The sequence below is a fragment of the Streptococcus intermedius SK54 = ATCC 27335 genome, from assembly GCF_000413475.1.
GTDB lineage: Bacteria > Bacillota > Bacilli > Lactobacillales > Streptococcaceae > Streptococcus > Streptococcus intermedius.
The window spans coordinates 57,672-173,014 of the sequence record NZ_ATFK01000001.1; the positions used below are offsets into that span (position 1 = coordinate 57,672).

Below are 115,343 nucleotides of genomic sequence, written 5' to 3' on the forward strand. Positions count from 1 at the left end.
TGTTGATGCAACTTTAGGCGGAGCAGGGCATAGTGAATACCTTTTAAGTAAACTAGAGAAAAACGGTCATCTATATGCATTTGATCAAGATTGGACCGCTATTGAGCATGCTCGAAAACGTTTGGCATCGTACGTTGAGCAAGGAATGGTGACCTTTATTAATGATAATTTTCGTCATTTAAAGGAGCGTTTGCATGAGCTAGGTGTTGAAGAAATTGATGGCATTTGTTATGATTTAGGGGTTTCTAGTCCGCAATTGGATGAGCGCAAGCGTGGGTTTTCCTATAAACAGGATGCTCCACTTGACATGCGGATGAATCAGGATGCAAAGTTGACAGCTTATGCAGTAGTCAATCAATACAGCTATCATGATTTGGTGCGGATTTTCTTCAAGTACGGAGAAGATAAATTTTCAAAGCAAGTTGCTCGGAAAATTGAGCAAATGCGTGAAAAGAAACCGATTGAGACCACTACGGAGTTAGCAGAGATTATCAAATCTGTTAAGCCTGCTAAGGAATTGAAAAAAAAAGGGCATCCTGCTAAACAGATTTTTCAAGCCATTCGCATCGAAGTTAATGATGAGTTGGGAGCGGCAGATGAGTCCATTCAACAAGCTATGGATTTGTTGGCGGTTGATGGGCGTATTTCGGTGATTACATTTCATTCGTTGGAGGATCGCTTAGCCAAGCAGCTTTTTAAAGTAGCCTCAACAGTAGAAGTACCAAAAGGTTTGCCGTTTATTCCAGAGGAATTACAGCCTAAAATGAAATTGGTCACTCGAAAACCTATTTTACCAAGTCAAGACGAATTAAATAAAAATAATCGATCACATTCAGCTAAGCTGCGTGTGGCACAAAAAGTACATAAGTGAGGATTGAGATGGCAACTAGAACAAGAACAACTGGCCAGATACTTCAGGCACGAATTCAAAAATTTTCTCGTGTTGAGAAAGCATTTTATGGAGCGATAGTCTTGACAGCGGTTATCTTAGCAACCAGTGTTGTCTTTATGCAAACAAAATTATTGCAAGTGCAGCGCGATTTAACAACTGTCAATTCAAAAATCGAAGCAAAGCGCACAGAACTAGATGATGCTAAACAAGAAGTAAACGAATTGATTCGTAGTGAACGCTTATCAAAATTAGCGAGTTCGCAAGAAATGACTCAGAATAATGAAAATATCAGAACGGCGGAATAAAGCATGAATGGACTCAGAAGACGAATTTTAAATCATGCTTTGAAAAATCGGAGGCATCCTAGTTATAACCGTAGACGAGTAGGGAAAAGCCTAAGCGTTTTGACGGTTTTTGTCTTTTTTGTTTTTCTGATTAATTTTGCCATTATTATTGGAACAGGAAAGAAGTTTGGTGTGAATTTGGCTGAACAAGCAAGTAAAGTGCATCAAATAACACGGATTGTACCTGCAAAGCGTGGCACGATTTATGATCGTAATGGTTTACCGATAGCCGAAGATGCGACCTCTTATAATGTTTATGCAGTTATTGACAAGAAATATAAGTCAGCAACTGGAGAGATTCTTTATGTAGAAGAATCTCAATATAACAAAGTAGCTGAAGTATTCAATAAATATCTCGGCATGGACAAGGATTATGTCAAGAAACAGCTATCTCGAAAAAAATTGCAACAAGTTTCGTTTGGTTCTCAAGGAAATGGAATCAGTTATAGTAATATGAACACTATTCGTGAAGAATTAAAAAAAGCGAAAGTAAAAGGTGTTGATTTTACTACCAGTCCGAATCGAAGTTATAAAAATGGAAATTTTGCTTCTGTATTTATTGGATTAGCACAGCTTCAGGAAAATAAAGATGGCAGCAAAATGCTTGTTGGTACGACAGGTTTAGAAGCTGCTTTAAACAAGACATTAGCTGGATCAAATGGTGTCATCACCTATGAAAAAGATAAAAATGGAAATATCGTACCGGGATCTGACAAGGTTTCAAGGAAAACACAAGATGGAAAAGATGTTTATACAACCCTATCATCTGATTTGCAGTCTTTTCTTGAAACACGTATGAATGCTTTTCTAGAAAAAGCGAAAGGGAGTTCTGCCAGTGCCACACTAGTGAGCGCAAAAACTGGAGAAATTCTAGCAACGACGCAACGTCCAAGTTTTGATGCTGATACGAAGCAAGATTTGACAAAAGATTTTGCTTGGTCTAGTGCTCTCTATCAGAATCAATATGAGCCAGGCTCAACGATGAAGGTCATGACGCTTGCTGCAGCAATAGATAACAAGACTTTTCCAGCAAATGAAACGTATAATAATAGCGGCTTACAAATTGCGGATGTAACAATTCGTGACTGGAATGTCAACATGGGGCTTTCTGAAGGTCAGACATTGACCTATGCTCAAGGTTTTGCTCTGTCTAGTAACGTTGGAATGGCTTCCTTAGAGAAAAAAATGGGTGATGAAAAATGGTTAGATTACCTTAGCAAATTCAAATTTGGATTACCCACACGTTTTGGGATGAACTATGAAGATTATGGTGGCCTTCCAGCAGATAATATCGTAACTTATGCAATGAGCGCCTTTGGTCAAGGGATTTCGGTTACCCAAGCACAAATGTTACGTGCTTTTTCTTCCATAGCCAATGATGGTGTGATGGTTGAGCCAAAATTTATCAGTGCGATCTATGACTCGAAAAGTGGTCGTGCACGAAAGAGTTCTACAGAGATTGTAGGACGTCCTGTTTCAAAAGAGGCTGCCAAATCAACCAGAAACTATATGGTGAGTGTTGGCACGGATCCTATTTATGGAACCCTATATAGTAAGACAGAAGGCGGTCCTATTATCAAAGTGCCAAACCAAAATGTAGCGGTTAAATCAGGTACAGCACAAATTGCAGGAGAGAACGGAAGTGGTTATTTGACAGGTGCAAATGATTATATCTATTCTGTTGTAGCCATGACACCTGCTGAAAATCCTGATTTCATCATGTATGTAACTCTGAAGCAACCTTCAGAATCTTTCCAACCCATTTTCTGGAAAGAAGTGGTTAACCCTGTATTGGAAGAGGCTGCAGCGATGAAAGATACGCTGAACTTGACGACACAATCTCCCGTTCTAAAATCTGTTTCAAAAGAATTGACTTATAAAATGCCTTCCGCTAAGAATACTAGTCCTGGTGATTTGGCTGATGAATTGCGACGCAACCTTGTGCAACCTATTGTTCTGGGAACTGGTAAGAATATTAAGAAAATTTCTGTGAAAACAGATGAAATCCTGAAATCCAATCAGCAAATCCTTATCCTAACTGATGATTTTACGGAAATGCCTGATATGTATGGCTGGACGAAGAAGAATGCTACAATATTTGGCAAATGGTTAGGTATAAAAGTACATATCAAAGGAAAAGGCTCGAAAGTTGTAGCTCAAAGTGTCAAGACCAATGCATCACTCAAAAAAATAAAAGAAATAACAATTACTTTAGGAGATTAGCATGTTACAAGCTATCATTGCAGGTATTGTGACTTTTATTCTAACTTTAGTTGGGATACCTGCATTTATTCGTTTTTATCACAAAGCTCATATTTCTGGACAACAAATGCACGAAGATGTGAAACAGCACCAAGCAAAAGCTGGAACGCCTACTATGGGAGGAACTGTATTTTTGGTAGCCTCTGTTTTATCTAGTTTTGTGATAGCTCTCATTTCTAAAGAACTTTCAAGTGCTGCCTTGATGATACTATTTATTCTGGTTTTGTATGGTATCGTTGGTTTCTTGGATGATTTTTTAAAGGTTTTTCGTAAAATAAATGAAGGTTTAAATCCCAAGCAGAAACTAGCCCTTCAAATTATTGGTGGCATTGTTTTTTACTTCTTTTTTGATACCCACGGTGGGGGAGATTTACTCAATGTTTTTGGTTTCCCACTTCATTTAGGCTATCTTTATATTGCTTTTACTCTCTTTTGGTTGGTTGGCTTTTCCAACGCAGTCAATTTGACAGATGGCATTGATGGGTTGGCTAGTATTTCTGTTACAATCAGTTTAGCAGCTTATGCAGTCATTGCGACAGTTCAACATCGTTTTGATATTTTAATTGTTATTTTGAGTATGATTGGTGGCCTGCTTGCATTCTTTATTTTCAATCATAAACCAGCCAAGATTTTTATGGGAGATGTAGGAAGTTTGGCTCTTGGTGGTATGTTAGCAGCAATTTCGATAGCACTTCACCAAGAATGGACGCTTCTTATCATTGGGATTGTCTATGTCTTTGAGACAACTTCAGTTATGATGCAGGTTTCTTATTTCAAATTGACTGGAGGCAAACGGATTTTTCGGATGACACCAGTTCATCATCATTTTGAACTGGGTGGCTTATCAGGTCATGGGCAAGCTTGGAGTGAATGGAAAGTTGATTTCTTTTTCTGGGGAATCGGACTTGCGGCTAGTTTACTAACCATTGCGATTTTATATTTATAAGAGAAGTGACTCATTTTAAAGAATTTTTTCTTTAAGATGAGTTTTTTTATGGAATGTTTGCAAAAATTTTCTAAAAATTCGTAAATTTTCTTGAAATTATATGAAAATAGTGTATAATAGGTTCAATATTTAGTTGAGGGAAGTTGGTGATTATTACTTTTTAACAAAGAAAATGTTTTATTTTTTTAACACCTAAGAATGTTTATTCGGTTCGGGTTTTAAGATGAAAATGGGGATGTTTATTTTTATGCATTGGGTAGCTTGTTTTTTAGAAAATAGTATATATAAAAGACTGTTTTTGAATAAATACCCCATCCTTCTTAAGCAAGGTCTTTACTTTTTGAAAACATTTCGGTATAATATGCAATGTAATAAGATGTGACATTAGAGGAGGTTTTATCTATGAAATCATCAAAATGGATTATTGCAACGGGAATTGTACTAAGTGCTGGAATTTTATTGGCTGGTTGTGGCAAGTCAAGCTCTAGCACATCGACATATTCATATGTGTATACACAAGATCCAGATACGCTGAATTATTTGATGGCGAATCGAGCAACAACATCAGATGTTGTTACCAATTTAGTTGATGGATTATTAGAAAATGACCGATACGGGAACTTAGTTCCAGCACTTGCTAAGTCATGGACAGTCTCCAAAGATGGTTTGACGTATACGTATAAATTACGTAAAGACGCGAAATGGTACACATCAGAAGGCGAAGAGTACGCAGGTGTAAAAGCACAAGACTTTGTAACTGGTTTGAAATATGCTGCAGATAACAAATCCGAAGCTCTTTACCTTGTACAAGACTCTGTCAAAGGATTAGATGCGTATATCAAAGGGGAGACAAAAGATTTTTCAAAGGTAGGTGTAAAAGCTATTGATGATTATACAGTACAGTATACTCTGAGTCGTGCAGAAACTTATTGGAATTCAAAAACAACCAATAACATCCTCTTCCCAGTCAATGCAGCCTTCTTAAAATCCCAAGGAAAGAATTTTGGTTCTGTAAAACCGAGTAGCATTCTTTACAACGGTCCATATCTGCTGAAGTCTTTGACGGCTAAATCCTCTATGGAATTTGCAAAAAATCCTCATTATTATGACAAAAAGAATGTTCATTTAGACAATATAAAGTTGACATATTATGATGGATCGGACCAAGAAGCGCTTATTCGAAACTTTACTGAGGGTGCTTATAGTGCAGCCCGTCTTTATCCAAATAGTTCTAGTTTTGCTTCTGTTAAGAAACAGTATAATAACAATATCATCTATAGTTTACAAGATGCGACCAGTTATTATTATAACTTTAACTTAAATCGTCAGTCCTATCACCATACATCTAAGAAAACAGATGCACAAAAAACTGCAACACAGGAGGCAGTACTCAATAAAGCATTTCGTCAAGCAATCAATTTCGCCTACAATCGAACGTCTTATGGTGCGCAAAGCAATGGGAAAGATGGAGCGACAAAAGTATTGCGGAATACACTTGTTCCACCAACGTTTGTTTCAATTGGTGATAAAACATTTGGGGATCTCGTATCTTCCAAATTGGTGAAGTACGGTTCAGAATGGTCTGATATGAATTTGGCTGATGCACAGGATGCTTACTACAATCCAGCAAAAGCAAAAGTAAAATTTGCACAAGCAAAAGCAGAGTTGCAAGCTAAAGGAGTTCAGTTCCCAATTCATTTGGATGTACCGGCTGATCAGACAAGTAAAATTGGTGTTCAATGGGAAAGTTCTATGAAACAATCTGTTGAGTCTGTTTTAGGAAAAGATAATGTTGTCATTGATATTCAACAAATGAGTTCAGATGAATTGAATAACATTGGCTACTTTGCTAATACTGCTGCTCAAAAAGATTATGATTTATACAATGGTGGATGGTCAGGGGATTATCAAGATCCGTCAACTTATCTAGATACCTTGAATACAAAAAATGGTGGTAGTTTGAAGAACTTTGGCTTGGAACCTGGTCAAGAGAACGATAAGATAAAAACTGTTGGTTTGGATACCTATACTACAATGCTTGAGGAAGCAAATGCTGAAACCAATGAGATGAAGCGTTATGAGAAATATGCTGAAGCGCAGGCGTGGTTAATTGATAGTGGGTTGACAATGCCAAATCTTTCTCTTGGAGGAACACCATCTGTGACAAAGACAGTTCCGTTTAGCCGTTCATATTCTTTAGTAGGAATTAAGGGTGGCTCAAGCAACTACTTTAAATATGTTAAGTTGCAAGATAAAATTGTGACGACCAAAGAATACGAAAGTGCTAAAAAGAAATGGCTGAAAGAAAAAGAAGCTTCTAATAAAAGAGCACAAGATAACTATGAAAATCATGTAAAATAAGTACAAGAAATTTCTTTTTGTACGAAATGGGCTATCATTCAAGTTCTTTTTAATAATGTTACCTAGCATAAACATTTAGGATTGTTGATTGGATGCTTCACTTTTTCAAAAAATTTCTTGACAAGCCTTAGCTGTCCTGTTATATTAGCAAAGTATTCAATCGCGGGGATGGTGGAATTGGCAGACGCGCAGGACTAAGGATCCTGTGACCGCTTTAGGTCGTGATGGTTCAAGTCCCTCTCTCCGCATGAGATAAGCTGGTTTTGGTCAGAGAGGAACTGAGGGTAAAATTCAGACAATCCTCTATGCGCGTGAGCAGGATGTGCCTATGTTGGGCATTTGCTTGGGTATGCAGTTAACCTGTGCCGAATTCGCCCGTCACGTCCTAGGCCTGGCAGATGCCAGCTCAGCGGAGCTTAATCCAGACACATCGTATCCAATCATTGACCTCATGCGTGATCAGATTGATGTCGAAGACTTGGGTGGAACGCTGAGACTGGGGCTCTATCCTTCTAAACTTAAGCGTAATTCTAAAGCAGCGGCAGATTATGACTATCAAGAAATCGTGCAACGTCGTCATCGCCATCGCTATGAGTTTAACAATGCTTTCCGCGAGCAGTTTGAGGCAGCCGGATTTGTATTTTCTGGAGTTTTACCAGACAATCGCTTGGTCGAAATAGTGGAAATCCCAGAAAACAAATTCTTTGTGGCCTGTCAGTATCACCCAGATCTTTCCAGCTGCCCGAACCGACCTGAAGGTCTTTATACGGCCTTTGTCACAGCAGTGGAAGAGCCAGGAGAGATAGACTTGCTTTTTCTAGGATAAGCGATTTTTCTAGAGAAATGTTATAATGAAAAACAAAAGGAGGGAAGAAGATGTTTCTAAACATTTTAGCTAGTATTCGTACTAATAATTTTCAAGACGAGCATTGTATAGAAAAAATCCAAGCTCTCTGGCAGGAACAAGAGGGGGCTGTGAAAGAAGCTTTTGCCCAAGGGGAACCAGTCTATGCTGTCTATCATGATTATGCTAGTGATTACAAAGGAGACTACAGTCTCTCCATCTGCCGTTTGACAGATGGGGAACTCTATGATTTTGATACCTCTGAGCAGACCTATCAAGTGTTTGAAGCGGATAAGGAGGATTCTCAAGCGGTTCTTCATGCTTGGCAGAGGATTTGGCAGGCAGAAGAAACAGGTGAGCTTCATCGGGACTACACTATTGACTTTGAAAAATACGATCCCGACCAAACTGTGGCTGTCTTTGTTGCGACTCAGAAGCACTGAGCTTTCTGTGTTCCTGTCTTAGCTTTATTTTCGCTTAGATTTCCCAGTCTTGCTGCTTGAGTAGAAAGTTGATTTTTTGAAATAAAGTCAAAATTTTCTTGACAAGCTTTAGCTGTCCTGTTATACTAGTAAAGTACTCAATCGCGGGGATGGCGGAATTGGCAGACGTGCAGGACTAAGGATCCTGTGACCGCTTTAGGTCGTGAGGGTTCAAGTCCCTCTCTCCGCATGAGATAAGCTGGCTTCGGTCAGTTTTTTTGTTTTATCATTTTGAACTGTGAGGCAGGAAATTTTGTTTTATAAGAGAAAACGCTTAAAAAATTAGGAAACACTGGTATTTTTTTCTGAAAAGTGATAAAATAAACAATGTAAGTGGGGAAACCCATAAAAATAAATAGGAGGCCTAATACTAATGGCAATCGTTTCAGCAGAAAAATTTGTCCAAGCAGCTCGTGACAATGGTTATGCAGTTGGTGGATTTAATACAAACAACCTTGAGTGGACTCAAGCTATCTTGCGTGCAGCAGAAGCTAAAAAAGCTCCAGTTCTTATCCAAACTTCTATGGGTGCTGCTAAATATATGGGTGGTTATAAAGTATGTAAACTCCTCATTGAAAGCCTTGTAGAATCAATGGGAATTACTGTACCAGTTGCTATTCACCTTGACCATGGTCATTATGAAGATGCGCTTGAATGTATCAAAGTTGGTTACACTTCAGTTATGTTTGATGGTTCTCATCTTCCAGTTGAAGAAAACCTTGAAAAAGCTCGTAGAGTGGTTGAATTTGCGCATGCAAATGGAGTATCAGTGGAAGCTGAAGTCGGTACTATCGGTGGTGAAGAAGACGGTATCATCGGTGATGGTGAATTGGCTCCAATTGAAGATGCAAAAGCAATGGTTGAAACTGGAATTGACTTCCTTGCAGCAGGTATTGGTAACATTCATGGACCATATCCAGCTAACTGGAAAGGTCTTCACCTTGATCACTTGCAAAAATTGACAGAAGCTGTTCCAGGCTTCCCAATCGTATTGCATGGTGGCTCAGGTATTCCAGATGATCAAATTCAAGCAGCTATCAAATTGGGTGTGGCAAAAGTCAACGTAAATACTGAGTGTCAAATTGCTTTTGCTAAAGCTACTCGTAAATTTGCTGCTGAATACGAAGCAAACGAAGCAGAATACGATAAGAAGAAACTCTTTGACCCACGTAAATTCTTGAAATCAGGTTTCGAAGCAATTACAGAAGCTGTTGAAGAACGTATCGACGTATTCGGTTCAGAAGGTAAAGCTTAATTAGGTTATAGAACAAAAAATCTCGCTACGGCGGGATTTTTTCTATATCTTTGGGATAAAAGTAGGCCTTGTCTGAGTTGGATTAAGAAGTTGTAAAATTTTTGCTTGACAAAACAAGTCAACATGGTAGAATAAGGAGGTAGCAATCGCCGATTTAGCTCAGTTGGTAGAGCAACGCACTCGTAACGCGTAGGTCGTAGGTTCAAGCCCTATAATCGGCACTATTGAAGGTCTTCATTATATTGAAGGTCTTTTTGTTTATTGTCTATAAAATGTGATTGTGTAAAAAGCAATAGAATCTAGTCAATTTATGAAACATAAGTAGCTTATTCAGATTTCGTAACCACTTACCTGTCCAAATGAACCACTTACTGAAAATCGCTTGAATTTCATATGACAATTGGTATAATGAATAAAGAAAAGTGAGAGGAGCGTTTATGAAAATTCGAGTAGAACTAGATTCTAATTTGGAAGAAGCAGAAATTGTCATTAAGGCGCCTCGCTTTGATGAGCAGATAGAGCGTATTCAGCGTTCCTTGGAAGAAGTTGCCAAACCGTCCATTCTTTTTTACAAAGATACGAGCGAATATTATGTTGATTTAGCAGATATCCTTTTCTTTGAAACGGATGGAAATAAAATTTTCGCGCATGCTCGGAATAATGCTTATGAAGTCAAACTAAAATTGTATGAGTTGGAAGAATGCCTGCCGCGATATTTCTGTCGTATTTCTAAATCAACGATTACAAATATTAAAGCAATCTATTCATTAGAAAAGTCTTTTTCAGGAACGAGCAGTATTCGCTTCTATGATACCCATAAGCAAGTACATGTATCTAGGCATTATTTTCAATTCTTAAAAGAAAAATTAGGTGAAATGAGGTAAATATTATGAGAAAAACATTATTTGGAGTAGGGCTTTTAGTACTGGCTGGTTGGATACTGTTGCAAGGGAATTTTGGTATTCCATCTATTCGCTTCAATTTTTGGCCACTGCTTGTTGTGCTGGTTTTTGCTTACCTTGCACTTGAAAATTTTTGGAGAGGAAATTTATCTGGCGGGGTTATTTTAGCCATTATTTCCCTAATCGTTGCAAATAGTAGTTATCACTTTTTGCCAATTTCATCTGGAACAATTTTCTTAGCAGGTATTCTGGCTTCTATTGGAATTGGGTTGATTTTCAAACCAAAACGAATTTGGGGTATTTATCATGGTCAAAATGCTCGTCGTGTCATAAATGGAGACATCAATTTTGGGAGTGGTACACGCTATATCAATTCGGATGATTTTACTTATGAAACACTAGATTGTGCTTTTGGGAATGCTACGGTTTATTTTGACAATGCTACCATTAAAGGAAACTCTGCAACTTTTGATATTGATGTATCTTTTGGAAATGCTACATTATATGTACCAAGTAATTGGCGTGTAGAGTTAGATGTGGATAACGCTTTTGGCACAGTGACGAATCCTCGTAATATCAATGAGAAAGATAAGACTCTTTATGTAAAAGGAGATGTATCTTTTGGTCGCTTAGGAATTATTTATGTTTAAAATTTAAGAAAGTCATTGATCTACTTGAATTTTGAAATATAAGGAAAATAGTCTTGCAAAATCTTAAAAATTGTGATAAAATTTTACGGTATGTGGTATAAAGCCCGTGAAACTAATCAGGAGGACAAGTATAAATGGCAAAAGTATGTTACTTTACAGGTCGTAAAACTGTATCAGGAAACAACCGCTCTCACGCAATGAACCAAACAAAACGTACTGTGAAACCAAATCTTCAAAAGGTGACAATCTTAGTTGATGGTAAACCTAAGAAAGTTTGGGCTTCAGCACGCGCCCTTAAATCTGGCAAAGTTGAACGCGTTTAATTAACGAAAGGATGAGCCTTTGAGAGGTTCATTTTCTTTTGTCTGAAATAGCAGGTTATGAATATCTCTTTTTCGATAAAAGTTGACTGAATCCTTTTAAATATCTACTCTCTCTTGTACAGTCCGCGTAAAATATGGTAAAATAAACTATAAAATACTTTTGAGGTAGAAATTATGACTGTAAAAATCAATACAAAAGATGGTCAAATTGAGCTGACAGATGATGTTATTGCAACAATTGTTGGCGGAGCGGCAACTGAAATTTTTGGTGTAGTCGGAATGGCCAGTAAAAATGCCATTAAAGATAATTTCCAAGCTTTATTAGGAAAGGAAAATTATGCAAAAGGTGTTGTAGTAAAAACAACGGAAGAAGGAAGCATTGCTGTTGATGTGTATACAGTTTTGAGCTATGGTACTAAGATAAGTGAAGTGTCTAAAAACATTCAAGAGCGTGTGAAATTCAGTCTTGAGAATCAGCTTGGAATTACTGCTGAAACAGTAAATGTCTATATCCAAAATATTAAAGTTGTAGGAGAATAATCGTGTCAAATATTACTACTAGTTTATTTCAAGAAATGGTGCAGTCTGCATCTACTCGTTTGAATAAACAGGCTGAATATGTCAATTCTTTAAATGTTTTTCCTGTGCCGGATGGTGACACAGGTACCAATATGGGAATGACCATTGAAAATGGAGCAAAGGAAGTTGCAGATAAATCTGCTTCTACTGTTGGTGAAGTGGCTGGAATTTTTGCTAAAGGTCTCTTGATGGGGGCGCGTGGGAATTCTGGTGTTATTACTTCACAGCTTTTCCGTGGTTTCTCTCAAAGTGTGAAAGAAAAGGAAGAATTAACAGGGCAAGATTTAGCTCTTGCTTTTCAGGCTGGAGTTGAAGTGGCCTACAAAGCTGTGATGAAGCCCGTTGAAGGAACGATTTTAACTGTTTCTCGCGGGGCTGCAATCGGTGCTAGAAAAAAAGCAGAAGAAACAGACGATGCTGTTGAGGTGATGAAGGCAGCTCTTGAGAGTGCTAAGATAGCTCTTGCGAAAACACCAGATATGCTTCCGGTCTTAAAGGAAGTGGGAGTTGTGGACTCTGGTGGTCAAGGTTTGGTGTTCATCTACGAAGGCTTTTTGGCAGCGTTGACAGGTGAATACATTGCATCTGAAGAGTTTCAGGCAACGCCTGCGACGATGACGGAAATGATTAATGCAGAGCATCATAAGTCAGTAGCGAGTCATGTGGCAACAGAAGACATCAAATTCGGTTATTGTACTGAAATCATGGTGGCTTTGAAAAAAGGTCCAACATATGTAAAAGAATTTGATTATGATGAATTTCGCAATTATTTGAATGAATTGGGGGATTCACTCCTTGTCGTCAATGATGATGAAATTGTAAAGGTTCATGTCCACACAGAAGATCCAGGCTTAGTCATGCAAGAAGGCTTGAAATATGGAAGTCTTGTCAAAGTCAAAGTAGATAATATGCGCAATCAACATGATGCACAAGTTGAAAAGGAAGAGCGTGAGAACAAGCAAATTGCTGAAGAAAAGGAATATGCTGTTATTGCAGTTGTGGCTGGTGAAGGTTTGGCAGAAATCTTTAAGGCGCAAGGAGTAGACTATATCATCTCTGGTGGTCAAACAATGAATCCTTCGACAGAAGATTTTATTAGGGCAGTTGAACAGGTCAATGCTCGCCACATCATTATCCTGCCAAACAATAAGAATATTTTCATGGCGGCACAATCGGCAGCTGAGGTAATTGAACAACCTGCTGCAGTAATAGAAACAAGAACGATTCCGCAAGGTTTAACAAGCCTACTGGCTTTTGATTCAAGTAAATCTATTGAGGAAAATCATGACCGAATGACAGCTGCTCTTACAGATGTTGTAAGTGGTAGTGTAACAAGTGCTGTTCGTGATACAACGATTGACGGTCTTGACATCCATGAAAATGATTATCTTGGTATGGTAGATGGAAAAATTGTTGTGTCTAATCCGGATATGTTGACAACATTGAATGAAACATTCAGTAAAATGTTAGATACAGACAGCGAAATTGTGACGATTTATATCGGAGAAGATGGCAATGAAGACTTGGCCAATGAATTGGCTCAAGATATTACTGAAAAATTTGAAGATGTAGAAGTGGAAATCCATAAAGGTGGACAACCAGTTTATCCATATCTTTTTAGTGTTGAATAAAATCAAAGAATCATTGAAAGGCGACTCAACCGAGTCGTCTTTTTTGTGACATTTGTCATGTGAAACGATGACAAAATCATCTAGTTGGAATTTTTGACAAAATATATAATAGAATTATCAAAAGGAAAGGTAGCTGGTTTATGAAAAAGATGTTTGATTCTTTTGTTGCTTATGATAATGATGTTCAGCTCTCTATATTTTAGTGACTCAGCAATCAATGAGAATTGGTCATTATAATGTAATATCTTGATGAAGACTGATAACGAGTATTCTGTACGGCTTGTTCTTTGGAAGTAGGATTAGGACTGCTGGTATTTTACACTATTTTTGGAGTGTCTTTGCAATCTTGGTTGCTCAGTCTTTATGTATGTACTTATCAAGGAGGAAAAAGATGAATTTGATTGAAGTAAAGGATTTATCCAAAGAGATTCGTGGGAAAGAAATTTTGAAAAATATTTCTTTTACAATTAACGATGGAGAATGTGTGGCGTTGATTGGTCCAAATGGGGCTGGGAAAACGACACTAATGGATTGCTTGTTGGGCGATAAGTTTCTTACAGGTGGACAGGTCAGGATTCAGAGTTTGCAGCCGACAAATAATCAATTGAAACAAGTAGTTGCTATTTTGCCACAAGAAAACACAGTCGTGGCAGATTTGAAGGTAAATGAACTATTAAACTTTTTCCAAAGTCTTTACCCAAATAGTCTGAGCAATCAGGAAATTGATGTTCTGTTGAAATTTACGGATAAGCAAAAAGAACAGTTGGCCAGTAAATTGTCTGGTGGACAAAAACGGTTACTCTCTTTTGTTTTAGCTCTTATCGGGCGTCCGAAGATACTCTTTTTAGATGAACCAACTTCTGCTATGGATACTTCTACAAGACAGCATTTTTGGGAAGTTGTAGATGAACTAAAGAAAAATGGTGTAACTATTGTTTATTCTTCTCACTATATCGAAGAAGTGGAGCATACAGCGGATCGTATTTTGGTGCTACATAAGGGAGAACTAATCCGAGATACGACGCCGTATGCCATGCGTAGTGAGGAACAGGAAAAACACTTCACTATTCCACTTTCTTACCGAGCTATTGTAGAAAACTTACCTGAAGCAACCGAAATCGAAATCAAGCAAAGTGCTCTGTCTTTTGCAACTAAAGAGGCCAGTAAAGTATGGCAAGTCTTGATCGATAATGGTTGTACGATTGAGGAAATTGAAGTACGCAACCGAACGTTGTTGGATAGTATTTTTGAGACAACACAAGAGTAAAAGGAGATCTATCATGAAATATATGACTAGTTTAATGAAGATTGAGTTAATTTTGATGAAGCGACAAGCAGCCTATTATTTACTGTCTATCGGTTTACCCAGTGTTTTTTACTTAATATTTTCTGGTATGATGTCAGGGAATGCACCAGCTAGTGTACTTCAGGCATATCTCTTCTCAATGACTGTTTTTAGTATCATGTCTAGTGCCTTCTTTAGTATTCCAAGCACTTTGCAGTCTGATAAAAATAATAACTGGCAAAAAATGATTCAGCATTCACCGATTTCTATGGTAAAATACTATATATCCAAACTTTGCAGTACGCTGCTGACTTTTATGCTTTCTATAATCGTAGTCTTCTCGATTGGGCATTTTGTTCGCGGGGTTAATCTGCCAATGGTGGACTGGCTTCTTATTGCCTTGATACTTCTGGTAGGAAGTGTGGTCTTTATTGCCATGGGTGTATTGGTCAGCCTCTTGCCAAGTGCTCAGCTTATGTCTGTAGTGGGCAATATCGTCTATATGGCCCTGGCTGTTCTGGGTGGTCTATGGTTCCCTCTGACCATGTTCCCAAAATGGCTCCAGTCAATCGGTAAGCTGACGCCAAGTTATCAACTGATGCAGGTCGTGTCTTCTTATCTAGAACATCATCAGTTCAATGGCAAGGCCGCTTTGATTGTTCTGATTTATACGATTTTGGTCAGCATTCTTGTGCTGCAACTCAAAAAGCGAATTGAGGTAAAATAAAACCATGTGGGAAAAGCTTAAACAAGTCCACTATATGTTTCATATTGCGCTGGTCTTTATCATCTTTCCAGTGGCGGGAGTGATTAGCGGGGAATACCCGCTTTTCCTCTTGCTCTGGACAGCTACTTTTGTTGTGTCTTACTATGCGGTCTTGTTAAGTAACCATCGCCTTATCCAGTTTTTTTCTTGGTGGCTCCTGGTTGCTTACATATATTATGGTTCTGTCTGGTTAAATACAGGTTTTACTTGGTACATTTTTTATCTATCTAATCTGCTTATTTACGAACTAGATGATATTTCTTTTAAATCCTGGCGTTTTTTAACCTTTATCGCCTTGCAGCCCATTATTGTGATGACTAATTACTTGGTGGGGAATGTTGGTCCAGCAGAGCTACTCTTCTTTGTTGTAACCTTTCTCTTTTCGGATGGATTGACTTTTGGTCTCCATCGGATTCAAATGACAGAGCGAATCAAGGAAGAAAAGGTCAAGCAAAATGCCCAGCTGAATCTCTTTCTGGCGGAAAATGAGCGCAATCGGATTGGTCGAGACTTACATGATAGTCTAGGGCATACCTTTGCCATGCTCAGTGTTAAGGCGGAGCTGGCTCAGCAGTTTTTACAGATGGAAGCCTACGACAAGGCTGAAAAAGAACTGCAGGAAGTGCAAGAGATTAGTAAGAAGTCTATGGCTGATGTTCGGCGGATTATTAACAATCTAAAGAATCGGACTCTAGATGAAGAATTGGTGACCATTCGAGCTATGCTTGAGATGAGCGGCGTTCAGGTAAAAATAGATAACCAGCTCAATGTTGCCAGTATCCCACCGAGTCAGCAGTCAACAATCAGTATGATTTTGCTGGAAGCAGCGACCAATATCATCAAGCATGCCAAGGCTAAAAAGAGTAATTTTTCTTTGGTAAAGAAAAACGAAAAACTTGTTTTAGACATTCAGGATGATGGTTGTGGTTTTCAAAAGCTGACTGGTCGGGAGTTGCATAGTATTCGAGAGCGACTGTCTGCCTTGTCAGGAACGATTGAGATTCTTAGCAGCCAAGATCCGACGTGGATTCGGATTGCATTGCCATACGGAGGGAAGGAAGCATGAAACTTTTGTTAGCAGAAGATCAAAGTATGCTGAGAGATGCTCTAGCTCAGCTCTTGCAGATGCAGCCAGATGTGAAAGAAGTCTATCAGGCCGCGGATGGGCAGAAGGCTATTGACTGTCTCAGTTCAGAAACTGTTGATGTGGCTATTTTGGATGTGGAAATGCCTCATCAAACAGGCCTAGACGTTCTCGAATGGGTCAAGGCAAATCGACCCAACACCAAGGTCATCATTGTCACCACATTTAAACGTCCGGGCTATTTTGAACGTGCTGTAAAGTCTAATGTAGATGCTTATGTTTTAAAAGAACGCAGCATAGCTGATCTTATGAAAACGATTCAAACAGTATTAGACGGAAAAAAAGAATATTCTCCTGAGTTGATGGAAGTCATGATGACAAGTAAGAATCCCTTGTCCAATCAAGAAATTTTAGTTTTGCAAGCAGCAGCAAGAGGTTTATCTAGTAAAGAAATTGCGCAAAAGCTTTATCTATCAAATGGCACCATTCGCAATTATATGTCGAGTATTTTAATGAAATTAACAGCAGAAAATCGTTTGGAAGCAGTTCGAATTGCTCAAGAAAATGGTTGGATATAAATAAGTTTTTACAAGATATGGATGCAAAGAAATTGAATATAATAGCTTAACTAGTTTTTTATCGCTTTTGTTTGATAAACTTTTTTAAATATGTTATAATCTTGAAAAAGAAGATAGGAGTTTTATATTATGTTATTTTTAGTAATGCCGATTGTTGTTATCGTCCTTATTATCGTTCTTTTTAGTTCGTTGTACGTTGTTCGTCAACAGTCTGTGGCAATCATAGAACGTTTTGGAAGATATCAAAAGCTAAGTAATAGCGGAATTCATTTACGCTTGCCATTTGGTATTGATCATATCGCAGCACGTGTGCAATTACGCCTGTTGCAAAGCGAGATTGTTGTTGAAACAAAGACGCAAGACAATGTATTTGTCATGATGAACGTTGCGACACAATATCGTGTGAATGAAAATAATGTAACAGATGCTTACTATAAATTGATTCGTCCAGAAGCTCAAATCAAGTCTTATATTGAAGATGCCTTGCGTTCATCTGTTCCTAAATTGACATTGGATGAATTATTTGAAAAGAAGGATGAAATTGCGCTTGAAGTCCAAAAGCAAGTAGCAGAAGAAATGTCTACCTACGGTTATATTATTGTTAAAACTTTGATTACAAAAGTTGAACCGGATGCAGAAGTTAAGCAATCGATGAATGAAATCAATGCTGCTCAACGGAAACGTGTTGCTGCTCAAGAATTGGCTGAAGCTGACAAAATTAAAATTGTTACCGCCGCAGAAGCTGAAGCTGAAAAAGATCGCCTTCATGGGGTGGGTATTGCAGAACAGCGGAAAGCGATTGTGGATGGCTTAGCAGATTCTATCAAGGAGTTAAAAGGTGCCAATATTGAATTGAAAGAAGAACAAATTATGTCAATTCTTTTAACTAACCAATATCTTGATACATTGAATAATTTTGCAGATAGTAAGGGAAATAATACAGTTTTCTTGCCAGCTAACCCTGATGGAGTTGAAAATATAAGAACGCAAATTTTATCAGCTCTCAAAGCAAAATAAAGAATATTCTGAATTGTTTTATTCGTCAAAATAAATGGCCTTTTCCGTTGACAAAACAAATAAAAACATTTAAAATATTTAATTAGAAATAATAAATAGGAGAAGGAAATGGCTAAATCTAACTTTGAAAAAGTAGAATCAGTTGTTGGTTGGGTTCGTGATAAAAAAATCACGGGTTATCGCATCAGTAAAGAAACGAATGCTCGTGAAATGTCTATCATTGCCCTTGCTCAAGGACGTGCTAAGGTGAAAAATATCTCATTTGAAACCGCTCTTGGTTTGATTGATTTTTACGATAAAAATCATGAAAAATTCGAAAACTAACTGATGAATTTTTAGCAGGTTACTAACCTGCTTTTTTTATTTATATTTATAAAATACCGGAATTTTTATTAATTAAAATGAATAAGTATAGATAAAAGAACATATTTATTTGATTTTTATTATCTATTTCTGATGAATAAATTTACAAAAATATTATAAACTTATTTTGAGAGTGGATTTGCTTTGAAAAAAATATTCTGAAAAATTAGAAATATGATTTTTCTGTAAGTTTTTGAAAGAAAATGTGTGTTTAAACTATTTACTTTTGTTTGAATAAAAATTAGTTGTTTCGGAAGAAGTTTGAGATTCTAAGATAGAAAATAAAGACGAAGCCAGAGAAAATCTTTCAGCTTCGTCTTTTTCATAGTTATTCAAGGTAACGTTGTAGGAATTCTTTCGTACGTTCTTCTTTCGGGTGAGTGAAAATGTCTTCTGGTTTACCTTCTTCGGCAATGATACCTTTGTCCATGAAAATGACACGGTTTGAAACATCTCGTGCAAATTCCATTTCATGGGTGACGACGATCATAGTTAAACCATCTTGAGCAAGGTCTTTCATGATTTTCAGTACTTCACCAACCATTTCAGGATCAAGAGCTGATGTTGGTTCGTCAAATAAAATGGCATCAGGGTTCATGGATAAGGCGCGTGCAATAGCAACGCGCTGCTTCTGTCCGCCAGAAAGCTGTTTTGGTTTTGCTTGCCAGTAAAGTTGGCCCATACCGACTTTTTCAAGATTTTCTTTGGCGATTTTTTCAGCATCTGTTCGTTCTCGCTTGAGAACACTTGTCTGTGCGACAATGGTATTTTCAAGAACATTGAGATTTTCAAAAAGGTTGAAACTTTGGAAAACCATGCCAAGTTTTTCGCGGTAGTGGGTGAGGTTATAGTTTTCTGCTAGCACATTTTCGCCACGATAAAGGATTTCTCCTCCACTTGGCTCTTCAAGGAGATTGATAGAGCGCAAGAAGGTTGATTTTCCACTACCGGAGCTTCCGATGATAGAGATGACTTCTCCGGAGTGAACAGTAAGAGAAATATCTTTTAAAACTTCATTTTGTCCGTAGGATTTTTTTAGATGCTTGATTTCTAAAATAGTATCACTCATGCCTTAGCTCCCTTCGTCTGCATTTGATTAGCACCTGTTGTATACTCATCTGTGTCAAAGCGACGTTCTACATAACGGAGAATGCGTGTTACTGTAAAAGTTAAGATAAAGTAGATAACGGCAATAATTGTAAAGGTTTGAAAATATTGGTAAGTTTGGGTGGCAATAGTATTTCCTGAAAAATACAGTTCCACAACAGAGATAACATTCAATACGGAAGTATCTTTAATATTGATGACAAATTCATTTCCCGTTGCAGGTAGGATGTTACGTACGACTTGTGGAAGGACAACTTTACGCATGGTTTGATTGTGTGTCATTCCCAGAGCAGTTGCGGCTTCAAATTGTCCCTTATCAACAGCGAAAATACCTCCCCGGACAATCTCACTCATATAAGCACCTGTGTTGATAGAGACGATAAAAATGGCGGCAATTGTACGATCAATAGAAACTCCAAATGCTTGCGCTGTTCCATAGTAAATAACCATAGATTGAACAATCATAGGTGTCCCACGGAAAATTTCGATGTAGATATTTAGGATCCAGCCAAATAAGGTTTGTAAAATAGCTAGACTTTTGTTTTTCGCTGTGGGGGCTGTGCGGTAGATGCCGATTAAGAGCCCGATGATGAGTCCTGCAATTGTACCAGTAATGGAGATGAGAAGAGTCAAACCAGCTCCGCGCAGAAATTGTGGCCAGTTATCTTTCAAAATCTTTGTCACTTGTCCGAAGAAGCTAGTCTTATCTTGACTAGAGCTTGTTTCGACAGGTTGATGTTGAATCATTTTATCCATTAAGGAGGCTTGGTCTTTGGAGCTGATTTTGGCAATGGCAGCATTGACTTGTTCTAGGCGAGAGTCATTTTTGCGCATTCCGATTGCGATTGTGGAATCTTCTTCACTCACTTCAAAACCTTTTTTGAACTGAATCATTTTAAATTTTGAGTTAGCTGCTTCAGCTGTGAGAGCTTCAGGGCGTTCGGAGATGTAACCATCAATCACTCCTGATTCAAGCGCTTGGCGCATTTGAGCGAAATCTCCCATTGCGGTTTCTTGCTTAGCACCAGTCAATTGAGATATCAGATTATAGAGATAGACACCTTGTTGGGAGGTGATTTTTGCTCCTTTGAAGTCATTCAAATTTTTGGCATTTGCATAGGCGCCATCTTTTTTGACCAGCATTACTGGCTCACTGGTATAATAACTCTTTGAAAAAGCAATTTCTTTTTTCCGTTCAGCTGTTGGACTCATACCAGCTACAATCATGTCCAATTTTCCTGATGTCAATGCAGGAATCAAACCATTCCAAGAAGTTTTGACCACTAAAGGCTTCTTGCCTAGTGCATTTGCGACTTGTTTTGCAATTTGGACATCGTAACCGTTGGCATATTGGTTGGTACCTTCAATTTTGACTGCACCATTTTTGTCATCATCTTGGGTCCAGTTGAAAGGAGCGTAAGCCGCTTCCATTCCGATACGCAAGTATTCATCAGCTTGAGTTCTATTTGCAAATCCGAAACTAAGTAACAGAAGTGATAATAGTGATAAGAATAATTTTTTCATATTTTCTCCTCATCTAAAAATATCTTCTTTCCATTGTACCGAAAAATGAAATGCTTTTCAATATTAGTAAACCCTTACTTAAAAAAATGGTATAATAAATTTGACTAGTCAAAGGAGGGTGTCAGATGAAAAAGTTCTTTTGGGGTATAGTGATTTTTTTCTCATGTTTATTCTTTAGTCAGCATGTTTTAGCTGTGAGTTATGACATCGAATCTTACAAAGGGGATCTACAGATTCATTCAGATAATACGGCAACTTTTGTTGAGATAGTCGATTACCGTTTCTCAAGCCATTATAATGGACAAGTTATTACTTTAGGGACATCTGGAAAAGTTCCTCGTGGCTTTGATGTAGAGGGAAAACCAACGATTCGGGCTTTGAAAAATGGTCAGCCCAAGACCGATATTACTGCTGTTCAAGAGCGTATTGCAGGTGGTTATAAATATAAAATTTATAATGCTGGTAACAAAGGGGATCGTGTAAGGATTGAGATTACTTGGAAACTGAAAAATATGTTGTTTGTCTACAATGATATTGTAGAATTGCATTGGATTCCGATTAGTGATTGGGATAAAAAATTAAATAATGTAGAATTTCGAATTACTCCTCCGGCTACTTCACAACAGACTGAATTATATGCTCATACAGGCTATTTTATGAAGCCAGCTCAAGTGACACGAGAGGGAGATAGCTATCTGATTCGTGTAGCAAGTATTGCTAGAAATAATAACTTAGAATTTCATGCATATTGGAATCGGTCACTAATAACTGTTCCGGAGAATAGTTTAGCTGTTATAAAACGCAATTGGTTACAAGAGTTTCGTCGAGTTGAAAGGGAAGTTGCTACTGATACAAAAAGATACCAGAAATTGGTAGACTGGGATTTACCACTTGCTTTGGTGTTGGTTGGTCTGATTAGTTTGGCTTTTTACATTGCTTTTCATCTTAGTACGAAACCTCGTGCAACATTTCCTAAGCATGCTCGTTTGTACGAAATCCCGCAAGATTTACCACCAATGGTCATTGCTTCAAATGTTTTTTCGGTAGATTTGACAGAGCTGAATCCTACTAAGAAACAAGAAACTGCTCTGAAATTTGAAAACCTTATCCAAGCCACTTTGCTGGATTTGATTGATCGAGGGAATCTTGTTTTTACAGATGATACAAAACAACCACAATTGCAAAGAGTAACAGACAAAGGTTTATCGGATTTTGAACAAGAATTTTTAAATATGGCTATGGGGGACAACAACCAGATCCTTTTGAAAAATCTATTTTCAGATTTTAAAATTGACAATAAGATATATAGCAGAGGTGAGCGGGCTGTTCGTAGTGCAGGAAACAGAGTAAAAAATCTGTTGCAACATTATTTAACAACTATTACAGAAGATATCCATGAAATCATTGAGCGAGAACAATTACCGAATAATTATCGCTCAGTTACTAAAAAGGAATTCTTGTATTTATATCTGGCAATGTTTCTTATGGAGCTTATTGCGATAGGGTCTTTTGGTATCCTAGCTTGGATTTTATTGATATATGGACTTGTTTTTTATCGCTTTGCAGTCAGTTTTTTCATTGCCGGTGGAATGCTGTATTACCTTTTGAGAAAATGCAAAATGGTGAAGCGTGATGGCGTCTTAAATGAAGAAGGAGCAGAAAACTATTATTACTGGAAGAGTTTTGCTAATATGCTGCATGAGATTGCTCATTTAAAGGACACAGAAGTGGAAGGAGTGATTTTGTGGAACAGACTATTGGTTTATGCTGCTATGTTTAATTGTGCAGATAAGGTATCCAAGACGATGAAATTACGCAAAATCACAATTGATAATCCATCAATGAATGCTTTTGTTTATCAGGATATGTCGTATGATTTTCATACTAGTTCGCACGCTTTTGTGAGTTATGGAACAGCAGCTAATTCGGCTAGCAGTTTCTCTGTTTCATCAAGTGGAAGTAGCGGTGGTGGCTTCTCTGGTGGTGGCGGAGGCGGAGGCGGCGGTGCCTTTTAACCAAATGCCCTATTCTCTTGTTTGAAATTATGCTATAATGAAACAAATCAATCTTAGGAGAAGAAAATGTTTATTATTGAAATTTTGAAGTCCATTATCTTTGGGATTGTGGAGGGAATTACAGAGTGGCTGCCAATTTCGAGTACAGGTCACTTGATTTTAGTTCAAGAATTTCTCAAATATAAAAATCAGAATGCTGCTTTTATGGAGATGTTCAATGTTGTAATCCAATTAGGAGCGATTTTAGCGGTTGTAGTGATTTATTTTGATAAATTAAATCCGTTTAAACCTGAAAAGACAGCGCGTGAAGTGCAGAAAACATGGCAATTATGGGCCAAAGTGGTGATTGCAGCTGCACCGGCTGCCATTATCGGGCTGCCTTTGGATGATTGGTTTGATGCTCATTTTTATAACTTCATTTCTGTTGCCTGTATGTTGATTATCTATGGTGTTGCTTTTATTTTGTTGGAAAAACGCAATAAAAGTGTGGAACCAGCGATTACTAATTTAGAGCGTTTACCTTATAAAACCGCTCTCTACATTGGATTGTTCCAAGTATTGTCACTTTTCCCAGGTACCAGTCGTTCAGGGGCAACCATCGTGGGTGGGCTTTTGAATGGTACTAGTCGTTCTGTGGTGACAGAATTTACTTTCTTTCTGGGAATTCCCGTTATGTTTGGAGCTAGTGGTTGGAAAATCTTGAAGTTTATCATCAAAGGAAATACACTGGGGTTTGGGCAGCTCTTTCTGTTGCTTGTGGCAATGGGTGTTGCATTTTGGGTCAGTCTCTATGTGATTCGTTTCTTGACAGATTATGTGAAAAAACATGATTTTACAATCTTTGGGAAATATCGTATTGGCCTTGGAGTCTTGCTGATTGTTTACGGAATTTTTAAAGCTATTTTTTAACCGATTCAAAACTCAACAGCTTTTGTTGAGTTTTTTAGTTCGTCAAAGAAAACAAAAGCTGTCTATTTTTTGTAAAAAAGACGAAATTTTAGTATAATGAGAAGACTAGAAGTATGAGGTAATGCGATGGAAATGAAGCAAATTAGTGATACAACGATTAAAATCACAATAAAATTAGAAGATTTAGAAGAACGTGGAATGGAGATGGCAGATTTTCTCGTTCCGCAAGAAAAGACAGAAGAGTTTTTCTATGCAATTTTAGATGAGTTGGAAATGCCAGAGAGTTTTTTGGATAGCGGTATGCTCAGTTTTCGTGTAACCCCTAAACCAGACCGACTGGATGTTTTTGTCACCAAGTCTAAGATTGATAAGAATCTGAATTTTGATGATTTAGCAGATTTACCAGATGTAGAAGAGCTGTCTCAAATGTCTCCAGATGAATTTTTAAAGACATTAGAAAAAAATATTTTTGAGAAAAGCAAAGACGATATTGAAGCTGTTCGGTCTTTGGAAACGGCAGAAGCAGAAAATAGTAGAAGCACTTCTGATATGGAAGAACAAGAGGAAGATAATGACGAGCTAACACAAAAATATATATATTACATTTTGAAGTTTGCCAACCTAAGAGAAGTGATTGTTTTTGCTAAAACGGTAGATTATACCGTCAATACTTCAGAGTTATACAAAATGGGCAGTCACTATTATTTGACAATTTTGGTTGATATTGAAGGCCACCCTAAGCGATATCCGGCTTGGCTTCTTGCATCTATGCGTGAACATGCAGAAGATACAGCTGTGACAAGAGCTGTTTTGCAAGAGCATGGTTACTTATTGCTTGTCAACGATGCGGTTTCCAATCTTCAAAAGGTTAAATGATTATGATTCCCTTTCCCTTAAAATTTATTTTGGTTTTACTAGGAACCTTTTTCATTGGTGTGATTCTCACGCCCTTGGTTCGTTTGTTAGCATTTAAGATAGGTGCAGTAGATTATCCAAATGCTCGCAGAATCAATAAAAAGCCAATGCCAAGTAGCGGTGGGTTAGCTATCGTTATTGCTTTCTTAGTTGCTACACTTGTGTTAATGCCGATGATTGTGCAGGCAACTTTTTCTGGAAAGACCTATTTTGATTATATATGGCCTGTTGCTTTAGGAGGCGGTATTATCGCTCTAACCGGGCTGATTGATGATGTGAAAGAGTTGAAACCCTTAGCAAAGATGTCAGGGATTGTGTTAGCTGCCGGTTTGATTTGGTTATTAACGGATTTTCGTTTGAATCACTTTAAAATTCCTTTTGGCGGTCCGTTGCTACACTTTGCACCTTGGTTATCTTTCATTTTAACGGTTATCTGGATTATTTCAATTACCAATGCTGTCAATTTGCTTGATGGACTGGACGGATTAGTGAGTGGTGTATCTATTATTTCATTGGTAACAATGGGAATCGTTTCCTACTTCTTCTTGCCAGAACACAATGTTTTTCTAACCTTAACTATTTTTGTATTGGTCATGTCTATTGCAGGATTTTTTCCTTACAACTATCACCCAGCGATTATTTATTTGGGTGATACGGGGGCACTATTTATCGGTTTTATGATCGCAGTTTTGTCATTGCAAGGCTTGAAGAATGCGACAGCTGTTGCTGTGATTACTCCGATGATTATTCTGGGGGTACCAATTACAGATACATTTTTAGCGATTGTGCGCAGAACTTTATCTGGTCAAAAATTTTATACGCCAGATAAGCGTCATCTTCATCACCGTTTGCTATCTTTGGGGTTGACACACCGTGGGACAGTCTTAGTTATTTATGGGATTTCTATGATTTTTGCCATGATTTCTCTTTTGTTAAATATCTCAAGTCGTATCGGTGGTGTGCTGTTGGTGATTGGATTGCTCTTTGGAGTGGAGCTGTTAGCGGAGCTCATTGGTATTTTGGGGTCAAATCGGACACCACTTCTTAAGATTCTCCGATTTATTGGCAATTCTGCCTATCGGGAAGAAATTCGTAAACGGTTCAGAAATAGAAGAAAGAAATAGAGTTTGAGGAAAACAAAATCAAAGCCTTTTTGGCTTTTTTTTGCTATACTTATAAAGTATATAATGGATAGGAAGAAAGGAAAGTTTGCCATGTCTGTCTTAGAAATCAAAAACCTCCATGTAGATATTGAAGGAAAGAAAATTTTGAAGGGAGTCAATTTGACTCTTAAAACAGGAGAGGTTGCTGCCATTATGGGGCCGAATGGTACAGGGAAGTCCACCTTATCGGCGGCGATTATGGGAAATCCAAATTATGAGGTGACCGAGGGAGAGATTCTCTTTGATGGTGTCAATATTTTAGAACTGGATGTGGATGAACGAGCTCGTATGGGACTTTTTCTTGCTATGCAGTACCCAAGTGAAATTCCAGGTATTACCAATGCAGAATTTTTGCGTGCAGCCATGAATGCAGGTAAAGAAGATGATGAAAAAATCTCTGTCCGTGATTTTATCATGAAATTGGATGAAAAAATGGAATTGCTCAATATGAAAGAGGAAATGGCAGAACGTTATCTGAATGAAGGTTTTTCTGGTGGTGAAAAGAAGCGCAATGAAATTTTACAATTATTGATGCTGGAGCCGACATTTGCACTATTGGACGAAATAGACTCTGGCCTAGATATTGATGCCTTGAAAGTCGTATCGAAGGGTGTCAATGCTATGCGTGGAGAGAATTTTGGTGCCATGATTATTACACACTACCAACGCTTGTTGAATTACATTAAGCCTGATGTGGTTCATGTTATGATGGACGGGCATGTGGTGGCTTCGGGTGGACCAGAATTAGCTGTTCGTTTAGAGCAGGAAGGCTATGCCAAATTAGCTGAAGAACTTGGTTTTGATTACCAAGAAGACGCCTAGTCAACCCTTCTTTTTGCTTATAAAAAATAGGAGGATGAAATGACAAAAGAAACCATTAAACACTTTTCACAAATGCATGCGGAGCCTGAATGGTTGGCAAATCTTCGACAAGCTGCCTTTGATAAAATAGAAGAATTGAACTTACCGATTATTGAGCGCGTGAAATTTCACCGTTGGAACTTGGGAGATGGTACACTTTCGGAAAATGAAGCTTTTGCTCACGTGCCTGATTTCACAGCTCTGAATGACCATTTAACATTGGTGCAGCTTGGAACACAGACTGTTTTAGAGCAATTGCCGACTGAACTAGCGGAGCAAGGAGTTATCTTTACAGACTTTTACACTGCTCTTGAGGAAATTCCAGAAATCATGGAAAAGTATTTTATGTCTTCAGTTAAATATGATGAAGATAAGCTGGCAGCCTACCATACAGCTTATTTCAATAGTGGAGCGGTGCTCTATATTCCAGATAATGTTGAAATCAGTCAACCCATTGAAGGTATTTTTTACCAAGACAGTGAAAGTGATGTACCATTTAATAAGCACATTCTAATTATTGCAGGGAAACACTCCAAGTTTACCTATTTAGAGCGTCTGGAGACCTATGGTTCTGGCAGTCTTTCTGCAACAGCAAATATCACGGTGGAAGTCATTGCCCAAGCAGGATCACAGATTAAGTTTTCAGCTATTGATCGATTGGGTGAAAATGTCACAGCTTATATCAGTCGTCGGGGTAAGTTGGAAGATGATTCGATGATTGACTGGGCGATTGGGGTTATGAATGAAGGCAATGTGATTGCTGATTTTGACAGCGATTTGTTCGGCCGTGGAAGTCATGCAGATATGAAAGTGGTAGCTCTCTCTCGTGGCAAACAGACTCAAGGAATTGACAGTCGTGTTACGAACTACGGTTGCAATTCGATTGGTAATATCCTCCAACATGGTGTGATTTTGGAAAAGGGAACGTTGACTTTTAACGGAATCGGTCACATTATCAAGGGAGCCAAGGGAGCAGATGCTCAACAGGAAAGTCGAGTGCTCATGTTGTCTGATAAAGCACGTTCAGATGCTAATCCTATTCTTTTGATTGATGAAAATGATGTGACAGCAGGGCATGCGGCGTCTATCGGTCAGGTAGATCCAGAAGATATGTACTATCTTATGAGTCGAGGGCTAGATCAGGCAACGGCAGAACGGTTAGTAGTGCGTGGTTTCTTAGGTTCTGTGATCGTTGAAATTCCGGTCAAAGAAGTCCGTGCTGAAATGATTGAAAATATTGATAAAATTTTGGCTAAGAAATAAAAAGATAGGAAAAGAAATGTCTAAACTTGATGTAGAAGCTGTTCGGAAGGACTTTCCAATTTTGAATCAAATTGTCAATGATGAGCCACTAGTTTATTTGGACAATGCAGCAACGACCCAAAAGCCAAGGCAGGTCTTAGAAGCGGTCTTGGCTTATTATGAAAAGGATAATGCTAATGTCCATCGTGGAGTTCATACACTTGCTGAGCGAGCAACGACGGCTTATGAAGCTGCGCGTGAACGAATTCGCTCCTTTATCCATGCTGCTTCAACGAAAGAAGTTCTCTTTACGAGAGGTGCGACGACTGGTCTCAATTGGGTAGCAAACTATGCCAAAAGTGTGTTACAGCCAGGGGATGAGGTGTTGATTTCTGTTATGGAGCATCATTCTAATATTATTCCTTGGCAAGAAGCTTGTAAGAAAACAGGTGCTAGATTGATTTATGCTTATCTGAAAAATGGCATGCTAGACCTTGCTGACCTTCAATCAAAATTAACTAAAAAGACACGGTTTGTTGCGCTGGCTCATGTTTCTAATGTACTAGGTGTGATGAATCCTATAAAAGAAATAGCTGGGATGGTTCATCAAGTAGGAGCACTTTTGGTGGTGGATGGTGCTCAATCAATCCCACACGTAAAGATTGATGTTCAAGACTTGGATGTTGATTTTTTTGCGTTTTCAGGTCACAAGATGTTAGGTCCTACTGGCATTGGTGTTCTCTATGGTAAAGAAGAATTCCTGAAGAAAATGTCTCCGATTGAATTTGGTGGAGAAATGATTGATTTTGTCTATGAACAGGATGCGACATGGAAAGAGCTTCCTTGGAAATTTGAGGCAGGTACACCTAATATAGCTGGTGCTATTGGCCTGGCTGCAGCCATTGACTATTTAGACAACATCGGGATGGCAACGGTTCATCAGTATGAGCAGGACTTGATAGCTTATCTATTTCCAAAATTACAAGCTGTTAAGGGTCTTACTATTTATGGTTCAGAAAACGTGGATCAGCGATCAGGTGTCATTTCTTTTAATCTAACGGGGCTTCATCCTCATGATGTAGCAACCGCTCTAGATTATGAAGGTGTGGCTGTCCGGGCTGGTCATCACTGCGCTCAACCTTTGTTGAGTTACCTAGGAGTACCAGCAACTGTTCGAGCTAGTTTTTATATATACAATACCAAAGCGGATTGCGACAAGCTCGTTGAAGCTTTGAAGAAAACAAAGGAGTTTTTCAATGGCACTTTCTAAACTCAATAGTCTTTATAAGGCTGTTGTGACGGACCATTCAGCTCACCCTCATCATCAAGGTCAGTTGGATGGAGTAGAACAAGTTAGCCTCAATAATCCTACCTGCGGAGATGTCATCAGTCTGTCGGTTCAGTTTGATGAACAAGGAGTGATTGAAGATATTGCCTTTCTAAATTCTGGCTGCAGTATTTCTACAGCGTCAGCTAGTATGATGACTGATGTAGTTTTAGGAAAAACAAAAGGTGAAGCGCTCCAATTGGCAGAGATTTTCTCCCAAATGGTTCAAGGTAAGGAAGACAAGCAGCAGATGGCATTGGGAGACGCGGCTTTTTTGGCTGGTGTTGCCAAATTTCCACAGCGTATCAAATGCTCAACCTTAGGCTGGAATGCTCTTAAAAAGGCAATTGAGGAAGCTGGAAAGTCTGAAAAAAATTAATAATTGAGCTTAAATAAAAAATGCACCGCACCCCAAAAGTTAGACAAAAAAATCTAATTTTTGGGGTGCGGTACATTATCGTGATTTTTATAATTTTTCATTGACATATTGGACAAATTCATTCCACCATGATTTGAGAAAGAAAGGGCGTTCGATTCTTTCTGCTGAAAGCATAGAAATCGTTGGTGGTCGCTTATCAAGATAGCCTTTTCCAATTAAATCGTTGTCTGTATAAGTTAGTTTTCCAACAAGGGTACCCTTTTTTAAAGGAGTAGGATAGCCTTTTTTATTAGTTGTAAAATGTACAGTAGGCTTTTTGTGGTTGTATCTCCTCACAATGGTGAGTTTTTCACTTGCAACGGCAGTGACTTCATCTTTTTGACCGTTGATAATGCGAGCAGAGCTTTTATCATAGGATTCACCTTTTTTTACAAGAGTTTGGACAGTGAATTGCTGATAAATATAAGACATAAACCTAGAAGTGGCTGTGAAACGGGCGTTTTCATCTTTATCTGCATGATCGACATTGAGAAGGACTGTAATCAAACGCATGCCTCTCTGCTGGATTGTTCCGACAAAGGAAGCTCCTCCTTTATCAGAAGAACCGGTTTTTAGACCATCCACTCCAGCGCGAAAAGCCGGCATATCTTTAAGCATATGATTGGATGATGTAAGTGTCATACCTGCAAAGTTAGATGTAGCTTTTTTGGTAATTTCTAAAACTTCTGGATAATCAAGAATTAAACGACGAGCAATAATTGCAATATCATAAGCGCTCAATTTGTTTTCATCATCTTTGTTTGAACCAGGATAAAAATGTTCTTCTCCTAAAACAGAATTTTTAAGTCCAGAAGCATTGACAATAGTGGCATTTTTGATTCCCCATTGTTGCAATTTAGCTTTCATTAAGTCAACAAATTTTTTCTCACTACCTGCGACCTTCTCTGCTAAAGCAATCGCTGGGCTATCAGCACTTGCAATCAAGGAAGTTTCTAATAATTCTTTAACAGTGTACTTTCTAGCCTCTAATGGAACGTTATTAGTAGCTGGATTAACGGTTAATTGGTAAGGGTAATTAGAAATATCCACTGAGGTTTGGAGAGTGAACTTTCCTTGGTGAATGGCTTCATAGACCAAATAAGCTGTTAGCAATTTAGTAATAGAAGCAACTTCAACTGGCTGATTAGCATCTTTTTCATACAAGATTTTTCCAGTTGTAGCATCAACCGCAATAGCGTGCTTGGCGCCTACGTCAAAATTATCGGCCCAAACAATAGGAGTTAAGGTAAATAAGAAAGTCGTGACAAGTGTCATAATATATTTTTTCATAGTGATCCCTTTTTGTGAATTTATTATTATTGTATCATAAAATAAGGAGAGCTTCATAGAAAAGGGAGGATATTAGAAAAGATAAAAATGATTCGTTTTTATTTTTAAAGTAAGTTCTGGTATAATAGATAGGATAAGTAACGAATAGAGGAAAACATGAAATTTACAGAATTTAAGTTTAAAGATTATATTCAAGAGGCATTATTAGATTTGAACTTTTTCGAGGCGACAGAAGTACAGGAAAAATTGATTCCAATCGTACTTGCGGGTCGAGATCTAGTTGGAGAGTCCAAAACAGGTTCAGGGAAAACCCACACTTTTTTATTACCAATTTTTCAAAAGATTAATGAGGATGTAGAGAACGTTCAGGCTGTCATTACAGCTCCCAGTCGTGAATTAGCTAGGCAAATTTATCAAGCCGCATGTCAGATTGCTGCTTTTTCTGATAAGGAAATTCGAGTGGCTAATTATGTTGGAGGGACTGATAAAAGTCGTCAAATTGGGAAATTAACTTCTAGTCAGCCGCATATTGTCATTGGCACGCCGGGTCGCATTTATGATTTGGTAGCCTCAGGTGATTTAGCTATTCATAAGGCACATACATTTGTAGTGGATGAAGCTGATGTGACACTTGATATGGGATTTTTGATAACAGTAGATAAGATTGCTTCCAGTCTGCCAAAAGATTTGCAATTTCTTGTTTTTTCTGCGACCATTCCGCAAAAATTGCAACCATTTTTAAAAAAATACCTGTCAAATCCTGTTATCGAGCAAATCAAGACCAAAACAGTTATTTCAGATACTATTGACAATTGGTTGATTTCCACAAAAGGCCGTGATAGGAATGCGCAGATTTATGAGATAACACAGCTGTTACAGCCTTATTTAGCGATGATTTTTGTCAATACTAAGACACGAGCGGATGAATTGTATAGTTATCTAACAACACAGGGGCTCAAAGTGGCAAAGATTCATGGGGATATTGCACCGCGAGAACGCAAACGGATTATGAATCAGGTAAAAAAACTAGATTTTGAATATATTGTGGCGACAGATTTAGCAGCGCGGGGCATTGATATTGAAGGTGTCAGTCATGTCATCAATGATGCAATTCCACAAGATTTATCTTTCTTCGTTCATCGAGTAGGCCGAACAGGTAGAAATGGACTGTCAGGGACAGCAATTACACTTTATCAGCCAAGCGATGATTCAGATATCCGCGAGTTAGAGAAATTGGGTATCCACTTCATTCCTAAAATGATTAAAAATGGCGAGTTTCAAGATACCTATGATCGGGATCGTCGTGCGAATCGTGAAAAAACACCGGAGAAATTGGACACAGAAATGATTGGCTTGGTCAAAAAGAAAAAGAAGAAAATTAAACCGGGTTATAAGAAGAAGATTCAATGGGCCGTCAATGAAAAACGCCGTAAGACTAAACGTGCGGAAAGTCGTGCACGCGGGCGTGCAGAACGAAGAGCCAAGCGCCAACAGTTTTAGCCTTAACATTTTTTTATTGCTTCCATAAATAAAAACAATTATTCTTTAGAAGACGAATGTGATAGACTAGTTTTGCTAGTCTATTTTTATCGTAGCAAATAATTGGTGAAATAAAAAAATTGTGATAAAATTAGGCATTATTGAGAAAGGGAAGGTTGCTATGATTGTTACAACAGTGATGTTAACCTCTAATTGGTATCAAGAATTAGTTCAGAAGATTCCAGACGGTCAGCTTTTTAGTTGGCGATCGGTATTTGATGGATTACCAAGAATTATTGAAAAATTGCCAATAACGTTGATGTTGACGTTAGGGGGAGCTTTTTTTGGATTGATTTTGGCTCTCATTTTTGCAATTGTCAAAATCAGTCGGGTGAAGATCTTATACCCCCTACAGGCATCTTTCGTGAGTTTTTTGCGAGGGACACCTGTGCTTGTTCAGCTTATGCTGACTTATTATGGGATTCCTTTGCTCCTGAAAGCAATCAACTTACGATTCGGGACAGGGCTAAATATTAATGCTATTCCAGCTTATCTATTTGCAATTGTAGCCTTTGCCTTTAATGAAGCAGCTTATGCCAGCGAAACTATTCGAGCAGCGATTTTATCAGTAGATTCGGGTGAGGTTGAAGCGGCTCGTAGTTTAGGAATGACAAATGGTCAGGTTTACCGCCGTATTATTATTCCAAATGCAGCAGTAGTTGCTACACCGACCTTGATTAACTCTTTGATTGGTTTGACTAAAGGTACTTCTCTAGCTTTCAGCGCAGGAGTTGTCGAAGTTTTTGCTCAAGCACAGATTTTGGGTGGTACGGATTATCGTTACTTTGAGCGATTTATCTCGGTGGCTCTTGTCTATTGGGGTGTGAATATAGTGATTGAAGCACTGGGGAGGTTTATCGAAAAGAAAATGGCGATTGAAGCGCCTGATAACCTCAACCCAAGACTAGAGGCGAAAGGAGATATTCGTTAATGATGCGTATTTCAAATCTCAGCAAATCCTTTTCTGGACAACTGGTTTTAAATAATCTTAGTTTAGAAATTCAAAAGGGGGAAGTTGTTGCCTTGATTGGCTCATCTGGTGCAGGGAAATCAACCTTTCTGCGTAGCTTGAATTATCTAGAGCAACCAGATAGCGGGACGATAGCGATTGATGATTTTACAGTGGATTTTTCCAAGATTAGCAAAGAAGAAATTCTAACCTTGCGACGAAAATTGGCTATGGTATTTCAGCAGTTTAATCTTTTTGAGCGTCGAACAGCTTTGGACAATGTCAAAGAAGGTCTATTGGTTGTAAAAAAACTCTCAGACCGTGAAGCAACGACTCTTGCTAAAGAAGAACTAGCAAAGGTTGGTTTGTCAGATCGTGAAAATCACTACCCACGGCATTTATCAGGTGGGCAAAAACAACGAGTTGCTTTAGCACGTGCGCTTGCGATGAAGCCAGATGTTTTACTTTTAGATGAGCCAACATCAGCCCTTGATCCTGAACTAGTAGGAGAAGTCGAAAAATCCATTGCAGATGCAGCCCAGGCCGGGCAGACCATGATTTTAGTCAGTCATGATATGTCTTTTGTGTCTCAAGTGGCAGACAAGGTATTGTTTTTAGATAAGGGACACATTATTGAAGTAGGGACTCCTGATGAAATGATAAACTACCCTAAGGAAGAGCGCACAAAAGAATTTTTTGCCAGTTACAAACGGACATATATTTGATATAATAGAAAAAGAAGCCCAGTTGGCCTTGCTAGCTGGGTTTATTTCGGGCGAATTTATGTTAAGTAAAAGTTAATCTGATGAGGAGAATGACATGCTATCTCGAGTTTTTTTACTCTATCTAGAGAGTTTGCTAATTACGACATTATTGGTAGGAAGTTTTCTAGGCTTATGGATCGGTCTTCGTGCTCTTCGACGTGTTGATAAAACTATCAAGAATCGACAAGCACATTTGTATGATATGTTGCTGATTGCAGTGATGACGATTCCAATTTTATCCTTTGCAATGATGGGGATTTTGCTTGTCTTAAAAGCATAATTCTTGAAAAAAAGCTCTACTAACGTTAGAATAACAGTGATTACAATGAAGGAAGTGATGATATGTATGATACAATTATTATTGGAGCAGGACCAGCAGGAATAACAGCAGCGCTCTATGCTGCTCGTAGCAATCTGAAAGTAGCTCTTATAGAGCGTGGCATTCCAGGTGGACAAATGAATAACACCTCAGATATTGAAAATTATCCTGGATATACTAATATCAGTGGTCCAGAACTAGCAGAAAAAATGTTTGAACCACTCGAAAATTTGGGAGTGGAGCATTTATTTGGGGTTGTTGAAAAAATTGAACAGCAGGGCACTATCAAAAAAGTCTATACAGAAGATAACGTTTTTGAAAGTAAGACACTTATTATTGCGACGGGTGCCTTTCACCGTCATCTGGGAGTACCGGGTGAAGAAGAATTAAACAGCCGCGGGGTATCTTATTGTGCTGTCTGTGATGGCGCTTTTTTCCGAGATGAAGATCTTCTTGTCGTTGGTGGTGGTGATTCTGCGGTAGAAGAAGCGGTCTTTTTAACTCGTTTTGCAAAAACAGTGACCATTATTCATCGCCGCAATGAGTTGCGCGCCCAAAAGTTACTACAGGATCGTGCCTTTGCCAATGAGAAGATTCATTTTATCTGGGATTCAGTTGTACAAGAAATTAAGGGGGACAATCGTGTTCAAAGTGTTGTCGTGGAAAATGTCAAAACAGGTGAAGTGTCAGAACATGAATTTGGCGGTGTCTTTATCTATGTGGGCTTGGATCCAGTTAGTGAGTTTGTCAAAGACTTAGGCATTACCAACGAATCTGGTTGGATCGTGACTGATCATCATATGAAAACAGCAATTTCTGGTATCTATGCTATTGGTGATGTTCGGGAAAAAGACCTTCGTCAAATAACGACTGCTGTTGGTGATGGAGCGATCGCAGGGCAAGAAGTTTATAAATATATCACAGAGAATTGCTAAGACTGGATTCGCCTCCAGTCTTTTTTGTAAATATAGGTATATTGATGTGGTGATGGACTATAGATAAACGTTTAGCTCATCTTATCCTTGTGTTCCTTGTTTATGCTCTCATAAATAACTAGTGAAATTGTCAGAATTGTGGTACAATGGAAAAGTTCATGTGAAAAGGAGGCTTTGTATGAGTGAAAATAATTCCGAAAATAGTAAAAATAAAATGGAACGTGGTTTAAAAAATCGTCATGTTCAAATCATCGCTATTGCTGGGACGATTGGAACGGGACTTTTTTTAGGAGCAGGGCGTTCGATTAGTCTGACAGGACCATCTATTATTCTTATTTATATGTTGACGGGTGTCTTTATGTATTTAATGATGCGGGCGATTGGAGAAATGTTGTACTATGATCCAGATCAACATACGTTTATTAATTTCATTACTAAATATCTTGGGAATGGATGGGGTTATTTTTCTGGTTGGTCCTATTGGATTTCTCTTGTTTTTATCGGTATGGCAGAAATCACAGCAGTTGCACAATATGTTCAATTTTGGTTTCCAACTTGGCCGGCTTGGCTGATTCAAATCGTCTTTTTAGCTGTTTTAAGTATGGTCAATCTGATTGCCGTTCGAGTATTTGGCGAAGTTGAATTTTGGTTTGCTATGGTCAAGATTGTAGCCATTATCGCCTTAATTGTAACTGCGGTTTTTATGGTGTTGACCGGTTTTAAAACGCCTAATGGTGTAGCTAGCATAAGCAATATTAGTCAAGAGTTTCAACTTTTTCCAAATGGATTTATGAGTTTTGTCATGGGTTTCCAAATGGTTTTCTTTGCTTATCAAGCTATTGAGTTTATTGGAATAACAACATCTGAAACAGCGAATCCTCGTCAGGTATTGCCAAAAGCTATTAAAGAGATTCCTTTGAGAATTGTTCTTTTCTACGGTGGATCGTTGTTGGCAATCATGGCGATTATTCCGTGGAAAGATTTAGCAACGGCAGATTCGCCCTTTGTGATCGTATTCAAGCTGGCTGGTCTAAAGTGGGCTGCAGCTTTGATTAACTTCGTCGTATTGACTTCAGCTGCCTCAGCATTAAATTCAACCTTGTATTCGACAGGGCGTCATTTGTATCAAATTGCACATGACTCACCAAATCGTTTTCTGAATGAACTTGGTGCTGCAAAATTATCTAGACAAAATGTTCCACAAAATGCTATATTGACTTCGGCTGTAGTCATTGCTTTGGCTGCTTTTATTCAGGTATTACCAGGAGTATCAGATTCCTTTGCTTTGATTACTGCTTCTTCATCGGGTGTCTATATTGCTATTTATGCCCTAACGATGATTGCGCATCTAAAATACCGAAAGTCACAAGAATTTCTATCTGATGGCTATCTTATGCCAGCTTATAAATTCCTCAATCCACTAACCTTACTCTTTTTTGCTTTTGTGTTTGTAACGCTCTTTTTACAAAAATCAACCGTAGTAGGAGCAATTGGTTCAACCATTTGGATAGTTGTTTTTGGAATTTACAGTCAATGGAAGTTTAAAAGTAAATAAATCAGATTATAAGGCATTCAGCACATCAAGCTGAATAGCTTTTTTATTGTACAGTGGATGCTTATAAATGAGTTATAATTTATAGTAGCATAGAGATAAAGGAGGGATATTGATGAAAAAGTATTTAAAAAAGTGGGTGATCATATCTATCATCAGTGTAGCATTATTAGCAATAGGAGGTTTCCAAATGCTTTTATTTAAAACAGGAGAAGAACGGCGCAATCGAGAGTATGAGATTAGCTTAGTTAAGGCTTTGAAAAATTCTTATGCAGGAATTGAGGAGATTCATATTTCTGCCCCATCTTATGCTGACATTCCTTCTAAATCATGGGGAGCAGATGTGAAATTTATTTTTTCTGACGGGAAATCAGTAAAACATGTTCTAGCCTATGATAAAAATACTAAGGAAATCAGAATAGGTGTATACAACGATAAAGACGAAGAATTTAAACATATTTTAGATTCTCGGCGTGGTCAAACGAAATCTAGGGTGAAAATAAAATATTCAGATAGTTCAGAGGGGAAACAGTAATGACCTATACTTATACAGATCAACAACTAAGTGAATTAAATCGTGGGAAAAATGTTTATAGCGTCAATCCTGAGTATGCAAAGCGAAAAGAAAATAGAACCGCTATTGTTACAGAAAAACCTAATCATAAATTAAAGAAAGGAGAAGTAAACACCTTCACCACTCTCGGTGGTCAACGATTCCGCGTCATAGCAACCAAGTCAGATCCTAAGACTGGCTTTGATGGCATGGCAGTCGCACCGATTGTCAATGGCAGGGTGGATTATAAGAATGTGGCAGTGGTTGCAGCAGGGACAGATCCTAATAGTAAGACAAATTATGTGGGTCCCTTGTCGCGTGATGTAGTCAATGCTCTCTATCCCTTGTCACCCCAGTATGAGGTTGCGGATCAATTTGTAAAAGAAATAAAAGATAACCCCAAGTACGAAGTGACCCAGCTGACTGGCTATTCACAGGGATCAAATTCTCAAATGAAAATCTAAGACTAAATGATTCCAGTTGCTACTGTCGATGGATATTTATTCTTAGATTTTTAAATTTGTGTTATAATGTAAGGTATCCATGGTAAAGGAGTGATGAATTTTATGTATCCAGATGATAGTTTAACCTTGCATACGGACTTATATCAAATTAATATGATGCAGGTTTATTTTAGGGAAAATATTCATAATAAACGAGCAGTTTTTGAAGTGTATTTCCGCAAAGAGCCTTTTCACAGTGGCTATTCTGTTTTTGCAGGCTTGGAACGGATAATTCATTATTTAAATCATTTGACATTTTCAGAGAGTGATATTGCCTATCTTCGTTCTCTTGGTTATGATGAAGAATTTCTAGTTTATCTAGCCAATTTAAAATTGGAATTAACAGTACGCTCTGCACGAGAGGGCGACTTGGTCTTTGCTAATGAACCGATTGTTCAAGTAGAAGGCCCACTTGCCCAATGCCAATTGGTAGAAACAGCCTTATTAAATATTGTCAACTATCAAACTTTGGTAGCGACAAAAGCAGCTCGGATTCGCTCGGTGATTGAAGATGAGCCCTTAATGGAGTTTGGTACCCGCCGAGCACAAGAAATGGATGCAGCTATTTGGGGTACACGAGCTGCTGTCATTGGGGGAGCAAATGGAACCAGTAATGTGCGTGCTGGAAAACTCTTTGATATTCCAGTCTTGGGAACGCATGCTCATGCACTTGTTCAAGTCTATGGTAATGATTATGAAGCTTTCAAAGCATATGCTGAAACGCACCATGACTGTGTTTTCTTAGTGGATACCTATGATACGTTTCGTCTGGGTGTGCCAGCAGCTATTCGTGTGGCACGTGAAATGGGAGACAAAATCAATTTCCTCGGTGTCCGGATTGACTCAGGTGACTTGGCTTATATTTCTAAAAAAGTCCGGCAGCAACTGGATGAAGCTGGATTCCCAAATGCGAAAATCTATGCATCAAACGATTTGGATGAAAATACAATCCTCAACTTGAAAATGCAGAAAGCCAAAATTGATGTTTGGGGCGTCGGAACGAAGCTCATCACTGCTTACGACCAGCCAGCACTGGGAGCCGTTTACAAGATTGTGGCTATTGAAGATGAAAATGGCAATTTGCGCAATACGATCAAGCTCTCTAATAATGTGGAAAAAGTATCAACGCCAGGTAAAAAGCAAGTTTGGCGTATTACTAGCCGTGCAAAAGGAAAGTCGGAAGGGGATTACATCACTTATGACGGTGTAGACGTGAATGCTATCACCGAATTGGAAATGTTCCATCCGACCTACACTTACATTAATAAAACTGTGACAAATTTTGATGCAGTACCTCTGTTGGTAGATATTTTTAAACAAGGCCAGCTTGTGTATGAATTGCCAACTTTAATGGAAATTCAAACATATGCTCGCAAAGAGTTTGATAAGTTGTGGGACGAGTACAAACGGGTTCTCAATCCGCAAGATTATCCTGTGGATTTGGCGCGTGATGTATGGCAAGACAAGGTAGATTTAATTGATCAAATGCGCAAAAAAGCAAGCCAAATGGGAGAAACAAAATGACCTTACAGGAAATAATTATCCAACAATTAGGTGTGAAACCTGTCATTGACCCACAAGAAGAAATCCGTAAATCTATTGATTTTTTAAAGGCTTATCTAAAAAAACATTCCTTTTTGAAGTCCTATGTGTTAGGGATTTCAGGTGGACAGGATTCAACATTGGCAGGACGTTTAGCACAATTGGCAATAGAAGAAATGCGAGCTGAGACTGGCGATAATAACTATCAATTTATCGCAGTACGTTTACCATATGGAGTGCAGGCTGACGAAGCTGATGCCCAAAGAGCGCTCGCTTTTATCCAACCAGATGTCAGCCTTGTAGCAAATATCAAGGAATCTGCAGATGCGATGACAGCTGCTGTGGGAGCAACTGGTGCTAAGGTTTCAGACTTCAATAAAGGCAATATCAAAGCGAGGAGTCGTATGATTGCGCAGTATGCTTTAGCTGGCTCCTATAATGGGGCGGTTATTGGAACGGATCATGCTGCAGAAAATGTGACAGCTTTCTTTACGAAATTTGGTGATGGTGGTGCAGATATTCTACCACTTTATCGTCTCAATAAACGTCAAGGGAAACAGCTATTGGCTGCCTTGGGTGCGGACCCCATTCTCTATGAGAAAGTGCCGATAGCAGACCTGGAAGAAGAAAAACCAGGGATTGCAGACGAGGTTGCTCTCGGTGTTACCTACAATGAAATTGATGATTATCTGGAAGGTAAAACTGTATCGGAAGAAGCACAGGCGACCATTGAATCCTGGTGGCGTAAAGGGGAACATAAACGTCATTTGCCAATCACCATCTTCGATAATTTTTGGAAATAAGCAGAAGAATTGTTCTAACTTACGTTTTTTAAATCCGTAGGCTATTAAAATCAGATGTAGAACGAAAAAGTTAGGCGCGCCTAACTTTTTATTTGAAGAATTTTAAAAATAAGCTATAATAGTGTGTAGAATTAAAAGGAGGTATCTATGAATTCATTAGATCAACAATTTACAGATAAATTATATGCTAATTATGAAGCAAATATGAAATATGCTGCAATTGAAAATGCAGTTAGTCACAATGGTTTATTAACTTCACTGGAAAAACGCAACAGCGCTGCTGAAAACAATCCTGTATTTTCAATTGATTTGACCAAAGATAAGGTCAGCAATCAAAAAGCTTCTGGTCGCTGCTGGATGTTTGCAGCGCTCAATACATTTCGCCACAAAATGATTGCAGGCTTTCAATTAGAAGAATTTGAATTGTCACAAGCTCATACATTTTTCTGGGATAAATATGAAAAATCGAACTGGTTCTTGGAACAAGTATTAGCAACTGCAGACCAAGAATTAACCAGTCGTAAGGTCAAATTCTTACTTGATACACCTCAACAAGACGGCGGTCAATGGGATATGGTTGTGGCACTTTTTGAAAAATATGGTGTGGTGCCAAAATCTGTTTATCCAGAATCTATTTCATCAAGTAACAGTCGTGAACTTAATCAATATCTAAATAAATTACTCCGCCAGGATGCACAAATTTTACGTGACTTGGTTACTAGCGGAGCTGATGCAGCAGCTGCTCAAGAAAAGAAAGAAGAACTTTTGCAAGAAATTTTTAATTTCTTAGCAATGACCCTAGGACTCCCTCCTCGTACTTTTGATTTTGCTTATCGTGATAAAGACAATAACTTCCATGGTGAAAGTGGATTGACACCACAAGCATTTTACAAGAAATATGTGGATATTAAGCTAGATGACTATGTATCCATCATCAATGCCCCAACAGCTGACAAACCTTATGGCAAATCTTACACTGTCGAGATGTTAGGAAATGTCGTAGGAGCACGTGATGTCCGCTATTTGAATGTCGATATGAATCGTTTGAAAGAACTGGCCATTGCTCAAATGCAAGCAGGAGAAACGGTTTGGTTTGGCTCTGATGTAGGTCAATCTAGCAATCGCAAAGCTGGAGTTATGGTCAATAATATGTATGATTTTACTTCAAGTATGGATATTGAATTGACACAAGACAAAGCAGGGCGCTTAGATTACAGTGAAAGTCTCATGACTCATGCAATGGTCTTGACCGGTGTTGATTTGGATGAAAATGGAAAATCAACAAAATGGAAAGTGGAAAATTCTTGGGGTGATAAAGTTGGGGACAAAGGCTATTTTGTTGCCAGCGATGACTGGATGGACGAATACACTTATCAAATTGTTATCCGCAAAGAATTTTTAACCGCTGAAGAATTAGCTGCCTACGAAGCAGAGCCTAAAGTACTTGCTCCGTGGGATCCGATGGGAGCTTTAGCAAGTAAATAAGATACGAAAAAAATGTTAAAATAGTTCCACAGTAATCCGAAAAGAAATAGAAAAACACGAACATTTTAGAACCAGTTACCACTGATTTGAATTGTTCGTGTTTTTTATATTTACAAACCTAGGATTTGCAAACTGCTATCTGTTGAATTGCTTGATTTTCAGATATTTCTTCATTGTCGATTTCGTGAAGGAGGAGTTTCTGAATTTCCACCATTATTAGGAGTATTCGTAGATGTAGAAGCACTAGACTCCTTATCCGCTGAAGAAGAGCTGTTTGACGACTCTTGAGAAGAGTTTTCTTTATTTTTTGAAGTTGAAGATGATTCTTCAAGACTAGAGCTTGAAGTCGAATTATAATAATTTTGTTGATATTTGTTAGTTGTGTTGGCTAAAAAGACATAATGTCCGCTACGATAGAGACCGCTAGGCATTTCCCAATCTTCTGTTCCACTTTCGGATAAGTAAGACATCGTAGCGCGGTAAACATCTGTTGCAACTTTCACGCCGTTATCCAAAACAGGAGTGAGACGGTTCGTGTAACCTGTCCATACTGCCATTGAATATTTCCGTGTATAGCCAACGAAGAGTTCATCTGGTGTCACAACGCTAGAGCCACCGTAAGGTTTCGTTAATTTTGCTAACTCATCATTAGAGTAGTTGGAAGTCCCCGTTTTACCAGCTTGGTAGACGCCAGAGATTGCGGCATTAGTTCCAGTACCTGAAGTGAGTACTGTTTTTAACATATGTGTCATCATGTAAGCTGTTGTTTCTTTCATTGCAGTGGTACCTTGATTAGAGAAATCTTTTGAAGTTCCATCGCTAAAGACAACACGCCGGACATATTGAGGTTTGTAGTATGTTCCACCATTTGCAAATGCTGCATAAGCAGCAGCCATTTTTTCACTGCTGGCACCATATTTTTTATCTGATTTGGTAGTATTACTTGAAATGGCATTGGCATACATCATTTCTGGATAATCAATACCAAGTCCATTAAGGAATTTCTTAGATTTGTTGAGACCAACGGCTTCTAGTGTTTTAACAGCTGGAACGTTACGAGATTCTTGAAGGGCATACTGAATGCTAATGTTCCCAAAATAACGCATATCCCAATTGTAAACTGGAGTAGTTGATCCAGGATAATGATAAGGAGCATCACTAATATATGCGGCTGTTGAAGAATAAATTCCATTTTCAATAGCTGGAGCATAATCGGTGATTGGCTTCATGGTTGAACCCCAGTCACGATTAGTTTCGACGGCTTGGTTGGTACCAAACGAAACATTTGAAGCCTGCTTGCGGGCTCCTAATTGAGCAATCACCTTACCGGTTGTGACATCCATAATGGTAGAAGCAACTTGTAGTTCATCGTCTGGATAAGCAACATATTCATTGCTATTATAAATATTCCAAAGGCGTTCTTGAACAGCTCTATTTACGTTCGTATATACTTCCATTCCCGTCGTCAGCAAATTATAACCAGTTTCCTGTTGAACTTGTTCGATAACTTGTTTTAAGTAATTATCCATGTAAGCTGGATAAGAAACTGAATTTTTTAAACTTTGTAGACCATCAGTAACGGGAGTGTTGATTGCTTTTTCGTATTGTGCGGCAGAGATGTACTTGAGTTTATACATCTCTGATAAGACAAGATTCCGACGATTTTTAGCAGCTTCTGGTTGTGTATAGGGATCGTATTGATTTGGTGCTTGTGGCATGCCAGCTAATAAGGCAATCTGAGGTAAGCTCAAATCTTTTAAATCTTTGCCATAATAACTTTGTGCAGCAGTCTGCATACCATAGTTACCATTTGACATGTAAACTTTATTTACGTAATAAGTAATAATTTCTTGCTTAGTGGCTTTGCGTTCCAATTGGAAAGCTAACCAAGCTTCTTGGATTTTACGTGCTAATGTTTGATCCGCATTTGAAGTAGAAAAGTAAGTTAATTTAATCAACTGTTGTGTTAGAGTGGAGCCGCCTTGCCGATTTCCTTTGCGCAAGTTATTCAAAAAAGCACCCAAAATACGAACAGAATCCACACCGCGATGATTAAAGAAACGATGGTCTTCAATTGCTACGATAGCTTGCACTAAGCCGGTCGGAATATCGCTTGTTGCTGCATTTACTCTTTTTTCGGAACCTAAGTCAGCAATAAGCTTGTTTTCACTGTCATAGATTTTACTGGAAGTTGTGGCAACTAGTTTCTTTTCTGACAAGGCAGGCGCCTTGTGGACTTGATAGAGGAAGATTCCTCCGCCAGTAATAATTCCTAGAAAAAATAACGTGATGAGACCGATAGCAGCATATTTTGCAGCTGTCAGTAAAGATTGCTTATTCATTTGTTTTACCACCTAGTAAGTTTTGTTGAATGATTTCAAGATAAGGAATGCTAGGAAGGCCATTCTGTGAGATAGAATATCCATGTCGTTGAATGTAATCAAGTGGCATGGATTTTTTCCCTTTGTCAATCTTGAAGAAGTTAATCAGATAAGGAGCAGGAAGCAAGTATGTTTGATTTAAAGTTGAAAAGTGTAATAAAACGAAACAAATTCCTCCTTGTTTGACGACTTGTTCCATGTGTTCGATTTGATGTGCATGAAAATTTTTCATGGGCATGGAAGCCTTTTGACGAGTTTCCTTTGCTTCAAAATCTATATAATGTCCCTGATAAACACCGGAATAGTCTGTTGTAGAGGCTTGTCGAAAGTAGGCTTCTACGATTTTTGCCCGACTACGTCTGGGATAATCCACTTTTACGATTTGAATGGGAGTCGGTTTTTTGTGAATAACTGCCAACTCATGACTAAGGTAATAATCATTTGTGTCATTGATCATTTTTTCAAAAGACATTCCTCGATTGGCAAAATCAACTGATTTCTTTTTAGGAAAATTCAATGAGTTGCGCGAGAAAACTTTATGTGGATAGTTGACCATATATCTCCTTATTGGTACAATAACATCACTCTATTATAACATAAAAAAGAAATAAAGGGATAATTTAAGTGATTAGTGTATTGGTAGTAGGATATCGAAATTTTGATTTGGGAATTTTCAATGAGAAAGATCATCGAATAAAGATTATTAAAAAAGCGATTCAACGTGATTTAACTCATTTATTAGAAGAAGGAGCAGAGTGGTTGATTTTCACTGGAAACTTAGGCTTTGAAGCTTGGGCATTAGAAGTTGCTAAAGAATTACAGCAAGTCTATGCATTTCAAATTGCAACAATTTTCACTTTTGAGAATCAGGGGGAAAATTGGAATGAAGTCAATCAAGAAAAATTAAACCGTTTCAAACAGGTCGACTTTGTAAAATATGCTTATCCGCATTATGAAAACCCAAATCAATTTCGTGATTACAATCATTTTCTACTCAACAATACAGATGGTGCCTATATTTTTTACGATGAAGAAAATGAGACGAATTTAAAATATCTTTATCAAATGATGAAAAGTCAAGAACAATATTTTATCAAAAAATTAACATTTGATGACTTAAATGAAGTCGCAGAAAATTTTTCCTGAAATTAGATGTTTAACCTTGATTTTTGTGGTTCATTTTTTATATAATTAAAGTAATGAACGAGAATGGAGAGAGAAATGGCTAGTATTATTTACACACCAAAAGATATTTTTGAGCAAGATTTTAAAGTTGGCGTCCGTGGTTACAACAAAGTTGAAGTGGACGAATTTTTAGATGACGTCATTAAAGATTATGAAACGTACGCTGCTTTGGTAAAGGAACTTCGTGAAGAAAATACTCGTTTAAAGGCTGAACTCGCTAAAAAGTCAACTGAGTCGGCAACTTCACCTTTAACACAGTCTATCATGGAAACTCCTCAGACGGCTTCTGCTACGCTGACAAATTTTGATATTTTAAAACGTTTAAATCGTTTGGAAAAAGAAGTCTTTGGTAAGCAAATCTTAAATAATGAAATATAATAAGTAATGTGCAATTTTTGGATAATCGCGTGAGAATATTTTATTTTCATGAGGAAAGTCCATGCTAGCACGGGCTGTGATGCCCGTAGTGTTTGTGCTAGGTGAAACAATAAGCCTAGGGACGAGAAATCGTTACGGCGGACGAAACAGCTACGTCTCTGGATATGCTGGAATAGTCCTGAAAGTGCCACAGTGACGTAGTTTTTGCAGAAACGCAAAAAGTGGAACGCGGTAAACCCCTCAAGCTAGCAACCCAAACTTTGGTCGGGGCACGGAATGCGTGGAAACGAACATAGCATTCTGACTGGAAACAGTAGACAGATGATTATCGAAGGAAATGATACCTAGTTATTTCTGGAACAAAACATGGCTTATAGAAAGTTGCATATAGGTTTAGCTAGCGTATTATGCTAGCTTTTATTTTGAGAGGGCAAATGAAAACAAAATTTAAGTTGATTGCGACTGCTGCGGCTGGTTTAGAGGCTGTGGTTGGTCATGAAATCAGAAATCTTGGCATAGAATGTCAGGTGGAAAATGGACGAGTTCAGTTTGAAGGAACTGTCGAGACCATTATTGAGACCAATCTTTGGTTGCGTGCTGCAGATCGTATCAAGATTATTGTTGGTCGTTTTCCAGCTAAGACCTTTGAAGAACTCTTTCAGGGAGTTTTTGCACTGGATTGGGAGAATTATCTACCACTGGGAGCTAAATTTCCTATTGCCAAGGCAAAATGTATCAAATCAAAACTCCACAACGAGCCTAGTGTACAGGCTATTTCTAAAAAGGCAGTTGTCAAGAAGTTGCAAAAGCACTACGCTCGTCCAGAAGGAGTGCCCTTGCAGGAAAATGGAGCTGAGTTTAGAATAGAGGTTTCTATTCTGAAAGATATAGCGACGGTGATGATTGATACAACAGGATCCAGTCTCTTCAAACGTGGCTATCGGGCCGATAAGGGTGGCGCTCCAATTAAAGAAAATATGGCAGCTGCGATTTTGCTCTTGTCCAATTGGTATCCTGATAAACCTTTGATTGATCCGACTTGTGGGTCTGGTACGTTTTGTATCGAGGCAGCCATGATAGGGATGAAGATGGCGCCTGGTCTCCATCGATCCTTTGCCTTTGAAGGCTGGAATTGGGTGGATAAAGACCTGGTAGCCCAGGCTCGCTCGACTGCACTCAGTCAAATTGATCAGACTATCCAGCTGGATATTTCTGGATCGGATATCGATGGTCGGATGGTAGAGCTAGCGCGAAAAAATGCTGAGCAAGCAGGAGTTGCAGAGCAGATTCACTTTAAGCAGATGCGGCTGCAGGATTTGCATACAGAGAAAATCAATGGTGTGATTGTTTCTAATCCACCATATGGAGAACGCCTCCTAGATGATGAGACTGTGACACGACTTTATCAGGAAATGGGGGAAACCTTTGCTCCGCTCAAAACCTGGAGCAAGTTTATCTTGACTAGCGATGAAGCATTTGAAACAAAATACGGCAGTCAAGCCGCTAAAAAACGTAAACTCTATAATGGAACTTTAAAGGTTGATTTGTATCAGTATTTTGGCCAGCGGGTCAAACGTCAGTTAGATTAGAAAGGATTTGCCGTGAGTAAAGACGAAAAACATTTACCAGAACAAGAAGAATCAATTCTGGATTTTGAGGCAGCTAAAGAAATGACAATTGGTCAAGCTGCTCGAAAAAGCGAAGAACTTGAAGCAGGAGTGACAGAAGAGGACAATGTATTAGATAAATACATTAAACAGCATCGTCAGGAAATTGAAGCTGGGAAATTTTCGGCTCAATCTGCCGAAGAATGGGCTAAAATAGAGGACCAAGAACAATTGAGCCAGTCAGATTTGGCAGAACTTATCCAAGAGGTGCATGATGATATTCAAAGGGAAGAAGCCTTAGAATCTGCTGGTGTAACGTCTGAGGAGTCAGATTTTGATGAAACGGTTGGTGCACTTTCAACTAGTGATGTAGAACCGCAAGACATTCTAGACGGAAACCATACACAGCCTCTAGAAGAGCCAGAGGCTGAGACGAAAGTGGTGGAGGTAATTCAGCCTAAAATAGACGTTATTCCTGTGTACTCAGCTAATCCAACAGAAGAAAATTCAACTGTTATAGCGTCTAATGAAGAAATGGGAACAGAAACAGTTCCAGTTTATAAAAATAAGAAAGTTCTGTATTCGGTAGTAAGTGTCGCTTTACTGGCTTTAATTGGTTGGACTGTTTATCTGTCTTTAAATAGAAAACAAGCGAAACCAACTACAAATTCAACGAGCCAAACAAGTAAATCTTCTACAGCTTCTAGCTCTGAAAATAAGGATTTGAAGGCTTTTAACAGTCTTTATGATTCATTTTTTACTGATGCAAACAAATTAGCGTTGAAAAATAGTAGCTTTGGCAATCTAGATAAGTTGAAAGCAGCCTTGGAAAAATTAAAAAATACCAATGAGTACAATGTTGCAAAAGCGAAATATGATAGTTTGGTCAAACAAGTTGAGGCTGTTAAAAATGTGAATGCACAGTTCACCTCAGTGGCAATCACAGACGGCGTTTTAGATACTAAGGCAAAGATTAAAAGTGATGCTAAATTCACAGATATTACAACAGGAAATACAGATTTAGATAAAGTCCTGAAAGCTGCCATCAGTTTAGGAAAGAGCCAACAAGGAACGACTAAAACAGGAAGTGCAGCTACTGCTCCATCTCAAAGTCCTGCTCAAGCCCCTGCAGCAGCTTCTGGTCCAACTTTGCAGCGTCATTTAAGTCGAGTTCCGTATGACCAAGCAAAAATCAATGATGCTAGTAATCCTTCTTGGAATTTTAATCCTGGTGTGCTAGAGAAGATTTTGGCTACTTCGCGTGAACGTGGCTATTTTGCAGGAGATGACTATATTTTGGAAAAAGTAAACATTATCAAGGGAAATGGGTACTACAACCTTTTCCGAAAAGATGGTACTTATTTGTTTAGCATCAACTGTAAAACAGGCTATTTTGTAGGGAATGGTGCAGGTTATGCAGATGCTTTAGATTATTAGGGAACGCTTTCAAGCAAATTCTTAGACTCTAAAAACCTTATACGCTATAATAAAACGTATAAGGTTTTTGTTTTATAATTAAACTATTTTGGAGGTAACCCTTATGTCACTTATTGGTAAAGAAATTATCGAGTTTACTGCAGATGCTTATCATGCTGGAAACGGGAAATTTATCACTGTTTCAAATGAAGATCTTAAAGGGAAATGGAGTGTAGTTTGTTTCTATCCTGCTGATTTTTCATTTGTTTGTCCGACTGAGTTGGAAGACTTGCAAGAGCAGTATGCAGCTCTGAAAGAACTAGGTGTAGAAGTTTATTCTGTTTCAACAGATACTCATTTCACACATAAAGCTTGGCATGACCATTCAGATGCCATTGGAAAACTGGAGTACATCATGATTGGTGATCCGTCTCATCTTATTTCACTAGGTTTTGATGTATTAGATGAAAGCGGACTATCTCAACGTGGTACTTTTATTATTGACCCAGATGGGGTTGTACAGGCACTTGAAATCAATGCAGATGGTGTAGGGCGTGATGCTTCTGTTTTAATTGACAAAATTCATGCCGCACAATATGTACGGAATCATCCAGGTGAAGTTTGCCCAGCTAAATGGAAAGAAGGAATCGAAACACTCACACCAAGTCTTGATTTAGTTGGTAAAATTTAAGGAGACCTCTCATGACTTTAGATAAAACAATTAAAGCACAACTTAAGCAGTATTTGGGTCTTCTAGAATCTGATGTTGTGTTTCAAGCTTCTTTAGGTCAAGATGAACGTTCTGCAAAAGTGCAAGCATTTTTAGAAGAAATCGTTGCAATGTCTCCTCGTTTATCGTTGGAAAATATAGCAGCTAGCCGTCAGCCAAGTTTTACTATTGCTCAAGCAGGACAAACGGGACGTGTTCAGTTTGCAGGTCTTCCTTTGGGACATGAATTCACATCTTTTGTGCTTGCTTTGCTGCAAGTTTCTGGTCGTGCACCAAAAGTAGAAGATGCTGTTATAGATCGAATTCGAGCGATTAAACAGACACTTCATTTTGAAACTTATGTCAGCTTAACCTGTCATAATTGTCCAGATGTTGTACAAGCTCTTAATATGATGGCTATTCTGAATCCAACCATTAGTCACACAATGGTTGAAGGAGGAATGTTTAGAGAAGAAGTTGAAAATAAAAAAGTCATGGCTGTTCCAACAGTTTTTCTCAATGGAGACGAATTTGCAAATGGTCGAATGACTATTGAACAATTGCTTGATAAACTCTCTGGCCCTGCTTCAAGTGAAGAATTTGATAAAAAAGAACCATTTGATGTGTTGGTTGTTGGGGGTGGCCCTGCTGGGAGCAGTGCAGCCATTTATGCTGCTCGTAAGGGAATTCGTACAGGTATGGTCGTTGAAAACTTTGGCGGGCAGGTAATGGAGACTGTTGGTATTGAAAATATGATTGGTACTCCCTATACAGAAGGCCCTAAACTGATGGCGCAAGTAGAAGAACATACCAAGAAATATCCGATTGATATCATGAAGAATCAACGTGTGCAAAACATTGAGAAAAAGGATTTGATTGAAGTGGAGCTTGAAAATGGAGCTATTCTGAAAACAAAAACGGCTATTCTCTCTGTTGGGGCTCGTTGGCGAAATGTCAATGTTCCTGGTGAAGAAGAATTCCGAACCAAAGGTGTCACCAATTGTCCTCATTGTGACGGTCCTATTTTTACTGGTAAAAAAGTAGCTGTTATCGGCGGAGGCAATTCTGGGATTGAAGCAGCGATTGACTTAGCGGGTCTTGCAGAACATGTTTATGTGTTCGAATTTCTACCAACCTTGAAAGCTGATCAAGTCTTACAAGATCGAGTGCACCAACTTAAAAACGTGACTGTTTTAACCAATGTAGCAACAAAAGAAATTCATGGTTCCGATCAAGTTGAAGCTATTACTTATCTTAACCGTGAGAATAATGAAGAGCATAAAATTGAGCTTAGTGGTGTCTTTGTTCAAATTGGCCTCTTGCCTAATACAGACTGGTTGAAGAACAGTTCGGTTGCTCTCAATGAACGCGGTGAAATCATTGTTGATAAACAGGGTGCGACAAATGTTCCTGGAATTTTTGCAGCAGGTGATTGTACAGATAGTGCCTATAAACAAATCATTATTTCAATGGGGTCAGGAGCAACAGCAGCTCTAGGAGCATTTGATTATTTGATTCGTCAATAAGAAAGAAAATGAGTAGGAAAACTGGAATTTCCTACTCATTTTTTTATTTTATACAAGATGGCGTTTAAAAGGATCGTCAGAGATTCCTTGATCTAAAATGAGCTTGCACCATTCTTTGGCAGAAAAGAGACTGTGGTCTTTATAATTTCCACAGGATTCAATGGTTGTGCCAGGGACATCAGTCCAGGTGGTTTCTCCAGCTATTTCCTCTAAAGAGGCCTTTATGACTTTGGCAATTTCGGTTGTACTATGTCGTCCCCACATGATCATGTGAAAGCCAGTACGGCAGCCAAAAGGGGAGCAATCAATCATGCCATCAATCCGAGTGCGAATGAGCTTTGCTAGGAGATGTTCAATTGTGTGTAGTCCAGCAGTTGGGATAGAATCCTCGTTAGGTTGGACAAGACGAATATCAAAATTCGAGATGACATCACCTTTTGGACCAATTTCTTCGCCAATCAAACGCACATAAGGGGCTTTGACAATCGTGTGGTCTAACTCAAAACTTTCAACTATTACTTCTTTTACCATCAGAAAACTCCTTTGTTTTTAATAAATTATAGCATATTTTACTTTGGTGAAGAAAAATTTTATCTTTTTGAGAAAACTTGGCTGAGAAAGGAGAGATAAAAAGTTATATGTGAAAATGTTCACTTTCGATAATAATTTAGTTTGTGAAAAATTGATTTTTATGATAAAATAATTAAGAATTTTACAATTCAATATCAATAATTTGAGGTAAAAACATGGAAATGATTTTTGCAGGTGTTTTTGCCGTCGTCATTGGTTTAGTCATTGGATATGTAAGTATCTCAGCTCGCATGAAATCAGCGAAAGAAGCTGCGGAACTTACTCTTTTAAATGCTGAACAAGAAGCAACTAATTTACGTGGACAAGCGGAGCGTGAAGCGGATTTGTTACTAAAAGAAGTGAAGCGCGAAAGTAAATCCCTTAAAAAAGAAGCACTGTTAGAGGCAAAAGAAGAAGCCAGAAAATATCGAGAAGAAGTTGAGGCAGAATTTAAATCTGATCGTCAAGAATTGAAGCAACTGGAAAGTCGTTTGACAGAACGTGCGACAAGTCTTGATCGTAAAGATGACAATTTGACCAACAAAGAAAAAACGCTCGAACAGAAAGAGCAAAGTATTTCTGATAGAACTAAAAACCTTGAGGCGCGTGAAAACAAACTGACAGAGTTGGAGCAACACAAAGAAGCAGAATTAGAACGTGTTGCCGCACTCTCACAAACAGAAGCCCGAGATATCCTTCTCACTCAGACTGAAGATAAGTTATCAAAGGAAATTGCGACACGGATTCGTGAAGCAGAGCAAGAGGTCAAAGAACGTTCTGATAAAATAGCGAAGGATATTTTGGTCCAAGCCATGCAACGAATTGCAGGTGACTACGTTGCCGAGCAAACTAATTCAACTGTTCATCTGCCAGATGATACGATGAAGGGACGGATTATTGGACGGGAAGGTCGGAATATTCGGACCTTTGAAAGTTTGACAGGTATTGATGTCATTATTGATGATACACCAGAAGTGGTGACCCTATCTGGATTCGATCCAATTCGTCGTGAGATTGCTCGTATGACAATGGAAGCACTATTGAAAGATGGTCGCATCCATCCAGCTCGTATTGAAGAATTGGTAGAAAAGAATCGTCTGGAAATTGATCATAAGATTCGTGAGTATGGTGAAGCAGCGGCTTATGAAATCGGTGCACCAAATTTGCATCCCGATTTAATGAAGATTATGGGACGCTTGCAGTTCCGTACATCCTACGGTCAAAATGTACTGCGCCATTCTGTTGAAGTCGCGAAATTATCTGGTGTCATTGCAAGTGAACTTGGTGAAAATGCTGCCTTAGCACGCCGTGCTGGTTTTCTTCATGATATTGGCAAAGCCATTGACCGTGAAGTGGAAGGTAGCCACGTGGAAATTGGAACAGAATTGGCTCGTAAGTATAAAGAACATCCAATTGTGGTTAACACGATTGCCAGTCACCATGGTGATGTGGAAGCAGAAAGTGCCATTGCTGTTATCGTAGCTGCAGCAGATGCTCTCAGCGCCGCTCGACCAGGCGCACGCAGTGAATCTCTGGAAAGCTATATCAAACGTCTCCAAGATTTGGAAGAAATCGCCAATAGCTTTGAAGGCGTGAAAAACAGTTTTGCCTTACAAGCAGGCCGTGAGATTCGGATTATGGTGAATCCGGGCCAAATCAAAGACGACAAGATTACTATCTTAGCACATGATGTGCGTGAAAAGATTGAAAACAATCTCGAATATCCAGGAAATATCAAAGTAACAGTTATTCGGGAAATGCGTGCTGTAGATTATGCAAAATAGACAGTGCTGAAAGTTGTCTTATTGCACCGTACCGACGTTGGAGAACTTCGTCCCAGTCTCTATGGACGACAATGTTTCCTAGATTGATTTTCAAAAAATAAACCGATATCTATGCTAAAAAGCAGTTGAAAAAATACTGCTTTTTTGTTACACTAGATAGAAAGACAATGAAGGAGATATGATGGCGGATCGTGGCTTGTTAATCGTTTTTTCTGGCCCCTCAGGAGTGGGAAAGGGAACGGTTCGACGTGAGATTTTTGAAAGCTCAGACAATCAATTTCAATACTCTGTATCCATGACAACTCGTACTCAGCGTCCTGGTGAAGTGGACGGGGTGGACTATTTCTTCCGTACGCGGGAAGAATTTGAAGAATTGATTCGACGAGGTCAGATGTTGGAGTACGCAGAATACGTCGGTAATTATTATGGAACTCCTTTGACCTATGTGAATGAAACGTTAGATAAAGGAATTGATGTTTTTCTTGAGATTGAAGTTCAAGGTGCACTTCAAGTGAAGAAAAAGGTGCCAGATGCTGTCTTTATCTTTTTAACGCCACCTGATTTAGCAGAATTGCAAGATCGATTAGTAGGACGTGGAACAGATAGTGCAGAAGTGATTGCAAAACGCATTGCCAAAGCGAGAGAAGAAATTGCTCTCATGCGTGAATACGACTATGCAATTGTCAATGATGAGGTTCCTTTGGCTGCTGAGCGCGTTAAACGTGTGATTGAAGCTGAACATTTCCGAGTGGAACGTGTCATTGGCCACTATCAAGATATGTTGTCAGAACAACTTTCAGTAAGATAAGAATTTAGAAATTAGGTAAAAAATTATGATGTTAAAACCTTCAATCGACACCTTGCTTGATAAGGTGCCTTCAAAATATTCTTTGGTGATTCTTGAAGCCAAACGTGCTCATGAATTGGAAGAAGGAGCAGCTCCAACCCAAGAATTTAAGTCTGTCAAATCAACACTTCGTGCTTTGGAAGAAATCGAATCTGGAAACGTTGGGATTCACCCAGATCCTGAGGGCAAGCGGGAAGCAGTTCGTCGACGTGCTGAAGAAGAACGCTTACGCAAAGAAGAAGAAGAACGTAAAATCAAAGAACAAATTGCCAAGGAAAAAGAAGAGGGCGAAAAAATTTAAGATTGGGTCAGCCCAATCTTATTTTTTCTTTTATTGAGAAATGAGAGGTGGTGAGAAAATGCAGATTGCAAAGGTCATTGTAGATGTTCCTCTAATGCAAACGGATAGACCTTATAGTTATGCAGTTCCGAAAGAATTTTCGACTATGCTAGAAATTGGTATGCGTGTCCATGTGCCTTTTGGGAAAGCTAATCGCCTGATTCAAGGGATTGTTGTAGGGTTAGTAGAAGAAAGGACGATAGGATTAAAAGAAATCGTAGAGGTATTGGACTTTACACCAGTTTTAAATGAGGAGCAACTGTGGCTAGCAGAAGAATTGAGAAAATCTGTCTTTGCTTACAAAATTTCCATCTTAAAAGCTATGTTGCCTGGTTTTCTAAACTCCAGTTATGATAAAATTCTCCATGCTCAGCCCGCTTTGACGAAAGAAGATCGAATGCTTATTTTTGGCAATGTAGATCAGCGGCATTTTTCATCGCTTGATAAAACACTCCAAGCTAAGGTAATGCGTCTAACACGGCAAGGGGCGATTCAACTCGAGTATCAGGCAACTGATCAAAAGCATATAAAAACAGAAAAATGGTATCGAGTCCATCATGAGAGATTAGGTCAGTTGGACATTCCTAATCGGGCGAAAAAAAAGCAAGCTTTGCGATCGCTTTTACAAAATCAGACCAGTTTGCAACGTCTAGCAGATCTGAAAGAAACGTTTTCACGAGAGGTTATTCACTATTTTATAGAACAAGACGTTTTGCAAGTCATTGAAAAAGAGGTGAGTCGCTCTGAAACATATTTTGAGAATGTTTCAGCGACGTCTGCATTGGTGTTAAATGAAGAGCAAAAAGGGGCTGTTCAAGCTATTACTCAGCAAATCGGGCACACAGGGAAGCCATTTCTACTAGAAGGAGTAACAGGGAGTGGCAAAACGGAAGTGTATTTGCAGGTTATTCAAGAAGCACTCAGCCGTGGTAAAACAGCTATTATGTTAGTTCCTGAAATCTCTTTGACACCGCAAGTTACTAATCGCTTTATTTCGCGTTTTGGAAAGAAAGTTGCTATTCTTCATTCGGGACTTTCTAACGGTGAGAAATATGATGAATGGCGCAAGGTTGAGCGAGGAGAAGCACAAGTTGTTGTTGGTGCGCGTTCTGCTATTTTTGCTCCATTAAAAAACATTGGTGCGATTATCGTTGATGAGGAGCATGAGGCAAGCTACAAGCAAGACTCCAATCCACGCTATCATGCACGAGATGTTGCCTTGCTACGTGCAAAGTACAATCAAGCCGTTTTAGTGCTAGGGTCAGCGACCCCGAGTTTAGAAAGTAGAGCGCGAGCTGGCAAGGGAGTTTATCATTTTTTACAATTAACTAAACGGGCCAATCCGCAAGCTCAGATTCCTGAAGTAGAAATTGTGGATTTTCGTGATTATATTGGGCAAAACGAAGCTAGTGATTTTACTCCGGTTCTTTTAGAAGCAATTAAAGACCGATTAGAAAAAAAAGAGCAAGTTGTTTTGATGTTGAACCGACGAGGCTATTCTAGTTTTGTCATGTGTCGTGAGTGTGGTACGGTTGATAGTTGCCCAAATTGTGACATTTCTCTGACCTTGCATATGGATACGAAAAGTATGAATTGCCACTATTGTGGTTTTTCAAAGGTGATTCCTCATAGCTGTCCGAATTGTTCCAGTCGGAGCATTCGTTATTATGGAACGGGGACGCAAAAGGCTTACGATGAATTAGCAGAAACTTTTCCGCAAGCTCGAATTTTAAGAATGGATGTTGATACTACTCGTAAAAAAGGTAGTCACGAACAAATTTTGAAAAAATTTGAGGAAAGACATGCTGATATTTTGCTGGGAACACAGATGATTGCAAAAGGTCTAGATTTTCCAAATGTGACTCTTGTAGGGGTGCTAAATGCAGATACAGCGTTAAATTTACCAGATTTTCGTTCATCTGAGCGAACCTTTCAACTTTTAACTCAGGTTGCAGGACGTGCAGGACGAGCTGAAAAAGCAGGACATGTGATTATTCAAAGTTACAATCCAAGACATTATGCGATTGTCTTTGCAAAGAATCAGGATTATGAGGGTTTTTATGCCTATGAAATGGGTGTCAGGAGGCAATTATCCTATCCACCTTATTACTTTACGGTGGGGATTACTTTATCACACAAAATAGAAGCTGAGGTTATTAAAAAGTCATACGAAGTGTTAAACCTGATACGTTCTGGCTTATCAAATAAGGTTCAGGTATTGGGCCCAACTCCTAAGCCGATTGCCCGTACTCACAATCTCTATCATTACCAATTGATTATTAAATATCGTTTTGAAGAGCATTTGCAAGATGTTTTAAATCAGGTTTTAGATTGGACACAAGAAAAGGACAATCAAAACTTACGTTTAATTATAGACAAGGAACCACAAAATTTTATGTGACTTTTTTGGAGAAATGCAAGCTGTCTTCTGATATAATAGAAAAAAGAATATGAGGAAAACATGACAAAAATTATTTTTATGGGAACGCCGGATTTTTCTGCAACAGTACTCAAAGGGTTATTAAAAAGCAATCAGTACGATATTTTGGCGGTTGTAACACAGCCAGATCGCGCAGTAGGACGTAAAAAAGAAATCCGTATGACTCCTGTTAAACAGGTGGCTTTAGAGTATGATTTAGTTGTGTATCAGCCGGAAAAATTGTCTCGAAGTAAAGAATTGGAAAAAATCATATCTCTTGGTGCAGATGGAATCGTGACTGCCGCATTCGGTCAATTTTTACCAAACCGCTTGCTGGATTCTGTTGACTTTGCGGTCAATGTGCATGCATCACTTTTGCCAAAGTATCGTGGAGGAGCACCTATTCACTATGCCATCATCAATGGCGATAAGGAAGCAGGTGTGACTATTATGGAAATGGTCAAGGAAATGGACGCAGGCGATATGATTGCGCATCATGCAATTCCCATTGAGGAAACTGATAATGTTGGAACAATGTTTGAGAAACTGGCATTAGTGGGACGAGATTTATTGTTAGAAACTTTGCCAAGGTATCTGGCAGGAGATCTAAAACCTGTTCCACAAGATAATAATCAAGTCACCTTTTCACCAAATATCTTACCAGAAGAGGAGCGGATTGATTGGACCAAAACCAATCGACAGATTTTTAATCAGATTCGCGGTATGTATCCGTGGCCAGTGGCACATACGCTGTTAAATGGAGGGCGATTTAAAATTTGTGAAGCTAGGCCAGTAGAGGGTTCGGGGCAAGCTGGAGAAATCCTTGTTATCGGAAAAAAAGAATTGATTGTGGCAACTGGTGAAGGTGCACTTTCTCTTCAAACAGTACAGCCAGCTGGAAAACCCAAAATGAGTATCGTTGATTTTTTGAATGGTCTAGGACGACACTTGTCGATAGGTGATTTCTTTGGTAAATAAAGTAAAAACAGCACGGCAAGCAGCTCTTACCATATTAGAAGAAGTCTTTTTAAATGGAGCTTATTCCAATATTGCTCTCAATCAAGCGTTGTTAGAGATACCTTTGAGTTCTGCAGACCAAGCTCTCGTAACCGAAATCGTCTATGGAACGGTTGCACGCAAAATGACCTTAGAATGGTACTTATCTCATGTCATTAAAGATCGTGAAAAGTTAGATTCCTGGGTTTACATCCTTTTGTTGCTGAGTTTGTATCAAATACACTATCTTGATAAAATTCCAGCGCATGCAGTTGTCAATGAAGCAGCAGAATTGGCAAAAGCACGAAAAAAAGGAAGTGAAAAGTTCGTCAATGCAGTGCTACGAGGGCTATTACGGGATGGCGTGGCAGACATAGCCGGTATTAAGCGTAAGAACAAACGCTATTCTGTTCAGTATTCTCTACCAGTTTGGTTAGTTAAAGTGCTTATTGAAGAATACGGTGAAACACGAGCTCTAGCCATTTTTGAGAGTCTCTTTCTTCGGAACAAGGCCAGTATTCGAGTAGTCGACTTAAAGTGTAAAGAAGAGTTAAAGGAACGACTACAGGCAGAAGATTCACTATTAGCTCCGACTGCCTTGGTGAAAAGTCACGACCATTTTGCAAGTCACTACTTGTTTGAAAAAGGTGCAATCACCATTCAGGATGAGTCTAGTCAGTTAGTGGCACCAATTATGGATGTGCAAGGTGATGAGAAAGTATTGGATGCTTGTAGTGCACCTGGTGGGAAAACAACACACATTGCTTCTTATTTGACGACAGGTCAGGTTATAGCCTTAGATTTGTATGACCATAAGTTGCGTTTAATTGAAGAGAATGCAAAACGTTTAGATGTAGCAGATAGGGTTATTACGAAAAAGCTAGATGCCAGAAGGGTTTTTGAGACTTTTGGAGTGGATGCCTTTGATAAAATTTTAGTAGACGCACCATGTTCAGGAATTGGTCTTATTCGTCGCAAACCAGATATTAAATACAATAAAGAAAATGCAGATTTTACTTCTTTACAAAAAATTCAGCTAGAGATATTAGATAGTGTTTGTCAAAGCTTGCGAAAAGGTGGTATAATAACTTACAGTACCTGTACAATCGTTTCGCAAGAAAATTTTCAAGTGGTCGAGCAATTTTTAGCTGCTCATCCAAATTTTGAACAGGTAAAACTAGAACAGAATAGACGGGATATTCTACAAGACGGTTGTATCTTAATTACGCCGGAATTATATGGAAGTGACGGATTTTTTATCAGTCAATTCAAACGAATATCTTAACAGGAGGAAATTGACAGTATGGAAATTTCATTATTAACAGATGTTGGTCAAAAGCGTACAAATAATCAAGATTACGCGAATCAATTTGTTAATCGTGCTGGTATGATAATGATTCTTTTAGCAGATGGGATGGGAGGCCATCGGGCTGGCAATATAGCTAGCGAGATGGCTGTCACAGATCTCGGTGCTGCTTGGGTGGACACTCAGATTGATTCTATTAACGGTGTCCGTGAGTGGTTCGCAGAACATCTCGAAACAGAAAACCAAAAGGTTCACCAATTTGGTCAAGATGAAGAATACAAAGGAATGGGCACGACACTTGAAGCTTTAGCAATTATTGGGACTCAAGCTATTTATGCCCATGTAGGGGATTCACGTATTGGCTTAGTGCGTGGGGACAGCTACAGACAGTTGACGAGCGATCATTCTTTGGTGAATGAATTACTCAAAGCAGGACAAATTACGCCTGAGGAGGCAGAACGTCATCCACAACGCAACATCATTACACAATCCATCGGTCAAAGAAGTGAAGTGCAACCTGATGTTGGTATGATCAGTCTCGAGGATGATGATTATATTATTTTAAATAGTGATGGTTTGTCCAATATGATTTCCGAAAGTGAAATTTATGATATTATGACAAGCGATCTCTCTCTTTCAGAGAAAGCAGAAACCTTGATTCGTTTTGCGAATAATGCAGGTGGTTTGGACAATATTACAGTTGCCCTGATTCATTATCATAAGGAGGATGCAGAATGATTCAAGTCGGCAAAATATTTGCCGGACGATATAGAATCATCAAACAAATCGGTCGAGGAGGCATGGCAGATGTTTACTTGGCGAAAGATTTGATTTTAGACGGGGAAGAAGTCGCGGTTAAGGTTCTAAGAACCAATTACCAGACGGACCCAATTGCTGTAGCACGTTTTCAAAGAGAAGCACGCGCCATGGCAGATTTGGATCATCCTCATATTGTCCGGATTACCGACATTGGAGAAGAAGAAGGCCAGCAATATCTAGCAATGGAGTATGTGGCTGGACTTGACTTGAAACGCTATATCAAAGAGCATGCTCCTTTGTCCAATGAAGAAGCGGTGCGAATCATGGGACAAATCCTTTTGGCGATGCGTTTGGCGCATACGCATGGGATTGTTCACCGTGATTTAAAACCTCAAAATGTCCTTTTAACTCCAGATGGCGATGCAAAAGTAACTGACTTTGGAATTGCAGTAGCTTTTGCAGAAACGAGTTTAACCCAGACAAATTCAATGCTGGGATCTGTACATTATCTATCACCAGAACAGGCACGTGGGTCAAAAGCAACAGTTCAAAGTGATATTTATGCTATGGGGATTATTTTCTATGAAATGCTGACAGGTCACATTCCTTATGATGGGGATAGTGCTGTGACGATTGCACTGCAGCATTTCCAAAAACCCCTTCCTTCTGTAATTGCTGAAAATCCAAATGTTCCACAAGCATTAGAAAATGTGGTTATCAAGGCAACGGCAAAAAAATTAACAGATCGTTATCAATCTGTTGCAGAAATGTATGTTGACTTATCTAGTTGTTTATCTGCTGATCGTCGAAATGAGAAGAAATTAGTTTTTGATGATACTGTTAAAGCAGACACTAAGACGCTTCCTAAAGTATCACAGAATACGTTGACTTCAGCGTCTAAACCGACTGCTACATCTACAAAAGAAGCTGTCGATAATCAAACTAAGCCTAAACCAAAACCAAAGAAAAAACGTCGTTTAAGAACGCGTTATAAAGTGTTGTTGTCGGCAGTAGTCTTAGTTATTGCAGCTTTGGTAGCTTTAGTCTATTTGAGTCCCTCAAATGTAAAAATACCAGATGTTACTGGAAAAACCGTCGCGCAAGCACGTTCCGCGATTGAAGCTGCAGGTTTGAAAGTTGGCAAGGAGAAAGACGAATACAGTGATTCTGCTAAGAAAGATTCTGTCATTCGTACGAATCCACAAGCGGGAACACAACGTCGCGAAGGAAGCACAGTAGATTTGATTGTCTCAAAAGGGCCGAAAACATTTACTATGGAAGATTATAGCGGTCAGAAAAAAGCAGATGCTATCAACAGTTTGGTGCAAAAATACAAAGTTTCAAAGGGCTTGATTAAAATTGAAGAAGTCGAAAGTAGTGACTATGCAGCAGGAACTGTTGTTAGTCAGACGCCAGCAGCAGGTAGTACGTATGATTTGACTTCAAAAAATCGGATTACGTTAAAAGTAGCGAAGACGGTTTCAAGTGTTACAATGCCAAGTTATATAGGTTCCACTTATGAATTTGCCTATAATAACCTTACCGAAGTTATTGGCGTTCAAGGAGCTAATGTTGAAAAACGAATAGTTACAACAGCTCCAGCAGGAACACAGGCACACACGATTATTAAACAAAGCCCAGAAGCAAAGAGGCCTCTAAATCTAAAAAATGATCGTATTGTCTTATATGTATATGAGCCAAAAACTGAAGAATCATCTACATCTGAAAGTAGTTCGCAATCTGGAAGCAGTTCAAATAAAAATAGTCCATCATCTAGTAGTTCGTCGAGTAGCGGTAACGATGGATCAAGTTCGAAAACACCAGACACAAGCGCTAGTGCAAGTAATTAAAAAAGTGAGGGAAGAAACTCGTGGTTTTATTAAACCGATTTTTCCCTCACTCTTTTTGCGCTCATTTATATGATAGAGAAGTATTGTTTTTAGTTCCTAAAGTTTGTCCAGTATACTGCTATTAAAAATGTTGGCTAAGAGGCTGGGGCTACAGACTAGTATTGGAAATACTTAGTTTTATTTCGCTGTCTTATTTTCATACCTTAGTCGGAGGAATTTTTGAAAGTTTTTGATACAATAGGATTAGAAAGGTATCGAGACTATGAAAAAGCTCCAATTTTTTATTTTTGTTGAATCCATTCTACTAACATTTGCATTAGTGACGATTTTATCTGGTCATTTTTCACGTGTTATTCTTTTTTTGGTGCTTTTCTTGTTGTTGCTTTATTATTATTTTGGAAAACAAAGAGGAAACTTCCTCCTAGTGACATCTACTATATTGCTTTTTTTTGTTATTATGCTCAATCCCTATGTTATTGCTGCTTTGCTTTTCGCGGTTATTTATGGCATGATTGTGGCTTTTCCCTATATTTATAAGGAAAATGGAGTGACAAATCTCATTTTTGATGATACAGTGAATCCAAAACGAGAAAAAAATAAATGGCTAGGAAATCTTCATCATTTTGGCCCATTAGATACCTGCCGATTTGATGACATTAATCTATTTCGGCTGGTGGGAAAAGATACGATTCACTTGGAACAGGTCATTATCACAAACCATGATAATGTGATTATTTTGCGTAAATTTTTCGGTAACACAAAAATCATTGTGCCAGTTGATGTAGCAGTTAGTCTCAAAGTGAATAATCTATATGGGGAATTACAATTCTTAGGTCAACCTGTCTATGAGTTGCGAAATGAAAGTCTCAGCCTGACAACACCAGACTTTAAGCGAGCACACAAAAGTGTCAAAATTGTTCTATCAACGTTTGTTGGGAATGTTGAGGTGGTTCGGAAATGAAAAAAATCTACTACCTCTTGATTAGCTTTTACTCCATACTTATTTTAGGTGTCATTATTCATTATATTTTTGGCTTATTTAATTTTGATTGGCAGATGATTCTTAATAATGTTGAGCGCTTGGAAAGTTTTAGTTTTTTTGTGATTGTGCTGACTTTTTCTCTGACGATGTTGATGGTTTTAGGTATCAAAGTGATTCAAATGGTTACTTTGTCGACGATTCAGATAAATTTGAAAAATATTTTGGAAGGTCGAGAACTGCAAGAAACACATCAATCAGAAATTGATGCTTCTTTTCAGCAGGTATCAGAGAAATTAACTCATTTAACAGAAAATCTGCAAAAGTCAGAAAATCGTGCCTTGCAAAACGAAGAGACAGTTATTGAAAAGGAACGAAAGCGGATTGCACGTGATTTGCATGATACGGTCAGTCAGGAACTTTTCGCTGCCAATATAATTTTGTCTGGCGTGACAGGGCAAGTGGAGCATTTAGATAAGGATACATTATCGAAACAATTGTCTGGTGTATCAGGGATTTTAAATACCGCTCAGCGTGATTTGCGTATCTTGTTACTTCATTTACGACCGACAGAGTTGGAAGGAAAAAGCTTGGTTGAAGGGCTGAATCTTATTTTGAAGGAGCTATCGGATAAGAGTGATATTGAGGTGAGTTTTCATCATGATGTTCAAAAATTACCGAAACAAATTGAGGAGCATATTTTCCGCATCGCTCAAGAAATTATTAGTAATACGCTCCGTCACGCCAATGCGAATCATTTAGATGTATATCTGTATCAAACTCAGAATGAATTACAGCTGAAGATGACAGATGATGGAATTGGTTTTGAACCCATCTCGTCTGATGAGTTGAGTTATGGTCTGAAAAATATGGAAGAAAGAGTAAATGATATGGCAGGAACGATACAGATTTTAACAGCTCCGAAGCAAGGAGTAGCAATTGATATTCGTGTGCCACTATTGAAAGGAGATTAAGATGCAGATTTTATTAGTAGATGATCATGAAATGGTGCGACTTGGTTTGAAGAGCTATTTGGATGTACAAGATGATGTTGATATGGTGGTAGAAGCTTCAAATGGTTGTGAAGGGGTGGAAAAGGCTCTGTCATTACGACCAGATGTGATAATGATGGATATTGTCATGCCTAAAATGAATGGGATTGAAGCTACACTTGCTATTTTAAAAGAATGGCCTGAAGCTAAAATTCTTATTTTGACTTCTTATTTAGATAATGAAAAAATTTACCCAGTTTTAGATGCAGGGGCTAAAGGGTACATGCTTAAAACATCTAGTGCTGACGATATCTTACGAGCAGTTCGAAAGGTAGCCAAGGGTGAACTTGCTATTGAAACGGAGGTCAGTCAGAAAGTGGAATACCATCGAAATCATATTGAATTACATGAAGAGCTAACAGCGCGTGAGCGCGATATTTTAGGTCTATTAGCAAAAGGGTATGAAAATCAACGGATAGCAGATGAGTTGTTTATTTCGTTGAAGACTGTTAAAACACATGTATCTAATATCTTATCAAAATTAGAAGTAAGTGATCGGACACAAGCTGTTGTTTACGCCTTTCAGCACCACCTTGTCCCACAAGATGACATTTAAGTGGTATAATAGAAAGCGAGTAAGTGTCAAAGGGAGATTATGAACGCAAAACTAAAATACAAATCTAAGAAAATTAAAATCGTCTTTTTCGATATTGATGATACGTTACGAATAAAAGCAACTGGCTATATTCCTGACTCTATTAAAACGGTGTTTAAACAGCTGAAAGAAAAAGGAATTTTAACGGGGATTGCTTCGGGGAGAGGAATTTTTGGTGTAGTTCCAGAACTGAAAGCGTTGCAGCCTGATTTTTTTGTCACCTTGAATGGGTCCTATATTGAAGATAAGGCAGGAAAGGTTATTGCGCAAACTCCGATTGCTCGAAATGTGGTAGAAACTTATATCGCTTGGACGAAGGAAATTGGGATTGACTTTGGCCTCGTTGGTAGTCATGAGGCAGCGCTTTCGACGCGAACACCGCTTATTGATGAAGCCATTGATATTGTTTATCCTAATTTACCTATTCAGCCGGATTTGTATCAAGATCACAACGTTTATCAAATGTGGACATTTGAAGATATTGGAGATAGCTTACAATTGCCTAAAGAGCTAGAAGAACATCTACGATTGGTTCGCTGGCATCCACATTCATCAGATGTAGTTCTAACAAATGGTTCAAAAGCATCTGGAGTTGCGACAGTTGTGGAGCATCTAGGGTTGAAGCCTGAGAATGTGATGGTTTTTGGAGACGAGCTCAATGATTTAGAGTTGTTTGATTATGCAGGTGTCAGTATTGCTATGGGCATTTCACATGAAAAAATAAAAGCCAAGGCTGACTTTGTGACAAAAAAAGTAGAAGAAGATGGCATTTTTTATGCTTTGGAGGAATTAGGAATGATAGAAAAAGAATTACATTTTCCACAAGTAACGATGGAAACAACAGAAGGACCGAAAGCGACTATTAAAACCAACCACGGTGATTTGAAATTTCAATTATTTCCAGAACAGGCACCGAAGACAGTGGCTAATTTTATCGCTTTATCAAAAGATGGCTACTATGATGGAATCATTTTTCACCGGATTATCAAGGATTTCATGATTCAAGGTGGTGATCCAACTGGTACGGGTATGGGTGGCGAATCTATTTATGGAGAAAAGTTTGAAGATGAATTTTCTCCGGAACTGTACAATATCCGTGGTGCACTTTCGATGGCCAATGCTGGTCCGAACACAAATGGCAGTCAATTTTTTATTGTGCAAAACAGCAAGATTCCTTATGCACAAAAGGAATTGGAACGTGGTGGTTGGCCGACACCAATTGCTGAGAGCTATGCAAGCAATGGTGGAACGCCGCATTTAGACCGCCGCCATACTGTATTTGGTCAATTATTAGATAAATCTTCTTATCAGGTATTGGATAAGATTGCAGCTGTTGAAACTGGTGCGATGGATAGACCACTTGAAGATGTCGTGATTGAAACCATTGAAATTGAGGATTAAAATGAGAATTGGCGAAAAATTAAAAGGAAGAATTACAGGAATTCAGCCTTACGGTGCATTTGTGGAATTGGAAACAGGAACAATAGGCTTAATTCATATTTCAGAGATTCGGACAGGTTACATCGAAAATATCCGTGATATTCTGCATGTGAATGATCCGGTCTTGGTGCAAGTGATGGACTATGATGAATTTTCAGGTAAGGCTAGCTTGTCGATGAGAACTCTGGAAGAAGAAAAGCACCATCTACCTAAACGCCATCGTTTTTCAAATGATCGGTACAAATTTGGTTTTGCACCACTTGCTAAAAGTTTACCAACTTGGACAAAAGAAGCGATGAATTTTCTGAGTCAGAATCAGGCAAAAGAAGAAACTGACGGAGAAACAGAAAAATAAACACACAAAAGAATCCTACTAAAAATAACAAAGTCCCTCAATAAATTATTGAGGGATTGTACTTATTCTCAGATATTTTTAAGCAGCTATCAATCTCGTATGCTTCCTATTTTGTGCTATCATATCAAAGTATATTCGTCTGGTAGCATAATAGTTTCTTTACCATTATTGTCAGTTACAAAAATTTCTCGTGGAAAAAATGGGTTGAAAGTATCATTGAAATCAAAAGTGACAACAGTCGTTAGACTATCTTGTGAAAATCGAAAAGTTGTTTTTCCTTTATTGTTGATGAGTTCAAACTGAAGCAGTTCGTCTAGCTCAAACACACCCTTTAGAAAATTATCAATAATATACCAGAAAGAATCAATGATATTATCTGGTAAACTTGTTACAACACCAAAGCTAGCATAGCGTCCACGTGTATTTGTAAAAGCCATTGTCTCTTCCTTTCTGTACTTATTCATCAAAGGATTTTCTATATAATACATAAAATAACCTTGAATTGCAAGAAATTGTTCTTTGAAAATCAAAAAGGACCACTGGTCCTTTGGAAACTTTAGCGACTCTTTAGCTCTACATAACGTTTGTACCAAATATTAACATAGGCTTGCGAAAAAGGTCCGCGCTTATTGTTAATCCAATCTACTAAGATTTTGACATTCTCTTTGAGGATATAATCTAAATCATTAGAGTAGTTCATCTGCCGTTTGTGACGCTCGTATTCATCTACATCAAGTAATCGCTTTTCACCATTGGTAAAGACTTTGACGTCTAAATCGTAGTCTATGTATTTTAATGCTTCTGCATCAAGATAATACGGACTGGCTAGATTGCAATAGTAGGAAACTCCGTTTTCGCGAATCATAGCGATAATATTGAACCAATACTTTTTGTGAAAATAGATAATAGCTGGCTCACGCGTTACCCAGCGTCGGCCGTCACTTTCTGTGACCAAGGTGTGGTCATTGACACCAATAATGGCGTTTTCTGTTGTTTTTAGTACCATAGTGTCGCGCCAAGTACGGTGCAGATTTCCATTATGCTTATAACTTTGAATTGTAATAAAGTCGCCTTCTTTTGGAAGCTTCATCTTCTACCAACTTTCTACAATTAATCAGGCTATCGCTCTTATTGTAACATATTTTCATGAAAAAACATAAATAAACCTTACATTTTTTATAGATATTCTTTGAGAGCGCTCGCAATATCAGAAAAATCGTAGCCTTTGCGAGCGAGTGCTTGGGTGAGGCGTTGTTTTAACTCATATCCGTCATATTTTTTAGAATATTTGTGGTATTGCTTATCTAATTCTTTGTACAGTAATTTCTGCTGAGTTTCCTCATCTTCTTTGATATCTAAGGTTTGATAAGCTGCCTTAGCTTCGGTATAGGAAAAGCCTTTGTTCATCATAAATTGAAGAATTTTATCCTGCAGGGCCTTACTTGGTAGTTTGCTTTGATAGTTGCGGAGTAGTTTTGCAGCGACTTTTTGACTTACTTCTGTAAAATCAAATTTGCATAATTCTTCATCAATAATAGAAGCTGTGATACCTTTTTGAGTCAATTTTTGCTTGAGGACAAAAGCACCTTTATCACCAGATAGAAGATTGGAATGAATAAAGGAATAAGCATATTGTCTGTCATCTATCCAGTTATCTTTTATGAGAATCGTTAGCACTTTCTCGATGGTATCTAAGGAAATATCGTATTTTGTCAAATAATCCCGCACTTCTTTGACAGTTCTTTGCTTGAAAGAAAGATAATATAGAGCTAGATTTTTTCCGTAAGAAAACTGTGCGTAGTCCTGAATTTCTTTTAATTCTTGCTCACTGATATTCATGCCTTTTGATAACATAAAGTGAACGATAGTATCTTCAGTGATGTAAAGTTTGTCAGTTTCGTCCAATTCTAAAAGATAGAGACGATTTTTCTTTTCAATTTTAGTGATTTTCATAATCATTCTTTCGATAACTTGTGTGAAATTTGGAGCTAATGGATGGGATAGTAAGTGTGACTATTAGCCAAATGCTTCAAAAGCTGCGATAAGTCGTAATTTCTCGGAGTTGATATTTTCTCGACCATAGTAGTCCAAAAATAGGTCACCATATTTTGGATTGCCTAGATTATAATTCAGTGACCAGATAGCCCAGTAAAGGTCAATGTGGCGATCACTAAAGCCAGATAGCCCAACATCAATGAAACAGGAAAAATGACTGGCATCAGTGAAGATAAAATTTGGAAGACAGGCATCTCCATGGATAAAGACTTCTTCAGTCAGCAAGTGCCCTAGCTTTTGAATGAGGTGATAAGCCTCTTCTCGGCTGCGAATCTGAAATTGTGGCAGGAGAGCTTTTTCATAGAAAAGCCCTTTTTGATAGTTCTCTTCCGCTAGCTGAATATAGTTCTTTAGAAGTGAGTTTGTGGGAAAGTGGACTGGTTGGAGGTTATGGAGCTGTCTTAGCGCTGTTGCCATGGTTTGGCAGAGGACTTCTGGTTGGTTTAGCACTTCCAATCCTGATATGCCGGAGGCTTCTTTAGTGAGTAAGTAGTCCTTGTCTTGGCTGATGTATGTCAGGACAGGAACACCGATCCCTTGTTTGTCAAACCATTTAGCACATTGTGCCTCTCGTGCTAGCTTTCCTTTTTGGTCTATTTTAAGATAGTAGCCTGTGTCTAGATAAAGCACGGTTGCGCCTGAGTGGGAAGAACTGTCATACAAAGTGGCTTTCTCTGTATATATTCGTAATTCTTCTGGGAATTGAGAAATTGTGAGAGTTACTTTTTCTTTTTTCATACTGATTATTGTACCATATTCTCAACATTATCGTGTTGGCATGGTATAATAGGCTTATGAGTTTGAAAGTAAAGCAAAGAATCCCTTTAAAAATTAAGAAAATGGGAATTAATGGGGAAGGGATTGGATTTTATAAAAAGACCTTAGTCTTTGTACCAGGTGCTTTAAAAGGTGAGGATATTTTTTGTCAAGTTACGACGGTTAAGCGCAATTTTGTCGAAGCAAAGCTCTTGACGATTAATAAGCATTCTAAGTATCGAGTAGAGCCGCCTTGTGAGATTTATGAAAAATGCGGAGGCTGCCAAATTATGCACTTGCATTATGATAAACAGTTAGAGTTTAAGACGGATTTATTGCGGCAGGCTTTGAAAAAATTTGCACCAGCTGGTTATGAAAACTACGAGATTCGTCCAACGATTGGTATGCAAACTCCTCAATATTATCGAGCTAAGTTGCAGTTTCAAACACGGAAATTTAAGGGGAGCGTCAAAACGGGTCTTTATGCGCAGAATTCCCATTATCTGATTTCTTTGAAAAATTGTCTGGTACAAGATAAAGTAACGCAAAGCATTATCAATAAAGTAGCTATTCTTTTGGGAAAGTACCGTTTTCCTATCTATGATGAGAGAAAAAATGCTGGCATTCGGACGGTTATGATTCGGAGGGCTCGGAAAACTGGTCAAGTACAGATAATTTTTATTACAGGAAAAAAGTTGGATTTTTCGCCAGTTATTCGAGATTTAACCTCAGAATTTCCAGAAGTAGATACAGTAGCGGTCAATTACCATACGACAAAATCAAGTGAAATTTATGGAGATAAGACGGAAATTATCTGGGGAAAAGAGACAATTCAAGAAGGTGTTTTGGATTACGAGTTTTCCTTATCACCTAGGGCTTTTTACCAGCTCAATCCAGAGCAGACAGAGGTGCTTTACAGTGAAGCACTTAAGGCCTTGGATGTCAATTCGGAAGATCATTTGATTGATGCATACTGTGGTGTGGGAACGATTGGCTTTGCTTTTGCTACAAAAGTAAAATCTCTTCGTGGGATGGATATCGTACCAGAAGCAATTGAAGATGCGAAGCGAAATGCTAAGAAAATGGGGTTTGGTAATACATATTATGAGGCTGGAACTGCGGAAAGCATTATTCCTCGCTGGTACAAAGAAGGCTATCGGGCAGATGCTTTGATTGTGGATCCGCCTCGGACGGGCTTGGATGAAAGGCTACTAGAGACGATTGTTCGTTATGCACCTAAGAAAATGGTTTATGTCTCCTGTAATGTCTCTACTCTGGCAAGGGACTTAGTCACACTCAGCAAGGTTTACAATGTCCACTATATCCAATCAGTAGATATGTTTCCGCACACAGCTCGAACCGAGGCTGTGGTTAAATTGGTAAGGAAAGATGATTTGTGGATAGAAAAAAATGTATGAAGAAGCTAAGAAACTCTATAATTTGCAGAGGAATCACTCTTTGTTTACACAACTCATGTTGTAGTAGCTCTTGAAGCAGAGGATGGAAAGATGTATACTGTTATTTACTTTGCTCCAACAGCTCGAGGGTCTGTTGGAGTTTGCAGATAAAATTAGCAAAGTGGCTGCTATAAATGTGATGTTATCTATCTGTGCCAACTGAAGCGATAATCCCTAAACCACCTGCTTCTGAATCAGGAATAGCCAACTGATAGATGATTGATTAAAAAATAGAATCGAGCAAAGAGAAAGATCGCTTTGATTTTGCTTAGAAAGCAACCGCTTTTTGTGTTATAATAATAGAAAAATGTTCACGAGGTGAAAAATGGATAACATCATTGATGTATCAATTCCTGTGGCAGAAGTAATTGATAAGCACCCAGAAGTGTTAGAAATTTTAGTGGAGCTCGGCTTTAAGCCGCTTGCCAACCCAATTATGCGCAATACGGTTGGTCGGAAAGTATCCTTAAAGCAAGGTTCTAAGCTGGAAGGTACACCGATGGAAAAAATTGTTCTGACTTTAGAAGCCAATGGCTATGAAGTAGTGGGGCTTGACTAATGGCAGATGAACGAATTGAAATTTTAAAGAATATTTTGCTTGATCTGCATCATGGCGCAAAGGCAGAAGCCGTTCAAGAAGAATTTAATAAGCATTTTACAGGTGTTTCGGCTATTGAAATTAGCTTGATGGAGCATGAGTTGATGACTTCAGATACAGGTGTGACTTTTGAGGATGTCATGTCTCTTTGTAATGTGCATGCAAATCTGTTTAAAGGAGCAGTCAAAGAGGTTGAAATTGCTGATACGGATCATCCGGGACATCCGGTCCAGATTTTCAAGCAGGAAAATTTAGCTTTACGGGCAGCTCTCATGCGGGTACGTAGGCTACTGGATACTTATGAGCGATCTGATGATGAAGAAATGCTGATGGAGATTCGTAAAGGATTGAAGCGGCAGTTAAGCTTAGTAGAACAATTTGATCGGCACTATAAGCGTAAAGAAGAACTAATGTTTCCAATCATGGAGAGCTATGGACATGATTCTCCGCCTAAGGTGATGTGGGGGGTAGACGACCAGATTCGGGATCTTTTTCAAGAGGCAAAAACTGCTGTTGAAAATTTGACCAATCTAGGGATTGAGCAAGTTCGTGAGAAATTTGAAAATTTTGCAGCTGAGTTCGAAGCGATGATTTTTAAGGAAGAGTCAATCCTACTTATGATTTTGCTGGAATCCTTCACGCAGGATGATTGGCTGAAAGTGGCAGAAGGAAGTGATGTTTACGATTATGCAATTATCAAGCCGACTGAGAAATGGATGCCAGTTCGCCAATCATTCTCGGAGGAGGAAAAGAGGACTGTTGAGAAGAATAAAAGCGAAGCGGTAGCAAATGATGAGTTGGTGTCAGATGGCACAATTCAGCAAGTTATTGAGACACCCGAGGGACAGTTCACCATTTCCTTTAAGCCAAAAGAACAAAATGCAGCAGCAATGAGCCGAGAAACTCAGCTGCCATTTGGCAATGGTTATTTATCAGTAAACCAGGCAAATCTGATTCTGAATCATTTGCCGATGGAAATTACTTTTGTCAATAAGGAAGATATTTTCCAATATTATAATGACAGCGTTCCAGCTGAGGAGATGATCTTCAAGCGGATGCCGAGTCAGGTTGGACGCAATGTAGAACTGTGTCACCCACCTAAATTTTTAGAGAAGGTGCGCTTTATTTTTAAAGAATTACGTGAAGGCAAACGAGATAAGTTTGTTATGTGGTTCAAGTCAGAATCGCGAGGTAAGTTTGTTCATGTGACTTATGCGGCAGTACGAGATAAAGCAGGAGAGTTTCAAGGTGTATTGGAATATGTCCAAGATATTCAGCCTTTCCGTGATATTGAAGAAGACTTCTACCGAGGAGTAGATTAGAAGGAGTATGATGACATACGAACAGGAATTTTTAAGGGATTTTGAAACTTGGGTCAAGACTCAAGTAACAATTAATGAAATGGCTCTTGAAGAAAGTCAGAAGGTCTATGAAGAAGACAAAGATGAACGAGCTAAGGAAGCAGCTATTCGTTACGAGAGTCGCCTGGATGCTTATCAGTTTCTATTAGGGAAATTTGCCAACTATCAAGAAGGTAAAGGATTTCATGACTTGCCAGATGGACTTTTTGGAGAGAGAAATTATTGATTTTTCACTGGAAAGGTGTTAGAATAAGTTCATCAGAGGTGTTTTGAGTCAAGCATTTTACAGAAAGTGGCGGTGCTGAGAAGTCCACGAATGCGTCAAAACTGGTTGCTGATGTGATGATAAGATACAATGAAATAAACAAAGCTGCGGGCATCTGCCCGAAATTGGGTGGTACCGCGGAGTTGCATTCGTCCCTGTCATAGATATGGCAGGGGCGAATTTTTGTTTGTAGCTTGGAAAGGGCTGATTGATGGAGACTTACGCAGAATTTTTAAAGAGGGTAGCTTCGTTTGAACAAGCAGAATTGTCTATAGCAGAAACGAATTTTCTGCCTAATTCTTGTGTAACAGAGAAGGTCAATTCAGATAATACTTTTTGTGCCTTCTATGGAGATACAGTTGTCTTTGATTTGGCGACTAAAGATAAGATTTGGCTAGCTGAAATTGTCAAAAAACTTTATGATGAAGCACCTGGTTGCTTTGCAGAAAATTTTCCTGTCTCTAGCTATCATATGACCTTACATGATTTGTCAAGTGGATCGCAATTCAGTGAGTTAACTAGTGATTTAGAACAGAATCGCCAACGGATCGAAAAGAGCTTGAATGATAAGCCATTGGCTCACAAAACGATTAAGATGACAAGCCATTTTATTTTTAATATGTGCAATACGAGTTTGGTGATGGGCTTGGTGCCAGTAAGCGAGTCAGATTATAAAATATTGAGGGGCTTGTACGAGTTGGTTGATGATGTCAGAAGGTTGCCTTATCCCTTTACACCACACATCACTCTTGCTTATTACCACGTCAATGGTTTTTCAGTTAATGAGGTGAAAAAGCTAAAAAGAATTGTTGCAGAACTTAATAAAAATCAGCGGCGGTTTGTTCTTGATACTAGTCGGCTTTACTACCAAACATTTAGTAGCATGGAGTATTATCAGACAATTTTTTCACTTGTAAAAGACAAAGAGTAAAGGAGGATAATGAACCGAGTTTAGAAGAATGTGACGATAAAAATCAATCAAAAATGAAAGGTTTGGATCTGACTGGTAGATGCAGATAGGAGAACTCATTTCTGGTTAAGGATACCAAATGATAAATTGAAAGGAAAAGGTGCTCGATTTAATTGAGAGCATTTGGAACAGTTATGAAAAAGAAATTATTCGTTTTAGTTTGTACAGTGATACTCATACCAGGTCTTGTAGCCTGTAGTTCGCAAGGGAATTCTGGGAAAGGCAAGAAGCATCCGACTACAGAAACAACAACCTCAACCACCAAGAAAGTCTCTAAAAAAGAGCAAGATAATCCGTTAAAGGATATGCAACAGATTGGAAATGATCGGGTCGGCTATGTCTTTGTTCCAAAGGATTGGGTAAGATTTAAAGACTTAAATGGAAGTGATTCCTATCAATACTCAGCAACAGATGCTTATACAATTGTCACCATGAATGGCTATACAAAACAAAAGCTTGGGATTGGTGCGATTGATGATGTAGTAGTTAAACAGGTAGCTGACAATTATTTTGGAATGATGGATAAAACTGGGAATTTTCAAGGTTTGACTGGATCTAGAGCAACTATCACAGATTATCGGACAAAGGATTCTTATCGGGCTTATCAAGTCTATGGCGCTCTCAAGTCTGATGGGAAAATACTATGTGCATGGATTTTTAAGACGAAGAAGAGTGATCGCGTCTATCTCATTTCACTTGAAGGAAATAAAAAGAGCGATGCTTTTGTCAAACAGCTTGCCTATATTGAAACTACATGGTCAGAAAATAAATAAGCCAATCGATAAGATAATTTGATTAACGTAAGGAAGTAGAATATGAAAATTCTTGAAGCATATAATGGTAAAGAGCTCCCAAAAGTTGAAACGGAACGCCTGATATTACGTCAGCGAACGGTAGCTGATGCCGAGGATATTTTCGACTACGCCAGTCGGCCAGAGGTCTCCTACCCAGCAGGCTTTCCTCCCGTCAAAACCTTGGAAGATGAGATTTATTATCTGGAGCATGTCCTTCCTAAACGCAATCAAAAGGACAATCTCCCAGCTGGCTACGGAATTGTCATCAAAGGAACAGATAACATCGTTGGCTCTGTTGATTTTAATCATCGACATGAAGATGATGTACTGGAGATTGGCTATGTTTTACACCCAGATTATTGGGGACGAGGCTATGTTTCAGAAGCGGCGCGTGCCTTGATTGATCTGGCTTTTAAAGAACTAGGTCTTCATAAGATTGAGCTGACTTGCTTTGGTTATAACCTGCAAAGTAAACGAGTAGCGGAAAAATTAGGCTTTACCCTCGAAGCTCGCATCCGAGACCGTAAAGATGCCCAAGGCAATCGCTGTGACGGTCTGATATATGGATTGCTGAGGAGTGAGTGGGAGGAGAGAAGATGAATTTAACCACTGATCAAATAATTTCCATTATAAGTGCAGTTGGAATCAGTACAATTATAAGCACGATATTTACATTTGTTCAAGCTAACAAAAAGAATAATTTAGATTTTATAACAAGAGAACGTTCTGAATGGCGAAAAGGTATGAAAGGTATCCTAGTTGACTTAAATAGTGTATCTGAAGAGGAACGAAAATTAGCAATTTCCCGATTAAAAACTCAAATTAATCCATATGGAAAAAATAGAGAAGTCAAGAATTCAAAGATGTACTTTATGAATGATGGACATATATGGGATTTACTAAATAATGAGATTGATGAAATAGATTTTGATAAATTATCGTTATATATCAATCTCTTGTTAAAGTATGATTGGGAACGTTCTAAGAGTGAGATAAAGTTTAAGCCCTCGACTTTTTTTGATAAATTACTCTATGTTACACTACTATTGGCGAATTTTTATGCCTGTATATTAGCATTTAAGATTTCTTTTATTTACTTGATTTTATCAATGATATCATTGATACTTATCATTTTTCAACCTATAGTAACAAAAGCTATTAAAGTTAATCCTTCAAAGAACGAAAATGAAAGGGTTTGGGTTTTTTGTTTACTATACGCATTCCCATATATAATAACAATAATTATATTAGCTACAATTTTTAATTTACTAAAAATATCTTTTGGCATGATTGCTTTTGTAGGTTTGTTAGCCTATGAAGTATATTTCTTAAGTTCGCTGGTTTCGATTGAGGATGACTATATTAGAGAAGTAGAGAGACATATATTGAAAAAACAGAAGCCTAAAGAATGGGTTCGGTTATCAAATACTATTAATCTATTAGAAAACAGAATTTACAATCAGTATTTTAATTCAAATTCACTAGTATCTTTGCAAAAAAAAAGAAAAAAATTGCTAAGAAAATTAAGGAAGCAGAAAAGACCAAATTATCTGTTGCATCCCAAATTATATTTACAATATCGAAATAATGAAAAACGTATTATTAAAATTGTAAAAAAATAACAAAATAGAAAGGGCATACACATGTCTAAAGAACTTTCACCAAAATACAATCCAGCAGAAGTAGAAGCTGGGCGTTATCAAAAATGGTTAGATGAGGATGTTTTCAAGCCTTCTGGCGATAAGAAAGCTCATCCGTATTCTATCGTTATTCCACCACCAAATGTGACGGGGAAATTGCACCTTGGTCACGCTTGGGACACGACTTTGCAGGATATTATTATCCGTCAGAAGCGCATGCAGGGCTTTGACACGCTCTGGCTACCAGGAATGGATCATGCTGGGATTGCTACGCAAGCCAAAGTAGAAGCCCGTTTGGCTGAAGATGGCATTTCCCGCTATGACCTTGGCCGTGAAAAATTCTTGGATAAGGTCTGGGAATGGAAGGACGAATACGCTGCTACTATCAAAGAGCAGTGGGGCAAGATGGGGATTTCCGTCGATTATTCGCGGGAACGTTTCACCCTTGATGAAGGCTTGTCTAAAGCGGTCCGCAAGGTTTTCGTAGAACTCTATAAAAAACATTGGATTTACCGCGGCGAATTTATCATCAACTGGGACCCTAAGGCACGCACAGCTTTGTCTGATATCGAGGTCATCCACAAGGACATGGAAGGTGCCTTCTACCACATGAACTACATGCTGGAAGATGGCTCACGCAGTTTAGAGGTTGCGACCACGCGTCCAGAGACCATGTTTGGAGATACGGCTGTCGCTGTCAATCCAAATGATGATCGTTACAAAGATCTGATTGGACAAAATGTAATCTTACCAATCATTAATAAGCTGATTCCAATTGTGGCAGATGAACATGCTGATCCAGAATTTGGAACAGGTGTTGTTAAGATCACGCCTGCCCATGACCCTAACGACTTCCTCGTTGGTCAACGTCATAACCTGCCACAAGTCAATGTCATGAATGATGACGGAACTATGAACGATTTGGCTGGTGAATTCTCTGGCATGGATCGCTTTGAAGCCCGCAAGGCAACTGTGAAGAAACTGGAAGAAATCGGCGCTCTTGTCAAAATCGAAAAACGTGTTCACAGTGTTGGTCACTCAGAGCGGACTGGCGTTATGGTCGAGCCACGTTTGTCTACCCAGTGGTTTGTCAAGATGGACCAATTGGCTAAGAATGCCATTGCCAACCAAGATACTGATGACAAAGTGAAATTCTACCCACCACGTTTCAACGATACTTTCCTTCAATGGATGGAAAATGTGCACGACTGGGTAATTTCTCGTCAGCTCTGGTGGGGTCACCAAATCCCTGCTTGGTACAATGCAGATGGCGAAATCTATGTGGGCGAAGAGGCTCCAGAAGGTGATGATTGGATGCAAGATCCAGACGTGCTGGACACTTGGTTCAGCTCAGCTCTTTGGCCGTTTTCAACCATGGGTTGGCCGGATGTGGAGTCTGCAGACTTCAAGCGCTATTATCCAACATCAACCTTGGTGACTGGCTATGATATTATCCCATTCTGGGTATCTCGGATGATTTTCCAAGGTTTGGAATTTACCGGCAAGTCGCCATTCAAAAATGCCCTCATCCATGGCCTTATCCGTGACGAACAAGGCCGCAAGATGTCTAAATCTCTCGGCAACGGCATTGACCCTATGGATGTTATCGAAAAATATGGTACGGATAGTCTGCGTTGGTTCCTTTCAAATGGCTCTGCACCGGGTCAAGACGTGCGTTTCTCTTATGAAAAGATGGATGCTGCCTGGAATTTCATTAACAAAGTTTGGAACATTTCCCGCTATATTCTCATGAACAATGACGGTTTGACCCTTGACCAAGCTAGCCAGAATGTTGCTTTGGTGGTAGAGGGAAAAGCTGGTAATGTGACGGACCGCTGGATTCTTCATAATCTCAATGAAACCATTGCCAAAGTCACCGAAAATTTCGACAAGTTCGAATTCGGTATAGCTGGTCATATTCTTTACAACTTCATATGGGATGAATTTGCCGATTGGTATGTTGAGCTGACCAAAGAAGTCCTTTACAGTGAAGATGAGGCTGAAAAAGTTATTACGCGTTCGGTCCTCCTTTACACCTTGGACAAAATCCTGCGTCTTCTCCATCCTATCATGCCATTTGTTACAGAAGAAATCTTCGGTCAATACGCAGATGGTTCGATCGTGACAGCAGCTTATCCAACTGTTAATCCTGCTTTTGAAAATCAAACGGCGCATTCTGGCGTGGAAAGTCTCAAAGACCTGATTCGAACTGTACGTAATGCGCGTGCAGAAGTCAATGTTGCTCCAAGCAAACCTATCACCATCCTTGTCAAAACAAGCGATAGCAACTTGGAAGACTTCTTCAAAGCCAATGTCAACTACATCAAACGCTTCACAAACCCAGAAACACTTGAAATCAGCTCTGCCATTGCCACCCCAGAACTAGCCATGTCAGCAGTTATCACAGGTGCAGAAATCTTCCTGCCGCTGGCAGGCTTGCTCAACGTCGAAGAAGAATTAGCCCGCCTCAACAAAGAACTGGTCAAATGGCAAAAAGAACTAGACATGGTTGGCAAGAAACTAAGTAACGAACGCTTCGTCGCCAACGCTAAACCCGAAATCGTCGAGAAAGAGCGACAAAAACAAGCTGATTACCAAGCCAAATACGACGCCACAGTGGAACGGATTAAAGAGATGAAAAAACTCCTAAAATAAACATAGAAACACGGTGTAAAAGCCGTGTTTTCTTATGGACTTATGACCATTAATAGGAATTATGTTTTGATTATTTTAAATATAATGTATTCGTTTTCAAAAGTTTTAAAAAGTGTTACAATATTATTGCGAAACTTTATGGAAAGTACTCATTGAGAGGTAAGTGATGAAATGATTTTAGCGCATTATGAATGTGAAACAAATAGGTAGAGTATCTGAAATAATAAAGTTCCCTATATTTCCAACAAATAAGTCAACATTACTTCAACAAAAAAGCAGCTCAACAGTAGAGCTGTTTTTTTAACCCATTTGCAAGTTTAAAATTGTGATTGGTCTTGTATTTACGGATGATTAGACGTTTAAACTTCAACATTATAAAGATCTGTTGATAAATAGCGTTCGCCATTATCTGGAGCAAGAGCTAGAATTTTTTTACCTGTTCCTAGTTTTTTGGCTACTTCAAGTGCAGCATAAATAGCTGCAGCAGAAGAAATACCTACCAGAAAACCTTCTTGTCCACCGATACGACGTCCAAGTTCAAGTGCTTGATTAGAAGTAACGCGAACAATATTGTCGTAAGCTTGAGTGTCTAGTGTTTCTGGGATAAAACCAGCAGAAATACCCTGAATCTTGTGAGGCCCAGGCTCCTCACCGGACAGGATAGCGGACTCATCTGCTTCAACTGCATAAACTTGTATATCTGGATTGACTTTTTTGAGAGCATGAGAAACACCAGAAATGGTACCACCTGTGCCAACTCCTCCGACAAAGGCATCCAAACCTTTCTTACCGAAAGCAGCAATAATTTCTGCTCCTGTTATTCTTTCGTGTATTTCTGGATTAGCTGGGTTGTTAAACTGAAGTGGTAGCCAGCCGTTTCGTTCTTTAGCAATTTCTTCAGCTTTGGCAATCGCTCCCGGCATTCCTTCGCTTCCGGGAGTTAGTACCAATTCTGCACCGTAAGCTTGGATAATTTTGCGACGTTCAACACTCATAGTTTCTGGCATGACAATAACAACCTTATAACCTTTTGCAGCACCAACCCAAGACAAACCAATTCCGGTATTTCCACTGGTTGCTTCGACAATGGTTGCACCTGGCTGAATCAAGCCTTCTTGCTCAGCAGTCTCAATCATGCTGAGAGCAATGCGGTCTTTGACGGACGACCCCGGATTGAAAGCCTCTAGTTTGACATAGACATCAGCAGCACCTTCTGGAACAAGCCTGTTTAATTTCACGATAGGAGTATTTCCGATGAGTTCTGTAATGTTATGATAAATTTGTGCCATAAATGATACCTCAATAATAGTGATAGAAACAGTATAAAACGAAAAGAAATCTTTGTAAAATATAAAAAAACTATCAATGCGATAGCTTATGTTAATCGTTAGGATGAAGGTACCGGAACTTCGACTTTCCGCAACCCTTGATCAGTAATGTCGACTTTTCCATTAAACAACTCAATTAACCCTTCTATCATGCTGTCCTTATCGTTTTTATCAACGAAAATGGTCGTTTGGACTTGTTCTGTAAAGGATGTATCTTGTTCTTGTAAATGGTTAGCTTTAAGAAAATTGGGTAATTCTTGATATTGACTGTAAGAGAGAGCGATTCTCAGCCCAAGCTGTTCTTTTATATGGACGATCCCGATTTCTTTGATAGCTAAAGCAACGTTGCTGCTATACGCCCGAATAAGACCTCCTGCCCCTAGCTTGATACCACCAAAATAGCGTGTCACGACAGCACAGACATTAGTTAGTTGCTGATTTTCTAAAACGCCTAACATAGGTACACCAGCAGTCCCACTTGGTTCTCCATCATCGCTACTTCGCTTCATTTCACTCCGCTCTCCTAATATAAAGGCAGAGCAGTTATGAGTAGCTTTGTAGTGTTCTTTTTTGACAGCCTGAATAAAATTTCGTGCTTCGTCCTCTGTTGTTACACGCTTGATGTGACAAATAAAGCGCGATTTTTTGATTTCTTCTTGGACTTGTCCGTCCTCTTTGATTGTTCTAAACTCCATATCTTCATTTTACAAAAAAACTTGTATTTTGCCAAAATTTTTCCGAATAAATAGATATGATAGAATTACAAGACTATTTAGGTCGTATCTTTACAAGAAGCCAATTACCATTAGGATTGCAGCAACAAGCTCAAACATTGTCGGGAATGATAGAAAAAAAGGGGAAATTATGGTGCAATCGTTGTGGACAAGTAGTTAATAAAGAAAAACAGCAACTACCAATAGGTGCTTATTATTGCAGGTCATGTGTGCGATTAGGAAGGGTCAGAAGTGATGAAAAACTCTACTATTTTCCACAAGCAGAGTTCCCAAAAACGAATGTTTTGACATGGGAAGGAAGGTTAACAGATTACCAAGCTAAGGTTTCTCAAGGTCTTGTAGAGGCAGTTGCCAAACAAAAAAATAGCCTGGTTCATGCTGTCACGGGAGCCGGAAAGACGGAAATGATTTATCAAGTGGTGGCACAAGTTATCAATGAAGGTGGTGCAGTTTGCTTGGCTAGCCCTCGAATTGATGTCTGTCTAGAACTACATCGCAGATTGCAAGAAGATTTTAGTTGTGATATTGCACTCCTGCACGGTGAATCAGAAGTTTATTTTCGCAGTCCTCTTGTGATTGCCACAACGCATCAGCTTCTCAAATTTTACCGAGCATTTGATCTTCTTATTGTTGACGAGGTGGACGCCTTTCCTTATGTGGATAATCCGATGCTTTACCATGCCGTTACACAATCAGTAAAAGAGCAAAGTACTATAATATTTCTAACGGCAACCTCTACAGATGAGCTGGATAAAAAAGTTAGCAAGGGAGAGTTGAACCGCTTAAGTCTCCCTAGACGTTTTCATGGTAACCCTTTAATTGTTCCTAAAAAAGTTTGGTTGGAAAATTTTCAAAAATACCTGAATCAAAAAAAGCTAGTTCCTAAGTTGGAACAATTTGTTAAAAAGCAAAGAAAAACAGGTTTTCCTCTTCTCATTTTTGCTTCTGAGATTAAAAGAGGACAAGAATTGGCAGAGGTTCTCCAAAGTTATTTTTCCAGTGAGAACGTTGGCTTTGTAGCCTCAACGACTGAAAATCGACTCGATATTGTAGAGAAATTTCGACAAAAAGAGATTACAATTTTAGTAACAACGACAATTCTAGAACGTGGTGTGACTTTTCCTTGTGTAGATGTTTTTGTGGTGGAGGCTAACCACCGTTTGTTTAGTCGCAGTGCTCTGGTACAAATAGCTGGACGCGTTGGTCGCAGTATGGATCGTCCGACAGGTGAGCTGCTCTTTTTTCATGATGGGACCAATTTTGCTATTGAACGAGCTATTCAGGAAATTAAGGCGATGAATCAGGAGGCTGGTTTATGAATGTATGTGTTTTATGTGACAATTCTCTTGGCGAAAAACTGACATTTTGTGATTTATTGTCCTTGACTAAGCCAAAAATAAGGGCTTGTGATGCCTGCTTTGACAAATTTCAGCGTATTTCAGAGCAGCATTGTCCTAAGTGTTATCGGGATGGAACAAGTGAAATCTGTGTAGATTGCCAAGTATGGCTGGAAAAAGGAAAAGAAGTTTCTCATAAAAGTTGTTTTGTTTATAATGAAGCTATGAAAGACTTCTTTAGTCAATATAAATTTCAAGGAGATTATGCTCTTTATTCTGTATTTACAGAGATTTTGCAAAAAGAATTAAAAGCCTATAGCGATTATACACTTGTTCCTATTCCTGTAAGTAGTGAAAAGTACCAGAAGCGAGGCTTCAACCAAGTAACAGCTCTCCTTGAGGGGACAAAGTTGCCGTTTAGAGAAATTTTAGAAAAGTATGATACGATTGCTCAATCAAGTAAGACAAGAAAGGAGCGTTTGCAAAGTCAGCAGTGTTTTAAACTGAAAGACAGTGTTCAGCCTCCGACAAAAGTTCTTTTGCTAGATGACATTTATACGACTGGCTCAACCCTACAGTTAGCAAAGGAAATTTTAGTGGAAGCGGGAGTGAAAGAAATTATGACATTTTCATTGGCAAGGTAACGAAAAATTTGCAAAAAAAGAATGAAAGCGTTATAATAAAGTAAAGAAAAACAAAATGCTTAGAAAGAAGGTACTTATATGATTAAATATAGTATCCGTGGTGAGAACCTAGAAGTAACAGAAGCTCTTCGTGATTATGTAGTTTCTAAACTTGAAAAAATCGAGAAATATTTCCAAGCTGATCAAGAATTGGATGCGCGTGTAAACTTGAAAGTATATCGTGAAAAGACAGCTAAGGTTGAAGTAACCATCCCCCTTGGTTCAATCACTCTTCGGGCAGAAGATGTTTCTCAAGATATGTATGGTTCTATTGACTTGGTAACAGATAAAATTGAACGTCAAATTCGTAAAAATAAAACAAAAATTGAACGTAAAAACCGTAATAAAAAATCAACTAGCCAGTTGTTTACAGATGCCGTTGTTGAAGAAGTGGAAACTGCGCCTGCAAAGGTCGTTCGTTCGAAACAAATTGACTTGAAACCAATGGATTTAGAAGAAGCTCTTCTTCAAATGGATTTATTGGGACATGACTTTTTCATCTATACTGATGTAGAAGATAACACAACCAATGTTCTGTATCGTCGTGAAGATGGAGATATTGGTTTGCTAGAAGTAAGATAAGCAATAATCAATCCTCTGGTTTTATATCAGAGGATTTTCATTTGGTTTGCAATCTGCTTAAGGAAGCTGTAAAAATGGATTGAGAATTAGTCTATTTGACTTACAATCAAAACGTTGAACAGAAAAAAATAAATGACCTACAGCTATCACAGAAGAAAAACTGATACATTCTTTAGAGATTTTGTTATAATATTCTTTATGAGAGTTGTAGCAGGGAAATATGGGGGACGTCCTCTCAAAACGCTAGCAGGTAAAACGACTAGACCAACGACAGATAAGGTTAAGGGAGCCATTTTTAATATGATTGGTCCTTATTTTGACGGAGGACGAGTGTTGGACTTGTATGCAGGCAGCGGCAGTTTAGCGATTGAAGCTATTTCGCGAGGAATGGCTTCCGCCATTTTGGTTGAAAAAGATCGCAGAGCGCAAGCTATTATTAACCAAAATCTCAAGATGACTAGGGAAGAAGAACGATTTGAACTGCTTAAAATGGAGGCTAACCAATCGCTTGAGCGCATTATAGGACATTTTGATCTAGTTCTGTTGGATCCGCCTTATGCAAAAGAACAGATTGTTACAGATATTGAAAAAATGGCTGAACGAGAGCTTCTAAGCAATGATGCATTAATTGTTTGTGAAACAGATAAGTCGGTGGATTTACCGGAAGAAATTGCAGGGTTAGGCATCTGGAAGCAGAAAATATATGGAATTTCAAAGGTAACGGTATATGTCAAATAAAATTGGATTATTTGCGGGTTCTTTTGACCCGATTACAAAAGGACATGTGGATTTGATTGAGCGAGCTAGTAAACTCTTTGACAGCCTTTATGTTGGTGTTTTTTATAATCTTGAAAAAAAGAGTTTTTTCAGTATTGAAGCAAAAGAAAAAATGGTTATAGATGCTCTATCTCATTTGGAGAATGTAAACATTGTTACTTCTCATGACGAATTGGCAGTGGAAGTGGCGAGAAAGTTAGGAGTAACAACTTTTGTGCGGGGGCTACGAAATGGTCAAGATTTGGAATATGAGAGAAATCTTAATTTTTTCAATTATGAATTGGCACCTGAACTGGACACCATTTTTTTGATGAGTAAGCCAAATTATCAACATATCAGCTCGTCAAGGATTCGTGAATTGATTGCTTTTGAGCAGGATATTTCAAAGTATGTGCCCGAAATTGTCGTAAAGGAGTTAAAGAAACAAGATGAAAAAAACAAGAAATAAATTTAAAAAATGGCCGATAGTATTTGTGGTAGGGTTGGTCCTTCTTTTTATCTCTTTTGTAGTTCCTCTGCCTTATTATATTGAAGTACCAGGTAGTGCAGCAGACGTCCGTCAGGTTTTGCGTGTGGATAACAAAGAAGATAAGGAAAAAGGTTCTTACAATTTTGTGACAGTTGGGATTCAGCATGCTACCTTTGCTCATTTAGTTTATGCTTGGCTGACCCCTTTTACAGATATTTATTCAGCGAAAGATTTGACTGGCGGAACTTCCGATAAAGAATATATGCGAATCAATCAATTTTATATGGAAACATCACAAAACTTAGCCAAATATCAAGGGTTAAAAAAAGCAGGAAAGGATATCAGCCTGAAATATTTGGGCGTCTATGTGTTACAAGTTACCAAAAACTCAACCTTTAAGGGCATTTTAAATATTGCAGATACTGTGACAGGTGTGAATGATAAGACTTTTAGTAGTTCAAAAGACTTGATTGATTATGTAGGTTCACAGAAGATTGGTAGTAAGGTAAAAGTAAATTATGTTGAAGACGGTCAGAAAAAATCTGCTATAGGTAAAATCATCAAACTTGAAAATGGGAAAAATGGAATTGGTATTAGCTTGATTGACCGGACAGAGGTTACAAGTAGTATACCGATTGAATTCTCAACTGCGGGAATTGGCGGACCAAGTGCGGGCTTGATGTTTAGTTTGGCAATTTATACACAGATTGCTGAACCAACATTAAGAGACGGTAGAAATATTGCTGGTACGGGCTCAATTGACCGTGAAGGAAAAGTTGGCGATATTGGAGGCATTGATAAAAAGGTGGTTTCAGCAGCCAAAAATGGTGCAGAAATTTTCTTTGCACCAAATAATCCAGTCACCAAAGAAGCTAAAAAAGCCAATTCTAAAGCGAAAACAAATTATGAAACAGCTTTGGAAACTGCTAAAAAAATTAAAACCAAAATGAAAATTGTACCTGTCAAGAACTTGCAAGATGCTATTGATTACCTCAAACGCACCAAGAAATCTTAAAAATGAAAAAACTAAAAGAACCAGTTGGCAATACGAGGCTGAGACGAAGGTTTTCAGTTTCAAAGAATACAATGCAATAGTTGAGTAATTTCTAATGTGTTGAGGCTATCAGCTTTTACAGATTTACTCAAATTTGTGGGAGTGGGACAAAATCGATTTCTTATGAAATACCGATTTCTGTCTTACTCCCTTTCCTCTTTCCATATTTCAACTGTCAAAAACACTTCTTTTTATGGTAAAATAATGTAAGATAAGTAAATAACGTTTATAAAGGATAACTATGCGAAAAGAAATTGCACCTGAATTATATAATTACAATAAATTTCCTGGGCCAGAATTTCGGCAAATAGGAACAAAAGTGTTGACTGAGACAATCGAATTTGACTTAGTGGATAACTACAAGGAAGGCTTTGACGTTACAGCTTTTAATCAGCGTTTTTCCAATATTTTAACAAAATTTGATTATATTGTTGGTGACTGGGGGAACGAGCAGCTACGTTTGCGTGGATTTTATAAAGATGACAAGGCAAATGAAAGCGAGGAAAAAATCAGTCGCTTAGAAGATTATTTGTTAGAATACTGCAATTATGGCTGTGCTTATTTTGTTTTGGAAAATTTGAAACCGCGTCGAGCGTCCTTTGATAAAAAATCTCACCACAAAAAAGAAAATGAGATAAAACCACGCCGTTCTAAGCAAGCTCGTTTCCGTAAAGAACAGGAACAACCTAAACGTGAAAATCGTCAGCGTAGCAGACGGCAAAATCAAAAACAAAAAGCAAGAAGAACAAGTGAAGAGAAGCAACAGACAAACAATCAGCATCATTTTGTCATTCGGCAAAAATAATAGAGGCTGAGAACGGAAACGAAGAGGAAGAAAATGAAACCATCAATTTATAGTTTGACTCGTCAGGATTTGATAGATTGGATAGAAAGTAAGGGAGAAAAGAAATTTCGAGCCACTCAAATTTGGGAGTGGCTCTATCGCAAACGGGTTCAATCTTTCACAGAAATGACTAATATTTCAAAGGATTTGTTAACAAAATTGGATGATGAATTTGTCGTTAATCCGCTGGAGCAAAGAATTGTACAAGAGTCTGCAGACGGGACAGTAAAGTATCTGTTTGAACTACCCGATGGTATGCTGATTGAAACTGTTTTGATGCGTCAACATTATGGGCTTTCAGTTTGTGTAACCACTCAGGTGGGTTGTAACATTGGCTGTACATTTTGTGCTAGTGGACTAATTAAAAAGCAGCGTGACTTGAATAACGGAGAGATTATGTCTCAGATTATGTTGGTACAAAAATATTTTGATGAGAGAGGACAAGGTGAGCGAGTTAGTCATATTGTGGTCATGGGGATTGGAGAGCCTTTTGATAACTATGACAATGTTCTCAAATTTGTGCGCACTGTCAATGATGACAAAGGGCTAGCCATTGGTGCTCGCCACATTACTGTTTCTACTTCAGGATTAGCGCATAAAATTCGTGATTTTGCAAATGAAGGAGTGCAGGTTAATTTAGCAGTTTCTCTTCATGCTCCTAATAATGATTTGCGTTCCAGCATTATGAAAATTAATCGTGCATTTCCGATTGAAAAACTATTTGCGGCGATTGAATATTATATTGAAACGACCAACCGCCGAGTGACTTTTGAATACATTATGTTAAATAAAGTCAATGATGGAGTAGAACAGGCACTAGAATTGGCTGAATTGCTCAAAAACATCAAGAAATTATCTTATGTCAACTTAATCCCCTATAATCCTGTTAGTGAACATGATCAATACAGTCGTAGTCCCAAGGAGCGTGTAATGGCTTTTTATGACACTTTGAAAAAGAATGGGGTCAATTGTGTTGTCCGTCAAGAACATGGCACTGATATTGATGCAGCTTGTGGTCAATTGCGGTCAAATACCATAAAGCAAGACAAAGAAAAAACTCTTACTAACCATGCTTAAGAATAGTCATCTGTTGAAATCGGACGGTGAATTAACTGTTAAGAGCCGTGCTTTTCTTATTTCGGGAATTATTTTCTACACTATCTTATTGTGCCTCATGTGTTTTCTTCCTCAAGTGCCAGAAAAAGGAATGGAGACGCCTGGAATTCAGCACTTTGGTCGTCTCGTAGTTCTCCTTATTCCTTTCAATTCTTTTGTTAATCTTGGACAAATTACATCTCTCCTTCAATTAGTTAAGGTTTTTGCACAAAATGTAATGAATGTTTTTTTGCTCAGCCCGTTGATTTTTCAACTGCTTTGGCTTTTTCCTAAGCTTCGGAGGACTAAACGCGTGCTCGTTGTTAGTTTCGCAATGAGCCTTTTTATTGAATGCACGCAGATGTTGCTAGATTTTTTGATTGATGCCAATCGTGTTTTTGAAATAGATGATTTATGGACAAATACATTAGGTGGTTATATCGCTTTTCTGTTTTATAAATTTTTTTTAAAGCAGTTGTTAAATAAGGCATAAAATATTTTGGTGGAAAACAACGAATTTTATCAAAATCAGAATGCTGCTAGCACCAAAAAGACAGGGAATAAATGCTAATCTGTCTTTTCTTGACTTTAAACAAAAAAGGAACAGGCCGATGATGCTGGAAATTTGAAGAACAAGGAGAACTTCTGTGAGATTAAAAATCGCTGAACAGGATGCTAGAAAAAGAAAATCTCCCGCTCCAATGCGCAAATCAATGAAATGAGTTAAAATTCCAAGGGCTAAAAAAATAGCCATCAAAAGATTGAAACCAGTTAAAAAGAGAAGAAGGACATGGGAAAATAGCCAAATAAGCAGAGGATACTCTTGATGTCTCTGATCATAAAGGGATAAGGTCATCCCAGATACAAGCAGGATGAGCTGGTTGATGTTTAGATAGCCTAAAGACGTTACAAGAAAGAGACAACCACCAGTTAGTTCTAGGAGAATGTAGCGGATGGGAATTTTTTCACCACAAAAGCGACAACGTAGACGATTGATGAGTTGTGAGAGGATAGGGACTAAATCACGTGGAGTTAATTTTTGTCCACAAGTATTGCAATGACTGGAAGGAACGATAATAGATTGTTCAGGAAAGCGATCAACGACCAGGCCTAAAAAGGAAGCCACAATACTTCCAACTAAGAAAAAATAAAAATGAACCATACTTTTTTATTCGTAAATTATTCTAAAAAATTGCAACTTCTCTAATAAAAGAAATTTATGAGTTCAATTAGTTGACTTTCTTATTTAGAAACATTATAATTAAATCATAATAAAAATTAGAATCATTCTAAATAAAAGTGAGGTATTGATATGATTGATGTAAAAAACGATGCAGCTAAAGATGTTGCAACTTTCTCAAATGTTGAGTCTTTGAATAAGTCTCTTCCAAAAACAAAAGCAGTATTGAATCAAGCAGTAGCAGATTTATACACTGCTCGTATTGCTCTTCACCAAGTACATTGGTATATGCGTGGAGCAGGTTTCATGGTTTGGCATCCTAAGATGGATGAATATATGGAAAACTTGGATACAACATTGGATGAAGTGAGTGAACGTTTGATTACTCTAGGCGGAACTCCATATTCAACGTTGAGTGAATTTATTCAACACAGTAATATTGAAGAAAAAGAAGGAAAATTCAGTAAGAGTGTAGAAGAAAGTTTGGAACGTGTTATCGAAATTTTCCGTTACTTGGTGAAGCTTTACCAAGAAGCTTTGGATGCAACAGATGAAGAAGGAGACGATGTTACGAACGATATTTTTGTTGGTGCCAAAGCCGATTTGGAAAAGAACATTTGGATGTTGACAGCAGAAATTGGACAAGTTCCAGGATTGTAAATATAATTTTGAAAGTAGAAAATAAATTAAAAAAATTTTTTAGAGTTTAAGATAAGTTTAAGGAGATAGCGTTATACTAATACCATCAGATGAAGACCTCCTAACTTTATTTGATAAAATCCTAAACTTTTCTTTTTCATAATAATCTCCCTATAAGAGCCACCTAATTGGTGGCTTTTTTTCTATTCTGATCAAAATATGAGACAGATACGGACTTCTTTTTACCTTGAAATGCTCTTAAAATTCTGGTAAAATAAGGCTCATGAAAACACTTTATGATGTGCAGCAATACCTCAAAAGTTTTGGCATTATTATCTATATGGGTAAACGCTTGTATGATATTGAAATGATGAAAATTGAGCTAGAGAGGATTTACGATGCAGGCTTGATAGAAAAACTAGACTATCTAGAAGCTGAAAGCATCTTACGAAGAGAGCATCGAATAGAGCTGCAATATTTGAAAAAGAACGAGGAGAAAAAATGTTAAACTGGATTTTATTAGCAATTATTGTTGGAATGTTGGGATGGATGGGCTTTAACTATGTGCGCGTTCGTCGCGCTGCTAAAGTGGTAGACAATGCAGAATTCAGTAATAGGGTTCGGCAAGGTCAGTTGATTGATTTGCGAGACCCAACCGATTTTCGTCGCAAACATATTTTAGGGGCACGAAATATTCCGTCCCAGCAATTAAAAACAAGCTTAGGAGCGATTCGCAAAGACAAGGCTGTTTTACTATATGAAAATAGTCGGGGACAACGTGTGATGAATGCAGCTATCTTATTGAAAAAGGAAGGTTATAAGGATATTTACATCCTCTCTGCAGGACTAGATGGTTGGAAAGGAAAAGTTAAAAGTGAGTAATCTAAAAGGATTGCTCACTTTTAATAGCTTTTTTCTAAATATTGTTTTACTTTTTCGAGTTCTGTTTGGTTCAGCGCTCGGTATTCTCCTGCTGCTAAGTTTTGGTCCAATTCAAAAGCTCCGAAATGAGTCCGTTTAAGAGAAAGAACTTTGACACCGACAGTCAAAAACATTTTTTTGATTTGATGAAATTTTCCCTCAGAAATAGTGACTGTCGCAGTACTTTTGTTTGGAGTAGAAGAATGAATTGTAAGTAGAGCTGGTTTACAAATAGTTCCATCAAGAAAAACAATCCCTTTTTGAAAGGCTTTTATCATCTGGTTATCTAGGAGACCGTTCACTTCAACCTCATATGTTTTTGCAATGTGGTATTGAGGATGTAGTAGTTGAAAACCGAGAGGTCCGTTGTCGGTTATTAACAATAGTCCAGAAGTATCTCGATCAAGTCGCCCAACAGAATATAGGTGTTCATTGAAGTCTTCAGGTCTGATGAGATCCAGAACGGTTTGGTGTTTCCTATCAGAGTTAGCAGTCACAACACCAGGTGGCTTATTCATCATAAAATATTGATGTGAATTGGTGAAGATAGGTTGTTTCTTTACTGTAATCGTCTGCAAGCCAGTATCAACATTTTGACTAAGTTTTCGAGCAGGGGAATGATCCACCCAAATTTCCTTTTTCAGAAGGGCCTGTTTCATTTTTTTACGGCTGACGTGGACCCGAGATAATAGAACATCTAAACGCATATCATTTCCTTTGAATTTTTTCTTATCATACCATAATTTTTTGTGATAAGAAATGGAAATAAAATTGGAGAAGATTGATTTTTTAATGAAAACATTTACACCTGGTTTAACCGTGTTTTTTACCTCAATCTGTGATATAATTGTTCAGTTAGAAATAAAACATAAGATGTAGAGGACAAAATGATAAAATTAAGAGAAGACATTCGCAATATCGCTATTATTGCTCACGTTGACCACGGGAAAACAACCTTGGTTGATGAGTTGCTTAAGCAATCTCATACATTGGATGAGCGTAAAGAGTTGCAAGAACGAGCAATGGACTCCAACGATCTTGAAAAGGAACGCGGGATTACCATTCTCGCCAAGAATACAGCTGTTGCCTATAATGGTGTTCGCATCAATATTATGGATACGCCAGGACACGCGGACTTTGGTGGAGAAGTTGAGCGAATCATGAAAATGGTTGATGGGGTTGTTCTAGTTGTTGATGCTTATGAAGGAACTATGCCACAAACTCGCTTTGTGTTGAAAAAAGCTTTAGAACAAGATCTTGTACCAATTGTAGTAGTAAATAAGATTGATAAACCATCAGCTCGTCCAGCGGAAGTCGTGGATGAAGTTCTTGAACTTTTCATTGAACTTGGTGCTGATGATGACCAATTAGATTTCCCAGTTGTTTATGCTTCAGCTATTAATGGGACATCTTCTATGTCAGATGATCCAGCTGACCAAGAACACACTATGGCGCCACTTTTTGATACAATTATTGATCATATCCCAGCACCAGTTGATAACTCAGATGAGCCCCTCCAATTTCAGGTTTCTCTTTTGGATTATAATGACTTTGTAGGGCGGATTGGGATTGGCCGTGTTTTCCGCGGGACTGTGAAAGTTGGTGACCAAGTTACTCTTTCTAAATTAGACGATACAACGAAAAATTTCCGTGTTACCAAGCTATTTGGTTTCTTTGGGCTAGAACGTCGTGAAATTGACGAAGCCAAAGCGGGTGATTTGATTGCAGTATCTGGTATGGAAGATATTTTTGTTGGTGAAACCATTACTCCGACGGATGTGGTAGAACCATTGCCGATTCTCCATATTGATGAACCAACGCTTCAAATGACTTTCTTGGTGAACAATTCTCCATTTGCTGGTCGTGAAGGGAAATGGGTAACATCTCGGAAAGTTGAAGAACGCTTGCAGGCTGAATTGCAAACGGATGTTTCGCTTCGTGTGGATCCGACTGACTCGCCAGATAAATGGATTGTATCAGGCCGTGGGGAATTGCACTTATCCATCCTGATTGAAACCATGCGTCGTGAAGGTTATGAGCTGCAAGTATCTCGTCCAGAAGTTATCGTCAAAGAAATAGATGGAGTACAATGTGAGCCATTTGAGCGTGTGCAAATTGATACACCTGAAGAGTATCAAGGTTCTGTTATTCAAACCTTATCTGAGCGTAAGGGGGAAATGCTAGATATGGTATCGACAGGAAATGGACAGACTCGTTTGATTTTTCTTGTTCCTGCTCGTGGTTTAATTGGATACTCAACTGAGTTTCTTTCTATGACGCGTGGTTACGGGATTATGAACCATACTTTTGACCAATACTTACCGTTGATTCCAGGTGAAATTGGTGGGCGGCGTCGCGGAGCTCTCGTTTCGATTGATACAGGAAAAGCAACGACCTATTCAATTATGTCTATTGAGGAACGTGGAACCATTTTTGTCAATCCAGGTACAGAAGTTTATGAAGGAATGATTATTGGTGAAAATTCACGTGAAAATGATTTGACGGTCAATATTACAAAGGCAAAACAAATGACTAATGTACGTTCTGCAACGAAAGATCAAACAGCAGTTATTAAAACACCTCGTATTTTGACATTAGAAGAGTCGCTCGAATTCTTGAATGATGACGAATATATGGAAGTAACACCAGAGTCTATTCGCTTGAGAAAACAAATTCTTGACAAAAATCAACGTGCTAAAGCTGCTAAAAAGAAAAAATCAGCTGAATAATAAAAAGCTAGTTACTTTGTTACTAATATATCAAAGGGTGGATAGGATAGAAAGGAGCAGAATGTTTTATTTAATCTTTGGGATTCTCATTCTATTATTTTACATTTTTGCTGCTCCACAGAGTATTAAAGGAACTTTAAATATAGTAACTTTAGTGATTGCCTTTGTAGCTTTTATCATTTTATTGGGGTTGGCAGTGTTTCAGATTTTCCAATTACCATCTGAATTTTTTATAGGAATTGCAATGATTGGTATAGCATATTTTTCGCTACGTGATATTTCAAAATTATCACAAAAAGATAAAAAAATATCGTTTCGCTCAAAACTTCGTAACAGACAAGAATAAAAAGCCATAAAGGCTTTTTTATTTTCTGAAAAAAAGGTAAAATAGATAAGAAGAATAAAAAAAGAGGCGTGTTATGAAACACATTACAAATTTTACAAATAAGAAAGTTTTAGTTTTAGGTTTAGCTAAGTCTGGTGAATCTGCTGCTCGTTTACTAGATAAGCTGGGAGCGATTGTGACGGTGAATGATGGAAAACCATTTGAGGAAAACCCTGCGGCACAATCCCTCTTAGAAGAAGGAATTAAAGTTGTAACAGGGGGACATCCGTTAGAACTTTTGGACGAAGACTTTGAGTTGATGGTAAAAAACCCTGGCATTCGTTATGATAATCCTATGGTAGTGAGAGCATTGGAAAAGAAAATTCCAGTTATAACTGAAGTTGAACTGGCGTATCTGATTTCAGAAGCTCCAATCATAGGGATTACTGGTTCTAATGGGAAAACAACAACAACCACGATGATTGCAGAGGTTTTAACCGCTGCTGGACAAAATGGTTTACGTTCTGGTAATATTGGTTTTCCAGCTAGTCAAGTTGCAACAACTGCAACAAGAAATGACACTTTGGTCATGGAACTATCCTCTTTCCAGCTTATGGGAATTGAAACTTTTCATCCAGAAATTGCAGTAATTACCAATCTGATGCCAACTCATATTGATTATCATGGCTCTTTTGAAAATTATGTGGCTGCTAAATGGAATTTACAAAAAAATATGACAAAATCTGATTTTCTCGTATTGAATTTCAACCAAACTTTAGCGAAAGACTTAGCTGCCAAGACACAGGCGACTGTTGTACCCTTTTCAACGACGGAAGAGGTAGACGGTGCATATCTCGAAGGGAACATCTTGACATTTCGTGGTGAGCCGATAATGGCAGCAGATGAGCTTGGTGTGCCGGGCAGTCATAATATTGAAAATGCTCTTGCAACTATTGCAGTTACGAAATTATGTGGTATTGAAAATCAAGTTATCAAAGAAACATTGGCAGGTTTTGGAGGTGTCAAACACCGTCTTCAATATGTTGATGAAATCAATCATGTTAAATTCTATAACGATAGTAAGTCTACAAATATTCTAGCAACACAAAAAGCCCTATCTGGTTTTGAGAATAGCAAGGTGATCTTGATTGCTGGTGGTTTAGATCGTGGGAATGAATTTGACGAATTGATACCAGATATTCAAGGACTGAAAAAAATGGTTATCCTGGGAGAATCTTCAGCGCGCGTCAAGAGAGCTGCAGACAAAGCAGGTGTTGACTATATTGATGCCGAAAGTATCAAGGATGCAACACGAAAAGCTTTTGATGAAGCTCAAACAGGTGATATTGTTCTTCTTAGTCCAGCAAATGCTAGCTGGGATATGTACCCCAATTTTGAAGTTCGTGGTGATGAGTTTATTAAAACAGTTGAAGAATTAAAGGGTTAAAATGAAAAAGATTATATTTACAGGTGGAGGAACGGTTGGTCATGTGACTCTAAACCTTTTGCTCATTCCAAAATTTCTAGAAGCCGGCTGGCAAGTTCACTATATTGGTGATAAGCACGGAATTGAATACCAAGAAATCAAGAAGTCGGGTTTGGATATCACATTTCATTCTATAGCAACAGGGAAATTACGTCGCTATTTTTCTTGGCAAAATATGTTGGATGCTTTCAAAGTGACTTGGGGTATTTTACAATCCTTAGGGATTATGTTAACAGTACGTCCGCAAGCTCTCTTTTCTAAAGGTGGTTTTGTCTCTGTTCCTCCAGTCATTGCAGCACGTTTATCTGGGGTACCAGTTTATGTACATGAATCTGACCTCTCTATTGGGCTGGCCAACAAAATTGCCTACAGATGTGCTACAAAAATGTATTCTACTTTTGAACAGGTTCATAGTTTGACCAAAATTGAACATATAGGAGCTGTGACAAAAGTAGGAGCAAAAGAAATTGTTTCGACTGAACAACTTCAAAGGATTCAGCAACATTTTGACGAAAATCTTCCGACCCTTCTGTTTGTTGGTGGATCGGCTGGTGCTAAGGTCTTTAATGATTTTGTAACGGAAAACAAAATAGAATTAACCCAGCACTACAATGTTATCAATTTATCAGGAGATGCTCATTTAGATGAATTATCCAATCATCTCTATCGGATTGCCTATGTGACAGAGCTCTATCAACCTTTGATGAATTTAGCAGACATCGTTATCACACGCGGTGGCTCGAATACCATTTTTGAGTTGTTGGCCATGGCAAAACTCCATGTGATTGTTCCTTTAGGACGTGAAGCAAGTCGTGGAGATCAAATTGAAAATGCAGATTATTTTGTGAAAAAAGGTTATGCTAAAAAGTTAGATGAACCCAAATTGAACTTAGAAAATCTGCAAAAAGTGATTACCGAATTGCTTGGACAGAAGGAATTATATGAGCAAACAATGAAACAGTCTCATGAAATAAAATCTTTAGATGAATTTTATAACCTTTTAAATAACGACATAAATAAAGGAAAACAATGACAAAGAAGAAGCAAAAGGAACAGAAAGATACCGGAACAGAAAACCTTTCTGAGTGGCAAAAACGAAACAAGGAATACCTTGAAAAAAAAGCTCAAGAAGAGGCTGAAAAAGAGAAAGAACTAGTAGAACAAAAAAAACAGCGTTTGCTGAATTATGAGAAATTAGATACAGATGAAGAAGAGGCAGAGCCAGAAGAAACATCTGATATTCAAGAGGCTGGATCAGAGGAAACGAAAGAACCTACTGAGACAGAGTTTTCTGAGGAGGAGCAAGATAAGTCTCTTGAAAACGAGATCTTGAAAAAAGAGGAAAAATCGGAGGACAAACAAACAAAACGTGAAGCAAAAGAAAAAATTGCTCTTCGTCACGTTTACCGCGCTCTTCCAATCTTATTTTTCAGTTCTATTTTGCTGATTTTAGCTGTTTATTTTATAAGCCCCTACTCAAAATTGAAAAATATAGAGGTGACGGGAAATAAACACCTTTCAAAAACAGAGGTTTTGGCGGCGTCTAGCATTCAAAAAAATGACTACACCTTGACAACCTATTTGAGTCAAAAAGCTCATGCTAAAAATATCAAATTGTCGAGTTTATGGGTTGAAAAAGCAGAAATAGTATATCAGTTTCCTGTTACATTCAAAATTAAAGTGACAGAGTATAGAGTTATCGCTTATGATTATTCTGGGGAGCAGTATTTCCCAGTATTATCTAGCGGGGAAGAAATTTCTAGTCCGGTTAAGAAATCGCAGTTGCCAAAAAGTTATATACGACTTGACTTTTCAGATAAAGCGATGCTTAAGAAATTTGTGCAACAATTATCAGGTATTTCTGATACAATTAAATCAGAAATTCAAACAGTTCAGCATACACCAAGTAAGGCAACTGAGGATTTGCTGACAATCACTATGACAGATGGAAATAAAGTTCTAGTTCCGCTGTCAGAAGTAGCTAAAAAATTACCTTACTATGAAAAAATTAAACCACAATTGACGGAAACAAGTGTCGTGGATATGGAAGTTGGAATATTTAGCTATCGAATTAGCTAAAATAATACAGAAAATCTAACCACTTTTTAATTTTTTATGTTATAATATGCTTTGAATAACTATACTTTTTTGATAGTTAAATTGATAAGTGAGAAACTTGGTAGACAGAGAGGAATGGTCTAATGGCTAGAGATGGCTTTTTTACAGGATTAGATATCGGAACAAGCTCCATTAAGGTCTTGGTAGCAGAACACGTAAACAATGAATTGAACGTAATTGGAGTCAGTAATGCGAAAAGTGCTGGCGTAAAAGATGGTATCATTGTAGATATAGAGGCAGCAGCAAGTGCTATAAAATCTGCAATTTCGCAAGCTGAGGAAAAAGCAGGGATTTCAATTAAGTTGGTGAACGTTGGCTTGCCTGCTAACTTGTTGCAGATTGAACCAACGCAAGGTATGATTCCTGTAACAAGTGAAACAAAAGAAATTACAGATGCAGATGTTGAAAATGTTGTAAGATCTGCTTTGACAAAAAGCATGACCCCAGACCGCGAAGTCATTACGTTTATTCCTGAAGAATTCATTGTAGATGGCTTCCAAGGTATTCGTGATCCTCGAGGAATGATGGGGATTCGTTTAGAAATGCGTGGACTTCTCTATACAGGACCACGTACCATTCTTCACAATTTACGAAAAACAGTTGAGCGTGCTGGAGTTCAGGTAGAAAATATTATTATTTCTCCACTTGCTATGACCAAGTCTGTTTTAAATGAAGGTGAGCGTGAATTTGGTGCGACTGTTATTGATATGGGTGGGGGGCAAACAACTGTTGCCTCTGTCCGCAACCAAGAGCTACAATTCACAAACATTTATCAAGAAGGTGGCGAATATGTCACAAAAGACATTTCAAAAGTTTTAAAAACTTCTAAGAAGCTGGCAGAGAGTTTGAAGTTTAACTACGGAGAAGTTTATGTACCAGCTGCTAGCAATGAGACTTTCCAAGTGGAAGTGATTGGGGAAGTGGAGCCAGTTGAAGTAACAGAGCGTTATTTAGCAGAAATTATTTCAGCACGCGTTAAACATATCTTCGAACAAGCCAAACAAGATTTAGAGAGAAGGCACTTATTAGATTTGCCAGGTGGAATTGTTATTATCGGTGGTGGTGCCATTTTGCCAGGTGTGGTAGAATTAGCACAAGAAGTTTTCGGTGTTCCTGTTAAACTATACGTACCAAATCAAATCGGTATCCGCAATCCAGCTTTTGCTCATGTCATTAGCTTGTCAGAATATGCAGGAAACTTATCTGAAGTGGATGTTCTAGCACAGGCTGCCGTTCATGGGGATGAGCTCCTGCGACATCAGCCAGTTGAATTTTCTCGTTCAATGCAACAAAGTCAGTCGTTCAATCCATTGCAACGATTTACTCAACCGCAACAACCAACTCCGGCTTTGGTTGATGAAACAGAAGAACAAGTTGAACGTCCTGAACCACTTCCAGCACAATCTCAACAACCAAAAGAAAAATTGACAGATCGTGTTCGAAATCTACTTGGTAATATGTTTGATTAAAGGAGAAGTAATACATTATGACATTTTCATTTGATACAGCTGCAGCACAAGGAGCAGTGATTAAAGTTATTGGTATCGGTGGTGGTGGTGGTAATGCCATTAACCGGATGATTGATGAAGGGGTATCGGGTGTTGAATTTATCGCTGCCAATACAGATGTACAAGCTCTTACTGGCTCGAAAGCAGAAACGGTTATTCAGCTTGGACCAAAATTGACTCGTGGTCTTGGTGCTGGCGGGCAGCCTGAAATTGGTCGTAAGGCAGCTGAAGAGAGCGAAGAAGTATTGACAGAAGCTCTCACAGGAGCAGATATGGTCTTTATCACTGCTGGTATGGGTGGTGGTTCTGGTACAGGTGCTGCACCAGTAATTGCTCGTATTGCAAAAGGTCTTGGCGCTTTGACTGTTGCAGTTGTTACTCGTCCATTTGGATTTGAAGGAAGTAAACGTGGTAACTTTGCGATTGAAGGAATCAACGAACTTCGTGAGCATGTAGATACGCTTCTTATCATTTCAAACAATAATTTGCTTGAAATTGTTGATAAGAAAACTCCTCTTCTTGAAGCTTTGAGCGAAGCAGACAATGTCCTTCGTCAAGGTGTACAAGGAATTACAGACTTGATTACAAGTCCGGGACTTATCAATCTTGATTTTGCCGACGTGAAAACCGTTATGGCAAATAAAGGTGATGCTCTTATGGGAATCGGGATTGGTAATGGCGAAGAACGTGTTATTGAAGCTGCACGTAAGGCTATTTATTCACCACTTCTTGAAACAACGATTGATGGAGCTGAAGATGTCATCATTAACGTTACGGGTGGCATTGATATGACGCTGATTGAAGCAGAAGAAGCATCAGAAATTGTTAATCAAGCAGCTGGTCATGGTGTGAATATCTGGCTAGGAACATCTATTGATGACAGTATGAAAGATGAAATTCGTGTAACAGTTGTTGCAACGGGTGTTCGTCAAGAACAAATTGATCGAGTGAGTGGTGTTCGTCCAGTTGCTCAACAAAATTCTTATTCAACTGCAATTCGTGAAAATCGTAATTCTCGAGGAACTCAAGGCTACGATCGCAACTTTGACTTGACCGAAAATCTTGAAGTACCAAAGCCAAGCCATCAACGAGCAGAAAGCCCAAAAGTTTCAGCATTTGGTGATTGGGATTTGCGTCGTGAAAATATTGTTCGGTCAACAGAAACGAATACTGCACCAGCTGTAGAACGTTATGAAGATACTAGTTCTGATGACGATGAATTAGAAACACCACCATTCTTTAAAAACCGTTAAAATGGATTTAGAAAAGAATACATCTCAAATTTTGGAGAATGTAGCACAAATTACACAACAAGTTAATCGCTCAGAAAAATCAGTAGAAGTAATAGCTGTCACCAAATATGTTGACAGCTCTACTGCTAAAGAACTGATTAAAGCAGGAATTCATCATATCGGTGAAAATCGAGTAGATAAGTTTCTAGATAAATATCAGGCTCTAAAAGATGAACAGGTAACTTGGCACTTAATTGGTACACTCCAAAGGCGAAAAGTGAAAGATGTCATTAACTATGTAGACTATTTCCATGCCTTGGATTCAGTAAAATTAGCTCAAGAAATCAACAAAAGAGCAGAACATATTATTAAGTGCTTTTTACAAGTAAATATTTCCAAAGAAGCTAGTAAACACGGTTTTACTGTAGAGGAAATTGCTACTATTTTACCTGAGCTAGAAAAACTTGAAAAGATTCAGATTGTTGGTTTGATGACAATGGCACCATTTGAAGCGAATGAGGCTGAATTAAATGCTATTTTCCAACAAGCCAATCAATTACAAAAAAGATTACAACGTAAACAGATACCCAATATGCCTTTTACTGATTTAAGTATGGGAATGAGCCGCGATTATGCAATAGCCATTGCAAATGGTTCGACTTTTGTCAGAATTGGTACCGCATTTTTTAAATAGGAAAGTATTATGTCTCTTAAAGATAGATTTGATAAATTCATTGATTACTTTACAGAAGATGGTGAAGACGCAAGCGTTCAAACGCCAGAGTTACCGCCGCGTGTGAGCAATCAATCTGTAACACCTACCCAAGAAAGAACAGTACATACAGCGAGTAGTTCTGCACAATCTTCTACAAAGTCAGGAGGAAATGAGAACATCACTCGTCTTCATGCGCGCCAGCAAGAGTTGGCACAACATCGAACAATTTCAGATGATAAAGTGACAATCAATGTTCGCTATCCAAGAAAATATGAAGAAACAACTGAAATTGTTGATTTGTTAATTGTTAATGAGAGTATTTTGATTGACTTTCAGTATATGACAGAAGTGCAAGCTCGTCGTTGCTTGGATTATTTGGATGGTGCTCGTTATGTGCTTGCGGGAAGCATAAAAAAAGTTGCGAGTACAATGTATCTCTTAACGCCAATTAATGTCGTTGTAAATGTCGAGGACTTAAAATTACCAGATGATTTGCAAAATGGCGAATTTGATTTTGATATGAAGCGTAGATAACAACATGGTTTGGATCGTAAATATACTTTATAATTTAGTAAGATTGTATTCATTCATTTTAGTAGTGTATGCTCTCTTATCATGGTTTCCGGGTGCCTATCAAACTTCATTTGGTCAGTTGATCTTGCGAATAGTGGAGCCTGTTTTAAAACCATTCCAACGTTTTAACTTACAGTTCGCTGGAATTGATTGGACAGTTCTTGTCGTTATTTTTCTTCTGAATTTTGTTTCCGGCATCATTTTGAATGCCCTTTTGCTTTTAGCTTGATTCATGAAGAATACAAAACATTTATATCAACATTTTATAGAAGAAGATCGTGAATTTGTTGATAAAAGTTTAGAACAGATGCAGCGAGTTGAAGATTCTTATGCTTTTGAAGTAACTTCGTTTGTAAATCCACATCAAGTTGAGGTTTTACGAAATCTTGGAAATCATTTGCAATTGCAAATATTTTCAAGCTCGGATTTTTATACAAGTGAATTTGCTAAAGTTATTATTGCTCCTCTCTACTATGAGTTGCAATTAAGTGATTTTGAAATGGATCTATTAGAAATCAATTATGCGAATAAATTTTACCAGCTGACCCACTCGCAGATAATGGGAACGTTATTGAATCAATTAGGAATTGAGCGTAAGGTTTTTGGTGATATTCTTGTTGCTTCTGGTAGAGCCCAATTGATGGTAGATAGGAAATTTACTCAATTCTTTATTGATCACATCTCAAAGATAGCAAAAACACCTGTAAAATTAAAACAAGTTGATTTTTCGCAACAAATAGCCACTCAGATAGATTCGAAACTAATAGATGTACTTGTTTCTAGTATGCGTTTGGATAAGGTAGTGGCTGTCTCATTTCGTGTATCACGAAGCGTTGCAGTTCGTCTGATAGTAACAAAGCAAGTCAAGGTAAATTATTCTATAGTGGATAATCCTAGCCATCATTTGGTGTTAAATGACTTGATTAGTGTACGGGGATATGGGAGAGTAAGAGTTTTAAGAGAAAATGGTTTTTCAAAAAACGGAAAGCATAAATTGACTGTTGAATTATTATCTAGTAAATAAGGAGAAAAAATGGCTATTACATCATTAGAAATTAAAGATAAAGCTTTTGCTCATAAATTTAGAGGATATGATATTGATGAAGTGGATGAATTTCTTGACATCATTGTCCAAGATTATGAAGATCTAGTTCGTATCAATCATGAACAAGAGTCAAAAATTAAAAATCTAGAAGAACGCTTAACCTATTTTGATGAGATGAAGGATTCCCTTAGTCAGTCTGTATTGATTGCGCAAGATACGGCAGAACGTGTCAAACAAGCGGCGAGTGATCGTTCTGAAAATATTGTTCACAAGGCTGAACAAGCAGCCCAACATTTGTTGGATGAAGCAAAATACAAGGCTAATGAAATTCTTCGTCAAGCGACAGATAATGCTAAGAAAGTGGCTATTGAAACAGAAGAGTTGAAGAATAAGACACGGGTCTTCCATCAACGGTTAAAATCAACCATTGAAAGTCAACTAAGCATTGTGAATTCTTCAGAATGGGAAGAAATTCTTCGTCCAACAGCTACGTATTTGCAGACAAGCGATGAAGCCTTTAAAGAAGTTGTTCAGTCTGCCTTAGGTGAGGTCGTGACAACTCCAGAAGAAGATGAAGCAGACGTGACACGTCAATTCTCTCCAGAAGAAATGGAAGAATTGCAAAGACGTATTGAAGAAGTAAATCGTGAATTGACAGATGCACAAGCATTTGAAACCTTAGATGAGTCTGTTTTGGGTTTGCATTTAACAAATGATGAGAACTCAACAGAAAACTCAGAAGCTACTTCGACAGAACCTGTAGATATTTTATAAGAAAAAAAGTAAAAACAAGATACTGACAAAATATTCGCAGCGAGCAGGTGATGGTGAGAGACCTGTAATTCCTTTTGTTGGGATTATCATTTTACAAACTTAGGTCTGAAAATAGTAAGATTTAACGGTTGACTCACGTTACGAGTAAGAGGGATAAGGACTATTGTTTTTATCTGAATGAAGGTGGTACCACGAATTTTCGTCCTTTGGATGAATTTGTGGTTTTTTTATTTTAATATGTTACTAATATGAAAAAGGAGAACTTATGAAATTAAAGGAAACTCTTAATCTTGGAAAAACAGCTTTTCCAATGCGTGCTGGTTTGCCGAATAAAGAACCTATTTGGCAAAAAGAATGGGAAGATGCAAAGTTGTATCAACGCCGTCAAGAATTGAATGAAGGAAAACCGCATTTCACACTTCATGATGGACCTCCGTATGCAAATGGAAATATCCATGTTGGTCATGCTATGAATAAGATCTCAAAAGATATTATTGTGCGTTCAAAATCAATGTCTGGCTATTATGCACCTTACATTCCAGGTTGGGATACTCATGGCCTTCCAATTGAGCAAGTCCTGGCAAAACAAGGTGTGAAACGAAAAGAAATGGATTTAGCGGAATATTTAAAGCTTTGTCGTGATTATGCACTGAGTCAAGTGGATAAACAACGTGAAGATTTCAAACGCCTAGGCGTCTCAGGTGACTGGGAACATCCATATGTTACCTTGACTCCAGATTATGAAGCTGCTCAAATTCGTGTTTTTGGAGAAATGGCGAAAAAAGGCTATATCTATCGTGGTGCGAAACCAGTTTACTGGTCTTGGTCATCTGAATCAGCCCTGGCTGAAGCAGAGATTGAATACCATGATTTGGTTTCAACTTCACTTTACTACGCCAACAAAGTCAAAGATGGAAAAGGCGTTCTAGACACAGATACTTACATTGTCGTATGGACAACAACTCCATTCACTGTCACAGCTTCTCGTGGTTTGACAGTGGGTGCAGATATTGATTATGTTTTGGTACAGCCAGCAGGTGAAACTCGCAAGTTTATTGTAGCGTCTGAATTGTTAAATAGCTTATCTGAGAAATTTGGCTGGATTGATGTTCAAGTGTTGGCTACTTACCGTGGCCAAGAGTTGAACCACATCGTGACGGAACACCCGTGGGATATTGAAGTAGAAGAACTTGTCATCCTTGGTGACCATGTTACAACAGATTCTGGTACTGGTATTGTCCATACAGCACCAGGCTTTGGTGAGGACGACTATAATGTCGGTGTTGCCAACGGCTTGGAAGTGTTTGTCACTGTTAACGAACGCGGTATCATGATGGAAAATGCTGGTCCTGACTTTGAAGGCCAATTCTATGACAAGGTTGCACCAACTGTTATTGAGAAACTTGGTGACTTGCTCCTTGCTCAAGAAGAAATCTCTCACTCTTACCCATTTGACTGGCGTACGAAAAAACCAATCATCTGGCGTGCCGTACCACAGTGGTTTGCATCTGTATCAAAATTCCGTCAAGAAATCTTGGATGAGATTGAAAAGGTTAAATTCCATTCTGAATGGGGCAAGGTACGTCTCTATAATATGATTCGTGACCGTGGCGATTGGGTTATCTCTCGTCAACGTGCTTGGGGAGTGCCACTTCCAATATTCTATGCGGAGGATGGGACACCGATTATGACAGAAGAAACGATTGAGCATGTGGCAGAACTTTTCGCTGTTCATGGTTCGATTGTTTGGTGGCAACGGGAAGCAAAAGACTTACTTCCAGAAGGATTTATTCATCCAGGATCACCGAATGGTATATTCACTAAAGAGACAGATATTATGGATGTGTGGTTTGATTCAGGTTCTTCTTGGAATGGCGTAGTTGTGAATCGCCCAGAATTGACTTATCCTGCTGACCTGTATCTTGAAGGTTCAGACCAGTATCGTGGTTGGTTCAACTCATCACTTATCACATCGGTTGCCAACCATGGTGTAGCCCCTTACAAACAAATTCTTTCACAAGGATTTGCTTTGGACGGTAAAGGCGAGAAAATGTCGAAGTCTCTCGGCAACACGATTGCTCCAAGTGATGTTGAAAAACAATTTGGTGCGGAAATCTTGCGGCTCTGGGTAACGAGTGTAGACTCCAGTAACGACGTTCGTATCTCTATGGATATTTTGAGCCAAGTTTCTGAAACTTACCGTAAGATTCGGAATACCCTCCGTTTCTTGATTGCCAATACATCTGACTTCAATCCGAAAGAAGATACTGTTGCTTACGATGATCTTCGATCTGTTGATAAATATATGACTGTTCGTTTTAATCAACTTATTAAGACCATTCGTAAAGCTTATGCGGACTTTGAATTTTTAGATATTTACAAAGCGATTGTAAATTTTGTGACAGTTGATTTATCAGCTTTCTATCTTGATTTTGCAAAAGATGTTGTTTACATTGAAGCAGCAAAATCATTAGAACGTCGTCAAATGCAAACCGTCTTTTATGATATTCTAGTAAACATTACAAAATTATTGACTCCTATTCTTCCACATATAGCAGAAGAAATTTGGTCTTACTTGGATCACGAGCCAGAAGAGTTTGTTCAGTTAGCAGAATTACCAGACGCACAGACTTTCCCTAATGAGGAAGAACTATTGGATACTTGGACAACCTTTATGAACTTCCGCAGTCAAGCTCAGAAAGCTTTGGAAGAAGCACGTAATGAAAAGGTTATTGGAAAATCCTTGGAAGCTCATTTAACGGTTTATCCAAATGAAGTAGTGAGAACATTGCTTGAAGCGATTAATAGTGATGTTGCTCAACTTCTCATTGTTTCCGAATTAACAATTGCAGATGAAATAGCTCCGGAAAATGCGGTTGCTTTCGAGGATGTAGCTTTTACGGTTGAGCGCGCAGCTGGTCAAGTTTGTGAACGTTGCCGTCGAGTAGATGAAACAGTCAAAGAACGCAGTTATCATGCGGTTATTTGTGACCACTGTGCAGAAATCGTTGAAGAACATTTTGCGCAAGTGCTTGCAGAAGGATTTGAAAATAAATAATTACAAATGAGTTGGACAGAAATCAAGATTCTCATAGAAACTGGATTTCGTTGTCCTGTTTCGCACAGTTGAGTAGGGCTATAAAAGTTGATTTGTCAACGTATTAGATCCTACTCAATCACTGCATCTTGTAATTATAGAAATAAAGAAAGCTGAACTCTTTTGAACGGTATTCCAAAAGTTAGACATAAAATTTTGGGGGTGCCGTTCATTCTTTTGTCTCAGCTTTTTTTGTTTTTAAAGCTGCAATTACAGCTGATGCATATTATATTGATTTCATTGAGAATTTTCTAATTTCTTAAAAATAATCCCTAATTGGAAGAGTTCAGAAGGAGTCAGACTTTTCGTAACAGACTAAATAGAAATCGTTTCAAATCCAATCAATCAGTTGTAGAGTAGGGCTCTCTTTGTCATGGAAAGCGCTTTAAATTTCTAGTTTGGAGAGTTTATTTTCTTTACGGTAAATCCTTTTTTTCATTCATTTTTTAAGGAAATGTCTCAGTGCTGCTTTATTAATTTTTGCTATAGAGGAAAGTTGAGACTGATTCAGTCTTTTGTGTGCGACAATGTAGATAAGTATAAGAAAGAGGTTAATAATCATCTGAATTGTATTGGCCGACTTTATGCTTATGATTCATTATAATTTTTGAGACAAACCATGTCCATTTGATGAAAGAATAACGATAGTTCATAAAAAGCTCAATGTATAATTGAATTGATAATTCTTTCTAATAAAAGAAGAGAGTGCCGGATGCCGCAAGAATAGGTTGTTGGTTTGTATGAAAAGTTTGAATCTGAAGTTGTTAGCGAACCCTTTATCTTAGAATTCTGAATCCATGTCACTATGATATATACGCAAGAAAGAAAAATAAAATATTTTTTCAAACTATGGAATAAAAGTACATCTTCTTAAAAATAATTTGAGTCATTTTTAGAAAAGCACTCATTTTTCTTAGAAAATATGGTAGAATAGCTGAGAGGAGGAACAGTATGTTTCATAAAAGTAAGTTATTTTTTTGGACAACAGAAGTATTATTACTGACAATTATCTTTTTTATCTGGCGACAAATGGAAGGTCTGATTTCCCCTTTTGTAAGTGTTTTAAATACGGTGTTAATTCCTTTTCTAATCGCAGGTTTTTTATATTATGTCACCAATCCCTTAGTGAAATTTTTAGAAAAAGAACTGAAAATTAAACGGATTTTTGGTATTTTAATTACCTTAGTGCTTTTGTTTGGAATTATCGCTTTAGGCATTATTTATCTTTTACCCATTTTAATTACGCAATTGACGAGCCTGATTTCTTCTAGTCAAAATGTTTATGGAGAATTGCAAAATTGGGTTAATCAGCTGTCGCGGCATTCTCTCTTTCAAAATATAAATGTCCAATCTATTATTAAGCAATTAAATTTGTCTTATGTAGATATTTTGCAAAATATTTTAAATAGTGTCACTAATAGTCTGGGAAGCGTCGTTTCAGCGGTCGTGAATACATTGTTGATTCTCATCATGACACCTATCTTTTTGGTCTATTTCCTGATTGATGGAAACAAATTACTTCCCATGTTAGAAAGAACTGTTCTGAAGCGAGATAAACTCAATATCACTAAATTATTGACTAGTCTAAACACAACGATTGCTCGCTACATTAGTGGAATTTCGATTGATGCTTTTATTATTGGAACATTGGCATTTATTGGATATAGTGTCATTGGTCTGAAATATGCTTTGATCTTTGCTATATTTTCTATGATTGCCAATCTCATTCCTTATGTGGGACCGAGTATTGGTTTGATTCCGATGATTATCACTTATTTGATTGCAGATCCGAAAAAAATGGCGATTGCAGTTCTTTATATGTTGATTGTACAGCAAATTGATGGAAACATTCTCTATCCACGGATTGTAGGTGGTGTGATGAAGGTGCACCCCATTACCATTATGGTACTCTTACTTTTGTCAAGTAATATTTATGGGATTGTTGGGATGATTGTAGCGATTCCAATTTATTCTATTTTGAAAGAAATTGCGAAGTTCTTAGCAAATTTATATGATAATCACCGATCAGCACAGGAGCAAAAGAAAAATGAAGAGTACGGAATTATCAATAAATAAGAGTGGGATAGTAACTGACTTTATGTTTTGAAAGATAATAGAAAAGTCAGAAGAACTGTGTCCGAATGGTTTTAATAATAAATTTAGAGGAGTGGGCTCGAACTAAATGTAGCAAAAATTTAGTTCAAAGTTCTACTCCTTTTTCTTTTAAATACGTTTTATTAAAACTAAAAATGTATTTTTATGCTAAAATAGAACTAATAAGATAAAGGAGGTACACTTATGGTAACACGTCGTAAATATTCTCCGCAGGAGATCAGAAGAGATTCTTCTTATTTTTCTCCTTTAAAGGCAATGATTGAAACAGCTTTTTATGAAAATCAGGTTGTTGCAATAAAAACAGTGGAAGAAGCCTATCAATTAGCTTCTACAGCTGCTGGAACAGTTGTCCTAGATATGCCTGTGATTCATACAAAGGAACTGGGATTGCCTTCTTATGCACGCGTTTTATTAACAAATTCTGGAGCAGTTGTTGGTCGAACGGCTGAGGCTCGACGGATTTTTGGTAGAGACAGTGAGGAAGATGAGCAGTTGCTGTCAATTATACGAAGTGCAATTTATCAGGCTCATCATCGAAAATTTTATAAGGCAGATGCAGTTGTCGGACTTGATGAAGCTTTTATGGCTTGTGCTCATCTCATGGTTCCCGAGGATGAAATCAATAATTTGTATTCATGGCTTTTAAATTTCCAAATTTTAGATGAAGAATTTAAAAATCGGTTGAGAGCTTCTAAAAAGTATGATGAAAATGATATATTTGTCTTTTTTGATCCAAAATGGAAACATCCAGATTATCCTAAAGGGCTGGTTTACTTTGATACTCAGCATAATTGTGCTGTTATTCTGGGCTTAAATTACTTTGGTGAGTTAAAAAAAGCAACCTTAACCTTAGCTTGGGCAACAGCTGCTAGAAATGGTTATGTGGCGTGTCATGGTGGTTTAAAAATTTTCAAACGAGAAGCTGAGAAACAAGACTATGTAGCGTCCTTCTTTGGTTTATCTGGTTCAGGGAAGTCCACACTGACTCATGCCAAACATAATGGAAAATACGATATCAAGGTTTTGCATGATGATGCCTTTATCATTTCTGTAAAAGATGGCTCGTCCATTGCTTTGGAACCATCCTACTTTGATAAAACGAATGATTATCCAATTGGACATAAGGAACAAGATTTCTTTGTGACCGTTCAGAATTGTGGTGTGACACTAGATGACAATGGATTAAAAAAATTAGTGACAGAAGATATTCGAAACGGAAATGGTCGGACAGTCAAGTCTCGTTTTGCAACGCCAAATCGGGTCGATCGAATTGATGAGCCAATTCAAGCTATTTTTTGGATTATGAAAGATGATTCCCTCCCACCTTTGGTGAAAATCAATGATCCACTGATGGCTTCTACGATGGGATGTACTTTGATGACTAAGCGTTCTAACGCCGAAAATGTGACTGGTAAGCATGATGATTTGGTGATTGAGCCATATGCTAATCCATTTAGAGTATATCCGTTGGTGGAAGACTATCGGAAATTTCGTAGCCTTTTTGAATCTGGTGTCGACTGCTATATCATCAATACTGGATTTTATATGGGAAAAGGAATTTCAAAAGAGACTAGTCTGAGTATTATTGAAAAAATTGTTGATCAAGAGGCAATTTTCAAACCATTTGGCTCGTTGGAAGGTTTTGAATATATGGAATGTGAAGGCTATCCTATTCCAAAGTTTGACGCTTGCTACAAACAGTTGCTTAGAGAAAGAATGCAGGTACGGTTAAATTTTTTGCTTGCGTTTAACCAAAAATACCCTAAAACGGCACTTCCTGTTGATGCAATCTCACGATTGGAAGTAGTACTGCAAAATTTAGAATCCTAACCAAGCAATTTTCTTTTAACGCTCTCTATGCAAGAAGTCGAAAAGTATGCTATAATTAAGGTTACTTATATACGAGGAGAGAATATTCATGGAAGACCCTAGCAGTCAGACTTTGTTACTGCAAGCTTTATTATTACTGATTTTAACGCTATTGAACGCCTTTTTTTCAGCAGCCGAAATGGCTATGGTGTCTTTAAACCGCGCTCGTGTGGAACAAAAGGCTGAAGAAGGCGATGCAAAATATATTCGCTTATTGAAAGTCTTGGAAAAACCTAATCACTTTTTATCCACCATTCAAGTTGGAATTACTTTGATTACAATTTTGTCAGGAGCTAGTTTGGCTAATACACTCGGTCGGGAAATTGCTTCTTGGATGGGAAATTCTGAGACAGCAAGAGCGATTGCAAGCTTCTTATCTGTTGCCATTTTGACTTATGTTTCTATTGTTTTTGGAGAATTATATCCAAAGAGAATTGCTTTGAATCTCAAAGATGCTCTAGCAGTTCGTACAGCACCAGTTATCATTTTCTTAGGGAAAATTGTCAGTCCCTTTGTTTGGCTTTTATCAGCCTCCACTAATCTGCTTAGTCGGATAACGCCAATGACCTTTGATGATGCTGATGAGAAAATGACTCGTGATGAGATTGAGTATATGCTAACGAATAGTGAAGAAACCCTGGATGCTGACGAGATTGAAATGTTGCAAGGAATTTTTTCACTAGATGAGATGATGGCGCGTGAAGTGATGGTTCCTCGTACTGATGCTTTTATGGTGGATATCAATGATGATACCAAGGAAATTATTGAAAGTATTTTGAAGCAGAACTTTTCACGAATTCCAGTCTATGATGATGATAAGGATAATGTTATCGGGCTTATTCATACTAAGCGCCTATTAAATGAAGCTTTTATCAATGGATTTGATAATATTGTCTTGCGAAAGATTTTGCAAGAGCCGCTTTTTGTGCCAGAAACGATTTTTGTAGATGACTTGTTAACAGAGTTGCGGAATACCCAAAATCAAATGGCAATATTGCTAGATGAATATGGTGGTATGTCTGGCTTAGTAACGCTTGAAGACTTATTGGAAGAAATTGTCGGTGAGATAGATGACGAAACAGACAAAGCTGAAGTAGAAGTTTATCAGGTCTCTGATCATACTTACTTTGTCCTTGGTACCATGAGTTTGAATGATTTTAATGAGTATTTTGAAGTAGAACTGGAAAGTGATGATGTTGACACTATTGCTGGTTATTATTTGACAGGCGTTGGCTCTATACCAAATGCTCAGGAACGTTTGAGCTATGAAGTAGCAAGTCAGGGCAAAAAGCTTATTTTAACCAATGATAAAGTGAAAAATGGACGTGTGACAAAACTCAAAGTAGAAGTCTCTGAAATAGTAGAAGAAGAAAAAGAAGTTGAGAAATAATCTCAGCTTCTTTTAGTTTTTTAAAGTTGTGAAAGTGGCATTTCTGAAAGGTAGTTAGCGTTTTTGTCGCTTAGCAAAGTCAATAAAACGGAACTTTTCGAGTTTATGGCGACTATCTGTAAATTGAAATTGTTGTCCATCTGCAAGGTAAACTTTGGATTTGACAGAAACGACATGCTGGTCAGTTCCGATATCCATCAAGATTTGGTCACGGTTTGTAGCTGGATCAATCGTAATTTCTTTTTGGGCATAGGCAATGCGCAGTCCTAATTCTTCTTCTAAATAAGCATAAATCGATTGTTCTGCTATTTCTCTAGTTAAGGAAGGGACAAGAGTTTTATCAAGATAATCAATATCTAAAACAGAAGCGACATCATCGACTACTCTTTGGCGGACAATTCGCCATACCAGACGATATTCAGGAAAACCAGTGAGATTAGATAATTTTTTATCAACTGTAATTTTCTCTAATTGGATGAGATTAGTTTTAGAATTTATTCCATGCTGCTGCACGAGTTCTTGGTAGCTAGTCAGGTTGGAGACAGGAAAATCAATCTGTGCTTGTTTGATGACTTTAGAACCTTGTCCTCTTATTTTTTGGATGAGCTCTGCTTTTTGAAGTAAATCAAGTGACTTACGAATGGTGTCACGACTGACTTTGTAAGTTTGTACGAGTTCGTGTTCACTAGGGAGATAATCATCGATCTGATATGTTTCATTTAGAATATCCTGTTTTAGGAGTTTGAAAATTTGTTCATATTTTTTCATGATTTCCTCACTTGTTTGGTTTTTAGCATACAACTAAATATATTTTATCAAAAAATGAGTCTTTTTTATACAAACAACTTGCAGACATCTTTGAATCCGTTTACAATAAATGTATCAATTAATTGTACAATGATGAAAAAAGAAGGAGAGTGTTAGGTCAAACCTAGCCACGTAGAAAATGGGAAAATTTGAAAAAGATGCCAAAACGTTATTAGACGCTATTGGTGGTAAGGCAAATGTCTCAGCAGTTAGCCATTGTGCGACTCGGATGCGTTTTGTACTGGCTGATGAGAAGAAAGCAGATGTAAAAGCGATCGAAGCCATTCCGGCGGTTAAAGGAACTTTTACTAATGCAGGGCAGTTTCAGGTTATTATTGGAAATGATGTTCCAATTTTTTACAATGACTTCTCAGCTGTATCAGGGATTGAAGGTGTTTCAAAAGAAGCAGCAAAAGCGGCTGCAAAGAGCAATCAAAATCCAGTGCAGCGTGTTATGTCAATGTTGGCAGAAATTTTCACACCAATCATTCCAGCCATTATCGTTGGGGGGTTAATTCTTGGATTTCGTAATGTTCTTGAAGGAGTGCAGATTCAAGCATTAGGTCAAAAAATGGTTGATGGAGTAGCTCAGTTTGCTAAAGATGGTACACCAGTTTATAATACGATTGTGGATGTTTCACAGTTTTGGAGTGGTGTTAACTCTTTCTTATGGCTTCCTGGTGAAGCGATTTTCCACTTTTTACCAGTTGGAATTGTTTGGTCGGTTTCTCGTAAAATGGGGACTAGTCAGATTCTTGGAATTGTCTTGGGAATCTGTTTGGTATCTCCGCAATTGCTCAATGCTTACTCAGTAGCTGGTACTCCAGCTTCAGAAATTGCCAAAAAATGGGTTTGGGATTTTGGATTCTTTACAGTTAGAAAAATTGGTTACCAAGCACAAGTTATTCCTGCTCTACTTGCAGGTCTGTCTCTTTCCTATCTTGAGATTTTCTGGCGGAAACGGATTCCAGAAGTTGTATCTATGATTTTTGTGCCTTTCTTATCATTAATTCCGGCATTGATTTTAGCTCATACAGTTCTTGGGCCTATCGGTTGGACCCTTGGGCAATGGTTGTCAACAGCAGTGCTTGCAGGGTTAACTGGTCCCGTTAAATGGCTCTTTGGTGCGATATTTGGTGCTCTCTATGCTCCGTTTGTTATTACTGGTTTGCACCATATGACCAATGCTATTGATACACAGCTCGTTGCTGATACAGGGGGCACAGCTCTATGGCCAATGATTGCTTTGTCAAATATCGCTCAAGGATCAGCTGTATTTGCTTATTATCTGATGAATCGTCGTAGTGAACGTGAAGCACAGATTTCCCTACCTGCAACAATTTCTGCCTATCTTGGAGTCACAGAACCGGCACTCTTTGGGGTTAATGTGAAATATGTTTATCCATTTGTGGCAGGGATGATTGGTTCTTCTATTGCAGGTCTCTTATCTGTAACATTTAATGTTACAGCAAATGCTATCGGAATCGGTGGGATTCCAGGTATCTTGTCTATTCAAGCGAAATACATGCTACCGTTCTTATTTGTCATGCTGGTGGCTATTGCAGTACCAATGATTTTGACGTTCTTCTTCCGTAAGACAGGTGTGTTTACAAAAGCAGAAGATGAAAGTGTCAAATCCCCTCAAATTGAAGCGATTGATGAAGCAAAAGAATCTGCTCCAAAAGTAGATTTTGTGGAAATTAGCAGTCCGCTTGCTGGGGAAGTGAAAGAATTAAGCCAAGCAACTGATCCTGTTTTTGCACAAGGTGTCATGGGACAAGGTGTAGTGATTGAACCGAGCGAAGGTATACTTGTTGCACCAGTAAATGGAGTTGTGTCAGTTCTTTTCCCAACCAAACATGCTGTAGGAATCGTTTCTGATGAAGGTGTCGAGTTATTGATGCATATTGGTATGGATACAGTGAATTTAGAAGGAAAAGGTTTTGAAACTTATGTAGCTCAAGGTGATAAAGTCACTATGGGAGATAAGTTGATTTCCTTTGATATGACAGCCATCAAAGAAGCAGGTTATGTGACAGAAACGCCTGTGATTATTACCAATCAAGATCAATTTCAAGCAGATGAACGTGGTCAACTTCCACGGAAGATTGAATGTGGTGATAAGCTAATGACAGCTACACGAATTGGCTAAAACAGATCATGAACAGGCTCATTCAGGAAGATGAATGGTTGTTAAAAGAGAATTAGTTAGCAATAGAATTCTTTTCTCTGATAAAGATAAAGTGTAAGCTAGTAACTATAAAAGGGGTGCGAGCGTGGGCTCCACCTCCTTCTTCTATAATTAGAAAAGGAAAATAAATGACATTCGATAAAAGAAAAGTAGTCTATCAGATCTATCCAAAATCTTATAAAGACACTACAGGAAATGGTATTGGAGATTTACAAGGGATCATTGAAAAAATTCCTTATCTTGCCCAATTGGGAGTAGATATGGTTTGGTTGAATCCTTTTTATCCTAGCCCACAACATGATAATGGTTATGATATTTCAAACTATACTGCAGTAAATCCACTGTTTGGAAATATGGCTGATTTTGAAGAAATGGTCAAGGTAGGAAAAGAATATGGCATTG

The 115,343-nt window shown here is 38.2% G+C and carries 109 protein-coding genes, 3 tRNA genes, 1 other RNA gene, 3 pseudogenes and 1 other annotated feature (2 of these 117 cut by a window edge); of the genes and pseudogenes, 101 read left to right on the plus strand and 15 right to left on the minus strand.

Annotated features, from left to right (window positions below):
- From rsmH to HMPREF1654_RS00400, 22 genes and pseudogenes are all read left to right on the plus strand, one after another.
- A protein-coding gene (rsmH, locus tag HMPREF1654_RS00295; RefSeq protein ID WP_003078305.1) for a 16S rRNA (cytosine(1402)-N(4))-methyltransferase RsmH crosses the window boundary here: on the plus strand, window positions 1-871 show its 3' portion. The gene continues 80 nt to the left of window position 1, outside the view; only the last 871 of its 951 coding nucleotides appear in the window; the start codon falls outside the window, past its left edge; the stop codon is at window positions 869-871.
- 8 nt (window positions 872-879) lie between these two features.
- Window positions 880-1,197, plus strand: coding sequence for a cell division protein FtsL (gene ftsL / locus HMPREF1654_RS00300; protein ID WP_003070323.1), 318 nt, complete (start codon window positions 880-882; stop codon window positions 1,195-1,197).
- Window positions 1,198-1,200: 3 nt separating this feature from the next.
- Window positions 1,201-3,459: a penicillin-binding protein PBP2X gene (pbp2x, locus tag HMPREF1654_RS00305; RefSeq protein ID WP_003078331.1), complete on the plus strand. Its 2,259-nt coding sequence runs from the start codon at window positions 1,201-1,203 to the stop codon at window positions 3,457-3,459.
- Between the two features lies 1 nt (window position 3,460).
- The gene (gene mraY, locus HMPREF1654_RS00310) at window positions 3,461-4,444 is read left to right on the plus strand and encodes a phospho-N-acetylmuramoyl-pentapeptide-transferase (RefSeq protein WP_003078417.1); all 984 of its coding nucleotides are present in this window, start codon (window positions 3,461-3,463) and stop codon (window positions 4,442-4,444) included.
- 402 nt (window positions 4,445-4,846) lie between these two features.
- Window positions 4,847-6,805, plus strand: a complete 1,959-nt coding sequence (locus tag HMPREF1654_RS00315; RefSeq protein WP_003078276.1) for a peptide ABC transporter substrate-binding protein — start codon at window positions 4,847-4,849, stop codon at window positions 6,803-6,805.
- Between the two features lie 162 nt (window positions 6,806-6,967).
- Window positions 6,968-7,053, plus strand: a tRNA-Leu gene (locus tag HMPREF1654_RS00320).
- Between the two features lie 11 nt (window positions 7,054-7,064).
- Window positions 7,065-7,631: pseudogene (locus HMPREF1654_RS00325) on the plus strand (glutamine amidotransferase-related protein); the annotation flags it as partial.
- A gap of 50 nt (window positions 7,632-7,681) precedes the next feature.
- Window positions 7,682-8,092 (plus strand): GyrI-like domain-containing protein, encoded by a 411-nt coding sequence (locus tag HMPREF1654_RS00330; RefSeq protein ID WP_003073787.1) that lies wholly within the window; start codon window positions 7,682-7,684, stop codon window positions 8,090-8,092.
- A gap of 143 nt (window positions 8,093-8,235) precedes the next feature.
- Window positions 8,236-8,321: transfer RNA gene (locus HMPREF1654_RS00335), tRNA-Leu, on the plus strand.
- Window positions 8,322-8,504: 183 nt separating this feature from the next.
- The gene (locus HMPREF1654_RS00340; protein ID WP_003073785.1) at window positions 8,505-9,386 is read left to right on the plus strand and encodes a class II fructose-bisphosphate aldolase; all 882 of its coding nucleotides are present in this window, start codon (window positions 8,505-8,507) and stop codon (window positions 9,384-9,386) included.
- Window positions 9,387-9,534: 148 nt separating this feature from the next.
- Window positions 9,535-9,607: transfer RNA gene (locus HMPREF1654_RS00345), tRNA-Thr, on the plus strand.
- Window positions 9,608-9,823: 216 nt separating this feature from the next.
- Window positions 9,824-10,270, plus strand: coding sequence for a LytTR family DNA-binding domain-containing protein (locus tag HMPREF1654_RS00350; protein ID WP_003073783.1), 447 nt, complete (start codon window positions 9,824-9,826; stop codon window positions 10,268-10,270).
- A 5-nt stretch (window positions 10,271-10,275) separates the two neighbouring features.
- Entirely contained in the window at window positions 10,276-10,938 is a 663-nt protein-coding gene (locus HMPREF1654_RS00355; protein WP_003073781.1) for a LiaF transmembrane domain-containing protein, read from the plus strand.
- A gap of 134 nt (window positions 10,939-11,072) precedes the next feature.
- Window positions 11,073-11,261: a 50S ribosomal protein L28 gene (rpmB, locus tag HMPREF1654_RS00360; RefSeq protein ID WP_003025909.1), complete on the plus strand. Its 189-nt coding sequence runs from the start codon at window positions 11,073-11,075 to the stop codon at window positions 11,259-11,261.
- Window positions 11,262-11,435: 174 nt separating this feature from the next.
- On the plus strand, window positions 11,436-11,801 hold the full coding sequence (locus HMPREF1654_RS00365) for an Asp23/Gls24 family envelope stress response protein (RefSeq protein WP_003025907.1): 366 nt from the start codon (window positions 11,436-11,438) through the stop codon (window positions 11,799-11,801).
- A gap of 2 nt (window positions 11,802-11,803) precedes the next feature.
- Complete coding sequence (locus HMPREF1654_RS00370; protein ID WP_003078335.1) at window positions 11,804-13,471, plus strand: DAK2 domain-containing protein; 1,668 nt, start codon at window positions 11,804-11,806, stop codon at window positions 13,469-13,471.
- Between the two features lie 391 nt (window positions 13,472-13,862).
- Window positions 13,863-14,738 (plus strand): ABC transporter ATP-binding protein, encoded by an 876-nt coding sequence (locus tag HMPREF1654_RS00375; RefSeq protein WP_003078257.1) that lies wholly within the window; start codon window positions 13,863-13,865, stop codon window positions 14,736-14,738.
- A gap of 13 nt (window positions 14,739-14,751) precedes the next feature.
- Entirely contained in the window at window positions 14,752-15,483 is a 732-nt protein-coding gene (locus HMPREF1654_RS00380; RefSeq protein WP_003078350.1) for an ABC transporter permease, read from the plus strand.
- A 4-nt stretch (window positions 15,484-15,487) separates the two neighbouring features.
- The gene (locus HMPREF1654_RS00385) at window positions 15,488-16,588 is read left to right on the plus strand and encodes a sensor histidine kinase (protein ID WP_004234072.1); all 1,101 of its coding nucleotides are present in this window, start codon (window positions 15,488-15,490) and stop codon (window positions 16,586-16,588) included.
- Window positions 16,585-17,184 (plus strand): response regulator transcription factor, encoded by a 600-nt coding sequence (locus HMPREF1654_RS00390; RefSeq protein WP_014829581.1) that lies wholly within the window; start codon window positions 16,585-16,587, stop codon window positions 17,182-17,184. Before HMPREF1654_RS00385 ends, HMPREF1654_RS00390 begins: the two co-directional genes overlap by 4 nt.
- 129 nt (window positions 17,185-17,313) lie before the next feature.
- Window positions 17,314-18,201, plus strand: a complete 888-nt coding sequence (locus tag HMPREF1654_RS00395) for an SPFH domain-containing protein (RefSeq protein ID WP_003073765.1) — start codon at window positions 17,314-17,316, stop codon at window positions 18,199-18,201.
- Window positions 18,202-18,309: 108 nt separating this feature from the next.
- The gene (locus tag HMPREF1654_RS00400; protein WP_003073762.1) at window positions 18,310-18,525 is read left to right on the plus strand and encodes a capsule biosynthesis transcriptional regulator; all 216 of its coding nucleotides are present in this window, start codon (window positions 18,310-18,312) and stop codon (window positions 18,523-18,525) included.
- Window positions 18,526-18,892: 367 nt separating this feature from the next.
- On the opposite strand, the gene HMPREF1654_RS00405 is transcribed toward HMPREF1654_RS00400, so the two are convergent.
- Both HMPREF1654_RS00405 and HMPREF1654_RS00410 read right to left on the minus strand, forming a co-directional pair.
- Window positions 18,893-19,633 carry an amino acid ABC transporter ATP-binding protein gene (locus HMPREF1654_RS00405; RefSeq protein WP_003073759.1) on the minus strand — a complete coding sequence of 247 codons (741 nt, stop codon included), beginning with the start codon at window positions 19,631-19,633 and terminating at the stop codon, window positions 18,893-18,895.
- Window positions 19,630-21,195 (minus strand): ABC transporter substrate-binding protein/permease, encoded by a 1,566-nt coding sequence (locus HMPREF1654_RS00410; RefSeq protein WP_004234074.1) that lies wholly within the window; start codon window positions 21,193-21,195, stop codon window positions 19,630-19,632. Before HMPREF1654_RS00410 ends, HMPREF1654_RS00405 begins: the two co-directional genes overlap by 4 nt.
- A gap of 125 nt (window positions 21,196-21,320) precedes the next feature.
- On the opposite strand from HMPREF1654_RS00410, the gene HMPREF1654_RS00415 reads away from it, so the two are divergent.
- From HMPREF1654_RS00415 to sufU, 8 genes are all read left to right on the plus strand, one after another.
- Entirely contained in the window at window positions 21,321-23,210 is a 1,890-nt protein-coding gene (locus HMPREF1654_RS00415) for a DUF2207 domain-containing protein (protein WP_003078231.1), read from the plus strand.
- A 66-nt stretch (window positions 23,211-23,276) separates the two neighbouring features.
- Window positions 23,277-24,119 carry an undecaprenyl-diphosphate phosphatase gene (locus HMPREF1654_RS00420; RefSeq protein ID WP_003078379.1) on the plus strand — a complete coding sequence of 281 codons (843 nt, stop codon included), beginning with the start codon at window positions 23,277-23,279 and terminating at the stop codon, window positions 24,117-24,119.
- Between the two features lie 126 nt (window positions 24,120-24,245).
- Window positions 24,246-24,995, plus strand: a complete 750-nt coding sequence (mecA, locus tag HMPREF1654_RS00425; protein WP_003073748.1) for an adaptor protein MecA — start codon at window positions 24,246-24,248, stop codon at window positions 24,993-24,995.
- Window positions 24,992-26,158 (plus strand): glycosyltransferase family 4 protein, encoded by a 1,167-nt coding sequence (locus HMPREF1654_RS00430; protein WP_003073746.1) that lies wholly within the window; start codon window positions 24,992-24,994, stop codon window positions 26,156-26,158. Before mecA ends, HMPREF1654_RS00430 begins: the two co-directional genes overlap by 4 nt.
- 90 nt (window positions 26,159-26,248) lie before the next feature.
- Window positions 26,249-27,019, plus strand: coding sequence for a Fe-S cluster assembly ATPase SufC (gene sufC, locus HMPREF1654_RS00435; protein ID WP_003073743.1), 771 nt, complete (start codon window positions 26,249-26,251; stop codon window positions 27,017-27,019).
- Window positions 27,020-27,058: 39 nt separating this feature from the next.
- Window positions 27,059-28,321 (plus strand): Fe-S cluster assembly protein SufD, encoded by a 1,263-nt coding sequence (gene sufD / locus HMPREF1654_RS00440; protein WP_004234067.1) that lies wholly within the window; start codon window positions 27,059-27,061, stop codon window positions 28,319-28,321.
- Between the two features lie 16 nt (window positions 28,322-28,337).
- Entirely contained in the window at window positions 28,338-29,570 is a 1,233-nt protein-coding gene (locus tag HMPREF1654_RS00445; protein WP_003078307.1) for a cysteine desulfurase, read from the plus strand.
- Entirely contained in the window at window positions 29,557-30,006 is a 450-nt protein-coding gene (gene sufU, locus HMPREF1654_RS00450) for a Fe-S cluster assembly sulfur transfer protein SufU (protein WP_004234063.1), read from the plus strand. The genes HMPREF1654_RS00445 and sufU overlap by 14 nt, the downstream gene beginning before the upstream one ends.
- A gap of 87 nt (window positions 30,007-30,093) precedes the next feature.
- Here sufU and pbp3 read toward each other — a convergent pair whose 3' ends face one another.
- Window positions 30,094-31,335, minus strand: a complete 1,242-nt coding sequence (gene pbp3 / locus HMPREF1654_RS00455) for a D-alanyl-D-alanine carboxypeptidase PBP3 (protein WP_003078343.1) — start codon at window positions 31,333-31,335, stop codon at window positions 30,094-30,096.
- A gap of 156 nt (window positions 31,336-31,491) precedes the next feature.
- Between pbp3 and HMPREF1654_RS00460 the strand changes: the two genes are divergently transcribed.
- The 11 genes from HMPREF1654_RS00460 to pepC all read left to right on the plus strand — a co-directional run bounded on the left by HMPREF1654_RS00460 (window position 31,492) and on the right by pepC (window position 42,279).
- Complete coding sequence (locus HMPREF1654_RS00460) at window positions 31,492-32,835, plus strand: DEAD/DEAH box helicase (protein ID WP_003078323.1); 1,344 nt, start codon at window positions 31,492-31,494, stop codon at window positions 32,833-32,835.
- A 160-nt stretch (window positions 32,836-32,995) separates the two neighbouring features.
- On the plus strand, window positions 32,996-33,805 hold the full coding sequence (locus tag HMPREF1654_RS00465; protein ID WP_014829582.1) for an amino acid ABC transporter permease: 810 nt from the start codon (window positions 32,996-32,998) through the stop codon (window positions 33,803-33,805).
- Entirely contained in the window at window positions 33,805-34,548 is a 744-nt protein-coding gene (locus HMPREF1654_RS00470; protein ID WP_003078315.1) for an amino acid ABC transporter ATP-binding protein, read from the plus strand. Before HMPREF1654_RS00465 ends, HMPREF1654_RS00470 begins: the two co-directional genes overlap by 1 nt.
- A 94-nt stretch (window positions 34,549-34,642) precedes the next feature.
- Window positions 34,643-34,867 carry a DUF4059 family protein gene (locus HMPREF1654_RS00475; RefSeq protein WP_003073722.1) on the plus strand — a complete coding sequence of 75 codons (225 nt, stop codon included), beginning with the start codon at window positions 34,643-34,645 and terminating at the stop codon, window positions 34,865-34,867.
- A gap of 62 nt (window positions 34,868-34,929) precedes the next feature.
- Complete coding sequence (trxB, locus tag HMPREF1654_RS00480) at window positions 34,930-35,841, plus strand: thioredoxin-disulfide reductase (protein WP_003078319.1); 912 nt, start codon at window positions 34,930-34,932, stop codon at window positions 35,839-35,841.
- A gap of 178 nt (window positions 35,842-36,019) precedes the next feature.
- On the plus strand, window positions 36,020-37,396 hold the full coding sequence (locus HMPREF1654_RS00485) for an amino acid permease (RefSeq protein WP_004234060.1): 1,377 nt from the start codon (window positions 36,020-36,022) through the stop codon (window positions 37,394-37,396).
- A gap of 112 nt (window positions 37,397-37,508) precedes the next feature.
- On the plus strand, window positions 37,509-37,928 hold the full coding sequence (locus tag HMPREF1654_RS00490) for a hypothetical protein (protein WP_009568111.1): 420 nt from the start codon (window positions 37,509-37,511) through the stop codon (window positions 37,926-37,928).
- Entirely contained in the window at window positions 37,928-38,410 is a 483-nt protein-coding gene (locus tag HMPREF1654_RS00495) for a hypothetical protein (RefSeq protein ID WP_003078348.1), read from the plus strand. Before HMPREF1654_RS00490 ends, HMPREF1654_RS00495 begins: the two co-directional genes overlap by 1 nt.
- Before the next feature lie 102 nt (window positions 38,411-38,512).
- Entirely contained in the window at window positions 38,513-39,973 is a 1,461-nt protein-coding gene (locus HMPREF1654_RS00500; RefSeq protein ID WP_004234075.1) for a nicotinate phosphoribosyltransferase, read from the plus strand.
- Window positions 39,970-40,794 carry an ammonia-dependent NAD(+) synthetase gene (nadE, locus tag HMPREF1654_RS00505; protein WP_003078365.1) on the plus strand — a complete coding sequence of 275 codons (825 nt, stop codon included), beginning with the start codon at window positions 39,970-39,972 and terminating at the stop codon, window positions 40,792-40,794. Before HMPREF1654_RS00500 ends, nadE begins: the two co-directional genes overlap by 4 nt.
- Window positions 40,795-40,941: 147 nt before the next feature.
- Window positions 40,942-42,279 carry an aminopeptidase C gene (gene pepC / locus HMPREF1654_RS00510; RefSeq protein WP_003073704.1) on the plus strand — a complete coding sequence of 446 codons (1,338 nt, stop codon included), beginning with the start codon at window positions 40,942-40,944 and terminating at the stop codon, window positions 42,277-42,279.
- A 170-nt stretch (window positions 42,280-42,449) separates the two neighbouring features.
- On the opposite strand, the gene pbp1a is transcribed toward pepC, so the two are convergent.
- Entirely contained in the window at window positions 42,450-44,621 is a 2,172-nt protein-coding gene (gene pbp1a / locus HMPREF1654_RS00515; protein WP_003078321.1) for a penicillin-binding protein PBP1A, read from the minus strand.
- Window positions 44,614-45,216, minus strand: a complete 603-nt coding sequence (recU, locus tag HMPREF1654_RS00520) for a Holliday junction resolvase RecU (protein WP_003073700.1) — start codon at window positions 45,214-45,216, stop codon at window positions 44,614-44,616. The genes pbp1a and recU overlap by 8 nt, the downstream gene beginning before the upstream one ends.
- Window positions 45,217-45,284: 68 nt before the next feature.
- Here recU and HMPREF1654_RS00525 point away from each other — a divergent pair, with 68 nt between their 5' ends.
- The 7 genes from HMPREF1654_RS00525 to ahpF all read left to right on the plus strand — a co-directional run bounded on the left by HMPREF1654_RS00525 (window position 45,285) and on the right by ahpF (window position 51,481).
- Window positions 45,285-45,806, plus strand: coding sequence for an SLOG family protein (locus tag HMPREF1654_RS00525; RefSeq protein WP_003073698.1), 522 nt, complete (start codon window positions 45,285-45,287; stop codon window positions 45,804-45,806).
- 75 nt (window positions 45,807-45,881) lie between these two features.
- Window positions 45,882-46,223 carry a cell division regulator GpsB gene (gene gpsB / locus HMPREF1654_RS00530; protein ID WP_003073696.1) on the plus strand — a complete coding sequence of 114 codons (342 nt, stop codon included), beginning with the start codon at window positions 45,882-45,884 and terminating at the stop codon, window positions 46,221-46,223.
- Window positions 46,224-46,236: 13 nt separating this feature from the next.
- Window positions 46,237-46,602, plus strand: an RNA gene (gene rnpB, locus HMPREF1654_RS09660) — RNase P RNA component class B.
- A 55-nt stretch (window positions 46,603-46,657) separates the two neighbouring features.
- Window positions 46,658-47,812 carry a THUMP domain-containing class I SAM-dependent RNA methyltransferase gene (locus HMPREF1654_RS00535; RefSeq protein ID WP_003078398.1) on the plus strand — a complete coding sequence of 385 codons (1,155 nt, stop codon included), beginning with the start codon at window positions 46,658-46,660 and terminating at the stop codon, window positions 47,810-47,812.
- A gap of 12 nt (window positions 47,813-47,824) precedes the next feature.
- Complete coding sequence (locus HMPREF1654_RS00540) at window positions 47,825-49,267, plus strand: cell division site-positioning protein MapZ family protein (protein WP_004234064.1); 1,443 nt, start codon at window positions 47,825-47,827, stop codon at window positions 49,265-49,267.
- Between the two features lie 103 nt (window positions 49,268-49,370).
- Window positions 49,371-49,937, plus strand: a complete 567-nt coding sequence (gene ahpC, locus HMPREF1654_RS00545; RefSeq protein WP_003073689.1) for an alkyl hydroperoxide reductase subunit C — start codon at window positions 49,371-49,373, stop codon at window positions 49,935-49,937.
- 11 nt (window positions 49,938-49,948) lie between these two features.
- On the plus strand, window positions 49,949-51,481 hold the full coding sequence (gene ahpF, locus HMPREF1654_RS00550) for an alkyl hydroperoxide reductase subunit F (RefSeq protein WP_004234077.1): 1,533 nt from the start codon (window positions 49,949-49,951) through the stop codon (window positions 51,479-51,481).
- Window positions 51,482-51,529: 48 nt separating this feature from the next.
- On the opposite strand, the gene HMPREF1654_RS00555 is transcribed toward ahpF, so the two are convergent.
- Window positions 51,530-52,012, minus strand: a complete 483-nt coding sequence (locus HMPREF1654_RS00555; RefSeq protein WP_003078346.1) for an S-ribosylhomocysteine lyase — start codon at window positions 52,010-52,012, stop codon at window positions 51,530-51,532.
- 215 nt (window positions 52,013-52,227) lie between these two features.
- On the opposite strand from HMPREF1654_RS00555, the gene HMPREF1654_RS00560 reads away from it, so the two are divergent.
- From HMPREF1654_RS00560 to HMPREF1654_RS00620, 13 genes are all read left to right on the plus strand, one after another.
- Window positions 52,228-53,835 (plus strand): ribonuclease Y, encoded by a 1,608-nt coding sequence (locus tag HMPREF1654_RS00560; protein WP_004234071.1) that lies wholly within the window; start codon window positions 52,228-52,230, stop codon window positions 53,833-53,835.
- Window positions 53,836-54,016: 181 nt separating this feature from the next.
- Window positions 54,017-54,643: a guanylate kinase gene (gene gmk, locus HMPREF1654_RS00565; protein WP_003078308.1), complete on the plus strand. Its 627-nt coding sequence runs from the start codon at window positions 54,017-54,019 to the stop codon at window positions 54,641-54,643.
- 25 nt (window positions 54,644-54,668) lie between these two features.
- On the plus strand, window positions 54,669-54,983 hold the full coding sequence (gene rpoZ, locus HMPREF1654_RS00570) for a DNA-directed RNA polymerase subunit omega (RefSeq protein WP_003028415.1): 315 nt from the start codon (window positions 54,669-54,671) through the stop codon (window positions 54,981-54,983).
- 58 nt (window positions 54,984-55,041) lie between these two features.
- Window positions 55,042-57,423: a primosomal protein N' gene (locus tag HMPREF1654_RS00575; RefSeq protein ID WP_003078264.1), complete on the plus strand. Its 2,382-nt coding sequence runs from the start codon at window positions 55,042-55,044 to the stop codon at window positions 57,421-57,423.
- A gap of 60 nt (window positions 57,424-57,483) precedes the next feature.
- On the plus strand, window positions 57,484-58,419 hold the full coding sequence (fmt, locus tag HMPREF1654_RS00580; RefSeq protein ID WP_003078292.1) for a methionyl-tRNA formyltransferase: 936 nt from the start codon (window positions 57,484-57,486) through the stop codon (window positions 58,417-58,419).
- Window positions 58,409-59,722: a 16S rRNA (cytosine(967)-C(5))-methyltransferase RsmB gene (gene rsmB / locus HMPREF1654_RS00585; protein WP_003078425.1), complete on the plus strand. Its 1,314-nt coding sequence runs from the start codon at window positions 58,409-58,411 to the stop codon at window positions 59,720-59,722. Before fmt ends, rsmB begins: the two co-directional genes overlap by 11 nt.
- A gap of 18 nt (window positions 59,723-59,740) precedes the next feature.
- Entirely contained in the window at window positions 59,741-60,481 is a 741-nt protein-coding gene (locus HMPREF1654_RS00590) for a Stp1/IreP family PP2C-type Ser/Thr phosphatase (RefSeq protein ID WP_003073671.1), read from the plus strand.
- A complete protein-coding gene (gene pknB, locus HMPREF1654_RS00595) occupies window positions 60,478-62,352 on the plus strand; it encodes a Stk1 family PASTA domain-containing Ser/Thr kinase (RefSeq protein WP_003073669.1) in 1,875 nt (624 codons plus the stop codon). The genes HMPREF1654_RS00590 and pknB overlap by 4 nt, the downstream gene beginning before the upstream one ends.
- Window positions 62,353-62,614: 262 nt before the next feature.
- The gene (liaF, locus tag HMPREF1654_RS00600) at window positions 62,615-63,313 is read left to right on the plus strand and encodes a cell wall-active antibiotics response protein LiaF (RefSeq protein WP_003078234.1); all 699 of its coding nucleotides are present in this window, start codon (window positions 62,615-62,617) and stop codon (window positions 63,311-63,313) included.
- Window positions 63,310-64,305: an envelope stress sensor histidine kinase LiaS gene (locus HMPREF1654_RS00605; RefSeq protein WP_003078340.1), complete on the plus strand. Its 996-nt coding sequence runs from the start codon at window positions 63,310-63,312 to the stop codon at window positions 64,303-64,305. Before liaF ends, HMPREF1654_RS00605 begins: the two co-directional genes overlap by 4 nt.
- A 1-nt stretch (window position 64,306) precedes the next feature.
- Entirely contained in the window at window positions 64,307-64,939 is a 633-nt protein-coding gene (locus HMPREF1654_RS00610; RefSeq protein ID WP_003078408.1) for a response regulator transcription factor, read from the plus strand.
- 39 nt (window positions 64,940-64,978) lie between these two features.
- Complete coding sequence (locus tag HMPREF1654_RS00615) at window positions 64,979-66,379, plus strand: bifunctional Cof-type HAD-IIB family hydrolase/peptidylprolyl isomerase (protein WP_003078255.1); 1,401 nt, start codon at window positions 64,979-64,981, stop codon at window positions 66,377-66,379.
- A gap of 1 nt (window position 66,380) precedes the next feature.
- Entirely contained in the window at window positions 66,381-66,773 is a 393-nt protein-coding gene (locus tag HMPREF1654_RS00620; protein ID WP_014829583.1) for a S1 RNA-binding domain-containing protein, read from the plus strand.
- 119 nt (window positions 66,774-66,892) lie between these two features.
- Here the strand turns inward: HMPREF1654_RS00620 and HMPREF1654_RS00625 are convergent, their stop codons facing one another.
- The 4 genes from HMPREF1654_RS00625 to HMPREF1654_RS00640 form a co-directional block, all read right to left on the minus strand.
- Window positions 66,893-67,210 carry a DUF960 domain-containing protein gene (locus HMPREF1654_RS00625; RefSeq protein WP_003073656.1) on the minus strand — a complete coding sequence of 106 codons (318 nt, stop codon included), beginning with the start codon at window positions 67,208-67,210 and terminating at the stop codon, window positions 66,893-66,895.
- Between the two features lie 119 nt (window positions 67,211-67,329).
- Complete coding sequence (gene ntdP / locus HMPREF1654_RS00630; protein ID WP_003073655.1) at window positions 67,330-67,863, minus strand: nucleoside tri-diphosphate phosphatase; 534 nt, start codon at window positions 67,861-67,863, stop codon at window positions 67,330-67,332.
- Between the two features lie 86 nt (window positions 67,864-67,949).
- Window positions 67,950-68,726 carry a recombination regulator RecX gene (recX, locus tag HMPREF1654_RS00635; protein WP_003078225.1) on the minus strand — a complete coding sequence of 259 codons (777 nt, stop codon included), beginning with the start codon at window positions 68,724-68,726 and terminating at the stop codon, window positions 67,950-67,952.
- A gap of 63 nt (window positions 68,727-68,789) precedes the next feature.
- Window positions 68,790-69,566, minus strand: a complete 777-nt coding sequence (locus HMPREF1654_RS00640; RefSeq protein WP_003078296.1) for an aminoglycoside 3'-phosphotransferase — start codon at window positions 69,564-69,566, stop codon at window positions 68,790-68,792.
- A gap of 56 nt (window positions 69,567-69,622) precedes the next feature.
- Here HMPREF1654_RS00640 and rlmD point away from each other — a divergent pair, with 56 nt between their 5' ends.
- The 9 genes from rlmD (at window position 69,623) to HMPREF1654_RS00685 (ending at window position 79,324) form a co-directional block, all read left to right on the plus strand.
- Entirely contained in the window at window positions 69,623-71,002 is a 1,380-nt protein-coding gene (rlmD, locus tag HMPREF1654_RS00645) for a 23S rRNA (uracil(1939)-C(5))-methyltransferase RlmD (RefSeq protein WP_003078284.1), read from the plus strand.
- Between the two features lie 364 nt (window positions 71,003-71,366).
- Complete coding sequence (locus tag HMPREF1654_RS00650; RefSeq protein WP_003073647.1) at window positions 71,367-71,600, plus strand: DUF1858 domain-containing protein; 234 nt, start codon at window positions 71,367-71,369, stop codon at window positions 71,598-71,600.
- Window positions 71,600-72,961 carry a DUF438 domain-containing protein gene (locus HMPREF1654_RS00655; RefSeq protein ID WP_003078369.1) on the plus strand — a complete coding sequence of 454 codons (1,362 nt, stop codon included), beginning with the start codon at window positions 71,600-71,602 and terminating at the stop codon, window positions 72,959-72,961. The genes HMPREF1654_RS00650 and HMPREF1654_RS00655 overlap by 1 nt, the downstream gene beginning before the upstream one ends.
- Before the next feature lie 10 nt (window positions 72,962-72,971).
- On the plus strand, window positions 72,972-73,226 hold the full coding sequence (locus HMPREF1654_RS00660) for a DUF1912 family protein (protein WP_003073643.1): 255 nt from the start codon (window positions 72,972-72,974) through the stop codon (window positions 73,224-73,226).
- 250 nt (window positions 73,227-73,476) lie between these two features.
- Window positions 73,477-74,196 carry a hypothetical protein gene (locus tag HMPREF1654_RS00665; RefSeq protein ID WP_004234069.1) on the plus strand — a complete coding sequence of 240 codons (720 nt, stop codon included), beginning with the start codon at window positions 73,477-73,479 and terminating at the stop codon, window positions 74,194-74,196.
- A 173-nt stretch (window positions 74,197-74,369) separates the two neighbouring features.
- On the plus strand, window positions 74,370-75,008 hold the full coding sequence (locus tag HMPREF1654_RS00670) for a hypothetical protein (protein WP_014829584.1): 639 nt from the start codon (window positions 74,370-74,372) through the stop codon (window positions 75,006-75,008).
- 42 nt (window positions 75,009-75,050) lie between these two features.
- Window positions 75,051-75,629, plus strand: a complete 579-nt coding sequence (locus HMPREF1654_RS00675) for a GNAT family N-acetyltransferase (RefSeq protein WP_003078428.1) — start codon at window positions 75,051-75,053, stop codon at window positions 75,627-75,629.
- The gene (locus tag HMPREF1654_RS00680) at window positions 75,626-76,651 is read left to right on the plus strand and encodes a hypothetical protein (protein WP_003078405.1); all 1,026 of its coding nucleotides are present in this window, start codon (window positions 75,626-75,628) and stop codon (window positions 76,649-76,651) included. Before HMPREF1654_RS00675 ends, HMPREF1654_RS00680 begins: the two co-directional genes overlap by 4 nt.
- A gap of 21 nt (window positions 76,652-76,672) precedes the next feature.
- On the plus strand, window positions 76,673-79,324 hold the full coding sequence (locus HMPREF1654_RS00685) for a valine--tRNA ligase (protein ID WP_003078269.1): 2,652 nt from the start codon (window positions 76,673-76,675) through the stop codon (window positions 79,322-79,324).
- Window positions 79,325-79,683: 359 nt separating this feature from the next.
- Here the strand turns inward: HMPREF1654_RS00685 and cysK are convergent, their stop codons facing one another.
- Window positions 79,684-80,613 (minus strand): cysteine synthase A, encoded by a 930-nt coding sequence (gene cysK / locus HMPREF1654_RS00690; protein WP_004234070.1) that lies wholly within the window; start codon window positions 80,611-80,613, stop codon window positions 79,684-79,686.
- A gap of 98 nt (window positions 80,614-80,711) precedes the next feature.
- Window positions 80,712-81,347, minus strand: a complete 636-nt coding sequence (locus tag HMPREF1654_RS00695; protein WP_003073631.1) for a YigZ family protein — start codon at window positions 81,345-81,347, stop codon at window positions 80,712-80,714.
- 56 nt (window positions 81,348-81,403) lie between these two features.
- Between HMPREF1654_RS00695 and HMPREF1654_RS00700 the strand changes: the two genes are divergently transcribed.
- From HMPREF1654_RS00700 to HMPREF1654_RS00740, 9 genes are all read left to right on the plus strand, one after another.
- Window positions 81,404-82,705, plus strand: a complete 1,302-nt coding sequence (locus HMPREF1654_RS00700; protein WP_003078363.1) for an ATP-dependent helicase ComFA — start codon at window positions 81,404-81,406, stop codon at window positions 82,703-82,705.
- Window positions 82,702-83,367: a ComF family protein gene (locus tag HMPREF1654_RS00705; protein WP_003078227.1), complete on the plus strand. Its 666-nt coding sequence runs from the start codon at window positions 82,702-82,704 to the stop codon at window positions 83,365-83,367. The genes HMPREF1654_RS00700 and HMPREF1654_RS00705 overlap by 4 nt, the downstream gene beginning before the upstream one ends.
- Window positions 83,368-83,445: 78 nt before the next feature.
- Window positions 83,446-83,988, plus strand: coding sequence for a ribosome hibernation-promoting factor, HPF/YfiA family (gene hpf / locus HMPREF1654_RS00710; protein ID WP_003073626.1), 543 nt, complete (start codon window positions 83,446-83,448; stop codon window positions 83,986-83,988).
- Window positions 83,989-84,186: 198 nt separating this feature from the next.
- Window positions 84,187-84,726 (plus strand): 16S rRNA (guanine(966)-N(2))-methyltransferase RsmD, encoded by a 540-nt coding sequence (rsmD, locus tag HMPREF1654_RS00715; protein ID WP_003078233.1) that lies wholly within the window; start codon window positions 84,187-84,189, stop codon window positions 84,724-84,726.
- A complete protein-coding gene (gene coaD, locus HMPREF1654_RS00720) occupies window positions 84,716-85,213 on the plus strand; it encodes a pantetheine-phosphate adenylyltransferase (protein ID WP_003078294.1) in 498 nt (165 codons plus the stop codon). Before rsmD ends, coaD begins: the two co-directional genes overlap by 11 nt.
- A complete protein-coding gene (locus HMPREF1654_RS00725; protein ID WP_003078259.1) occupies window positions 85,194-86,249 on the plus strand; it encodes a SepM family pheromone-processing serine protease in 1,056 nt (351 codons plus the stop codon). Before coaD ends, HMPREF1654_RS00725 begins: the two co-directional genes overlap by 20 nt.
- 280 nt (window positions 86,250-86,529) lie before the next feature.
- Window positions 86,530-87,093, plus strand: coding sequence for a YutD family protein (locus HMPREF1654_RS00730; protein WP_004234076.1), 564 nt, complete (start codon window positions 86,530-86,532; stop codon window positions 87,091-87,093).
- Window positions 87,094-87,126: 33 nt separating this feature from the next.
- Window positions 87,127-88,209 carry a dual-specificity RNA methyltransferase RlmN gene (rlmN, locus tag HMPREF1654_RS00735; RefSeq protein ID WP_003078352.1) on the plus strand — a complete coding sequence of 361 codons (1,083 nt, stop codon included), beginning with the start codon at window positions 87,127-87,129 and terminating at the stop codon, window positions 88,207-88,209.
- Window positions 88,202-88,720: a VanZ family protein gene (locus HMPREF1654_RS00740; protein WP_003078328.1), complete on the plus strand. Its 519-nt coding sequence runs from the start codon at window positions 88,202-88,204 to the stop codon at window positions 88,718-88,720. Before rlmN ends, HMPREF1654_RS00740 begins: the two co-directional genes overlap by 8 nt.
- Here HMPREF1654_RS00740 and HMPREF1654_RS00745 read toward each other — a convergent pair.
- A complete protein-coding gene (locus HMPREF1654_RS00745; protein WP_003073610.1) occupies window positions 88,706-89,389 on the minus strand; it encodes a prepilin peptidase in 684 nt (227 codons plus the stop codon). The two genes, HMPREF1654_RS00740 and HMPREF1654_RS00745, sit on opposite strands and share 15 nt — an antisense overlap.
- A 150-nt stretch (window positions 89,390-89,539) precedes the next feature.
- Here HMPREF1654_RS00745 and HMPREF1654_RS00750 point away from each other — a divergent pair, with 150 nt between their 5' ends.
- The 3 genes from HMPREF1654_RS00750 to HMPREF1654_RS00760 all read left to right on the plus strand — a co-directional run bounded on the left by HMPREF1654_RS00750 (window position 89,540) and on the right by HMPREF1654_RS00760 (window position 90,928).
- Window positions 89,540-90,067, plus strand: coding sequence for a Dps family protein (locus HMPREF1654_RS00750; protein WP_003078413.1), 528 nt, complete (start codon window positions 89,540-89,542; stop codon window positions 90,065-90,067).
- A gap of 262 nt (window positions 90,068-90,329) precedes the next feature.
- Window positions 90,330-90,554, plus strand: a complete 225-nt coding sequence (locus HMPREF1654_RS00755) for a YqgQ family protein (RefSeq protein WP_003073604.1) — start codon at window positions 90,330-90,332, stop codon at window positions 90,552-90,554.
- The gene (locus HMPREF1654_RS00760) at window positions 90,548-90,928 is read left to right on the plus strand and encodes a rhodanese-like domain-containing protein (protein ID WP_003078427.1); all 381 of its coding nucleotides are present in this window, start codon (window positions 90,548-90,550) and stop codon (window positions 90,926-90,928) included. The genes HMPREF1654_RS00755 and HMPREF1654_RS00760 overlap by 7 nt, the downstream gene beginning before the upstream one ends.
- Before the next feature lie 20 nt (window positions 90,929-90,948).
- Here the strand turns inward: HMPREF1654_RS00760 and HMPREF1654_RS00765 are convergent, their stop codons facing one another.
- A complete protein-coding gene (locus HMPREF1654_RS00765; protein WP_004234062.1) occupies window positions 90,949-91,674 on the minus strand; it encodes a 16S rRNA pseudouridine(516) synthase in 726 nt (241 codons plus the stop codon).
- Between the two features lie 180 nt (window positions 91,675-91,854).
- Between HMPREF1654_RS00765 and typA the strand changes: the two genes are divergently transcribed.
- From typA to HMPREF1654_RS00845, 17 genes and pseudogenes are all read left to right on the plus strand, one after another.
- Complete coding sequence (gene typA / locus HMPREF1654_RS00770; protein WP_003078415.1) at window positions 91,855-93,696, plus strand: translational GTPase TypA; 1,842 nt, start codon at window positions 91,855-91,857, stop codon at window positions 93,694-93,696.
- 61 nt (window positions 93,697-93,757) lie between these two features.
- A complete protein-coding gene (locus HMPREF1654_RS00775; protein ID WP_003073594.1) occupies window positions 93,758-94,042 on the plus strand; it encodes a DUF3165 family protein in 285 nt (94 codons plus the stop codon).
- Between the two features lie 73 nt (window positions 94,043-94,115).
- Entirely contained in the window at window positions 94,116-95,468 is a 1,353-nt protein-coding gene (gene murD / locus HMPREF1654_RS00780; RefSeq protein ID WP_003078253.1) for a UDP-N-acetylmuramoyl-L-alanine--D-glutamate ligase, read from the plus strand.
- A 1-nt stretch (window position 95,469) separates the two neighbouring features.
- Window positions 95,470-96,540: a UDP-N-acetylglucosamine--N-acetylmuramyl-(pentapeptide) pyrophosphoryl-undecaprenol N-acetylglucosamine transferase gene (locus HMPREF1654_RS00785; protein ID WP_003078388.1), complete on the plus strand. Its 1,071-nt coding sequence runs from the start codon at window positions 95,470-95,472 to the stop codon at window positions 96,538-96,540.
- Window positions 96,537-97,586 carry a cell division protein FtsQ/DivIB gene (locus HMPREF1654_RS00790; RefSeq protein WP_003078310.1) on the plus strand — a complete coding sequence of 350 codons (1,050 nt, stop codon included), beginning with the start codon at window positions 96,537-96,539 and terminating at the stop codon, window positions 97,584-97,586. The genes HMPREF1654_RS00785 and HMPREF1654_RS00790 overlap by 4 nt, the downstream gene beginning before the upstream one ends.
- Window positions 97,587-97,708: 122 nt before the next feature.
- Entirely contained in the window at window positions 97,709-99,094 is a 1,386-nt protein-coding gene (ftsA, locus tag HMPREF1654_RS00795; protein ID WP_003078418.1) for a cell division protein FtsA, read from the plus strand.
- Between the two features lie 17 nt (window positions 99,095-99,111).
- Window positions 99,112-100,386 carry a cell division protein FtsZ gene (gene ftsZ, locus HMPREF1654_RS00800; RefSeq protein WP_003073584.1) on the plus strand — a complete coding sequence of 425 codons (1,275 nt, stop codon included), beginning with the start codon at window positions 99,112-99,114 and terminating at the stop codon, window positions 100,384-100,386.
- Window position 100,387: 1 nt separating this feature from the next.
- Window positions 100,388-101,059, plus strand: a complete 672-nt coding sequence (locus tag HMPREF1654_RS00805; protein ID WP_003078377.1) for a YggS family pyridoxal phosphate-dependent enzyme — start codon at window positions 100,388-100,390, stop codon at window positions 101,057-101,059.
- Window positions 101,060-101,068: 9 nt separating this feature from the next.
- Window positions 101,069-101,135, plus strand: a pseudogene (locus HMPREF1654_RS10345) (cell division protein SepF); the annotation flags it as partial.
- A gap of 113 nt (window positions 101,136-101,248) precedes the next feature.
- A pseudogene (locus HMPREF1654_RS00810) lies at window positions 101,249-101,614 on the plus strand (cell division protein SepF); the annotation flags it as partial.
- Between the two features lie 4 nt (window positions 101,615-101,618).
- Entirely contained in the window at window positions 101,619-101,882 is a 264-nt protein-coding gene (locus tag HMPREF1654_RS00815) for a YggT family protein (protein ID WP_003033872.1), read from the plus strand.
- 3 nt (window positions 101,883-101,885) lie between these two features.
- Window positions 101,886-102,677 carry a YlmH family RNA-binding protein gene (locus HMPREF1654_RS00820; RefSeq protein ID WP_004234068.1) on the plus strand — a complete coding sequence of 264 codons (792 nt, stop codon included), beginning with the start codon at window positions 101,886-101,888 and terminating at the stop codon, window positions 102,675-102,677.
- 9 nt (window positions 102,678-102,686) lie between these two features.
- Window positions 102,687-103,472, plus strand: coding sequence for a DivIVA domain-containing protein (locus HMPREF1654_RS00825; protein ID WP_014829588.1), 786 nt, complete (start codon window positions 102,687-102,689; stop codon window positions 103,470-103,472).
- A gap of 2 nt (window positions 103,473-103,474) precedes the next feature.
- Window positions 103,475-103,682, plus strand: a binding site (T-box leader).
- A gap of 55 nt (window positions 103,683-103,737) precedes the next feature.
- On the plus strand, window positions 103,738-106,530 hold the full coding sequence (gene ileS / locus HMPREF1654_RS00830; RefSeq protein ID WP_003078306.1) for an isoleucine--tRNA ligase: 2,793 nt from the start codon (window positions 103,738-103,740) through the stop codon (window positions 106,528-106,530).
- Window positions 106,531-107,520: 990 nt separating this feature from the next.
- The gene (locus HMPREF1654_RS00835) at window positions 107,521-108,645 is read left to right on the plus strand and encodes an AI-2E family transporter (protein WP_003078247.1); all 1,125 of its coding nucleotides are present in this window, start codon (window positions 107,521-107,523) and stop codon (window positions 108,643-108,645) included.
- A gap of 222 nt (window positions 108,646-108,867) precedes the next feature.
- The gene (locus tag HMPREF1654_RS00840; protein ID WP_003078381.1) at window positions 108,868-110,514 is read left to right on the plus strand and encodes a phosphoenolpyruvate carboxykinase (ATP); all 1,647 of its coding nucleotides are present in this window, start codon (window positions 108,868-108,870) and stop codon (window positions 110,512-110,514) included.
- Window positions 110,515-110,602: 88 nt separating this feature from the next.
- Window positions 110,603-111,943, plus strand: a complete 1,341-nt coding sequence (locus tag HMPREF1654_RS00845) for a hemolysin family protein (RefSeq protein ID WP_003078229.1) — start codon at window positions 110,603-110,605, stop codon at window positions 111,941-111,943.
- A gap of 54 nt (window positions 111,944-111,997) precedes the next feature.
- Here HMPREF1654_RS00845 and treR read toward each other — a convergent pair whose 3' ends face one another.
- On the minus strand, window positions 111,998-112,711 hold the full coding sequence (treR, locus tag HMPREF1654_RS00850) for a trehalose operon repressor (protein ID WP_014829589.1): 714 nt from the start codon (window positions 112,709-112,711) through the stop codon (window positions 111,998-112,000).
- Window positions 112,712-112,889: 178 nt separating this feature from the next.
- Between treR and treP the strand changes: the two genes are divergently transcribed.
- Both treP and treC read left to right on the plus strand, forming a co-directional pair.
- The gene (gene treP / locus HMPREF1654_RS00855) at window positions 112,890-114,902 is read left to right on the plus strand and encodes a PTS system trehalose-specific EIIBC component (RefSeq protein WP_003078317.1); all 2,013 of its coding nucleotides are present in this window, start codon (window positions 112,890-112,892) and stop codon (window positions 114,900-114,902) included.
- A 167-nt stretch (window positions 114,903-115,069) separates the two neighbouring features.
- Window positions 115,070-115,343 carry the 5' portion of an alpha,alpha-phosphotrehalase gene (gene treC / locus HMPREF1654_RS00860; protein WP_003078290.1) on the plus strand. 1,370 nt of this gene lie beyond the right edge of the window, so 274 of the gene's 1,644 nt are visible here — the first part of the coding sequence; it begins with the start codon at window positions 115,070-115,072; its stop codon lies beyond the right edge, outside the window.

Excerpts from the sequence above, each read along its gene's own strand:
- HMPREF1654_RS00625 (WP_003073656.1), bottom strand. The coding sequence starts at position 67,210 with ATGGCTTTTACAAATACACGTGGACGCTATGCTAGCTTTGGTGTTGTA.
- HMPREF1654_RS00660 (WP_003073643.1), top strand. The coding sequence starts at position 72,972 with ATGACATACGAACAGGAATTTTTAAGGGATTTTGAAACTTGGGTCAAG.
- pbp2x (WP_003078331.1), top strand. The coding sequence starts at position 1,201 with ATGAATGGACTCAGAAGACGAATTTTAAATCATGCTTTGAAAAATCGG.
- HMPREF1654_RS00620 (WP_014829583.1), top strand. The coding sequence starts at position 66,381 with ATGAGAATTGGCGAAAAATTAAAAGGAAGAATTACAGGAATTCAGCCT.
- mecA (WP_003073748.1), top strand. The coding sequence starts at position 24,246 with ATGGAAATGAAGCAAATTAGTGATACAACGATTAAAATCACAATAAAA.
- hpf (WP_003073626.1), top strand. The coding sequence starts at position 83,446 with ATGATTAAATATAGTATCCGTGGTGAGAACCTAGAAGTAACAGAAGCT.
- HMPREF1654_RS00575 (WP_003078264.1), top strand. The coding sequence starts at position 55,042 with ATGCAGATTGCAAAGGTCATTGTAGATGTTCCTCTAATGCAAACGGAT.
- HMPREF1654_RS00835 (WP_003078247.1), top strand. The coding sequence starts at position 107,521 with ATGTTTCATAAAAGTAAGTTATTTTTTTGGACAACAGAAGTATTATTA.
- HMPREF1654_RS00485 (WP_004234060.1), top strand. The coding sequence starts at position 36,020 with ATGAGTGAAAATAATTCCGAAAATAGTAAAAATAAAATGGAACGTGGT.
- HMPREF1654_RS00610 (WP_003078408.1), top strand. The coding sequence starts at position 64,307 with ATGCAGATTTTATTAGTAGATGATCATGAAATGGTGCGACTTGGTTTG.
- HMPREF1654_RS00375 (WP_003078257.1), top strand. The coding sequence starts at position 13,863 with ATGAATTTGATTGAAGTAAAGGATTTATCCAAAGAGATTCGTGGGAAA.
- rsmD (WP_003078233.1), top strand. The coding sequence starts at position 84,187 with ATGAGAGTTGTAGCAGGGAAATATGGGGGACGTCCTCTCAAAACGCTA.
- HMPREF1654_RS00695 (WP_003073631.1), bottom strand. The coding sequence starts at position 81,347 with ATGGAGTTTAGAACAATCAAAGAGGACGGACAAGTCCAAGAAGAAATC.
- HMPREF1654_RS00775 (WP_003073594.1), top strand. The coding sequence starts at position 93,758 with ATGTTTTATTTAATCTTTGGGATTCTCATTCTATTATTTTACATTTTT.
- rpmB (WP_003025909.1), top strand. The coding sequence starts at position 11,073 with ATGGCAAAAGTATGTTACTTTACAGGTCGTAAAACTGTATCAGGAAAC.
- HMPREF1654_RS00705 (WP_003078227.1), top strand. The coding sequence starts at position 82,702 with ATGAATGTATGTGTTTTATGTGACAATTCTCTTGGCGAAAAACTGACA.
- HMPREF1654_RS00500 (WP_004234075.1), top strand. The coding sequence starts at position 38,513 with ATGTATCCAGATGATAGTTTAACCTTGCATACGGACTTATATCAAATT.
- sufC (WP_003073743.1), top strand. The coding sequence starts at position 26,249 with ATGTCTGTCTTAGAAATCAAAAACCTCCATGTAGATATTGAAGGAAAG.
- HMPREF1654_RS00650 (WP_003073647.1), top strand. The coding sequence starts at position 71,367 with ATGGATAACATCATTGATGTATCAATTCCTGTGGCAGAAGTAATTGAT.
- HMPREF1654_RS00365 (WP_003025907.1), top strand. The coding sequence starts at position 11,436 with ATGACTGTAAAAATCAATACAAAAGATGGTCAAATTGAGCTGACAGAT.
- HMPREF1654_RS00410 (WP_004234074.1), bottom strand. The coding sequence starts at position 21,195 with ATGAAAAAATTATTCTTATCACTATTATCACTTCTGTTACTTAGTTTC.
- HMPREF1654_RS00490 (WP_009568111.1), top strand. The coding sequence starts at position 37,509 with ATGAAAAAGTATTTAAAAAAGTGGGTGATCATATCTATCATCAGTGTA.
- ftsZ (WP_003073584.1), top strand. The coding sequence starts at position 99,112 with ATGACATTTTCATTTGATACAGCTGCAGCACAAGGAGCAGTGATTAAA.
- HMPREF1654_RS00730 (WP_004234076.1), top strand. The coding sequence starts at position 86,530 with ATGCGAAAAGAAATTGCACCTGAATTATATAATTACAATAAATTTCCT.
- ahpF (WP_004234077.1), top strand. The coding sequence starts at position 49,949 with ATGACTTTAGATAAAACAATTAAAGCACAACTTAAGCAGTATTTGGGT.
- treR (WP_014829589.1), bottom strand. The coding sequence starts at position 112,711 with ATGAAAAAATATGAACAAATTTTCAAACTCCTAAAACAGGATATTCTA.
- HMPREF1654_RS00495 (WP_003078348.1), top strand. The coding sequence starts at position 37,928 with ATGACCTATACTTATACAGATCAACAACTAAGTGAATTAAATCGTGGG.
- fmt (WP_003078292.1), top strand. The coding sequence starts at position 57,484 with ATGACAAAAATTATTTTTATGGGAACGCCGGATTTTTCTGCAACAGTA.
- trxB (WP_003078319.1), top strand. The coding sequence starts at position 34,930 with ATGTATGATACAATTATTATTGGAGCAGGACCAGCAGGAATAACAGCA.
- ftsL (WP_003070323.1), top strand. The coding sequence starts at position 880 with ATGGCAACTAGAACAAGAACAACTGGCCAGATACTTCAGGCACGAATT.
- HMPREF1654_RS00445 (WP_003078307.1), top strand. The coding sequence starts at position 28,338 with ATGTCTAAACTTGATGTAGAAGCTGTTCGGAAGGACTTTCCAATTTTG.
- HMPREF1654_RS00430 (WP_003073746.1), top strand. The coding sequence starts at position 24,992 with ATGATTATGATTCCCTTTCCCTTAAAATTTATTTTGGTTTTACTAGGA.
- HMPREF1654_RS00700 (WP_003078363.1), top strand. The coding sequence starts at position 81,404 with ATGATAGAATTACAAGACTATTTAGGTCGTATCTTTACAAGAAGCCAA.
- HMPREF1654_RS00640 (WP_003078296.1), bottom strand. The coding sequence starts at position 69,566 with ATGAAAAAAGAAAAAGTAACTCTCACAATTTCTCAATTCCCAGAAGAA.
- HMPREF1654_RS00655 (WP_003078369.1), top strand. The coding sequence starts at position 71,600 with ATGGCAGATGAACGAATTGAAATTTTAAAGAATATTTTGCTTGATCTG.
- HMPREF1654_RS00315 (WP_003078276.1), top strand. The coding sequence starts at position 4,847 with ATGAAATCATCAAAATGGATTATTGCAACGGGAATTGTACTAAGTGCT.
- HMPREF1654_RS00745 (WP_003073610.1), bottom strand. The coding sequence starts at position 89,389 with ATGGTTCATTTTTATTTTTTCTTAGTTGGAAGTATTGTGGCTTCCTTT.
- HMPREF1654_RS00665 (WP_004234069.1), top strand. The coding sequence starts at position 73,477 with ATGGAGACTTACGCAGAATTTTTAAAGAGGGTAGCTTCGTTTGAACAA.
- HMPREF1654_RS00390 (WP_014829581.1), top strand. The coding sequence starts at position 16,585 with ATGAAACTTTTGTTAGCAGAAGATCAAAGTATGCTGAGAGATGCTCTA.
- HMPREF1654_RS00840 (WP_003078381.1), top strand. The coding sequence starts at position 108,868 with ATGGTAACACGTCGTAAATATTCTCCGCAGGAGATCAGAAGAGATTCT.
- HMPREF1654_RS00740 (WP_003078328.1), top strand. The coding sequence starts at position 88,202 with ATGCTTAAGAATAGTCATCTGTTGAAATCGGACGGTGAATTAACTGTT.
- HMPREF1654_RS00465 (WP_014829582.1), top strand. The coding sequence starts at position 32,996 with ATGATTGTTACAACAGTGATGTTAACCTCTAATTGGTATCAAGAATTA.
- HMPREF1654_RS00340 (WP_003073785.1), top strand. The coding sequence starts at position 8,505 with ATGGCAATCGTTTCAGCAGAAAAATTTGTCCAAGCAGCTCGTGACAAT.
- HMPREF1654_RS00330 (WP_003073787.1), top strand. The coding sequence starts at position 7,682 with ATGTTTCTAAACATTTTAGCTAGTATTCGTACTAATAATTTTCAAGAC.
- gmk (WP_003078308.1), top strand. The coding sequence starts at position 54,017 with ATGGCGGATCGTGGCTTGTTAATCGTTTTTTCTGGCCCCTCAGGAGTG.
- HMPREF1654_RS00395 (WP_003073765.1), top strand. The coding sequence starts at position 17,314 with ATGTTATTTTTAGTAATGCCGATTGTTGTTATCGTCCTTATTATCGTT.
- ahpC (WP_003073689.1), top strand. The coding sequence starts at position 49,371 with ATGTCACTTATTGGTAAAGAAATTATCGAGTTTACTGCAGATGCTTAT.
- HMPREF1654_RS00605 (WP_003078340.1), top strand. The coding sequence starts at position 63,310 with ATGAAAAAAATCTACTACCTCTTGATTAGCTTTTACTCCATACTTATT.
- HMPREF1654_RS00785 (WP_003078388.1), top strand. The coding sequence starts at position 95,470 with ATGAAAAAGATTATATTTACAGGTGGAGGAACGGTTGGTCATGTGACT.
- HMPREF1654_RS00400 (WP_003073762.1), top strand. The coding sequence starts at position 18,310 with ATGGCTAAATCTAACTTTGAAAAAGTAGAATCAGTTGTTGGTTGGGTT.
- HMPREF1654_RS00790 (WP_003078310.1), top strand. The coding sequence starts at position 96,537 with ATGACAAAGAAGAAGCAAAAGGAACAGAAAGATACCGGAACAGAAAAC.
- HMPREF1654_RS00355 (WP_003073781.1), top strand. The coding sequence starts at position 10,276 with ATGAGAAAAACATTATTTGGAGTAGGGCTTTTAGTACTGGCTGGTTGG.
- HMPREF1654_RS00725 (WP_003078259.1), top strand. The coding sequence starts at position 85,194 with ATGAAAAAAACAAGAAATAAATTTAAAAAATGGCCGATAGTATTTGTG.
- gpsB (WP_003073696.1), top strand. The coding sequence starts at position 45,882 with ATGGCTAGTATTATTTACACACCAAAAGATATTTTTGAGCAAGATTTT.
- HMPREF1654_RS00825 (WP_014829588.1), top strand. The coding sequence starts at position 102,687 with ATGGCTATTACATCATTAGAAATTAAAGATAAAGCTTTTGCTCATAAA.
- HMPREF1654_RS00470 (WP_003078315.1), top strand. The coding sequence starts at position 33,805 with ATGATGCGTATTTCAAATCTCAGCAAATCCTTTTCTGGACAACTGGTT.
- HMPREF1654_RS00750 (WP_003078413.1), top strand. The coding sequence starts at position 89,540 with ATGATTGATGTAAAAAACGATGCAGCTAAAGATGTTGCAACTTTCTCA.
- HMPREF1654_RS00615 (WP_003078255.1), top strand. The coding sequence starts at position 64,979 with ATGAACGCAAAACTAAAATACAAATCTAAGAAAATTAAAATCGTCTTT.
- HMPREF1654_RS00680 (WP_003078405.1), top strand. The coding sequence starts at position 75,626 with ATGAATTTAACCACTGATCAAATAATTTCCATTATAAGTGCAGTTGGA.
- HMPREF1654_RS00460 (WP_003078323.1), top strand. The coding sequence starts at position 31,492 with ATGAAATTTACAGAATTTAAGTTTAAAGATTATATTCAAGAGGCATTA.
- recU (WP_003073700.1), bottom strand. The coding sequence starts at position 45,216 with ATGGTCAACTATCCACATAAAGTTTTCTCGCGCAACTCATTGAATTTT.
- sufD (WP_004234067.1), top strand. The coding sequence starts at position 27,059 with ATGACAAAAGAAACCATTAAACACTTTTCACAAATGCATGCGGAGCCT.
- HMPREF1654_RS00380 (WP_003078350.1), top strand. The coding sequence starts at position 14,752 with ATGAAATATATGACTAGTTTAATGAAGATTGAGTTAATTTTGATGAAG.
- rlmD (WP_003078284.1), top strand. The coding sequence starts at position 69,623 with ATGAGTTTGAAAGTAAAGCAAAGAATCCCTTTAAAAATTAAGAAAATG.
- HMPREF1654_RS00420 (WP_003078379.1), top strand. The coding sequence starts at position 23,277 with ATGTTTATTATTGAAATTTTGAAGTCCATTATCTTTGGGATTGTGGAG.
- recX (WP_003078225.1), bottom strand. The coding sequence starts at position 68,726 with ATGAAAATCACTAAAATTGAAAAGAAAAATCGTCTCTATCTTTTAGAA.
- HMPREF1654_RS00805 (WP_003078377.1), top strand. The coding sequence starts at position 100,388 with ATGGATTTAGAAAAGAATACATCTCAAATTTTGGAGAATGTAGCACAA.
- HMPREF1654_RS00535 (WP_003078398.1), top strand. The coding sequence starts at position 46,658 with ATGAAAACAAAATTTAAGTTGATTGCGACTGCTGCGGCTGGTTTAGAG.
- treP (WP_003078317.1), top strand. The coding sequence starts at position 112,890 with ATGGGAAAATTTGAAAAAGATGCCAAAACGTTATTAGACGCTATTGGT.
- HMPREF1654_RS00350 (WP_003073783.1), top strand. The coding sequence starts at position 9,824 with ATGAAAATTCGAGTAGAACTAGATTCTAATTTGGAAGAAGCAGAAATT.
- typA (WP_003078415.1), top strand. The coding sequence starts at position 91,855 with ATGATAAAATTAAGAGAAGACATTCGCAATATCGCTATTATTGCTCAC.
- HMPREF1654_RS00670 (WP_014829584.1), top strand. The coding sequence starts at position 74,370 with ATGAAAAAGAAATTATTCGTTTTAGTTTGTACAGTGATACTCATACCA.
- mraY (WP_003078417.1), top strand. The coding sequence starts at position 3,461 with ATGTTACAAGCTATCATTGCAGGTATTGTGACTTTTATTCTAACTTTA.
- cysK (WP_004234070.1), bottom strand. The coding sequence starts at position 80,613 with ATGGCACAAATTTATCATAACATTACAGAACTCATCGGAAATACTCCT.
- HMPREF1654_RS00475 (WP_003073722.1), top strand. The coding sequence starts at position 34,643 with ATGCTATCTCGAGTTTTTTTACTCTATCTAGAGAGTTTGCTAATTACG.
- HMPREF1654_RS00675 (WP_003078428.1), top strand. The coding sequence starts at position 75,051 with ATGAAAATTCTTGAAGCATATAATGGTAAAGAGCTCCCAAAAGTTGAA.
- ftsA (WP_003078418.1), top strand. The coding sequence starts at position 97,709 with ATGGCTAGAGATGGCTTTTTTACAGGATTAGATATCGGAACAAGCTCC.
- pbp1a (WP_003078321.1), bottom strand. The coding sequence starts at position 44,621 with ATGAATAAGCAATCTTTACTGACAGCTGCAAAATATGCTGCTATCGGT.
- coaD (WP_003078294.1), top strand. The coding sequence starts at position 84,716 with ATGTCAAATAAAATTGGATTATTTGCGGGTTCTTTTGACCCGATTACA.
- HMPREF1654_RS00765 (WP_004234062.1), bottom strand. The coding sequence starts at position 91,674 with ATGCGTTTAGATGTTCTATTATCTCGGGTCCACGTCAGCCGTAAAAAA.
- ntdP (WP_003073655.1), bottom strand. The coding sequence starts at position 67,863 with ATGAAGCTTCCAAAAGAAGGCGACTTTATTACAATTCAAAGTTATAAG.
- HMPREF1654_RS00760 (WP_003078427.1), top strand. The coding sequence starts at position 90,548 with ATGTTAAACTGGATTTTATTAGCAATTATTGTTGGAATGTTGGGATGG.
- HMPREF1654_RS00405 (WP_003073759.1), bottom strand. The coding sequence starts at position 19,633 with ATGAGTGATACTATTTTAGAAATCAAGCATCTAAAAAAATCCTACGGA.
- pbp3 (WP_003078343.1), bottom strand. The coding sequence starts at position 31,335 with ATGAAAAAATATATTATGACACTTGTCACGACTTTCTTATTTACCTTA.
- sufU (WP_004234063.1), top strand. The coding sequence starts at position 29,557 with ATGGCACTTTCTAAACTCAATAGTCTTTATAAGGCTGTTGTGACGGAC.
- HMPREF1654_RS00845 (WP_003078229.1), top strand. The coding sequence starts at position 110,603 with ATGGAAGACCCTAGCAGTCAGACTTTGTTACTGCAAGCTTTATTATTA.
- HMPREF1654_RS00685 (WP_003078269.1), top strand. The coding sequence starts at position 76,673 with ATGTCTAAAGAACTTTCACCAAAATACAATCCAGCAGAAGTAGAAGCT.
- HMPREF1654_RS00820 (WP_004234068.1), top strand. The coding sequence starts at position 101,886 with ATGAAGAATACAAAACATTTATATCAACATTTTATAGAAGAAGATCGT.
- HMPREF1654_RS00590 (WP_003073671.1), top strand. The coding sequence starts at position 59,741 with ATGGAAATTTCATTATTAACAGATGTTGGTCAAAAGCGTACAAATAAT.
- HMPREF1654_RS00815 (WP_003033872.1), top strand. The coding sequence starts at position 101,619 with ATGGTTTGGATCGTAAATATACTTTATAATTTAGTAAGATTGTATTCA.
- pknB (WP_003073669.1), top strand. The coding sequence starts at position 60,478 with ATGATTCAAGTCGGCAAAATATTTGCCGGACGATATAGAATCATCAAA.
- ileS (WP_003078306.1), top strand. The coding sequence starts at position 103,738 with ATGAAATTAAAGGAAACTCTTAATCTTGGAAAAACAGCTTTTCCAATG.
- murD (WP_003078253.1), top strand. The coding sequence starts at position 94,116 with ATGAAACACATTACAAATTTTACAAATAAGAAAGTTTTAGTTTTAGGT.
- rlmN (WP_003078352.1), top strand. The coding sequence starts at position 87,127 with ATGAAACCATCAATTTATAGTTTGACTCGTCAGGATTTGATAGATTGG.
- HMPREF1654_RS00555 (WP_003078346.1), bottom strand. The coding sequence starts at position 52,012 with ATGGTAAAAGAAGTAATAGTTGAAAGTTTTGAGTTAGACCACACGATT.
- liaF (WP_003078234.1), top strand. The coding sequence starts at position 62,615 with ATGAAAAAGCTCCAATTTTTTATTTTTGTTGAATCCATTCTACTAACA.
- HMPREF1654_RS00385 (WP_004234072.1), top strand. The coding sequence starts at position 15,488 with ATGTGGGAAAAGCTTAAACAAGTCCACTATATGTTTCATATTGCGCTG.
- HMPREF1654_RS00560 (WP_004234071.1), top strand. The coding sequence starts at position 52,228 with ATGGAAATGATTTTTGCAGGTGTTTTTGCCGTCGTCATTGGTTTAGTC.
- HMPREF1654_RS00755 (WP_003073604.1), top strand. The coding sequence starts at position 90,330 with ATGAAAACACTTTATGATGTGCAGCAATACCTCAAAAGTTTTGGCATT.
- nadE (WP_003078365.1), top strand. The coding sequence starts at position 39,970 with ATGACCTTACAGGAAATAATTATCCAACAATTAGGTGTGAAACCTGTC.
- pepC (WP_003073704.1), top strand. The coding sequence starts at position 40,942 with ATGAATTCATTAGATCAACAATTTACAGATAAATTATATGCTAATTAT.
- rpoZ (WP_003028415.1), top strand. The coding sequence starts at position 54,669 with ATGATGTTAAAACCTTCAATCGACACCTTGCTTGATAAGGTGCCTTCA.
- HMPREF1654_RS00415 (WP_003078231.1), top strand. The coding sequence starts at position 21,321 with ATGAAAAAGTTCTTTTGGGGTATAGTGATTTTTTTCTCATGTTTATTC.